The organism is Dendrosporobacter quercicolus (genome assembly GCF_900104455.1).
Classification (GTDB): Bacteria; Bacillota; Negativicutes; order DSM-1736; family Dendrosporobacteraceae; genus Dendrosporobacter; species Dendrosporobacter quercicolus.
Genome location: NZ_FNHB01000009.1, coordinates 1 through 115343, shown reverse-complemented (window position 1 = coordinate 115343; position 115343 = coordinate 1). Strand labels below are relative to the sequence as shown.

The following is a 115343-nucleotide window of genomic DNA, read 5'->3' as shown; positions in this document are numbered from 1 at the left end:
GCGAAGCCAGCATTCCCCGGCGCCCCTTACTTCCTGCTACTGCCTGGCTCCCGCCAGTCTGTTCACTATCACATAGCATAATACTCCTCCAACTGTTCCGGTGATCAACTGAGGGTAACCAAGCATCATTTTCAGACCGGCAGCCAGCTTATCCGATAGCTCCGCCACTTCCAGCACAATTGAAATTGCCGTATACATGCCCAGCATTTTTAAGGCTGCAGCAACACCAACCGCCAGCCAGCGATTGGTCTTTAACAATGCCCGGTAGCCGGTGACATAGATGATATTCGCGGCAGCCACCGGAAAAATAAACAGCGGGCTGGGTAAAAATTGCTGCAAAGCGGCAACTGCCGGCGCAGTTACAGCCAATACCAGCGCAAAACGCCAGCCGGTTTTCTCCACTGCCAGCAGCAGGCAAGCATTTACCGCGCTGCCGATAACAAACATCGAAACAAAGGGCGGGACAGGTACAAGCAGCCTGATTGACTGCAGCACAACCATCAGCGCCAGCAACAGAGCGGCTCTGGTCAGTCGATGATACATCTTGTTATGCCTCCGTCTTAGATAAGGTACGCCTGGCCCAAAGTACTGCCGCCAAGCGGCGGCTAAGCTACAATTGAACTTTGTAGCCGGTATGGATATAAGCGCCTTGGATTGCCAAATCGTCATCCCGTTTATTTAATAGATTGTCAATTCCCACAACAATCGTTCCGGTATCGCCGATTGCCTTTTCCAAATTTAAGTTCCACAGCGTATAAGACTTATTCCTGCCCGCACCGGCTGAAACTTCATACAGATAATTGCTGTAGGTCTCAGACCATAAATTAGCCCGTAAGCCGCCTGACTGTTTTACATAAGTCAAGCGGGAAGCAATCTTATGGCGGGCGCGGTTAAACAGCCGGCTGTCATCCGTGTCATTTACCGCATCCAAATAAGTATAGCTGGCCGTCCAGAACATTTTGGGCGACAGCGGATATACAACTTCGGCTTCTACTCCCTGAATGGTGGCTTTGGCAATGTTTTTATATTGTATGGTCGTGTTATCTACCATGTCCTCGGCGATCATGTTGCTGACCTTATTGGTAAAATAGGTAAGCTTACCGGTCGCCGGTCCCCAGTCCCGCTCCAGCGAGAGCTCATAAGAATTGGAATCCTCCGAATCCAGCCGGGGATTTCCGATTAAAGTCATGGCTTTCCCGTTGCGGACAACCTGCGAGTTGATATATAACTGATTCGGGGTGGGACTGCGAAAGCCCTTGCTGATATTAAGCTTAAGCCGCAGGTCATCGGCCGCCTGATAAGTAAGTCCCAGCTTGGGACTCAGATTACTGTCAAATTTATTGCTGTCATCATAACGCAGCGAGGTAACCATCAGCAGTTTGGGAGATGTCTGCCATTCATCCTGAAGATACAGAGCGGAGTAATTAATATCAACTTTTGAGCCTGGCAAAGTTTTTATTTCACCGGAAACCGGGTCACGATAGGTTTCGGTATAAATGCCCTTGCCGGTCCTTACGCCTGTACCACGGAATTTTTCCGGCCGGTATTCACCGCCAAAGGTGAGCAGATGATTGTCCCCATAGGCCTTGCTCAGCCGTCCTTCAAAACCGGGAATGGTGCGGTGCGATTTACCAAAGTTCATAAAATTGCGGTTGGCAAGATTGTGCACATCGACATGTTTAACATAATCCGATAGATATGCCCGCCAGAACACCTCGGTATCGTCCTGCCGCCTGCTGTAGCTCAAGGCATATTCCGTCCGCTCATTGTCATCATGGACACCGGTCTTGATTTTGCCGGCCGGAGTTTCCTTAACCACCTGCTCCCGGGTATCCTCACTCATGTAAGCAGCTGTAAAGGTAAAGGCTTCATTTTCACTGACGTGATAATCGACTCTGGTATTGAAATAATTGCGTTTGCCAAAAGGGGCATACGTCGTCCCATCGTCCTTTAACGCTTTGTCATTGTTTAATTGGGCCCCCGAAACAGTAACGCCGTACCGGCCTATCCGCCCCGAGTCATAGCTGAAATGATAATTGTCCCTGGCCCCCTCATTGCCGCTGTACGCCCCGTGATCAAGCCGCAGGGAAAAAGCCTGCTTGACCGGGCTTTTGGTAATAATGTTGACCACCCCGCCGAGAGCGTCAGTGCCATAAAGCGAATTAACAGGCCCGCGCACAATCTCAATACGCTCTACATTGTCCAGGCCAATGCGCTCCAGTTCATAATTCTGATCAATTTCCGAGGCAATTCGCCTGCCGTCAATTAAAATCATTGAAAACCGGGAGTCAAAACCGCGAATGGAAACTGCGTTTTTACCGCCGGACCGCATCACACTGACGCCGGCGGCCATTCCAATGATGTCTTTTAACGTATGCGCTCCCCGGGCCTCAATATCGGCCTTGTCAATAACCTCGACGGCAGCGGGAACAGCCTTCACCTCCCTGCTGGTTCTGGTAGCGGTTACGACTACCTCGGGCAGCAAAAATGCCTCATCCAGACTTTCCTGCGCCTGAACACCCGGAATACTAAGCAGCAGCGGCAGAAACGCCAGTATCGTTTTCTTCTTCATCCTCATCCTCCCCGGCTTTTTGACATGCTGATCAGCAGAATTGCCGATAATGAAATTCTTTATCATTTACATGTGTGTACTATTATAATAAAATTAACCTGTAAGTTCCGTAGCCCATGTTACATTATTTTTGACAAGCTGGTGATAAAAAATGGCTGATGTTCCTGACATTATCGCACACTGTCCGCTATTTAAAAATTACTCCAACCTGCAAATCAGGGAGTTTTTAGCCGGTACAGGATACAGCATAAGCCGCTATAAAAAAAACCAACTGATTTTTCGGATGGATCAACAAATCACGCATGTCGGCATTATTCTCACCGGCAGTGTAGAGGTTCAGAAAATATTCCAGTCCGGCCGGCTGATTAATCTGATCTATAAAGAAAAAGGCGAAATCATTGCTGAGGGTACTGTCTTTTCATCCATGCCAACTTATCCCTGCCAGGTGTCCGCACGGGAAACAACCGATATTTTACTGCTGCCCCGGCAGTGCATGCTCCGGGTTCTGGGCCGCAATCCCAGCCTTCTGACCAACCTGCTGCAGCTTATGTCCGACAAACTGGTCATGCTGAATACCAAAATAGAATTATTATCCTATTGCTCTATCCAAAGTAAAATTGCTTTTTCCTTATTGTATTGTATAAAAGCCCATCCGGCGGCGCAGGTGATCGAACTCCCCTACTCTAAAAAAACCTGGGCCGAGCATCTTAATGTACCGCGGCCCTCGCTGTGCCGGGAACTAAAAAACTTATGCAGGTCCGACATCATTAGAATAAATAAACGAACCATCACCATTGTGAACAGAGACCACCTGGAAAGAATGCTCAATGGTTAGATAAGCATCAACATGCTGCTGGCTACGCTGCTTGAACTCCGGCTACGCTAAAGCATGATTCAATAAGGAAGGGATGATGGAAATGGCAGAATATCGAATTGAGAAAGACTCTCTGGGCGAGGTAAAAGTTCCGGCCGATAAACTATGGGGCGCCCAAACCCAGCGCAGTTGGGAGAACTTCCGGATCGGCACTGAAAAAATGCCGTTGGAAATGGTAGCGGTATTCGGTATACTCAAACAGGCCGCCGCCACCGTTAATCAGGAGCTGGGCTTATTGGACGCCGCCCGGGCCGACGCCATCCGGTCGGCGTGCGCCGAACTGCTGGAGGGAAAGCTGGCCGGGAATTTCCCGTTGTCGGTTTGGCAAACAGGCAGCGGCACCCAATTCAACATGAACATTAATGAGGTGATCGCCCACCGGGCCGAACAAATATTAACGGCCGCCGGTCAGCCGCTGAAGGTCCATCCCAATGACCATGTCAACCGTTCCCAAAGCTCTAACGACATTTTCCCTACCGGATTGCATGTTCTGGGGCTTACCCTCCTGCACAGCCAGTTGTTCCCGGCCTTGACCGCGCTGCTGGAAACACTCCGGAGCAAAGCCGCCGAGTTTCAGGATATTGTTAAAATCGGACGGACCCATCTGATGGACGCCACTCCCCTGACGCTGGGGCAGGAAATCTCCGGCTGGTCGGGCATGCTGGAACGAAACCGCGCGATGCTGACGACCGGAATTAATTTTCTGCGCTCTCTGGCGATGGGCGGTACCGCTGTGGGTACAGGGATCAATTCGCACCCAGAGTTTGCCGTAAAAATAGCCGCTGAAATCAGCCGGCTGACCGGTGAACAGTTTGAAACCTCACCGAATAAGTTTCATGCCCTGACCAGTAAGGATGAGCTTGTCGTTGTCCATGGCATGCTGAAGGCGCTGGCCGCCGATTTGATGAAAATTGCCAATGATGTACGCTGGCTGGCCAGCGGGCCGCGCTGCGGCATTGGTGAAATTACCATTCCGGCCAATGAGCCGGGCAGCTCCATTATGCCGTCCAAAGTTAATCCCACGCAGGCTGAGGCGCTCACCATGATTGTTACGCAGGTCTTCGGCAATGACGCCACAATCTCGTTTGCCGCCAGTCAGGGAAATTTCCAGCTTAACGTCTTTATGCCGGTAATTGCCTACAACCTGGTGCAAACCGTCCGGCTGCTCAGTGACGGCATGAATTCCTTTAACGCCAATTGCGCCGCCGGCATCCGGCCCAACCTGCCGAAAATTGAATTTAACCTGCACCAGTCGCTGATCTTAATTACCGGGCTGGTGCCCCTGATCGGTTATGATAAAGCGGCGGAAATAGCAAAAAAAGCGGCCGCTGACGGCATCACCCTAAAAGCGGCCGCTCTGGCTACCGGCTATGTAAGTGAAGCTGATTACGACCACTACATGAACCCGGCCCGCCTGATCAAGGCTAACGAATAGCCGCCTGGTCCTGAAACTGCTCGGTCAGAGGTTGCTGCAGCCGATAATATGCACCCCGCTGCGCCAGCAGTTCCTCATGCCGGCCCTGTTCGACAATGGTGCCGCGGCTAATAACCAGAATAACGTCGGCGTGACGGATGGTATTCAGCCGGTGGGCAATGACGAATGAAGTCCGGCCGGCCATCATCCGCCGCAGCGCATCCTGGATATAGAACTCGGTTCTTGTATCAATACTGCTCGTAGCCTCATCCAGAATGAGAATGGCCGGATTGGTCAGAATAACGCGGGCGAGAGCCAGCAGCTGTTTCTCTCCATGACTGAGATTGCCGCCGTTTTCGGTCAGTATTGTGTCATACTGCCGGGGCAGCCGTTCGATAAAATAATGGGCATTGGCCTGAAGGGCTGCCGCTTTAACCTCTTCGTCAGCGGCCTCCGGCCTGCCATATTTGATATTATCCCTGATCGTACCGGAAAACAGATACGTATCCTGAAGCACTATGCCGAAGCATTTACGCAGGCTGTCCCGGCTATACTCCCGGATATCGCCGCCATCAATAAGAATACGGCCGGAATTGACGTCATAAAAGCGGGTCAGCAGATTAATGATGGTAGTCTTGCCTGCTCCGGTAGGCCCGACCAGCGCCGTAACGCTGCCTGCCTTCACACTAAAATGAATATTGTGCAGAATCGGCAGGCCTTCCTGATAACCGAAGCTGACATTTTCAAATGCTACCTGACCCCGGGGCTGCGCCAGCAGTTTTGCTCCGCGCTGATCAGGTAGTTCTTCTTGTTCGTCCAGGATCTCGAATACCCGTTCCGCACCGGCGACGCCGGACTGCAAAATATTATAAATATTGCCCAGATCATTTAAGGGCCGGACAAATTGCCGCGAGTAACTGATAAAGCTGGCAATAATTCCGACCGTAACGACCTCCTGCACAGCCAGCGCCCCGCCGGCAATGGCAATGGCGGCAAAACCGATATTGTTGATTACGTTCATTAACGGCATCATAAAGCCGGACCAGATCTGGGCCTTGGTACCCACCGCCGTCAGCTCCTGATTGATCGTCTTGAACTCATCGATTGCCTGTTGTTCATAATTAAAGGCCCGGATTACTTCAATCCCGGAAACCGTTTCCTCGACCTGTGAATTCAGCCGGCCCAGTTGAACCTGCTGTTCTTTAAACAACACTGCCGTTTTGCGGGCAATGGTTCTGCTAAGCAGCAGTACGAGCGGTACGGTAATCAGGCTGGCTAAGGTCAGCAGGGGGCTCAAAACCAGCATCATAATGAAAGAGCCGGTAATTGCAATAAAGCCGCTGATAAGTTGAACCGAAGACTGCGCTATCGTGCCGCTCACCTGATCAATATCATTCGCCAGCCTGCTCATCAATTCGCCGTGGGGATGACGGTCAAAAAAAGCGACCGGCAATTTTTGCAGTTTTCCAAATAGACTTCGTCTGAGTTCCCCGACCACCCGCTGTGACACCCCGGCCATCAGCCAGTTCTTGACAAAGGCCAGGACGCTTTCGCCAACATACGCCCCGCCAAGAATAACCAGCAGCAGCTTGAGCAGGTCAAAATCAATTGCGCCGCTGTCTACTGCAATCGCGTCAACGTAAACGCCGATTAGATAGGGGCCGAGTAAAGTCAGCAGAATATCAACGCATACCAGCAATGAAATGATGGCCAGACAGTTTTTTTCAGCCGCCAGGTAGCGCCACAGCCGCCGCAGTGTCCCGGTAAAACTTTTGGCCTTGCTGCCCGTTTTTTTGCCCCGGCGGCTAAGCCTGCCGCCGGTCATCGGCTGATTAGCCATGCCGCTTCACCTCCATGCCCAGTTGAGACTCCCATAGTTCCCGGTATATTGAACAGGCGGCCAGCAGTTCAGAATGTGTCCCCCGGCCCACAATCCGGCCCTTATCCAGCACCGCGATGATATCAGCGTCCATTACGGCGGTAATCCGCTGAGCGATGATGATCCGGGTGCAGCCGTCGGCATATTGCCGGATGGACTGTTTAATTTTGGCTTCAGTCGCCGCATCAACCGCACTGGTACAATCATCCAGCACGAGAATTTCCGGTATTCGCAGTAAGGCCCGGGCAATGGCAATACGCTGTTTTTGGCCGCCTGATAAATTAACGCCATTTTGCCCCAGTCTGGTCTGATAGCCATCGGCAAGCTCCATAATAAAGCCATGCGCCTCAGCGATTTGGGCTGCTGCCGTAATTTCGGCAAAATCGGCTGTTTTTTTACCCCACCGGATATTATCCAAAACCGTTCCGGTAAATAATACGGTGTTTTGCGGCACAATGGCAATTTTATCCCGCAAGTGCTGCGGCGCAACTGTTTTGATATCCTGCCCGTTGATTTTGACGCTGCCCGAATCAGGGTCATAAAAACGGGGAATAAGCTTAACCAGAGTGCTTTTACCTGCGCCGGTTGAGCCAACAATGCCCATCATTTCACCAGATTTGCAGCTTAAATCAATATTCCTTAAAACCGGCTCACCGTCTTTTTCATAACTGAAGCCGACATCATAAAACTCCACCTGACCGCCTGAGGCCAGTCCAGCTGCTGCCGCCCTGACCGCCTCCGCCGGTCCGCCGTCCCGCAGCAGCACTTCGCCAATCCGGTCGGCTGAGGCCCTGGCCCGCACAAACAAATTAAATACCAGTGAGATGATCATGAGTGAATACAGGATTTGCATCATATAATTGATGAAAGCAACCACTTGCCCCACTTGGATCTGCCCGCTGCCGACACCCAGGCCGCCCAGCCACAGCACCGCAATAACGCCCAGGTTCAGCGTGAGGATGACGCCCGGCCCAAAGACTGCCATCACCCGCATGGCAGTGACCGTATCGGCTTGCAGGCGGTCATTGGCCTGAGCAAACTTCTTCTGTTCATCGGCAAACCGGTTAAATGCCTTCACTACTCTGACCCCGGACAAATACTCCCGCATAACGCCATTGACCTGGTCAAGCGCTGTCTGCACCCTGAAAAACAACGGAAAGCCAATTTTCATATTCATGCCAATCAGCAGGATAATGACCGGCACAATGACAGCCAGCACTACTGCCAGCCTGGCGTTTAAACTAACCGCCATAATAAGCCCGCCAATACATAACAGCGGCGCTTTTAATGAAATTCTCATCAGGCTGTTGACAAAGGCCTGAACCTGCGTGACATCGTTGGTAAGCCGGGTGACGAGCGACGCTTTATCCAGCTTGTCCAGTACGCTGAACGGCATACCCTGAATGGTCTGGTAAAGATCGCTTCTTAGCTCTGCGCCAATCCTTTGCGATACCTGGCTGGAAATAATATTGCGTCCGGCGGCGGCAACAGCCCCGGCCGCCGTAACGAGCAGCATCAAACCGCCCATTTCAAACACCGTATCCATCCGCCGCCCCGCTACGCCGACATCTATAACCCTGGCCATAATGGTCGGCTGTAAAAGATCGCAGAAAGCCTCCATCGTCACAAAAAATACCGCAGTCCAGAATTGTTTACCATATTTCTTGCTGTATTTATATAAAAATTGCATCTTCCGTCCCCGTTCCCGGTCGTGTAACCCGATAGTTCCGTACTTATAATCAATAGATATATTACCATGCTCACCGGTAAAAGACAAAACAACCGGTAAAAGAAAAACGCCGGACTCCTTTACGGATAAGAATTGTAATGTTATGATTATTTTATTGTCAAAATGGCAACTGTAACACTACATAACTACTAAATAAGGACTGTTATTGCTATGAGCTATGATCATCAAACAACTGCAGCCGCTGCTGTTGAGCAGCCTTCCCGCCGGCAGGTTCTCTGGATGGCTTTTGTTTTAGGGACGCTGGCCGCCTTTGGCCCGCTGTCAATTGATATGTACTTGCCGGCGCTGCCCCATCTGGTTCGTGATTTACATTCGACCACTTCACTGGCTCAGCTCAGCCTGACCGCCTGTTTGCTTGGCATTGCCCTGGGGCAAATCTTTGTAGGGCCGGTCAGCGATGTGCTGGGCAGAAAAGGGCCTTTAATGGCTGGTCTCGCCTTTTATGTTCTGTCCTCGCTGCTCTGTGTCGTAGCGCCCACCATTGAGCTGTTTATTGTCATGAGATTTATTCAGGGCCTGGCCGGCTCAGCCGGGGTTGTTATCTCCCGCGCCGCCGTACGCGATCTTTATTCCGGTCCGGAGCTGACCCGCTTCTTTTCCTTGTTAATGCTGGTCAACGGCGTTGCCCCGGTCATTGCTCCTGTTCTGGGCGGCCAGGTCTTGCAGTTCACTTCCTGGCGGGGCATCTTTGTCATCCTGACCGGGTTAGGCGTAATAATGGCCGCTGTTGTATTATGGGGCTTCCGGGAAACACTGCCGTTAAGCCTCCGCTCCAAAGGCGGTCTCGACAATACGCTGCATGGGTTCCGCGACTTAATCCATAACCGTAAATTTATGGGTTATGCCTTGGTCCAGGGCTTTTCAATCGCGGCTATGTTTGCCTATATCTCAGGCTCGCCGTTTGTTTTGCAGAACATGTTTAACGTTTCGCCGCAGATGTTCAGCCTGCTGTTTGCCATCAACAGCATTGGCATCATCATTGCCAGCCAAATGACCGGGCGGCTGGCCGGCCGTATCCGGGAAGGGAAACTGCTCATCAGCGGCCTGACGCTGGCCTTCTTCTCCAGCCTGGTCTTGCTTGTCACGACCTTGCTCGGCGGCGGCCTGTATACGCTTCTGATTCCGCTCTTCTTTACGGTAGCCAGTGTTGGTATTATCGGCACCAGCAGCTTTTCTCTGGCTATGCAGGATCAGGCCAGGGCGGCCGGCAGCGCCTCAGCGCTGATCGGCCTGTTATCATTCGTCTTGGGCGGCGTTATGGCGCCGTTTGTCGGCATAGCCGGCAGCCATACCGCCCTGCCTATGGCTGTGACGATTGCGGTTGCCGAAACGGCGGCGGTGTTCTGCTATTGGAGCCTTGTCGCCAAATCCGGAAAAAGCAATTAACGCTGCTTCCCGGCGGGAATTCCGGCTAGATAGCTAAACAGCAGGGGCCAGGCGGCTGCAGCCGCTGGCCCCTGCTGTTTAGCTATCTTTTTATGCTTGCAACCTCTTCGTATAAATCAATGGCTGACTTTTCAGCCAGCAACGGTGCCAGCTTTTTGAACAAGTCCCGCAGATACGGGGTGGTACTATGAAAGTCCAAGGCTGCTTTGTCCGTATATTTTTCGTAAAATAAAAATTTGCCCGGCTCCTCCTGCGAACGGTGCAGGCAATACTGTACGGTGCCCGACTCCTGCTCAACCATTGGTATCATTGACTTTAAAACCGTTTCAAGTTCAGCTTCCCGGCCTTGTTTTGCTTTCATTGTCGCTACTAAAACAACCATTACTGAAAACCTCCCGGTTTATTTTATTTTTTGCCCGGTTTGGCCGGGCGCCAAAGCTTGCCTGCAGCCTGCTCATGACCGCCCCGCCGGCGTTCGGCAATAAGGAGATTGCCGCAAATGGTGCAACTGCTTCACCCGGACGGGTTAATTTTCAATACCCGTTCTGGCTTCCACCCCTTGTTGATAATAGTGCTTGATTTCTTTCATCTCAGTCACCAGATCAGCCTGGTCAATCAGTTCCTGCGGTGCGCCCCGCCCGGTCAAAACCAGTTCGACCTCCGGTCGCCTGAGTGTAAGGATTTCCTGCATTTGCTGCCAGGTGACCAGTTCAAACAGCATGGCCACATTAATTTCATCTAGTATCACCAGGTCATACTGGCCTCCGCTTACCGCTGTCTTGGCCCGTTCAATGCCGCTCTGAACGACCGCCAGATACTCGCGGGGCGGCTTTCCCGGCGGAAAAACAACCACGTCATCCCCCCACTTGGCTAGTTCCTCGGCCGTCATTGCCCCTTCATGGGCGATAAAAAATGGTTTACCCAGTGTTTCCCAAGTCAGATTTGGGGAAATATGCGGCAAAAGGTTATGCTCGCTGTAAACCTTGCTTTTCATAAACTGTAGCAAAAGTACGCGCAGCCCGGCCCCCAGAGCCCGGATTGCCAGGCCGATGGCTGCCGTGGTTTTTCCTTTGCCAGCTCCAGTGTATACCTGGATATATCCCTTACGCAGCATGTTTGTTTCCTCCTGCAGAAGATTTTCGCTTTCCATCACTATACCACACACCTTAGACCATTCACCCGTTACTTACTGACACAATTCCGCCCCTTTTTCTTGGCGCGGTACAAGGCGGTATCCGCCGCTTTGATGACCTCGCCAGGCTGCCGGCGCTTCTCATTGCGTCCGGCTACCCCAATGCTGATTGTCACAAACAATTTCTTCAAGACTGCTTTTTTGGTTTTCGCCGATTTTTTGCCGCGATAGGCATAGGGCGTTTTCTCCACCGCCGCCCGCAAGTCTTCCAGGTGCGGCAGCGCTTCGGCAACTTTGGCGCGGGGAAACACAACGGTAAATTCCTCTCCGCCATACCGGAAGGCTTTCCCGCCCCCGCCCACTTTCTCCAGAACGTCAGCCACCAGCCGCAGCACATCATCCCCCGTATCATGACCATAGGTATCATTAAATTTTTTAAAAAAATCAATATCCACCATGGCGATGGTATACTCGCCCCGCAGCTTCAGCAGTTCCTCTTTTAAGGCCCGGCGGGCCGGCAGCCCTGTCAATTCGTCCAGATAAGCCATTGAATAAGAGTCTTGAATGACAGCCACAAGCAGAATAATCCCGGCAGCGCTAAAAAACAGGACAGTGCCCGGCGGCTCAGGTCTAAGGCTCAGAGCAGCGAAGGTAGTAACCAGTATGGCGATAAAGGCATTATGTAAAGGAACATTCCGGTTCAATCGCTGTTTAACAAGCACCAGCAGCGTTATTCCGTAGGCTGCCGCCGCAGTATCGGGCAATGCCGTATTTGCGGAAATATCCTCCGGCAATGGCTGGGTAAAGAAACCAAGCAAGGAGCTGTCGTTGGTGATAAAGGCCAGGGCAAGATAAACAACCTGCACAGCGACAATGCTGAAACGGGTTAAGCCCCAGGCGTTAAAAATCCCCCGTTCCTTAAATAAAGAAAAAATGAGAATATTAACCGGCAACAATACGGCGACAACGGAATAAAGCCCCGCCTGATTGCCCTGTGCATTAAAATTGAGCCCCGGCAAACCGCTGAGCGCATATTGAGAAAGGGCAATAACCAGCGTAATAAAAAAGACCCGGCTGCGGTTAAACCACCAGCTAAGCACCAGTCCCGCAGCATATATGGCATAGGAAACAGGATATAGCCGGGCAATTGACGACAGCTCCACTGAAAAACATAAGTAGGCGGCAGCTGCGGCAAACAGTAAGCCGAAAGGAAGTGAAGTCAGGATTGATAATACTGTTGTCATCGGTTTTACTGATATCCTTTCTTGCCCAAAAGTTGTTCAAGCTTATCAGTACAATTATACCAATAACACTGTTATTTGTCATTGCCGCTGCCGGACGGCGGCTCAGCCGTCAAAAGCGATTCTTTTCCTCACGGACCGGCAGGCTGATCAATGCGGCAAAGGCAGCCAGCACGATGTCAATATACCAGATCCAGTCATAGTGCCCGGCATGAGTCATTGCCAGCCCGCCCAGCCAGGCGCCCAGAAATCCGCCGATTTGGTGAGTCATAATCGTCAGCCCAAACAAGGTTGCAAGATACCGGGCGCCAAACAGCTTACCGATCAAACCGGCGGTTGGCGGCACTGTCGCCAGCCAGGTAAGGCCCAGCGCAGCCGCAAACACATAAAAAGTCAATTCCGTTTTGGGGGCAAGCAAATACAAACCAATCATAATGGCGCGGCTGCCATACATAACCGCCAGAATATATTTCATTCGGTAATGATTGCCCAGTACGCCGGCCAGCAAACTGCCGGCAATATTAAACAAGCCGATAATACCAATTGCGCCCGCCGATATAGCCGCCGAATGGCCGCACAAGGCAACTTCGCCCGGCAAATGGGTAACCAGAAACGCAATATGAAAGCCACAGGTAAAAAAACCGGCATGCAAAAACAGATAACTGCGATCTTTGAACGCCTGGGCGACCTGACCGCGCATATTGCTCTGGCCGCCTTCAGCAGCCGCTGGATTTATGGCCGGGCGGCCGCACAAGGCCAAAGCAGCGGGAATGGTCAGCAAGGCGGCTGCACCAAGGGCCAGCATTGCGCTGACCCAGCCATAAGCGGTAAGTATTGCCTGGGTCAGCGGCGCAAAAATAAACTGTCCCAGCGATCCGCCTGCGTTGATAAAGCCTCCGGCAAAGGAACGCCGATCAGGCGGCAGCTGCTGCGCCGCAGCCCCAATCAGAATAGCAAAACTGCCTGCTCCCGCTCCGGCGGCGCTGATAACCCCCAGCGTTGTGGTCAGGACCCATTCCGTCGCCGCATAAGTTGTCAGCAATTGACCTGCAGCCATCAGCAGTGCTCCGCCAATCAGCACCGGGCGGGTTCCCCATTTGTCGGCGATTGCCCCGAATACCGGCTGGCTCAGCCCCCAGAACAGTTGCCCCACAGCCAGTGTAAAACTGATTGACGCAATGCCAAGCCCGGTTGCATCGTTCAGCGGCGCTACAAACAGCCCGGTGGTTTGCCGGACTCCTGTTGTGATCATCATAATGCCGGCCGCACTGACCATCAACAGCCAGTAATACCGGCCTGTATTCAGTTTAACGTTCACTTTATGCTCCTATCGTCGGTAAGCCAATATTTTAGCGCCACTCTTTTCTTACATAAAAAATAGCATTCACACCTGCCTGTGTCAACAAAAATCCGTCGTATACCGTTATACCGCATGCAAAATTTGTTCAAGAGGCGGCCATACGTTTTCCTGCTAGGCGTCCGGCTGCCGTTGACATTCTGGGGGCGGGTTTTGCAAAACTGCCCCGGTTTTCCTATAATGTCAGTCAAAGCAATCCTTCCCCGGACAGAATAGGAGAAACAAATTGAAAAATTCACTTCAGCTTTTATGAGGCCACAAGCTCCCCATCCTTGTTGGACAGGCTGGCCTTCATTTAGCAGTCTTCGATTAATTTTTTGGCCTCAACATACTGGGCAATGCCTGCCGCTACTTTTTTCGCCTCTTTCATCGCCAGCACTACCGTCGCCGGTTGATGCACTACATCCCCACCGGCGAATACGCCTTTTCGGGTGGTCATGCCATAAGGCCGTTCTTTCGTAATTACATAACCCTGCGGATTAATTTCAATCCCCACAGCCGAAGATACAATCCTGGCCGCCGGACGCTGGCCGACCGCCAATATCACCTTATCGGCCGCTATGGTCTCCTTCCGGCCGGAGCTGCAAAGCTTGCCCTCATTGTCAACCGCCTGTACCTCATATTCCAGAGCGGTTACCTTGCCTTCGCCCAGAAAAGCGGTGGGGCTGGATAAGCCCTGGAATTTAACGCCTTCATGCCGGGCTTCCTCATATTCGGATTTTAGCGCAGTAATATCATTTTCAGCCCGGCGATAAACAACCGTCACATCGGCGGCGCCCACTCGCAATGCCGTACGGGCGGCATCCATAGCCACATTGCCCGCGCCAATTACCACAACCTTTTCCCGGGGATGGACGGGTATTTCCTTATGGTCAAGCCGGCCGCTGTTTGCCAGTTGAACCATACTGAGAAAATAGGTCGCCTGCACTACCCCGGGCAGGTGATTGCCCGGCAAATCCAGCGTCCGGTGCAAGGCTGTGCCTGTCCCGATAAAAATGGCATCAAATCCTTCGGTAAAAAGCTGATCAATCGTCAGATCAGGGCCTACCAGCACCCCTGTTTTAAAAACAACGCCATACTGTTCAATTTTACGAATTTCGCGGCGGACGACTTCTTTATTTAAGCGAAATTCAGGTATCCCGTACATTAATACTCCGCCGGGCTCGGCCTGCGCTTCATAAACAGTAACGGCAAAGCCCATTTTAGCAAGATCGCCCGCCACTGTCAGCCCGGCCGGGCCTGATCCGATAACCGCTATTTTGCCGCTGGCAGTCCCTTTTTTCGGTACTGTGCCAATATTCATCTCAGCATCAAAATCAGCTACAAAACGCTCCAGTTTGCCTATTTTAATGCCGCTGCCTTTTTTATTCAGAATACAGGCCGCCTCACATTGCTTTTCATGCGGGCAGACCCGGCCGCAAACCGCCGGCAGGTTACTCCGCTGGGCAATAATTTCACTGGCTTCACCCAGATTGCCTTTGGAAATAGCGTGAATAAACCCCGGTATTTCATTTTCTATCGGACATCCGCTGCGACAGAGCGGCTTAGGACAGTTTAAGCAGCGCTTGGCTTCGGCAACCGCCTCCCGGGTGGTAAAACCCTCATCCAGTTCATCAAAGGTTAATTCTTGGTGGTCGAAATTACTTTCCTTATCAATCAGCAAGAGGCTGGCCTCCTTTATTTTTATTGATTATCATACCCAGCGCGCAATCAAACGTCAAGAATAAGAAATTAAAAAATTCCGCTGCCGGCCGCCTTGCCAATCTAATAAAAAAAGCAACCAACACTGCTCCTGGAACAGGTTTGTTGCCCTGGCCGGCATGGCTGACCATACCGGCCGGTATCATCTGTCAGTCACCGTTCCCGGCTCACGGCTCCGGCCAGCTCAAAGGATAGTGCTCCTGGTTCCAGGACAGCTTTGCCAGGCGTTACTGCCCCGGCGTCTTGACCGGGATCTCTGGCTGTATTTCCGGTTCGATTACCGCATTGGCCTGGTGGTCTGTTTCATCCGGTTGTATAAATTGACCAAGTTCCTGCTCTAACTGCTTAATGCGCGACTGGGCCTTATATAACCGAAACCGCAATCTAACCTGCACATACAGTTGCAGCGACAGCGCCAGGAGAAAGCCCAGTGAAGCCGCTCCCAAAATAACCAGTACCAGCGAGGCTTCAATATTCCATTTCAGCATGGTAACATTGACCATCATACTGTTTTGAACGGCAAACAATGCAATGATAAATGCAAATACGACAGCCAGCACCAAAGTAAAATAAGCCATTGACAATCCTCCTATCAAAATCACCCCATCTGTTAAGCAAATTCCGGCGGCATATAAGCCTCTTGCCAACATTTCCTGCCATTATTTGCCTAATTAAATTTTACCATAAAGGCCGCTGCTTGTACCAGATCTGGCAGAAATAACTTTCTCTTGACAAAAACGGTGTTTATTGTAACAATGTAACTATTATTACGAATCTGCAAGCAGGTAATCGTAATGTTCATTTGTCAAAAACGATGATTGGGAAAAACAAAGACTATTTTGCCTCAGAGAGCCGGCATATGGTGCAAGCCGGTGCGAATATTTTTGTAAAGCTCACCCAGGAGTTCTTTTGCTGAAAAGCTGAACCGGCTGATTAGGTAAAAGCGAGTAGCCGCGTTAAGGACATTGACCAATGCAGTCAAGTGCTGAGCCTAAAGTAGGGTGGTACCGCGATCAATCGCCCCTATTGACATTTATGTCAATAGGGGCTTTGCTATTTCGACCAGAGACAGTATTACCTCAGATTCCGGCTGTCAGCGCTTGGCTAAAACCAGGAAAAAGGAGTATGCATTATGGATTACCAAAAAACCGGGTCTGTCGGAATTGCCTTCTCTATGGCGGCAGTTTGGTTTGCAACCCATTGCGGCGGTGGATTTGCCACCGGCAACCAAGAAGTTAATTATTTCGTCAAATATGGCTGGTTTGCAGCCTTCCTGCCGCTGATCGCCATGATACTGCTAGGCTGGGGGCATCGCAACGCGCTGGTATTGGCCAAAGATTTTCAGACCTATAATTACAAAAGTTACGGAGACGCTTTGTTTCATCCTTACGAAAAATATTTTTCCGTTGTATTTGAATTTGGCTTTATTATGCTGATTGCCTGTGGTGTCAGCACTTCGATCGCCGGCGCCGGCGCCTTGCTGAAAAGCTCACTGGGCATCCCTTACGGAACCGGCATTGTCCTTATCGGAATGATATTATTAATTCTGACGATATTCGGCAGCAAGCTGATTATTAAAGTTTTAAACCTGAAAACTTATTTTTTAATTGTCACCTTGTTTTTGTTATGCGCCTTGGGCCTTAACGCCGGGGCATTCAATTTCCAGCAGGTCCTGGTTACGCAGGAAACCTTTGGCAAAAGCTTCGGGGAAGCTGTCTGGACAATGCTCATCTATGTCGGCTTTCAGTCTTTTACCGTACTGCCGATTATTTCAGTGTCGCATCAAATTAAGACGACGAAAGAATGCAATATGTTTATGCTGTTCGGTATGCTGTTGAACGGGGTGTTTCTGGCCTTGATTTGCATTATGCTGTTAGGCTTCAGTCCTGAAATTCTCGACCAAACCCTGCCCGTTTATTTTGTCAGCTCCCAGCTCGGCCTGCCCTGGTTGAAAATATTGTACAGCATTATCCTGTTTGTCGCTTTGCTTGGCACTGCCGTTTCCCTGGTATTCTCCACAGTTGCCCGGTTCGAACCGGTATTAACCGGCAAAGCGATGTTTAACAGCCTGCGCACCCGCCGCATCGTTATCTCATTCCTCACTCTGGCAATATGTACAGGAATCTCCATTTTCGGCCTGACCAATATTGTAATTAAAGGCTACGGTTCGGTCGGCTATATTGGCCTGTTCTTTGTATTGCTGCCGGAGATTGTCATCGGCACGATAAAGATTAGGAAAAACGCTAAGCAGCGCCGGGAACAGGGCCTGGAAACCGGGGTATAAGCCGTACTCCGGGCGGCCCCGGCTTAGCGCTCGGCAGCTTCGGTAAGTTCATCATCCCTGATGACATCGCCCACCCTTATCCGGTAATTCTTGAACAATTGATCCCGTCCCTTGTCCTGGGCAAAATAATGCGGCTCAAATTTCCGCCACCGCTCCGCCGCCGCTTCACTTTCCCAAAAGGAAATGGAAAGTAGTTTTTCAGGATGCGCCAGACTTTGAAACCTCTCAGCTGAAATAAAGCCGGGCATTTTCACCAGATGTTCTCTAAGCCCGGCAGCAAGGCGCAAATACTCCGCCTTGCCTGCTTTGAAAGGCGTAACCTCGAAAATTACTGCAACCATTTGTAGTCCCCCATTCACAATATATGTCTTATTATACCCCGGAACATACGTTTGAGCAACTCCGCTGCACCTGTTAATTTACAGGCCGGCCTGGCTGATGCCAGGGCTGTCCCGCGGCCGGCAAGCCTGCAAAACATGGTTCAATATTTTAGACTTACTATCTTGACGTTTCCATGGCAGCTAGCTATAATATATCTATTATACGTGTTGCGCCTAGCCCGAAACTGGAATCAATAGCCGATCAGAAAACTGAAGGCTAATTTCTCTGGTAAAAGAGAAATTAGCCTTCTTTTTTATTTTAACAGCTATCTGCTCAGCCTCAAAACGGTAGAATAATGGCGAGGCTATTTTCGCAAGACAAGGCGGAGGATAGAGGCATACCGGGAGTATGCTGACCGACGACAACGAAGGCTTGCGGAAAATAGACCGTCAGTATTCACTGAATTAGGGCTGCCAAGATACTAGGGAGGTAAAACAGGATATGGGCAACAGGTCTTCACCAATACAGAGAATAGTCTTTAACTCAGGTAAATCATTTATTTAAAAGGAGAATGAGCTTCATGAAAACATTAACAAATAAAAAGGGTCTGCTAAATTTCTTCCTGGTCTTGCTATTCACCGCTGGTTTGGCGCTTACCGCCGGCTGCAGCTCCGGCAGTGACCAGCAGGCGTCAACCGGGGATCAAGTCAAAACCTATTATGTAGCAACCAGAGGAACCTTTAAGCCATTTACCTATATGGATGATAAAGACCAATTGACCGGTTTTGATATTGAAATTTTAAAGGAAGTTCAAAGAAGAAACAAAGATATAAAATTTGAGTTTAAAACCATGAGCATTGAAAGTGCTTTTGTCAGCCTGACATCAAACCAGGTTGATCTCATTGCCAACCAAATGGGGCACAATGAAGAGCGCGCCGCAAAATACACCTTTACCAAAGAAGTGAATAATTACACCCGCACCAGAATTACGGTTAAAGGCGACAGAAATGATATTACCACGCTTGATGACTTAAAAGGCAAAACCATGGTATTGGTGCCCACAAGCGAATCAGCGCGGTTAATTAAAAAATTCAACGAAACCGCCGAGCCGAAAATCAATTTGATCTATACCGATAAAGGCTCGGCTGAAACGTTAAACCTGATTGCCACAGGCCGTGCTGACGCCGGGGCCAACTACGAAGTTGCCGTAACCGAGGCCAAGAAAACGTTAGGGCTTGATGTAAAAAATGTCGGTGAGATTATATCCAGTGTACCCACTTACTTCATTTTGCGCAAAGACGCTGAATCGCAGCAATTGGCCGACAAAATTGACGCCACTTTAAAAGAAATGAAAGCCGACGGGACACTGAAAAAACTATCCGAACAATTTCTGGGGGCAGACTATACTTCTTCCTCTAACTAAACTGAAAGGAGTCTTAGCTTGGGAAGTTATTTTGATTTAAGTTACCTGATTAAGACTTTTCCTATTATTCTGTCCTATGTGCATACTTCACTGCTGATTACCTTTGTCGCCGCAGTCTGCGGCCTGGCGCTCGGCAGTTTGGTGGCGCTTATTCGCATTAACAAACTGGCGGTCTTGGATAAGCTTGCGGCAATCTACATTTCCTTCATCCGGGGAACGCCATTTCTGGTGCAATTGTTCCTGGCCTACTTTGGCTTACCGGAACTCATGCAAAAAATTGGTTATCAGTCCATTCGCGATATTCCGGCCTTGTTTTATGTTTTTCTTGTGTTTTCCTTACATGCCGGAGCCTATATTGCCGAAATCATCCGCAGCGCAATTTTAGCCGTCGATAAGGGACAGCTGGAAGCAGCCTATTCTGTCGGCATGAGCGCAATTCAAGCCTATATCCGGATTGTCCTGCCGCAAGCGTTTACTATCGCAATTCCCACCATCTGCAATATCATTATTTCGACATTAAAAGGAACGTCGCTGGTCTTTAATGTCGGCGTAATTGATATGATGCGCAAAGCTGATCTCATGGGGGCGAACAGCCACCGGAGCCTGGAGCTGTATATCAATGTCGCCATCATTTATATTCTGTTGGTATTTATCATCAGCAAACTATCAACGCTGATCGAAAAAAGACAAGTGGCTTATGCGCAAACCAGCCAGCTATGAATAAATACATTTAGACGGATGTGAAGCTATGATGGAAAATTTAAATCAAAAAATAAAGGCACTGACCGACAAAATATACGATAAATTGGTTGTGCTCCGCCATACAATTCATGCAAACCCGGAGTTAAGCAACCAGGAATATCAAACCGCCGATCTGGTGGAAAAAATACTTACCGCCTGGAAAATACATTACACGAGACTGCCGGCCAGTACGGCAATCATCGCTGAAATCAAAGGCAACCGGCCAGGCGGCGGCAGCATCGGAATCAGGGCAGATATGGATGCATTGCCAATCCAGGAAGCCACAGGCCTGGACTACGCCTCCAAAAACCAAGGTGTAATGCATGCCTGCGGCCATGATATGCATACCGCAAACCTGCTAGGTACGGGGTATGTACTGTCCCGGTTGAAGGATGACTTCGCCGGTACGGTCAAGCTGGTATTCCAACCGGCCGAAGAAATCGGCGGCGGCGCCCAGGAAATACTTGATTTTGGCGTCCTGGAAAACCCCAAAGTAACCGCTTTTCTGGCGGCCCATGTTTCTGAGGATGTCCAGACCGGCCAAATTCAGGTGAAAGCTGAAGAGGTAATGCTGGCTTCCAGCCAATTTACCATTCACTTAAACGGCCGTGGCGGCCACGCCTCAGCGCCTCATCAAACCGACGACATCATTTTAGCTGCTGCAAAAATAATCATTGAGCTGCAGACGATTCCCGGCCGGAAACTGAACCACCTTGAACCGGCAGTCATTACTGTCGGCAGCATCCATGGCGGCAGCCGCTGCAACATTATCCCCAAGGAACTGGTGTTAACGGGAACCATTAGAACGCAAAACAATCACCTTCATCAAGAAATTCATCAACATATCACCAGCATTCTCAATGCCCATGAATTGATTACCGGAGTTAAGGGAACGGCATCATTTAGATTCGGCTCAGGAGCTGTTTATAACGATCCGGCCCTGACCAAAGAATTCGTCGCAGCAGCAGCGAGCATGATCGGCCCGGCTAATGTTGTAACAGCCAAATTCCCCGGCAACGGTTCGGAGAACTTTTACCGTTTTTCGAAAGAAGTTCCTGCCGTTTTTTTCCGCATTGGCGTGAATCCGCAGCCCTCAGAAAATATAGAGCCGGCCCACAGCCCCAAATTTACCGCCGACGATAAAGCCTTAAAAACCGGTGTAAACGTTACTGCGGCTGCAGCCATCGCCTATCTCCAAAAAGCGGGAGCAGCAGTATGAACAAGCTATTAGAATTCTCATTTATGTGGGATACTTTTATTTATTTACTGGAATATATCCCGGTCACCTTATTTTTAGCCGTCACCAGCATGGTTCTGGCAATCATCATCGGCCTGTTCAGCGCAGTGGCGCTGGTAAGAAACATTCCGTTTTTCCGCCAGCTCGCCAAGTTTTATTTACTGTTCGGCCGGGCAATACCGACTATGGTCATGCTCTACCTGGTATATTTCGGCCTGCCGGTTTTGCTGATGGCCTTCACCGATAAAACAGGCATTGACACAGGCTATCAGCATGTACCGCCAATGGTATTTGCAATTCTTGGACTGACTGTACACACCGGCGCCTATTTAACGGAAATATTCCGCGCCGCAATACTGTCGGTTGACAAGGGGCAAATGGAGGCTGCTTTGTCTGTCGGCATGACCTGGGCGCAGGGATTTTACCGCATTATCTTCCGGCAGGCGGCGGTATTTGCCGTACCGCTGCTGGCCAACCAGTTTCTGGGCCTGATCAAAAGCACGTCCATTGTTTTTACTATAACGGTAATTGAGCTGTTAGGCGCAGCGAAAATTGCCAGCGCCGAACACTACCGCTATTTAGAAACTTACCTGGTTGTGGCGATGATGTATTGGGCCGTCAGCATCCTGTTTGAAAAGCTCTTTTCGGTTGCCGAACAAAAACTGTCCCTGTTCAAAAAAGAAGCCAGTCTATAAAGGCTGTCTTGACGTTTCGGTCATAGTAAGTTAAAATATATAAGGTAATGCCGGTATAGCTCAGCTGGTAGAGCATCTCATTCGTAATGAGAGGGTCACAGGTTCGAATCCTGCTATCGGCTCCAATGAAATCAAGGCGCTGCGCCATGTGGTGTAAAATAAGATGGTTAAAATGGTGCAAATATGGTGTAGTTAGCCTTAAATAGAGACCTTCCCACCGAAACTCCCTGTTCCGTAAACTAACGGAACAGGGAGTTTTTTCAGGCCTAAAGACAGGCCTGTCTGCCAAAATCGAAGAGCCGCGCCAGAAACTGCAGCAGATCGCCAGCCAAGATCCACCATGCTCAATTCAACCTACTTTTTCTGCTCCGCTATTTTTTCAGCAACACCGGATTCTTTGACTACTTTTTGAAGTCTTCTTGTTTCCTGAAGCCATTTTTTAAAAAAGTCCTCATGGTTTAAATACTCAACATCCATACCCATTTTTTTCATATTTTCCATGTATTCGGGATCATTGACCGTTTTTTCAAGCCCGGCTAACAGCTTAGCTTTTATTTCCGGCGGCATTCCTTTATGAGCGGCAAGACCATACCAGAAAGTAAATACCACGTCTATTCCTTGTTCCTGCAAGGTAGGCACGTGACTAAACATTGGATCTGTCATTCTCTTCGTTGACGTAACCCCAAGAACCTTGACTTTGCCGGCTTTAACATGCTCATTTATCGTGGACGGCGCACAAAACATTAGCTGCGTATGCCCGCCTAGCAGAGCCGCTAAGGATTCCGACTCTCCCTTAAACGGCACTTGTACTAGATTTGCGCCGCTATTTAGAACCACCATTTCCCCAACAACATGCGTTGCGGCCCCCAGTCCGGAATGTCCAAATTTAATTTTTTCCGGATACTGTTTAGCGAAATCAATCAAATCAGTCATATTATTCCAGGGCTGATCAGAACGTACGACTGCAACCACAGGCAACTCCATAACTTGCACTAAAGGATCTAGAGCTGATGGATAGTGGTATCCGCTTATCCCGTACATTGCGTGCAATAAAGCGCTAGGAGCCACTGTTCCTAAAGTATATCCATCCGCCTCCGACTCAACTAGTTCATTCCAGCCAAGTAAACCTCCTCCGCCAGGCATATTTTTAATAATAACAGGCTGCCCGAGATGTTTTTGGGCTACCTTTTCCATAGCGCGCACCATCATATCATTACTGCCGCCTGCTGCATAAGGCACAATGAGCGTAATTGTCTTATTAGGATACTTTTCAACGGCAGTTGCCGGCGTTTCTTTCGTGCCGCAACCAGCGATCAATCCCATCGAACATAACAACATTAAGGACAAGGCAATCGATTTTCTCATTTGCACAGCATATCTCTCCTAAATCGTTTTAATTCGATTTTATACCGATTACATAACGAATAATGTCATATTTTGTCAGGAGCAAAAATAAAACCACTTGCTTTCCTCGTTAAACAATAGACCGCTTGCCATGTACCCGGTAAAAATGCAAACTCCCGCCATTGCGGGAGCGTTGATTTCACTGGTGCGCCTGGGAGGACTCGAACCACCGACCAACCATCCAGAATAACACCATACTCAATTCGCCTTACTTTTTCTGCTCAGCAATTTTTTCAGCAATGCCCGATTCTTTGACTACTTTCGTAAGCCTTCTTGTTTCTTTAAGCCACTTTTGAAAAAAGTCCTCGTGGTTTAAATACTCAACTTCGACACCCATTGCTTTCATATTCCGAACAAAATCAGGATCATTGACGATCTTTTCAAGGCCGTCAAGCAATTTCGCCTTCACTTCCTTATCCAGCCCTTTGTGAGCGGCAATCCCTAACCAATAGCTGTACATTACATTAATATCCTGTTCCTGAAAAGTAGGGGCAGAATTAAATACCGGATCACTTATTCTCTTGTCTGTAGCAACACCCAGTACTTTGACCGTACCGGCCTTAACATGTTCTCTGACACTGGTAGGCGCCGTCAAGATAAACTGAACATGCCCTCCTAATAGTGCTGCCAATGCTTCGGAATCTCCTTTAAAAGGAACCTGGGGGAATTCTACGCCTCCTGCTACGCTTAACATTTCTCCGACAACATGAGAACCAGATCCCAAACCCGGGTGCCCGAATTTAATTTTCCCGTGATTTTGCCCGGCATAACCAATTAATTCCTTCATGCTGTTCCAGGGCTGTTCCGACTGAGTTACTGCAATAACTGGTTCACTCATCACCTGTACCAACGGATCTAAGGCAGAAGAATAGTGATACTGTCTTTCTTTATAAAGAGACTGTAATAGTGCGCCAGTAGTCACAATACTTAATGTATAGCCATCGTCTTCAGATACAATGAGTTCGCTCCAACCAATAGTGCCGGCTCCGCCAGGAATATTTTTAATAATAAAAGTTTTCCCAAGATATTTTTCGGCCGGTTTTTCCATTGACCGGGCTACCAAATCAGCACTACCTCCAGCTGCAAACGGCACAATCAACGTAATTGGTTTATCCGGATACTTTTCGGCAGCAGTTGCCGGCGTTTCCTTAGTCCCGCAACCGACAACCAGTCCAATCGAACATAACAGCATTAAGGACAACGCAATCGATCTTCTTATTTTCACAGCATTTCCTCCCTTAATTCGTTTTAATTCGATTTTAAACCCGATTACACAACGAACAATGTCATATTTTGTCAGGAGTAAAAAATTAAAACACTCTGCAAGAATACCAACCGGGACAATTCACGCAATAACCACTTGCTTTCCTCGTTAAACAATAGACCGCTTGCCATGTACCCGGTGAAAATGCAAACGGAAAAAAACTCCCGCCATTGCGGGAGCGTTGATTTCACTGGTGCGCCTGGGAGGACTCGAACCACCGACCAACGGTTTAGGAAGCTGAGCATTATGTAAACAATATTCCAAGAAATAAACCTCCCAATCTTTGATTTACTTGCCTCCGAGAGCTTTCAATAAGATTTGACTTACTTAATAAAAAGTATGCTATTTGTTAAGTTCCTACGATAGCATGGGAATGCAGTAGCATACAAATAGCATACAAACTAGATTATTGTTTCAACATTTGGCAATTACATTAAACTTAAAATTTATACCTAGCTAAAAAATTAGATAACATAAATTGCAAAGCTCTACCAATAAGTTAAAACCTCTTGGTAGAGCTTTTACTTAGTCAAGACTACTTGATCTTGACTAAGCTTTTACTAATTCCCATATACCCGATTCTTCCTCATCAGCGGATTTCATCACACCAGCTTTTCTAAGCCGAGTAGCCGCCCAGCGAATATCGTACTGCCAAGTATAAAATAAATTCCCAGAAGCTTTCAGTTCCTTTTCATAATGTTCCCATACATATTTACATACATCAATAAGCACTGCGCTTCCACCATTGGCTTGGAGCGCTTCCACCATTGGCTTGGAGCGCTTCTACAATTAATCTTTCTAAATCCTTTCTATTCAAACTACCCTTCCTCCTCATAACATTTCGAATAATTTCCAATAACAAAATTCTACAAAATCGCCTACAGTCCTTGCAAAAAAAGCTCTTCTGGAAAAAATTCCAGAAGAGCTTTAATTTGCTTGATATTTAGTTACCCTGTTGTCGTTTTATGATATTTTATATATCTACCAAACTATCAGCCCACTCTAAAAAGCGAGTCAAATTTTTAGCATATAAATCATTCGTGATTAAATATTGATTCCCATTAACTATAACCGGATTGGATGAATAACGAGCATTACCATTAATATAGGTAATTTCTTTAATTGAAACATCTGGATTGTATGCCTTGAGAAATGGATAGCGAATACCTAGTGTTTTTGCTGTACTATCTTTATCTAATAGCAAACCTAGAACCTCTGCTGTAATACGCCGTTGAGTTACTAGCTCTAGGAAACGATGACGAATAGTTTGACCTGGCTTCAGAGGTTTTAAATGGTCTGCAGTATTGATGCCGCTTTCGGCCTCATTCTCCAATTCGCCTTTACTAGTAAACTCTTCAATAGTCGTGCCCGCTACATCAGCACCTTCACTGGCTTGCCTCTCGTCACTTTGCTTAGACAAACAATTCGGATACAAGTCAAACTCGTTTGCCTCATTCTTTTTATATAACTTATTACAAGCTTTGCACCGTGGGACAAGATTCATAATTTCCAAAACAATCAACCCCTAATCGTATATCTTTTATTTCATTATGTCGTATTGCCATTATTTCGCTAGCCCTTGGAAGCAAAGAAAATCTGCTCGCGCACAGATTTTTTATAAGTCATATTCTCCGTTGTAGTCTAGCCAATAGCCAAGCTGTATTAATCAACTCAATATGCTCTTCGTTTTCAAAGTCAAAGATAATATTGGGGAATACCTGCTCAAAAGATCGAAGCATGATTGCATTGGCATCAATAAAATCATGCGAATGACAAATTAGCCGGTGTTGCTGCTGGTCTTTATTACTTAGCATATTTGACTGGTAGTTTTCAAGTTCAAGGGCATTTAATTCGTTTCATTTGAGCCAGCTCAGACGCCGTAAGTTCAAGATATAAATTCAAAACAAACAGGCTTGCTAGTAGCTCTACGGTTTCCTTTGTACGCAACATTTACAATCCTCACCTTCAGTTTCACTTCAACCCTATTATGTCGCGCTTGGCACTACTAGGGAGCCCCTAAGCAACCCTTCCGGAAAAAATAGTGGATAAAATCAATTTACCCGGCTCGCAAAATCCAGCTTACGCGATACAATTTAATTAGAAACTAACCATTTGCTGAAAGGATGATCATCATGAAAAGACATTGCCCTAATTGCAGAGAAAACGCTCAATATGCCGGGCAGCTTTATAAATGTACTCATTGCGGCGGCGTATACTGCACTCGCTGCACTACTAATTACGGTGGTGGCTGCCCATTTTGCGGCAGTCATGAGTATAAATCCTTTTAGTCACTTTAGTATGATAGAAGGGCTCCATAATTTACGGAGCCCTTCTATCATACTAACCCTGGCCGTAGCCAGGGTTATCTTTACTTATTAATTATGAAAGTTAAAAACGATTTTAGGTGGACGCAATTCTGTAATCTGTATTTTAGACCCATCACCTATTCCTACTTGACTGCAGCCTGTTGTATCCCAATTTACTTGAATGGCAGCTCCTGTATTCGTCTCAGATAGGTCAAGACTAATATCCTGTTGTACTTCAGATGCACCAACCATATTGGCTGCACTGGGGTTCCACATATAGTCCGCTTTGGCAACCGTGGGCACAGCGTTAACATATTTAGCACCATCTGCTACTGTCATAGACTGTTTTATACTCACGCTTGAGTCCCAGCTTGGGTTAGGCGCATTAAACAGATCATTGATATTGCTGCTTGGGTCTCCTATGGTCACAAACATATAAGGATTGACACTGCTGGTCTACGTACCATCAGTAACATAGATATTGCCTACTCCATCATCATAATGTGCTTTATACTTCACATCTTCGCCAACTACCATAGCAACTTTGTCATAATGTCCGACATTTAGACGATGGGAACCTAACCAGCCAGCAGTTGTAAGAGTAAAGTCAATGGTCTGCTTTTCACCAACGACACTTTTATTATTATTTAATAGATACCATTTTCCATCTGTAGAATTATGAATGGCCAATGCATAAATAGAGATTTGATAATTGTCAATAGTGAACCGTAATGGCTTTTGCGGACACCAAGAATGGCTGGTACAATAAAACCAGGAGGTGTCCGAGATGAAAGGTCAGCGATTCGATGCAGAGTTTAAAAAAGATATCGTGAAACTCTATCTAAGTGGAGCTCGAACCTGCCCCAGTTTGGCAGCAGAGCTAGGAATTCACGAAAATACGGTCTATAAATGGATTCAACAATATAAAAGTGATCCAGAACATGCTTTTCCCGGATCAGGGAATCTCAAGCCTGATGAGGATGAACTCCGTAAAGCGCAACGACGCATTAAGGAACTAGAAAATGAAGTCGCAATTTTAAAGCAAGCAGCGGTATACTTCGCCAAAAACAGCAAATAAGATATCCGTTTATCTACGATTACCGCTCCCAATATGCTGTTAGCGATTTATGCCGCATTTTAAAGGTAGCCAGAAGCGGATATTACGCCCGGGTGAAAGCCGGTTGCCCGAAAGTCTGTGACCGGGATGCTGTAGTAGTGGCTCATATTCGTCAGATTGAACGAGAGCATGATCACAATTACGGCGTTCAAAAGGTTTATGAAGAATTAAACGACAAAGGGATGATCATCGGGCGCAGCAAAGTACAGCGGATTATGCATGCTCACAGCATCAAAGCCCAGATCAAAAGCAAATACAAACCGCAAACCACCAAAGCTGACCCGAATGAACAAGCCTTTGACAACCTGTTAAATCAAAACTTTGAGGTGCAAGAAATAAACAGGGTGTGGCTGGCTGACATCACCTATATCCGTGTGGGCGGCCAGTGGTGTTATTTAGCTTGTGTCTTAGATTTAGCCAGACGCAAAATAGTTGGCTGGACTCTGGACAATCGCCCTACAGCAGAGCTTGCTTGTAAAGCGCTTAGGATGGCCATTGTAACAGAAAAACCTGCTGAAGGTCTCATCCATCACTCCGACCGAGGCAGTCAATATACATCAAACAAGCATAAAGACTTGCTGAAAGAACATAACATCCTTGGCAGCATGAGCCGGAAAGGCAATCCCTATGATAACGCCCCGATGGAATCCTTCTTCCGGCTTTTAAAAGTGGAGCATGTTAAAAAGCGGTCTTTTGCTACACTAGGACAGGCTACGGCCAGTATCGAGGCCTGGATCAGTTACTACAATACCCGCAGAAGGCATAGTGCCTTGGGTGGCATTTCGCCGCTATGCTACGAGATCAGAAGAAACTCGCCATTTAATCTGTCCGCGTAGGCCAATATGGTTCAATAGCGGCATCGGCTGCCAGTACCGGAACGGTAAAGAGCATAACGACAACAAACAATGTAACTACACATGTAATAAACTTTTTGTTCATATTCTCCCCCTCAGTTATTTACTGTTTATGATCCGATATGAGCAAATGATATAGCAAGCGGTATTATAGTGGTTCCACCACCGCTAGTTACTTTTTGATAAGTTTCAACGCGAATATCATTTTCCCGTTGCACTTTATCCAAGCGTTTGTTTTCTACTTTTATATCTTCTCCTGCCCGGAAGATTGGTTTATTGGCTTCAAACATGGCCGGAGCATTCGATTTTTCTGCAAGATTGTACATAACTTTTATGTATTTTTGACCAGTAGCATTATTATCTTTATAATAGCCAAGCTCAGTATTGAACTGACTAGTTACCTGCAGTACGGTACGTACTTTGTAACCATCAACATTATTGGCATAGGTGTAATCCCAATGATAGCCTTTTAAATAAAGTTTAGCCCAAGGCGCTTTCGCAAAAGAAGTACCAATTTCGTAATCATAACCGCTCAAGGCTTTTTCAAAAATGTGATTTACAGAATCAATCTCTTTTTCACCGGAAACTGCATGATAAATATTAGATCGATATTCGTTACGACCTTGGAAGTATTCCAAGCCACCGCCAATGCGCTCATGCCCATGGCGGAAAGCGTGGTCAAAGAAAATATTAGCTCCAATCATGCTGGCTTTGTCGTCAGATAGCACACGATTACCAAGACCAAAATTAGCTACTGTTCCAGCCGTTAAATCATTACCAAATTGGAATTGATAAAAGTTTGTAACTTTATCCGTCATCTTACCTAATGGATTAATGGTTTCGAGTGAATAAATTGGTTTAAAGTCCGTTTGAAACTGAATGCTAATATCCGTCCGTTTCAACCAGCCTGGCGATCTTTCCCTCTGGTCATATGCTGAATTTTCCGATTAACTAGGTCATTGCCATAGCCTATAGCTTGACTTTCAAGGAACTGTCCGTTAACAGTTGTTGATCTTGTTTCTACCGGGGATGGATTTTCCACCGCATTAATATTCCCAATAACAACAACGTTATCATTGGGAACTGAACTAGTTTCAGCAGCAAATGCAGATGCCGCAAACACTTGGCATACAACTAAAGCAAGTAATGTTTTTTTCATTATGCTTCCCCTTCCAAATTCATCTTTCAGTACTAACGAACCATCTAGCCTATCTAAATATTTTCCTACCCGCCCTCCTTAGCATTATAATGTCAGCCACAATAAAGGCAGCTGGGTTTGTACATCTTTCTTGCTTCTATCGTAACTGGTCTACAGATGCACACATTTCAAGGCATACTGTCCTGTTTATTTTTTAAACATTTATAGACAAAAAAATAGATTTAGGGTGTTCATATCCTAAAAAGTTCGCAATTTTATAAGCTTCCTCAATGTCAACTCTTACCTCAATGTTGCCTTCTATTCTACGATACCGTTGCGCACTGATTCCAGTGGCAGCAGCTACTGCACTTTTAGATAATCCTAGTTTTTCCCGCGCCAATATGAACGCTAATCGCTTAATTGCCATACCAACCCCCAGATAATCGTTTATTTTTTAAACATATTATATTGTTTAATTTTTAAACTGTCAATGATTTTTTAATCATTTGATCATTTGATCATCACCTCGTTTAGAATATAAACAGAGGTGATTGAGTTGGCAACTTTTCAAGAGAGAATAAATCAACTATATGAAGAAGCAAAAGACACCGATTACCGGCTCACACAGACTGAATATGCCGCAAAATTCGGCGCTACCCGCAATCAGTTAAAAGGTTGGCTTGATGGACGCGGTGAACCTAGCAGCGAAATGATGAAGCTAATAGCCAAAATGCAGGGGGTTAGCGTTTCCTGGCTTGTAGGCGAAACTAATATACGAAATTTTACTAATGATCCGTCCGCTAACCCGATTGATCTTAAAATCGATCACCTCCCGCCCGAGGCTATACAAAATATTAAAGAATACATCGAATTAATGCGGCTTAAATATCGCCAGAAACGATAAAAGCAGTTATATCTCTCAAAAAAACAGACACCTTCTGTACGAATACAATCAGGTGTCTGTTTTATTATTTATGAAAGTTTTCCCCAGTCGCGCTGAACGCACCAAGACGTCACAGATGTATTCCAATTAATAATGGATTCCGGTTCAAAGGTTTCGCCCGACACTTCAAACTCCATTATCTGGTTAGGCTCTAGACTTAGAACATGACTGTTAGTCATATCCCATAAATGAAATTTAAACCGAATGCTTTTGGTTCGTTTACTTGGCGCTAAGTCCAAAGGGGCGCATTTACGTTGTACAATTTGATTGTTAGCTTTCATTTGAAATGTTACCATGATAAGTTGCTTTTGCTTAATAGTTTCCACAAAGCTAAAAATTAATTTTTTCATAACCATACCATCACTCTCCTATTGATCTATCTAAAGATACAATAGAAACGTGATGGTTTTATATTAGGCTTTACATTTGAACATAAACCCTATGAAAAAAATTAGCTACCCCATAGTATAGGTAAAACTAGTGTAAGAAGTGTCAAAGTTATTTAAAAGGCGCCGCTTTTTACACTTACAGACAGTGATTAAGGTTCTCAAAATTTTAAAGATTTAGCGATATAGACCGCGTCCAACTCATCTTTCGTTATACCAATGTAGGACAATGTTATACTTGGAGCTGAATGATTGAGCAATCTCTGAATTCGAGTAATGTCACAGCCGCTTTGGTATGCATGATAGCCAAAAGTTTTTCTTAAAGTATGAGTGCCAATTGCATCTGTTATACCAATGTGCCTGGCAGCATCATTTAAAATTCTATACGCCTGTACTCTGGAAATAGCCTTACCTCCTTTACGGCTTGGAAATAAAGTTCCATATACAAGCTGCGTTTCTTTCAAGTAATCATTAATAGCCTTTTTACAAGTATCTGAAAGAGGAAAATCCTTTATTTATCCAGTTTTTTGTTCTCTAATAATAATGCGTTCTTTGCCTTTTACATCAGTTACAATCAGTTTTAGTAAGTCTGAAACTCGCAAACCTGAATTGATACCCAAAGTAAATAACAACCAATCCCGGCAGTTTTGGCCTTTTAAATATTTTTTCATACCTTGGATCTGCTTTTTATCTCTAATAGGCTCCACTAATTCCATTTTAGATAACCTCCAATACAATGGGTACTGTCAAGAATTATGCGCAAATTAGGAAATGAGGCCGGTGGTTGACGGTCAGCTGACGGCAGAAGCGATGTCTGCCGGTGAATATTCCAGATGCTTCATGTTCATATATTTCTTGCTGCCCCACTGGGTGCCGGCTACATGGCGAAGCCGGGCACAGACAAGCATCAAAGCTGAATTGCCATCGGGAAATGTGCCGACCACCCGCGTTCTGCGACGGATCTCTCGGTTGAGTCGTTCGATGACGTTGTTGGTACGGATACGCAGCCAGTGCTCGTAGGGAAAATCCATGTAAGCCAGAGTTTCCTCGATACTGTCTTCCACCTTTTTGGCAGCCTCTTTCAGCTTCATCTCCCGCAGGTCTTGGGCGACCTGCTTGGCCTTTTCCCGGGCAGCAGCCTTGCTTTCCTGGGCGTGGATAGCCTTGAGCATCTTGGCAACCAGCTTCAGTTTGCTTCGGGGTGTGGCAGAGAACACATTGCGGTAAAAGTGAACTGTACAACGCTGGTACTTGGCTTCTGGAAATACTTCAGCGGCCGCGTCCAGCATACCAAGGCACTTGTCTCCCACAATGAGCTTGACGCCATCCAAACCACGGCTCTTGAGCCACTGGAAGAAAGTCAGCCAACTGGCTTTATCCTCCTTCATGCCTTCGGCGGCTCCGATGACTTCACGATAGCCGTCCTCATTGACGCCCAGCGCCACCAGAATACTCACGTTTTCAAACTCACCGCCCCAGTTGCGGCGAAGATAGATGCCGTCTCAACATAGACATAGGAGTACTTGCCGCCCTGTAAAGGACGATTGCGCCATTCTTCAATGTGCACATAGGCTTTTTTGTTCAGTTCGCTGACAGTAGACGGAGACACTTTAGTTCCCCAAAGTGCCTCGGTGATGTCCTCCACCCGACGCACCGACACTCCCGCCAGATACATCTCGATCAGTGCTTCTTCAACGCTGCTTTCCCGCCTATGATACCGTTCAATAATAGCTGTTTCGAACGGGATGCCTTTTAATCGCGGCATCTTTAGCGTTACATCGCCGCTGGTGATGGTCAGGTTCCGGGTGTAGTGTCCGCTGCGGTAACCCTGGCGAGCCTCAGTGCGCTCATATTTGGCTGCCTGGGTTAATTCCTGTGCTTCTTTTTCCAAAAGGTCATTTAACGTCTCTTCTACGCTGCCGCGCACCCATTCTTTCAATTCATCCTTGATTGCGCCTTCATTTAGCTGTATGATTTTCTTGGACATATTGTGGCCTCCTTCGGTGAATGAGTTCTCAGCAAACCCATTTTACCATTCCGGCCTCAATGTGTCCTTTTTCTTTTTGCGCAACTTATTGTACCTTATCTTTTTATCTATGTTCCTTTTCAGCAACTCCCCGCAACATACACATAGCATACTAACCCTACCTAAACAGCCCAAAAAGCACAAAAACGGCAAGGCTCAGAATTTCTGAAGCCTTGCCGTTAAACTATCCATCATGTGCGCCTGGGAGGACTCGAACGATCATGTAAGAGCAGTATTTACTGTCAAAAAGAACCATCCCCGTTGGCATTACTTGTGAATATGACTGTTTCGCACAGCCTGACGTCCCGATTCTTAATCCCTTTTCTTACCTGCTAATTTAGCTAACCCGTTCAGAAAATTTTCATTTTTTGTATTGTCGCATAATAACGTTTTAAACGATTCCCAATAACATTTATTCATCAATTTTGAAATACCAGAGCAGATTACAAAAGATAGGTCTTCTTCAAATTTAATCCATTTATCGCTAATAATAATCTGAGTGCGAGAAGAGTTTAAATCTAGATCTCTTTTCCCATTAACATCAACAACAAGCAAAATGGGAAAAGGCCAGTCCAACTTCACTTGGTTTCTTTGCATATTCCAATCATCGGGAAATAAGTTACATGGAACTTCAATGCCATGTAGTGATATTCGAGATCTTGAATTAAACAACTGCCTAGAAGATTCACTTTCTTTTATCTTGCCACTTTCATTTACTTCCAATGATTTCGAGGTTAGCTTTACATACTTTCCTCCCAAGCCTATAGTTTTATTAAGCCTATATTCCTCACCTTCAACATATACTTCCTTGGATGTCATATCGATACTCATTACTGGCTTTTTGCCCTTTTCTAGTATTGCAACAATCGCACTTCCTACTAATCCTTCTTGATTGAAATTAAATTCTATTTCTTTAACGTTCTCATTTTTGTTCCAAGAATAGTCTCTTAAAGAAGAAGCTGTAATCTCCCTAAAACTATGTTCATCGCGAATTTTTTCTTGCGAATTAGTTTTAATGAATATTTTAAATGGAGGATTCGGTATAACCGCCTCCACCGATTCAACGAATTTATCTTCAGTCATATTTTCCCATGGATTTTTTTTCTTTCGTAATATAAGCTTTGTTGAAGTCCCAGGAATCTTTCTTTCGCCTTGCTTTATCCAAAAGATACTTTCTTGCCCTTCTATTACAATGTTTAATGGTGCACTGGATTCATGAGGTCCATATATCTTTCTGGTATCAACAATCAGTGTATCGGCAACCATGAAGCAAGATAGAATTCCGATTCCAAATCTTGATGTCGGAACAAAATCAGCATTAGTGTATGAACGTAGATCATAAAATTCACCTGAATTATAAAAAGAAGACCCTACCTTAGAATAGTAGTTATCAATAATTTCTTGATCCATTCCAATTCCGTTATCAATAATCTCTAATATCCTGTCGTCGTTTTCTTTATAATAATTAACATGAATTTCAGGAGAATAATGATTACCCCACTTTTTTTCTAACGCGCCCCTTAATAAACACGCATCTATCGAATTTTGTAATAATTCTCGCATAGCGACTTCTGGGTCACCATATAACTTGGTTCCCATAAGCAAATCGATTACCTGTCTTTTACTTAAATTAAATTCTGTTTTTCTATAGATATATTGTGGATTTCCAAATATGTCTTTTTTGGTCTCGATTTTTTCTCTATTAACTTTAAAAGGAAGTCTAAGAGAAATACCTATCTGACTTGATTTGTAATGCTCATTAATTAAAGAAATAATATTATTACAAACACTAAGTTCGTTATCAATCAAATCACAAAATGAGTGTATTGAGGCTTCTATCGCAGGATGAGTACACTTAGCATGAAAACATATTTTTGTATCCTTTATAGTCCATGCCTCAATTGCCCTATGTTTATTCCATTCCTTAATTGAAATAGGATGTTTTACAGCTAAATGTGAAAACAAGATTGAGGGGGTCCGCTTAGCATCAAAATCCAGGACGTCCGCTAATCTTAAAACAACTGCTACCAATGGTAAGCAAGCATAAGTTTCTGGCCCACACAAATAACTTTTATCTAAATTAAGAATCAAGAGTGCATCTTCGTTATGACTAAAGCAAATCTCAGCAAATTCAACTGTTAAATCAGTATCCCTATATTTTATTTTGCCGTTCCAATCTTGTTGAATAATTTCCTTTGCTCTTATTGCATGCGTATTTCTGATAAAGTCAGATATCAAATAGCTCTTTAAACAATCAGCTAAGGTACTATTCCCTTCCGCTATTAATATATCTATCTGATTAAGCTGCTCTGGTTTTGAAGAGCAGAATTGTTTGAATTTATTGTATGCATCCTTTTCAATGTCAGACTTAAACTCGGGAGATATATCCCAGACTTTTTTCCATGCCAATACCTCTTTTTCACTTGGCGCCATACCTATATCGTGAAAAAATGCCGACAGTATCAAAAGCATTAATTCTGGAGTTGTTAGTTTATTAATATTTGCTTCAGATAATATATCCTCCATTATCTTTAGGACCCTAAACAAATGCTCGCCGTCGTGAAGAGTAAATTCATTCATGTGGCGAAGAATTGATTTAGTTCTTTGATAAGCATAATTAATCGCATCATCAACTAAAGATAAGACATGATCTCCAGCTGCTTCACTTTTGCATTTCAGTTTTAAACTTTGATAAATTTTACTGTTTTGAATCCTTAGTTGGGTTTCTTCTCTCCAGTCATCACGCATGATTAATTACCCTCCATATTATTTAGCGCAATTTACATTATATTTTAAAATTTATCATAATAACACACTACTCCTGCATAAGCTCCACAATTTCTATTTGCTTCAACAATAAATTTTCAGTATTTGAAATATGCTTATTGAATGACCAAAAAAAGGGTCAGAATTCATTAATCTGACTCCGAGGCCTTTGTTATCCCGGTTGATTCCAACTTATTTAAACATTGTCTCCTCTACATACCAAGCGAAACATCGTGTACTTTAAGGAAAAAAATCCTACAAAAGCTACACAAAAAATCAATTATGCTTCTTCTAACCTAGTATAAGAGACAAGGCGACAGGTTCTTTGTCCTATTCGCTAAAAGATGCGGAGGCAGAGTATTTGTTTCATGCTTTCAAAGCCTGTTATTGACGGCATACCTGCTATCTGCGCTATTTGGTGTATTAGTACTATCATTCAGCTCCTCTATCTAAAACTTTAGCTAGACCCTGTCTTCCTACTCACCCTAACAACTCCCGTAGCATACACATAGCATACAAAACTGCCTAAACAACCCCAACAACACAAAAACGGCAAGGCTCAGAAATTCTGAAGCCTTGCCGTTAAACTATTCATCATGGTGCGCCTGGGAGGACTCGAACCACCGACCAACGGTTTAGGAAACCGCTGCTCTATCCACCTGAGCTACAGACGCACATTATAAAATCCTTACAATTAAGGATTTTCGTTTATTCTTCAACCGTTTGCCGGAGATTCCAGTCCTCCCAATCAGGCACTATTTAACCAAATCCGGCAAAATAGAAGGAGGAAAGTAACGACAAAAGTAAAGATAACGCTAATTAGTATACCACTTTTTGCTGCAACATGTCAACTGGAAGGAAGTAGCGGTCTCCCTACCCCTTTATTCCTACCGGGCCTGAAAAGGAATAACCAGCTGTTCCGAGTAACTTTTATTGATTATTCTATATCCGTTTTAAGTATCTAAGAAGCGATTGCAGGCTGTCCTTTAGATCGTTTCATTTACTTCGCCATTTTGTTCCGCACGCAACCGGTCATTAACAAAGCGAAGTTTTCCATTGAAAAACCTCACAATTAAACCAACAATCAGGGCGGAAATCATTGTCCCCTCGCCAATACCGACAAGCTCACCGAATAAAAATACCGAAATAATACTGGCTGCAGCAATCAGCGTTACGTCAAAGACAACTTTAGTTCTGCCAAATTCCTTATTAAACGTAACGGAAATCGCTTGGACAAATGCCTCGCCGGAAAGCATAACCACATTTGCAATCACTTCCATACTGATACCCAAAGCAAGAATAACGCAACCGGCTAGCAAAAACTCAATTTTAAGCAGATAAGTGGCTGGATTTAGAAATGAAAGCAATGACATCGTTAAATCAATAAAATAACCAAACATGATTGAAACAGGCACTTGAATAAGTTGTACCAGCTGAAACTTTCTCTTTAACAGCAATAATTGCCCGATAATCAGAAGCATATTCAGCAAAAATATCAGTGTTCCCATTGTTATGGGAAATCCCATACTGAGCGTATACGGGACACTCGAAATCGGAGCGGTTCCCAGTTGCGCTTTTGTTATGAGACTTACCCCGAACGCACTAACAAACAAGCCTAAGATAAACAGGCTATATCTTTTACATAATTCTTCTTTGGACATTCAAAAAACCAGCTTTCTAGCTTATTTATTTTCTTTCGTCAAATTCCCGTAAATTTTAAAAAACTTCTCCAGGAAATCCATTTTTTCCTCTGTCGAAAACCCTTCGAAAGCCAGCGTTTCAAGCTCGTCAAATACCTCACTGACTTTTTCCAGCGCCTTTATTCCTTTATCGGTAAGAAACACATAAAGTGATCGTCTATTACCTTTACGCATTCTTCGTTCAATCAAACCACCTTCTTCCATCCGCAACAGCAGGCTGGTTACTGTTGAAGCCTCAATCTCACAACCTGCTGCAATATCTTTTTGCACACAGCCATTATGATATTTTAGGTAGTCAAGTACCTTGGGCTGGCCTGAAGTGAGACCGCTGTCAAACAAATTTGCAAGTACTTGTTTGGAAAACGTTGAATAGGTACAGGCTAATAAATGATGTAATGTTTTATACATTAAAAGTCCTCTTTTTGTTTCAATTCTAACTATTAGACTTGAAACAATTTTATATTTTCTTTGCAATTTTGTCAAATACTGAATAGCAAAAATAATTCCAGGGACTGAGTAGTCCCTGGAATTATTTTTAAGTATTAGCTAGTCCGGCCGATTTTACCGCTATCAATCCCATCCCATTCTCCCCCCTTGGAACCCGGTCAATGGCTCATGCTTTGCAAATGAGTTGTAGTTTCCTGCATAATGCTTTGGAAGGCTTTGGCTTTATCCTCCAACCCATTTAAGTCTGTCCGGCCTGCATTAACACTGTTCTTAATCTCTGCCGCCGCCTGGCGCAACTGCTCTTTGAGACCTTCCTCCATCATGTGAGGAAGCACCTTGTTAACTGCGCCGGTAAGCCGGGCGGCGCTTGACTGGGCGTCCATCGTTTTACCGGCTTTCAGCTGAGCCACAACCTCCTGCAGGGCTTTATCCATATCTTTCATGAACGGCAGCGGATCTTCTTTGGGCATTGACGCGCTGTGGGCTTCGTGACCGGAAGCCGTATGCTGTCCGGCCGGGGCCGGCGCGGCCGTTTTTTCACCGGAGCCGCAGCCGGCGGCCAGCAGCATTACTGCGCCAATCGCCAAAATACCTAAGCCTGTTTTGGTTTTATTCATTATCGAACAGCCTCCATTTAATCAAGAAATTCTATTGTCCCCTCCGGCCGAACTGCCGGCCAGGTTTAGGTTGTTACATCCGTTGCCTGCGTACTGCCCGGCGCCGGCGGCTTCCTGCCATCACGCCATCTGTTCCAAACCAGATAAATGCAGGGCAGCACGATGAGCGTTAAAATGGTCGAAGTAACCAGGCCGCCCACGACTACAATGGCCATCGGACGCTGGACTTCAGCGCCAGCGCCGGTAGCGAAAATCAGCGGGAACAATCCCAGGCTGGCTACCAGCGCAGTAATCATTACCGGCCGCAGGCGGGTAAACGCTCCTTCCAGAATAGCCTGCTCCAAAGTGCGGTGAGCCCGCAGGTGTTGAATATAGGTCACCATAATTACCCCATTTTGCACCGCTATGCCAAATAAGGCAATAAAGCCGACCGCCGCCGCCACCGTCAGATAAGTGCCGGTGGCATACATGGCGACAATGCCGCCAACCAGCGAAAATGGAATATTCATCAGGATCAGAAAGGCATCGCTGGCCGACCGAAAGGTCAGATAGAGCAAAAAAAAGGTCAGCGCGATAACCGCAGGCACAACAACGCCAAGACGGTCTTTAGCCCGTTGCTGGTTTTCATACTGTCCGGCCCATTTCAACGAATAACCGGCCGGTAGTTCCACCTTTTCCCGGAGCACCTGATTGGCTTCATTAACAAAGCCGACCACATCCCGGCCCCTGGTATTCATTTGAATAATCATCCGATACACGCCGTTTTCGCTGCTAATCATTGAGGGGCCGTCGACAACCTGGAAATGAGCCACTTCGCCCAAGGGGACATAAGCGCTGCCGGCCGGCCCGGCGGGCATGGACCCGCCGCCGCCCATGCCGCTCATCCCTGCGCCGCCGGACGGCGTTTGCACTTCAGCGACGCTGGCCGCTACCGGCAGGAGAATATTTTGCATAGCATCAATGCTTTCCCGGTTTTCGCGGTTGTAGCGCACCAGCACATCAAACCGCCGGCGACCCTCAATGGTTGTTGTGGCCGTCCTGCCGCCCACCGCCAGTTCAATGGCATCCTCCACATCAGCAATACTCAAGCCATAGCGGGCAGCCTTAGCCCGGTCAATGCCGATCTCCAGATAGGGCGCACCGAAGACCCGCTCGGCCAGAAGATCACTGACGCCAGGCACAGAGCCCAAAGCCGCTTCAATCTCAAACGCCTTCTGCTGCAATACCTGCAGGTCTTCGCCGTAGAGCTTGATGCCCAGTTCGGTCCGCACCCCGGTGGTCAGCATTGCAAGCCGCCCGGCAATCGGTTGGGTGAACGCCAGATTAAGCCCGGGAATTCCGGCCAGCTTCGCCATCATTTCCTGTTCAATCCGCTCCTTGGTCATCCCCGGCCGCCACTCATCCTTGGGCTTAAGGGTGACAATCGTTTCAATCATGCTGACCGGCGCAGGGTCCATCGCCGATTCCGCCCGGCCGACTTTGCCCACCGACAGGTCAATTTCCGGTATCTCCATGATGACTCTATCCATGGTTTTGGCCGCTTCCACCGCCTCAGTGAGTGAAACGCTGGGCAGCATTGTCGGCATAACCAAAAAACTGCCTTCATCCAGGGCCGGCATAAACGCAGTGCCAAGCAACGGCAGCAGCGAAAATCCGGCAATCATCACCACCACCGCGATCACAATGGTAGCTTTATTGTACTTAAGCGCTGTTTTCAGGGCCGGCGCGTAGCACTGGTGCAGTTTGGCGACAACCCAGGTATCCTTTTCCCGGATCTTCCCCTTTAAAAGCAGGGTGCACAGCACCGGCACCAGCGTAAACGCCAGCAGCAGCGAGCCGCTCATCGCAAAAGTCTTGGCCCAGGCCATCGGCGTATACAGCTTGCCTTCAGTTCCGGTCATGGTAAAAACCGGTAAAAAGGTTACAATGATAATAACAATCGAAAAGAAGATTGGCGAAGCGACTTCCTGGGCCGCCTCCAGCGTCACTTCGACAACGCCGCGCCGACCGCCGTCCCCGGCCAGATGCCGGTAGATATTCTCCACCATCACAATGGCCGCATCGGTCATTACCCCGATCCCGATGGCAATTCCGCCCAGTGACATAAGATTGGCGGATAAACCGATCTCCCTCATGGCAATAAGCGCAAGCAGAATGCCGATTGGAATGGCGCTTGTTACAATCAGGCTGGACCGGACATTGCCCAAAAAGGCAATCACAATCAGCGAAACCAGAATGAATTCTTCAATTAACGCCCTGTTCAGCGTGTTAACTGCTTTTTTCACCAGGTCGGTCTGATCATAGAATGGGACAATTTTCACCCCTTCCGGCAGGGTCGCCTGAATTTCAGCCATTTTAGCTTTGACCTGGTCAATGACATTCAGCGTGTTTTCACCCATCCGCTGAATAACAATGCCGCCGGCCGCCTCATAGCCCGATTTCGTCAGCACGCCCCGGCGGAAATCCGGTCCGGCGGTAACGCCGGCTACATCTCTGACATATACCGGCACATAATTATTTTGGGTAATGACAATATCTTTAATATCATCAATCGACTCCACCAGGCCTAACCCGCGGATAATAAACTCCTGACCGTTTTGCTCTACAACTTTTGCGCCAACATTGGAATTATTGGCAGCAATCGCATTAAAAACCTGATTGAGCGTAACCCGGTAGCTTTGCAGCAGCTGGGGGTCAAGATTGATCTGATACTGCAGGACATAGCCGCCCACACTGGCTACCTCAGCCACGCCGGGCACAGCGCTAAGCTGCGGCTTAATGACAAAATCCTCGACCGTACGCAAATCGGCCAAATTATGCCGGTCACTTTCCACCGTATACATAAATACCTGTCCCATCGGCGTGCTGACCGGCCCCAGCGCAGGCTGAACGCCTTGCGGCAGCCGCGGGATAGCCTGCTGCACTTTCTCATTAACAACCTGCCGGGCAAAATAGGGATCAACCCTGTCCTCAAAAATAACGGTAATCAGGGACATCCCAAAAGAGGACGCCGACCGGACTTCTTTTACACTCGGCAAACCGCGCATAGCCGTTTCCAGGGGATAAGTGACCTGATCCTGAATTTCCTGTGGCCCGCGGCCCATCCAGTCGGCCGACACCAGAACCTGATTCTCGCTGAGATCAGGAAATGCATCAATCGGGGTATCACGAATGACAAAAATGCCCCAGACAATAACCAGCGCCGTCAGAGCCAGAATGATTACGCGGTTTTTTAAGGAAAACTCTATTATTTTACTTAGCATCATCTGCCTCCTTAATGACCGCTGTGGCCGCTATGTTGACCAGCGTCAGGGGCCGGCGTAGTCTGGCCGCCCGCCGCGCCATGCCCGGCATGGCTGCCGAAGCTGCCCAGCTGGGTCTGGGAATCAAGCAGGAAAGCAGCTGCGGTTACCACCGTTTCACCCGCTTGCAGGCCGGACAGCACCTGGATATAGCCCTCGGCTGCCTGGCCGGTCACGATGTCCCGTTTAACAAAAGTACGGTCATTCTGAGCTACAAAAACAATTTTACGGCTGCCGGTATCCAGCAGGCTCGACTCAGGTACAACCAGTTTCTCGCCCAATGGAATCCGGACTGCCGCCTGGACCAGCATATTCGGCTTTAATTTTCCGGCTGGATTGGCCAGTTCCACCCGTACTTTAACAGTTCTCGTCGCATCATCCAGTACCGGATGAATAAGAGTCACCCGGCCGCTGAAGGTTTCGCCCGGATAGGCGCTGCTGGTTACTGCAACCGGCTGCCCCGGCGTAATACCGGCCAAATCTTTTTCATAAATATCGGCATACAGCCACACGCTGCTCAAATCCGACAGGCTGTAGAGTTTATCGCCAGGCATGATATACGTGCCGGGCAATACCTGCTTTTCCAATACTGTTCCGCCAAACTGAGCATAAATGGTCATATGGTCCTGCGCCTGCCGGGTGTGTTCCAGGCGGGTAATATCCTGCTCGGACGCGTTCAGCAATTGCAGCTTCCGCCTGGCGGCATCCCTTAGACGGTTGTTGATCTGAACAACGTCTTCACCGGCATCCCTTAACCTCCGTACGTTTTCCAGTGTCAGCAGATACTCTTCCTGAGCGGCGATATAAGTAGGGCTGTATACGGCGGCAATGGCCTGGCCGGGAGCAATATACGCCCCGTCGGCAGTCACATACAGTTCATCAACCCGTCCTTCAATCCGGGAGGTAATATAGGTCTGCCCACTGGCATTAAAATCAATTTTGCCGGTGGCCTTTAGTTCTTTTGTCAACACCCTGGCTGCGGCCTGGGCCGTTTGCACTCCGGCCAGTTGCCTGGCCCTGGCGTCAAGTGTAACCACATCACCGCTGGCCGTCACCGGAGCGGCCGCCTGATGGTCGCTGTGATTGACCACCATTGTTTTTACCGGCTGGACGGCATAATAATAGCCCGCCCCGCCCAAAGCCAGAACAGCAGCAATTGCGCCGGCCAGCATCTTTTGTTTACTCCGCGCTCGATCACTCATCCTGTCATCTCCTTCACAAGCTTTCGCATTATAACCTTACCCCGGCGGCAAACAGCGGCTTGCCAACCGCTTTTTCCAGGTTAGCCGCTGCCTTCTCATAGTCGACGCGGGCTTTATAATAATCCAGCTTGGCATTGCGCAAGGCGACGAGGCTGTCCAAAACGGCCATAAAATCCACCTTGCCATTGGTATAGCCTACCACGCCGGCCTGGTAGGTCTGCTCAGCCTGGGGAATGACCGTCGTTTTAAACAAGTCAATCCGGCGCCAGGCCGACTGCGCCTCTGTCAGCGCCATCTGCAAATCCAGTCCGGTCATATTCCGCATGTCGGTCAGGGCGGCCTGAGACGCTGCCAGATTGGCGGAAGCGGCCTTGATTTCGGCTTTATTTTTACTGTGCCACAGCGGCAGCATCACCATCACCTCAACCGCCCAGGTATCGGATTCCATCGACATCGCCGTTTGTTTTTTATCTTTATAAGAAAGCGTCAGTTGATAATCGGGCAATTGCTGCTTGCGCGCCAGTTCCACCCCGTTTTGGGCCATATCGACCTGACGTTCCATGCTTACCACTGCGGGCTTGGCGGCCTGCGCCTGGGTTTGCAGCTTAGCCAGGTCAAAATCAGGCGGCGGCGCGGTGAATTCTTCTTTCACCGCCAACGGCGTATCAGCCGGCCGGCCGATAACATAATTCACCTTAGCCTTGGCCACCGCCCCCATTGCCGCCATACTCAGCAAATCAGCCGTCATCTTTGAAAACTCGTTCTGCGCCCGGAGCGCATCCTGCAGCGGCGTCATGCCGGTTGAATAGTTAACCTGGGCAATTTGAACCAATTGCCCCATCAACCGCTGATTTTCCTTTTCAATTTCCAGCGCCTTATCGGCATACAGCAGATCATAATAGGCTTCCTTGGCCGCAGTATACACTGCCATCTGCTTATCCCGGTAATCGGCAGCCGCCATCCGGGCGTCGCTGTCCGCCATTCTGCCCATCGCCTTAAGTTTTGCAGGATTCATAATCTCCTGGGTAAGGCTATATTCGGTCATCATCGCATCAAACGGGTTAAGACGGGGTATATCGTCTTTCATAACGCCAAATTCCGGATTGGGCAGGGCGGTGGCCAGACCAATCCGCGCTTGCTTTTCCTCCAGGCGTTTTTGACTTTCAACCACTTGCGGGTTGCTGGCTACCGCGGCCTGAAGAACTTGCTCCAAGGTCAGCGTGTCCTGAACTTCAGCCGCCAGAGCCGGAACGGCTGCCCATACCAGCAACAGCACGGCCAAGATTGAACTACTCCCTTTTTTCCACTTACTCTTTTTCATAATGCCTCCCTCACTGCGTGCGCGCCCAATTGGCTTTGCTCTTACTATACAGACAGGATATGAAAAAGCTGTGAAGACATTGTGAAGAACCTGTGAAGATTGCCTAAACACTGCTGCGTCCCGCCGGGAAAAGAAATACGGGAGGCAGATGATGTTGATCATCTGCCTCCCAAGTGCTGAGCACTAAACGCCTCTTTACTATTTTTTGCAGTAATAAACGAACGCCGGCGGCATGTTCAGCGGCACAAAACCAATCCGCACCTCACTGAAATGCTGCTGAAGAATTTTGCGCATCTGCAGCGAATACTGAAAAGCAATAAAAACACCGTCCTGCTGCAGGGACTGCGTCACTGCCGTCAGTATCCGTTCGCGCAGCCTGACGTCGAAAGCCGCAAAAGGCAGCCCCGACACAATACAATCAGCCGGCGGCAAATGATAAGCATTCAGTAAACCGGCCAACTGCTCAGCCCTGGCGCCATAGTAAAAGGACGGATACCTTTCTCGCAGCGACTCCCTCATTCGAAAATCCTGCTCTATCACCACAACCTCGGTTGCTGTCTTTTTGTTATCGGCAATATATTTGGTAAATACGCCTGTTCCAGCCCCCAGCTCAACAATGGTGCCAAGCTCATTCCAGGGCAGCCGGGCCAGCATCTTCCTGGTCAAAAAAACTGAACTGGGCGTAATACTGCCAATCTTTCTAGGTTCCCTGATAAATTTAACTAAAAATTCCACTCTTTCGGTCATACATCCTCTCCCCCGTTATAGTGTACCCGGATTTCGGGCTGCTCATCCTTCATTTTCCGGTTTAGCATAAGTATTGCATTTCCCGGTTAAAGTTCCCCAGGATAGCTTGCAAATATTATACGATAATTAAATTCAGATTAGAATCTAATAAAAAACGCCCGGCCATTTTACCGGCTTAACCGCCTGCCAAATTAAGGAATACATAGGACGCCTATCACCGGCGTATGTATGCTACAGCATCGTTCGAAGGAAAGGAGTCTTGACTGATGGAACTTGCTGCTGCAGCCACCGCCTTCATTGCCGGCTTACTGTCGTTTTTGTCCCCTTGCGTACTGGCGGCCTTCCCTGCTTACAGCGCTTTTTTAACGACAGGCCGCCGGCCGGGCACTGCCGTACGGGCGCTTGCCTGGCGCAATGTCCTGCTGTTTATCAGCGGCTTTATGCTGGTGTTTATCGCTGTCGGGGCCGGTGCAGTCTCTCTGGGGCAAGCGCTGACCGAGCATCATCATCTGCTGCATAAAACCGGAGCCGTATTCATGCTGGTCACAGGGCTCCACTTCAGCGGCCTGATCACTCTGAGCCGGTTCAGGCAGGACTGCCGCCCGCAGCTTTCCGGCTGCGCCGCTCCCTGGAGCAGTTTCCTGCTGGGCATACTTTCCACCCTGGTCTGGACGCCGTGCAATCTGCCGTTGCTCATTCCGGTTCTGTTTTATGCCGGCAGTTCACCGTCATTGTCGTCAGGCGTTGCCCTGCTGCTAATTTATGCGCTCGGTTTTTCCATCCCCTTTGCCGCCCTGACCCTCCTGCTGCAGTCCTGCTTAAACAAACTGCGCGGCATACAACCTTACCTGCAGTTACTGCCGCGCCTTGCCGGCATGGTTCTGGTGATTGCCGGACTGGCAATTCTGCTCGGGCATTTTGAGTAGCAGCCTGCCGCTGCTCCGCATTGCAAATTTTTTTATTGACTTGTCTGACTTTGGCCGCGCAAGTATAATAATAATATATATGTCGAGCCTTGACTTGACGGTCAAGCCAAAATGCTCTGCAAACAGGGGTGTGATCTATTGCTAAAAACAGGACAACTCTCCCTTGCTTCGGTCTGCCTTATCTTAGGCATTATGTTGGCCGTACAGTTCCGCACCACTGAAGACCTCCGCTCCTCCGTCCATTTCCAGCGAGCCGAAGATTTAACCCAGCGTTTGATCAAAGTGGAAAAAGAACGCAATGATTTACAAAACCAGATCCTGGAGCTGCGTCAGGCCGCCAGCGATCATTCCACCGCGGCGCAGCAGCTGGAAGCGATTAAACAGGAAGCCGGTCTGGTGCCGCTGCAGGGTAAAGGCGTTATTGTCACCGTTGACGACACTAAGCCTACCGCCCCTGCCAGCAGTAAAAAACCAAATATCTTTCTGATTAAGGATGAGGACCTGCTCAAAGTTCTTAACGAATTGCGAGCCGCTGGCGCTGAAGCTATTTCGATTAACAATCAGCGCCTTATCGCCTCCTCGGAAATCCGCACAGCCGGCGATCATATATCGGTCAACAATACGAGCATGGCGGCGCCGTTTGAAATTAAAGCCATCGGCGATCCGGCAACACTGGAAAATTCCCTGAAAATGCGGGGCGGAATTGTTGAAACGATGCAATTCTGGAATATTCAGGTTTCAGTAAAGCAGCAAGATGAAATAGAAATTCCGGCATACAAAGGCTCATTCCGCTTTCATTACGCCCAGCCGGTAAAGGAGGAGAGCAAGTAACCATGCTGTTACCTATTGCCGGCCTGATCGCCGGTCTCTTAATCGGCAGTTTTTTACCCGTCAGCATGCCTGCCGAATATGCCAAATATCTGTCCGTTGCCCTGCTCGCTGCCTTGGACTCCGTATTTGGCGGCTTACGCGCGGCAGTTGAGAAAAAATTCGACAATCTGGTATTCATTACCGGCTTTTTTACCAACACCATGATGGCCGCCGGACTCGTCTATATCGGCGAACGGATCGGCATTGACCTCTATTATGTCGCCCTGCTGACCTTTGGCCTCCGGCTGTTTCAAAACCTGGCCATTCTGCGCCGCCATTTCTTAAAGCATTAACTGGTACAAACATCCAACCGCTGGTTAAGACGCGTGTCAAGGGGACGGTGTCAAGGGGACGGGGTTGTTGACACACTGCAGACTTAAACCAGCATCCGGCTATTTGCAGCGCGGCTGATCAGGGCCTCTGCCCATTAAATCATTGAGTTTCGCCAGGCCCAAATCTGATAAAAAGGCGATTTCGGACGGATTGCCGGCAGCGTTCTCACCCGATAGAATGAGGCCGTTGGCGTTTTCTACATAATGAATATCCAGACGGCGTTCAAAAATACGGCCTGTTGTCTTATCCCTGACCCCGACCAGAATGCTATCGGCTTCAATTCCCTCCGGCGGCTCCGCTGCCTGAACAGCAGCGGCCCGGCCGGGGAACAATTCCAGCGTAAGCCGGTGCACTGCGCCCTGCAGGTCGGCCAGCAAGGCGGAAAAATCGTGGCCGGAGAGCTGCTGATGCCTGCCGACAATTGCAGTGAGGCTGGCCGAAAACTGGTCGGCGAATAGTTTTTCCCTTGGTGCTGGTTCCATCGTATTCCTCCTTGGCGCTAATTATCTCTAGTATAGTTTGCTCCTCTACTTACTTCAAGCAAGGATTTTCCAGCATATCAAATTTCCGGCAACAAACAGGATTTTTTTGACTTGATCGCGAATAGATATTATTAATCGAAATTATCTTAATATTCAGTTATTATCTTCAACTGTTTAAACGCCTACACTGACTGCCGGCTGGATAGATGCAACAGGCAAAGGGGAAATCCGTTGGGGGAAAGGAGTAAGCAGCCGATGCTTAAAGCAGAGCTTGTGATTGACCATACGGTAGCGGCCTGGAAAAAATTTATGGCCGCAGGAAAATACAAAACCGCTCCAGCCTTCGTGCGGACGGAAATAATGGAATCATGGCTGCGCTGCCGTCAAGCCAGTGTTGATCCGTACAACGATACGCTCCACCGTAAGCTGGAGGCCGCCTGTCTTCAGGCCATGCTGGAAAAAAACCGGAAGCTGATTGATATTGCCAAACCGTTTATGGTTAACCTATATCACTTTGTGCAAGGCTCAGGCTTCGTGGTGGTATTGACCGATCCCCGGGGGTATATCATGGAGATTCTGGGCGACCGCGATGCCTTAATCAATCCCATGACGGTTAACTTTTTTCAGGGTGCTGGCTGGAGCGAGACCGAGGCGGGCAGTAATGCGATCGGAACGGCTCTGGTGCTCAAAAAACCTATTCAAGTCTCCGGTTCGGAGCATTATTGCCGCAAGCATCACTGTTTGACCTGTTCCGCCGCCCCGATTCTGGATTTCCAGGGAAAAGTCCTGGGAATTCTCAACGTGTCCGGCGCTTCGGAAGCCGCCCACCTGCATACCCTGGGCATGGTTGTCGCCGCTACTGAAGCCATTATGGCCCAAATCAGCATCAGGAAAAAAAACAGTGAATTAAGGGTCATTAACAAGCGCCTTACCAATATCTTCAATACAATGTCCGATGGCGTAATTATGCTTGACGGGAACGGCGCTATCACTGAACTGAACCCTGTAGCCAAAACCATCCTCGGTTCCTCCTCCGGCAAAGGCGAGATCGAATCCGGCATGTCGGCTGAAAAGGTGCTGGGCGCGGGCAGCCATTTCATCCGAAGAATGCTGCAGGATAAGGAAGCCTGCCTTGATGTGGAGCTTACGCTTGACGCCACTCGCGGTTTAAACCGTTGCCTGGCCTCGGGAGAGCCGGTCACCGACGAGTGGGGAACGGTAACCGGCGGCATTGTTATATTACGGCCAATTGAAAAAATTCAAAATTTGGTTAACCGGTTCAGCGGGCACTACGGAACGTTGCAGTTTAGTGACATCATCGGGGACAGCAAGGGAATTCTGGAAGCCATTCGCATCGCTTCGCTGGCCGCAGCGTCGATGTCCAACGTCCTGCTCCAGGGAGAAAGCGGCACCGGCAAGGAAATCTTCGCCCAGGCCATTCATAACCGAAGCGAACGCCGGTCCGGCCCGTTTATTGCCGTCAATTGCGGGGCAATTCCCCGGGAGCTGATCGGCAGTGAACTTTTCGGTTATGCGGAAGGCGCCTTTACCGGCGCCAAACGCGGCGGAAAGCCGGGCAAGTTTGAGCTGGCGGCCGGCGGCACGCTGTTTCTCGATGAAATCGGCGATATGCCGTTAGAGCATCAGGTAGCTTTGCTGCGCGTGCTGCAGGAGAAAAAAGTCAGCAGGATTGGCTGTAACAACGTAACGCCCGTTGATGTCCGGGTCATCTGCGCCACCAACAAATTTTTGCTGGAGGAAGTCGACAAAGGCACGTTCCGCAAAGATTTGTATTATCGTCTGGATGTTATCTCCATCACGATACCGCCGCTAAGAGAACGGGCTGACGATATTGTGGCCCTGTTTTATTATTTTCTGGAAAAACTGGATAAGCACGGACGGACTTTTGTCGTTCAGCCGGAGGTAATCCAGCAGATTGTAAGATATGACTGGCCGGGTAATGTCCGCGAACTGCAAAATGTCGTCGAACGGATTATCAGCCTGACAGAGGGTCAAAACGTCAGGCTGCTCAACCTGCCGGCTGATATCCGGTCCTGCCAGTCTTCCCCGCGCCAGGACAGTGACGGTGCGGGAACGCCTAACTGTAGCAGAAAACAGCGGCGGCAAGTGCTGGAAGATAAAGAAAAGCAGGATATTCTCGCCCTGCTGACCGCCCATGGCGGCAATGTCAGTCTAACAGCACGGGCAATGGGCATTGCCCGGAATACGCTATACCGGAAAATGAAGCAGTATGGAATTGATAACTAAGGACTAGTACCAGTGTCCCGGCAGTGTAACCTTAACGGAACACTTTGGTGACACCTGTAGAACAGTTCTTAAGCAATGCGAGGAACCAACGCGTGAGACAACGCAGGGTTCCTTTGTTTTTTGCGTCAAATTACGATTGGCATGGCATTTGCAATAATTATCTTCAAATGCCCTTCCCTGTCATGGGGAAACAAGACCCCTCCGGACATATGGAACGGCATAAAGGAGAGGAAGAGCAACATGCTAAAAAAAATTCTGAAGATCAACGGATTGCTCCGGACTTTAATTGTCGATCCGGAAAGTTCGCTGGCCGATGTCCTGCGCCAGCAGCTTTTATTGACCGGGTGTAAAGTCGGGTGCCGCCAGGGACAATGCGGGACTTGCTCCATCATTATGGATGGCAGGGTTATCCGGTCCTGTATTGTCAAAATGAAAAAAGTCCCCGAAGAAGCCGCCATTACGACAATTGAAGGGCTGGCTACCCCGGAAAACCTGCACCCCCTGCAGGTCGCCTGGATGGCGTACGGTTGCGCCCAGTGCGGCTTTTGCAGTCCGGGCTTTATTCTGTCGGCCAAAGTGCTGCTGGATGAAAACCCCAATCCCGCCCGGGAGGATATTCGCAGCTGGTTTCAGAGAAACCGCAATGCCTGCCGCTGCACAGGCTATAAGCCGCTGGTTGACGCCGTCATGGCAGCGGCCAAAGTCATTCGCGGCGAAGTACGCAAGGAAGATCTGCTGTACAAACCGGTAGGCAATAGAATTTACGGCACAACCTACCACCGCCCGTCCGCTTTGCAGAAAGTAACCGGCACCTGGGATTTCGGGGCCGACGTTGCGCTGCAAATGCCGCCGGGAACCCTGCGTATGGCGCTGGTGCAGGCCGAAGTGTCTCATGCCAACATTCTGGGCATTGATACTGCCGAAGCGGAAAAGATGCCCGGCGTATATAAAGTGGTTACCCATAAGGATGTGAAAGGCAAAAACCGCATTACCGGCCTGATTACCTTCCCCACTAATAAAGGGGACGGCTGGGACCGGCCGATTCTGTGCGATGAGAAGGTATTTCAGTACGGGGACGCCATAGCCATTGTCTGCGCCGATACGGAAGAACACGCCCGACAGGCCGCCAAAAAAGTCAAAGTCGAGCTGGAGGTCTTGCCGGCTTATATGAGCGCGCCTGCAGCCATGTCGCCTGATGCGATCGAAATTCATCCAGGTGTGCCGAATATCTATTTTGAACAGGGTATTGTCAAAGGTGAAGACACCAAGCCGCTGATGGAAGACCCCGAGAATGTGACAGTGGAAATTGACGCCTATTGCAGCCGCCAGCCGCATCTGGCCCTGGAACCTGACTGCGGCTGCGCCTACTATGATGAAGAAGGCCGCCTGACCATCCATTCCAAGAGCATTGCCCTGCATCTGCATCATGCCATGATTTGTCCCGGGCTTGGCATTGAGCCGGATAAACTGCGGCTGGTCGCCAACCCAACCGGCGCCACCTTTGGCTATAAATTCAGCCCGACCAACGAAGCGCTGCTGGGCGTGGCCTGCATGGCTACCGGCAAGCCGGTTTCCCTCAATTTCAATATGCATCAGATGATTACGTACACCGGCAAGCGTTCGCCGGTATTCATCAAATGCAAGCTGGCCGCCGATAAAGCCGGCAAACTGCTGGCAATGGAAACAGACTGGTCGATGGACCATGGTCCGTACAGCGAATTCGGCGACCTGGCGACCCTGCGGCAGGCCCAGTTTACCGGCGCCGGTTATGATATCCCAAATATCCGTGGTCAGGGCCGCACCGTTTGCACCAACCACGCCTGGGGGTCTGCTTTCCGCGCTTATGGTTCACCGCAAGCCTTTCTGGCCTCGGAAATCGCCATTGACGAACTGGCTGTAAAGCTGGGCATGGACCCGCTGGAATTGCGGTTTAAGAATATTTACCGGCCCGGCGCCACTACGCCTACCCAGCAAGTGCCGGAAGTATTCTGCTTTGAAGACATGTTCAATACGCTCCGGCCGCTGTATGAAGAAGCCAAAAAGCGCTGCCGGGAATTATCCACCCCTGAAAAGAAACGCGGCGTGGGCATTTCTCTCGGCATTTACGGCTGCGGCCTGGATGGTCCCGACTCCTCGGTAGCCTGGGTGGAGCTGAACAAAGACGGTACGGTGTCGGTAGGCTCCTCATGGCAGGACCATGGGCAGGGCGCGGACCTGGCCTCTCTGACCCATGCGCATGAAACGCTCCGCCAAATGGGAATAACGCCTGAACAAATCCGGCTGGTTATGAATGACATGGCCTTTACCCCAGCCAGCGGCCCTTCCGGCGGCAGCCGGCAAAATGTCATGACCGGCAACGCCACCAGGGTCGGCTGCGAAATGCTGGTCAACGCCATGCGCAAACCGGACGGCACTTATCGCACCTATGAGGAAATGGTCGCCGAGAACATCCCGCTCCGCTACGACGGCAAATGGACGGCGTCCATGTGCACCGACTGCGATCCGGAAACAGCCAAAGGCGATCCGTTTGCCATCTATATGTATGAAGTCTTCATGCCGGAAGTGGAAGTCGATATGAAGACAGGCAAAGCCAAAGTAGTGAAATTCACCACAGTTGCCGACATCGGCACAATTACCAACCGGGCGACCACCGACGGCCAGATTTACGGAGGTCTGGCTCAGGGCATCGGCCTGGCTCTGACCGAGGATTTTGAAGACCTGAAGAAACATACCAATCTGATTGCCTGCGGCCTCCCCTTTATACAGGACATCCCTGATAACCTGGAAATTATTTATAACATCACCCCGCGCGAACACGGTCCGTACGGCGCCGCCGGAGTGGGCGAAGGACCGCTGACCGCTCCGCATCCGGCCATCCTGAATGCTATTTACCATGCCACAGGAGTTCGCATTTACGCCGTCCCGGCCCTGCCGGAAAAAATCAAGGCCGGCCTGGAAAAACTCAAAATCTAAGAAACGAGCGCATACAAATGAATCAAAAACAATTGCGGAGCAGAGAAGCGCAATGCGTCCAGGAAAACCCGCCGGGCTGCACCGCCGGATGTCCGGTTCACGTCGATGTCCGGGGCATGCTCGCCGCTGTGCGTAAACAGGATTATACGGCCGGTTTCGCTTTGTTCCACCGAATGGTGCCTTTTCCCGGAATCATCAGCCGCGTTTGCGATCAGCCCTGCCGCCGCTACTGTAAACGCGGCGAACTTGATGAGGCAATTTCCATCAGGGCGCTGGAGCAAATTTGCGTTGACTATAACCAAACCATAACAAAAGCACCTTCCCTGCCGGTGAAAAAGCCGCAGGTGGCCGTTGTGGGCGCCGGTCTGAGCGGGTTGACCGCAGCGGTGGAGCTTGCCCGGAAAGGCTACGAGGCGGTTGTGTTTGAAGCCGCCGGCCAGCCGGGCGGAAGGCTCCGGACAATTCCGGAGAACCGGCTGCCCCGGCAAGTGCTTGACAGGGATTTTGAACTTTTGGCCAGCTACGCAGTAAAACTCCAACTCCACCATCCGGTCGGCAACCGGCCTGACGCCAGCAGGTCTTTAGACAGTCTGCGCCAAGAGTTCGCCGCTGTTTATCTTGGGATAGGCGCTGAAAACTCGGCCCTGCAGGAGCTGGGCCTGGAGCTTGACAACGCCGGCGCTGTTGCAGTGGACGCGCAGACGCTGGCGACCAGCCAGGCGGGTGTTTTCGCCGGTGGCAGTTCCCGCCAGAGACCGTCCGCCTGGTCGCCCATTGCGTCAATCGCGGACGGCAAAAGCGCGGCCATCTCCATTGACCGGCTGCTGCAAAACGCGTCGCTTACCGCCAGCCGGGAGCCGGCCGGCTCCTGCCGGACAAGGCTGTATAGCAATATTGACGGGATTGCGCCGCAGGCGCTGACGCCAATGGCCTCCCCCGCCCTGGGCTACAACCGCGAGGAGGCGCTGCAGGAGGCCGGCCGCTGTCTGGCCTGTGAATGCCGCGAGTGCGTAAAAAAATGTGAATTTCTGGCGCATTACCGTTCTTATCCCAAGCGTTATGTACGGGAGGTATACAATAATCTATCCATAGTCATGGGCATTCATCATGCCAATAAAATGATTAATTCCTGCAGCTTATGCGGTCTGTGCGCGCATATTTGCCCGGAACACCTGGCGATGGGGGAAGTATTCCTCGAAGCAAGGCAAACGATGGTGGCCAAAGGCAAGATGCCGCCATCGGCCCATGACTTCGCCTTGCGGGATATGCAGTTCAGCAACAGCCGGCAATTTTCGCTGTGCCGTCATCAGCCGGGCCATCTGTCCAGCAAAGCCGTCTTCTATCCGGGCTGCCAGCTGGCGGCGTCTTCACCGGAGGCGGTGACGGCATTGTACCGGTTTCTTTGTGACAAACTGGCTGGCGGCGTCGGCCTCATGCTGGGCTGCTGCGGCGCTCCGGCCGGCTGGGCCGGACAGACAGCCTTATTTCGGGAAACGATGAAAACAGTGGAAGACAACTGGCGTAAATTAGGCAGTCCGGCCATTCTTACCGCCTGTCCAACCTGTTTTAGCATGTTCAGGCACAACTTGCCGGATATACCGCTGGAGACGGTATGGACGCTGCTGGACCGCACCGGTCTGCCGCCGGCGGCGCAACCGGCTTCCCAACCGTCAAGGCTTGCTGTCCACGACAGCTGCACGACCCGCTACGAGGCCGGGTTACAAGCCGGCGTCCGCAGTATTGCCGGCAAATTGGGGTATGAAATTGAAGAATTGCCTGACAATCGCGAGCATACCGTTTGCTGCGGGTATGGCGGGCTGATGAGCTGCGCCAACCAGGAGGTTGCCCGCAAGGTCATTGACAGACGCATCACGGAAAGCCCGTCCGACTATCTGGTTTACTGCGCCATGTGCCGGGATAATTTCGCCGGACGCGGAAAGCGCGTCCATCACCTGCTGGATTTGATCTTGGGGCGCAGCCACGATCGGGCTTCCAGACCGGGTCCCGGCTATTCAGACCGTCAGGAGAACCGGGCCAAATTAAAAATTTCGCTATGCAGGGAAGTCTGGGGTGAGAGAGTGGAAGCACCAAAAGCTGAGTTTCAGGTAATTATTCCGGAAAAGGTCAAGCAGGTGCTGGATGACAGGCGAATTTTAGCCGGCGATGTCCAGGCAGTCATCGCCTATGCCGAACGTACCGGCAATAAACTCCGGGACAACGACAGGGAACATTATATTGCGTATTTGCAGCCGGCCAGCGTAACCTACTGGGTGGAATACTCGCCCTGCACCGGCGGCTTTACCGTTCATAATGCGTATTGTCACCGGCTGGAAATTAACGGATAGCGGGGGAAAACCGATGGTCACTAAAACAATTGAACACCCCTTAAATATTACTTGCGCCAAATGCAATATTCAGCTGACGCCGGGACAGGTCACCCTGTCCTACCTTGGCGGCAGTTTTCCGGTGGAACTGTACCGCTGTTCCCAATGCGGCCTGGTTTATATTCCCGAAGACCTGGTTCAGGGAAAAATGCAGCAAGTGGAAGCTGCACTGGAGGATAAATAATGGACAGGAAAATGACCGACCATGTGCTTGGGCTGGAGGAACCCCTGCATCCCGGCGGGCTGCCGCTAACCGGCCGCCTGGTGGATTACTGCGCTTTCCCGGCCGGGGCGTTAATCATTGACCTCGGCTGCGGCGGCGGCGTAACGGTGGAATATTTGTGCGGCGTCCGGGGTTTACGGGCTTCAGGAGTCGACCGGGACAAAACCCGGCTGGAACAGGGACGAAACCGACGGCCTGAACTGGCGCTGGTCCGGGCGTCAGGTGAAGCACTGCCCTGGCCGGACGCCGCCGTACACGGCGTTCTGGCTGAGTGCAGCCTGTCCGTAATGCCGGCTGCCGGAAAAGTGCTGGCTGAAATCAACCGGGTGCTTATCCCCGGAGGCAAGCTGGCAATCACCGATCTGTACGCCCGGCGCGTAAATACCCGGCGCAACGGTGGACTGATGAGCAGGGAAGAATGGGCGTCGCTGCTGACCGGCTGCGGGTTTCGTACGCTTGTCTCGGAAGACCAGTCGGCTTGTCTGCAGGAATTTGTGGCCCGTTTTATCCTTAAATACGGTTCGGCGGAAAAGCTCTGGCAATGCACCTGCGCCGGCCGGGACAGACCGCCGGGAACGCAAGAGCTGTTTACCGCGCAACAACCGGGCTATTTTTTACTGGTGGCGGAAAAAGTTACCGAACGGAAGGATGATCTGGTTTGACTAAAGCTGCTTGTCCCCGGTGCGCCGGCCAAACAGACGATACGCCCTTATTCCAATGTGTGAGATGTTTTACCGTATATTGCCGGAAATGCACGAATACCAACGAGGGGCGGCTTTGTCCCCAGTGCAGAATGTCGGCCCGGCTGGTACTATCGCCGGAAAAATAGCAGACCTGCGGGCCTGCCGGGAAAATTTGCAGTGGAGGCGGGAAAAGGATGACAGACAGGTTTATGAAGATGCTGGAACTATCACAGCAGGGTTTTTATTGCAGCCAGATCCTTCTGCTGATCGGACTGGAAGCGCAGGGCAAAAACATTCCCGAGGTGGTGCGGGCGATGTCCGGCCTGGTGGGCGGCATGGGATTTTGCGGCAAAACCTGCGGCGCTTTAACCGGCGGAGCCTGCCTTATCGGCTTGTATGCCGGCAAAGGAACGCCTGAGGAAATGGAGGACAGCCGCCTGAACGAAATGGTGAAAGAACTTGTCGAATGGTTTGAAGAAGAAAATCTTGCCCCGTATGGCGGCATCGCCTGCTTCGATATTTTGGAAAACAATCCGGCTAACCGGATGATGCGGTGTCCGCAGCTGGTCTTGCAAACACTGAGTAAAGTCGAGGAAATTTTGACCGCAGGCGGCTATGATTTGTCCGGGCAGACGGCCTATTAGGCTGCGGGCTGACCGGATACAGATCCGGCCGGAGACAGCCTGGCGAAATAAGGCCGGCAAAGGGAACGAAACAGCGGGAGGAGTGGATTCAATGGAGGCCCGGGAAATACCCGCCTATACGGAATGTCTGGCCATATTACGCCGTCATCAGAACAATGAGCGGATTATTGCCCATGGCAGAAAGGTCGCCGAGGTGGGAAAGCGTCTGGCCTGCTGTTTAAATGCCGCCGGTATGAAGCTTAATATAGACCTGGTAGTTGCCGGCGGACTGCTGCATGATATTGCCAAGGGCCAGCGCAACCATGCCGGCCGGGGCGAAAAGTTAATGAAAGCGCAGGGCTTTGAGACCCTTGCCGCTATTGTCGGTTCTCATATGGACATGGATTTTTCGGCGGAAAGCAACCTTGATGAAGCGGCAATCGTTTTTCTGGCCGATAAACTTGTGCAGGAGGATCGTCTGGCCAGTCTCGCCGACCGCTTCCTGCCGGCGCTCGCCAAAGGTTCCGGCAGTCCGGAAAAACTGGCGGCAATAACCCGGCGGCAGCGGACGGCCGAGGCCATCAGCAGCCGGATTACCGAATTGCTGGGCATCAGCCATTTAGAGGAAATTGCTCTGCAATAGGGGGAAGAACCTGTGAGTTACGTTTATGTGAACAATGCCGCTGCTTCCTGGCCCAAAGCACCGCTGGTAGGTCAAGCAGTAGCGGCCCATATCGAAGGATTGCCGTACCATGCCGGACGATCGGGGTTCAGTGCTCCGGATATTCCCGGGAACTGCCGCCAGCTATTGGCTGACCTGCTGCAGGTTCCGGACCGGGAACGGATTATTCTCACTCCCAATGCCACGCACGCGCTCAATATAGCCCTGCAGGGCTTTCACTGGAAGCCGGGTGGAGCTGTTCTGACCACTGCCGCCGAACATAATTCCGTGCTGCGCCCGCTGCATTATCTGGCCAAAAAGAACCGGCTTACCGTGCATATCGCTCCGGTCTGCCGGGAAGGGCGGCTTGAACCGGAGCAGTGGGAAACGGCATTGCGCAAGACGGCCCCTCAGCTGGCGGTATTTACGCATGCCTCCAATGTTACCGGCGCCGTCAATGATGCGGCGCTGCTGGGGCGGCTGGCAAAACAGGCCGGTGCTGCCACCCTGCTGGATGCGTCTCAGACGCTGGGCCTTGTTCCGGTGCTGCCGGATGTCTGGGGAATTGATATGGTTGCATTTACCGGACACAAATATTTATTAGGCCCGGGCGGGACGGGCGGGCTGTACCTTTCACCCGGCCTGGAGCTGGAACCGGTCTGGGTCGGGGGAACCGGAATCCAGAGTGAGCTGGCCGAAATGCCGCCGATCCTGCCGAGCCGCTTTGAAGCCGGGACGCCAAATGATGCCGCTTTCGCCGGGCTGGCTGCCGCATTGTCCTGGAATGTCCGCAATCCGCTTGACATCGCCGGCCTCCGGCAGCGGACGAAACGGCTAGCCCTGGGCCTGGCTGAAGCCGGCGCCAGTGTCATTGCCGTTTCCCCGCCCGGAACGCCGGTAGTCTCTTTTACGCTGACCAACTGGAATATAGAGGATGCCGGGGATATTTTACATAAGAGCTTTCACCTCATTTGCCGCACCGGCCTGCATTGCGCGCCGCGAATTCACACCTGCCTGGGCACGGCGCCGGCGGGAACGGTGCGCTTCAGCCTGTCCCGCTTCACCCGGGATGAGGATATTGACTATTGCCTGGCAGCCATCCGCCAGCTACAGCAATGAATACTTTTGAAGGGAAAAAAGTTGAAAACTGCTTTGGCGGGACACATATTTACGAATACCGGCTGCCAGTCAGAACCGGCGATACCTTCCTCGAACGGCTTGGCCGTCTGGGAAAGCTGGATTGCCGGCGAAACCTGCCCCGGCCTTATTTCCAGGCCCTTCTGCCGGAAGGGACCACAGTCAAAGGGGTTATTGACGACCAGGTAATTAAAGTAAGCTTTCCTTCGCCCGACCCGGCAGGCGGCAAACAGAAATTTGAAGAACTGCTGCGGGATTTGATTGCCCGGTGCTTAAACGATGAGGAAAGGTAGTTATTTGCCAATGACGCAACTTCAGGAACTAGCTGGCATTGTTTTATCAACAACCGAAAGCGTCTGCCCCGAATGCCTGCGCCGGATTTCCGCCCGGCGCGTGGCTGTGGGCGACCATATTTATTTACAAAAAAACTGTCCGGAACATGGCGATTTTACGGTGCTGATCTGGCAGGGAAAACCGGCCTATCAGACCTGGAATTATGCCAGGACGCCCTCGCCGCCGGCGGTGTGCGCCACTGCGCCGGCCAAAGGCTGCCCGTTCGACTGCGGGCTGTGTCCGGATCACCGTCAGCAAAGCTGCTGCGTATTGCTGGAGGTTACACCTAACTGCAATCTGCATTGCCCGGTCTGTTTCGCCGCTGCCGCGCAGGAGCGCCGGGCCGAACCGGAGCTGGCCGTGATCGAAGGCTGGTACCGTTTGCTTCTGAACAGCGGCGGTCCGTACAACATTCAGCTGTCCGGCGGGGAACCTACGGTACGGGACGATTTGCCGGAAATTATTGCCCTGGGAAAAACGCTGGGCTTTTCCTTTATTCAGCTCAATACCAATGGCCTGCGGCTGGCTGCCGACCGGGAGTATGTCCGGCAACTGGGAAAAGCCGGCTTGGATTGCGTGTTTCTCCAGTTTGACGGCCTGGATGACGGCATTTATACCCGTTTGCGGGGCCGGCCGCTGCTGGAACAAAAAAAGACGGTGCTCGATCATTGCAGCGCCTGCGGCATCGGCGTTGTGCTGGTGCCGACCCTCGTGCCGGGGATTAATGACGGTGATATCGGCGCTATTTTGAAGTTTGCCGTAAGTAAAATGCCGGTGGTGCGGGGCGTTCATTTTCAGCCCGTAAGCTATTTTGGCCGCTATCCGGAATATCCCCGGGACAAAGACCGCCTGACCCTGCCGGCTGTTATCAGAAACATTGAATGGCAGACGGGCGGGCTGATGAAAGCCAAGCATTTTGTCCCGCCGGGCGGTGAGCATGCCCATTGCTCATTTCACGGCAATTTTATTCTGATGCCGGACGGTTGCCTGCAGCCACTGCAAACGGACAAAGAGGCCGGCTGCTGCGGCCAGCCCCGGGCTGCCGCCAACGGCGCCAAACGCGCCCGGAAGTTTGTCGCCAAACAATGGTCGGCCGCCAAGGCGGCAGCTCCGGTCATAAAACCGGAGCTGCCGGAGCGCCCAGCCGGCCATTTTTCCAGTCTGGACGAATTTCTGGAACGGGTCAGCATCTATAAGCTGGCCGTATCGGGAATGGCGTTTCAGGATGCCTGGACCCTGGATCTTGAACGGCTCCGGGAGTGTTTTATCCATGTCGTCAGCCAGGATGGCCGGATTATTCCGTTTTGCGCTTACAACTTAACCGACTGCCATGGCCGGCCGCTGTACCGGAGCGGCGAATGAACGCCAAGCTGCCCGTTACCCCGCTGGCGTCCTGGATAGCCGCTAAAATACAGGCGGCCGGCAGCCGGATTTGCCAGGAAGAGCTTCGCGCTTATCAGCTGGCCAGCCTGAATAGCACCCTTCGCTGGGCCAGACAGCACAGCCCCTTCTACCGCGACCGGCTGGCCGGCTTGGGCGGCGGCAATTTGCTGACCAGCCTGGATCAGATTGCCAGCCTTCCTTTTACCCTACCGGCCGATGTCAGGGAACAGGGACTGCAGCTGCTTTGTGTTTCCCAAAGCGAGATCAGCCGGGTGGTTACGCTCGACACCTCCGGCACCACAGGACAGCCCAAACGGATATATTTTACCCGCGAGGACCAGGAACTGACCATTGATTTTTTCCGGTGCGGCATGTCCACTCTGGCTGGCCCGGGCGACCGGGTGCTGGTGCTGCTGCCGGGAGAGCGCCCCGGCAGTGTCGGCGAACTGCTGAGGATGAGCCTGGAACAGCTGGGAGCGGAGCCGGTGCCTTACGGACTGGTTGACAGCCTTTCAGCTGTCCTTAACCTCATTAAGCGGGAGCGGATTACCTGTCTGGCCGGTGTACCGGTGCAAGCGGCGGCGCTGGCCCGTTACTGGGAAAAAAACGGCGGCGGCTGGGCGCCGCAGCGGGCGCTGCTGAGCACCGATTGCGTTTCCGATGCTGTGGTGCGGGAACTGAAGCGCATCTGGGGCTGTGAAGTGTTCAGGCATTACGGCATGACCGAAATGGGACTGGGCGGCGGCATTGAATGTGCGGCTCATGCCGGTTATCATTTGCGCGAAGCCGACCTGTATGTGGAAGTGATTGACCCGGCGACCGGCCTGCCGCTGCCTGACGGCGAATACGGAGAAGTGGTTTTTACCACACTGACCAGGCGGGGAATGCCGCTTATCCGCTACCGTACCGGCGATATCTCCCGGTTTAGGCCGGAACCATGTCCCTGCGGGGCCGGGCTTAGACTGCTGGAACGGATCAGGAGCCGTTGTGACGGGCAGCTGCGGCTTGGCGGCAACGGAGGACTGACCATGGCCGACCTGGATGAAGCACTGTTGCCGCTGCCGGGGATCGCCGACTTCAGCGCTGTTGCCGATAATGGCAGCGCGCTGCTCAAGCTCAGGCTTTGCCTGGTTTTGCTGGAAGGGTTCCCCGTTCCCGCCCCCGCCCTTCTCCGGAAAGCTTTGCAGCAAATACCGGCCCTGCAACGGGCCGAACAGGCCGGTCAATTCGATTTGGCCGTAGAATGGATTTCCTGTAGGGACGTATTGCCGTTCCGGGCGGAAAAACGGAGACTGCGTATGACCGGCGGAGGGCCGCCGCAGCAGCTTCGGGCTGAATAAACGCGGCTGAAGCCTTGTTCCATAGTTTGAAGGAAAGTGGTGACAATCGTATGCAAGACAGAAAAATTTATCTGGCGCGGCATGGCCGGATAGCGGCCGACGGCAACAGCGACCACCGCTATATCGGCCAGATTGATGTACCGTTGTCGGCTGAGGGTATTCGCCAGGCCGCCTTGCTGCGCCAGGCGCTGGCCCGGCAGGAAATCGGGCATATTTTCAGCAGTGATTTAACGCGTTCCGCCCACACTGCCGCAATCATTGCCGCCGGGCGGGGACTCACTCCGGTCAGCCGGGCCGATCTGCGGGAAATTGCCATGGGCCAATGGGAAGGAAAAAGCCTGGCCGACATTGCCAGACAGTGTCCGGCGGACTATGCCGAACGTGGCCGGGATATTGTCAATTACCGTATTCCCGGCGGTGAAAGCTTCGCCGACTGCCAAAACAGGATCAACGCCGCCCTGGCTGAAATCCTGGCCTCAACAGCCGGAAATGTTCTGATCGTCGGCCATGCGGGAATCAACCGGCTGTTATTGTGCCAGGCTCTGGGAATGCCTGTCACCGGTCTGTTCCGGATCGGGCAGGATTATGGCTGCCTGAACATTCTCGTCAACAGCGACCGGCAATACCGGGTTCAACTGCTCAATGCCTGGCTTGGCCCAACGGCAGCTGCTCCCGATTGCGGCTATTCCGGCGGCGGCTGCTGTTAAAGCGGCAAAACAATGTACCTTCCCTGATTTGTTCCGTGCTTTTGCCCAGGACCGGCAGGTAAAACAGCCGGACGGCGGGAAAAATACATGATAGTATCCCGGACCAGTACATCATAAAGAACGAGGTGATCTGATGGAACAGTTCTCGCTTCAAACCCCCGCCGAAGGCTTTATCGACATTACAGCGCAGGTAGCCGCGATCGTCGCGCGCAGCAGCATTCACCAGGGCCTATGCCAGATATTTGTTCCCCACACTACCGCCGGAGTAACCATTAACGAAAACGCCGATCCCGACGTATTGGCCGATATGATGGCAGCCTTCAAGCAAATGACGCCAGACCTCCCTTACCGCCACCGTGAGGGAAATTCCCCGGCGCATGTAAAGAGTTCACTAACCGGTTGTTCCCTTACCGTACCGGTCATCGCCGCCCGCTTGCGCCTGGGAACCTGGCAGGGTATTTATTTTTGTGAGTTTGACGGGCCGCGCCGGAGGAATGTCTGGATTCAGGTCATTGGCGGGGCTTAGATTAAACTCCGGACTATTTTGCTGACATTGAAAAAATCAAAGAAACTGCCGTCAAATCATTCTGCAAATGATTTGACGGCAGTTTCTTTGTGGCTCGCATCCTTCTGAACGCCGAAACGGCAAAGCGCGGACTTGTCCGCCTATCCAATTGATACTCCTGCTTAACAAAATACTGCTGTTATTTGACGCCGACAGGTCCGCAAAGCTTTCCCTGTTTGCAACCGTCTATCGCCCTTGCCGGCACGGGGCTTTTATCATGATCAATCCCCCTGCACCGGCACCACATAAATCTCATTTTTATGAGGCAGCTTCTCTAACCGCGGTTCAAAAAACAGCCTCTCACCCTCATTTCGAAAGATCCTTTTACCTTTTTCGATCATTGCCGGCCCCTTAGTCCCAAGTGAATATAATATCTTCCCGTAATGCTCGCCGTCATTATCCAGATAACCCCATTCAATATTCAGTCTTGGGGTAACCTGCAGCTGCGTGTAAACCTTAAAATCAACGTCATCAGCCAAGTCACGATGATTCCAGCCAAAACCCTTAATATAAAATTGGGCCCATGGCGCATAGGCCAAAGTCGTACCGACCGAATAATCATAACCGCTCAAAGCCCGCTCATACAGGGAATTTGAGGAATTTACCGCCCTGGCCTCAGAAATGGCATAATACAGATTGGCCTGGTATTTATTGCGTCCCCGGGTATATTCAATACTGCCGCCGATTCTTTCATGCCCGTGATCAAACCCATAATCATAAAAAATGCTCACCGTATACATTGAAGCTTTATCGGCGGAAAGAATGCGGCGTCCGATCCCGGCATTGGCCACCAGGCCGCCGGTGTCATTGCCAAGCCTGAACTGCGTCAGGCTGGTAATTCGCTCAGCCGGATCGCCAAGCGGCTGAACGGTCTCGATAACATAAACCGGCGTTCCATCCGCTTGTAACCGCAGGCCGAGGTCGGTACGCTCGAGCCAGTCATACCGGGCGCTTTTCTTAAAATTCCGGAGTTCCTGGTCAAGATAGGAATTTCCTACCTTCGCCAAGCCCTCTTCTAAGCTGACCTCCTCCGCCGCAGCGCCAGGTGGCTGCAGCAGCGACAAAAATATGAAGACCAAAAGTATTCCTCTCATTATTATGCTCCCTTGCCCATACGCTTACCGGAATAGCTTTTTCCTGAGCTGGTCCGTTACCGCTTGTCTCAATTCAGTTTTCGACACAGGCACCGCTTTTTCTTTCAACATGTCCAGCGCCTCCTGACTGAGCTGTTCAGGATAAAGAGTACCCAGTGCAGTATGTACGGCAATATCAGAGATTTCGGTTTTATCTCCCTGTTTAACAAAAGAGCCTGTCAGTGACTGAAACGAAAGTCCATAGGCCTTGCCGTCCCTGATAATGAAATTCCCCCTGGTTACCGCCGATTCACCCTGACCGCTGACCGTACCCGTAAAATCAAGCGGACCCGACACGTCCTTGTCAGTCAGGCGGGAACTGTTCATCCCCTGGCCGGAAACGGCGAATTGATACTGCTGCGTGTCGGGGGCGACCTGCCCCGCTGCATTGAGCACGCCCTGATAAGCGTTCCCCCGCACCTGATCCAAAGCCAGCTGACCGTCTGCAAAACGGAAGCTGCCGGCCACATCGCTCGCCGCTACTTCGCCAAGGCCCACTTCATGAGTCTTAAAAGCTCCCGTAATAACCGGTGCAGTGCCGCTGCCTGAAACCCTGGCGTCGATGACCAGCGGCTGCCCAACGGACAGGCCGGATACAAATGCAGCAGCGTCAACATTAGGTAAATTCAGGGTAAAATCAAGCTGAGGCTGACCGCTGCCCCAGAAAACAGTTCCCTGTCCGTTTACCTGCTGCCCGGACACCAGCCCGGACAGACCGGTAAAGGTAACTCCGTCCGCGTCCAATTGAAAATCGCTCTTTCCCTCCTGCAGGGCAAAGGCTCCAGCGGCCTTTACGCCATCCATAACGCCCTTGGCATGGTAGCTGAGCGTTCCCTTCTCATCCTGCGTGACATACACGGCCAAATCACGCACTGTCCCCGCTTCAAGCGTGGTGTCGCCAAGCGCCAGCAGATCGCTGAATCCCGCTAAATCCAGCGTTTCGGCTTGAAGTACGATTTCCCCTGCCCAGGAGCCCTGCACAGTAAAAGCATCCTTCCCAAGCATTCCTCCGGCCTGCAGTGCGATCACCGGGGCCTGCCGCCAGTCAAAGCTGCCGTTGATTCCGGTCAGAGTCCGCTCTCCCAGGGCTGTATCCAAAAAGATCACGCTGTTCTCAAGCACAACCTTGCCGTGGAAGGCGTTTACCGTCGAATGGGACTCTTCATCTTCCTTCAGGAACCCATTCCAGTTAAACGCAGCGCCATTCTGCTTAACAAAAATTTCAGACTGCTCCAGCAGCACCTGCTCAACCTGGGGCAATCCCAGACTGCCACTGGTTAAATCGGACCAACGGTAACGAATCTTCACCGACGGACTCTGCAATAAAAGCGCTCCTTCCCGGTCATAAAGAGCGATATCCCGGATACGAATGCGGCCGGACAAACTTAAGTCTATTTTCCCTACCGTAATCCTGCCGTTTACCGCATTGCCCGCCCGCTCAAGCAACGTTGCCTGCAGCGTCTGGGCCAGCTTAGCCGAGACAAATTGCCAGCCTCCGATCAATAAAACCAGCAACAGCAGCAATCCTGTCAAACTTTTTTTATGACTGATCAACCAAGATCTCATACCGCGCCTCCCTGTCTGTGATTAAGTTTTCTTCATTCGGAAAGACATATTAAATATTAACCGTCTTCTCGCACCCGCGGCGTAAAATCATGAACCCTCTTAAAAGCAACAGTAAAATTACCGGGACTTTCACAGCCCGGAAAAGTACTGATATTTTGCATGCTCAGCTCATCATTGGATAACAGTCGCAAGGCATCGTTCATTTCCCCCCCGGCGTATGTAATCGGCAATGGTCAGTTTTATAATACGCTTTAAAGCCTGGTAAAGTTTGGTCATGCCTATTCGGCATGCGGGCCGGCTGCCACATCCGGTAGTGATAAAATATTCTTGTTCAGTTCTTCCTTCACCTGCCAATAGGTTTATATTATGATAAGTCAGGTGATTGGGACTGTCGGCGGCGATGCCTGAAACGCAGGTGTTGCCGGACTGCCGGCAACTTCTCCTGTTTATTATCATATCATGTTATGCTTTCCAGATGCTATTGGTATTTCGTTCCTCAATTACAGCTGAATCTGCTACAAAAAGACGCAAAGCAAGAATGCCCTTCAGGCTTGACACGTCCAGGCCCCAGAGGCGTGACCGCTTTTTTACAAAAATTTCACCTATATTTCCTTTATGTATTCAAAACGGAACACGCCGCAATCATTCTCCGCCTGATAAAGCGAACGATCAACCAGTAAATAATAGTTTGCGGTATTTCCTTCATACAGCAGCCGGCATTTCGCCGGGATTAAATTGACACACTCATGCCTTTCATTATTAATGGTAAAGGTTACCAGCCTTTCTTCCTCCTGACTTTTGCAATATTTTGCTTTTAAATCCATTACCAATCCCTCTTTTCCGCCATACAACATAAACTTAAGCGACTTTACGTCAATTGTTTTAATGTAGCATAAAATATACAATCCCCTGAGAGATAAAAAACAGGAAGTAAAATAAAAATATGGCCTATAATGATTTGAAATATAGAAAACGGTTTACAACGTCAATAAAAAATGAAATTCTGGATGCCTTTTTCCTGTTGGCCAAACAGAAGAAACAACCGAAAAGCTGGCTAATGGATGAAGCGCTTGCGGACTTATTACAAAAATACGGTATCAAAATTAAAGAACAGAAAGATTAATTTTCTTGATCTGACTCCGCCATTAACAAAAATATACACTATATAATGACTATATGCAACTATATACAACCAGTTACATTCATATAGCTTATCCAATACACTATAAGTAATATTAAGTATTGGAGGCAAATAAATGGCAGAACCTTATTTACGCTATCGAACCCGCTTTACTTCGTCGCTGAAAAACGATTTAATGAAAGAGTTTGACGAACTTGCCAAACAAACGAGAATACCAAAAACCAGGCTATTGGACGAAGCAATTGAGGATTTGTTAAAAAAACATAAAAAACTGAAAAAAAGCTAAAGTCTCATCATAAATAAGTCCGGCCGTAAAAAGTTCGGTATAGCCTCGAGCCACCCCGAAAAAGCGAAATCCGATAAGTAAAGGCAGTACAGCTCTCAGCTGTACTGCCTTTACTTATCCCTTAGCCGCGCTCAGGAGCTTATGCTGTTTGGTTCCTTAATGGCCCGGCGAATCGCAAAACGCAGGAGGGACAACCGGGCGGCTGGCCTTACGCCTTCAATGTTCACATTCTCAGCAGGATGGTTTGGGGGCGCTGCTGCAACCGGCTTGTACGGTATAATTCCATAATTGCTGATTGCTGGTGTCGGCGCCGACCGCTCCGGCCTTTAAGATTTGCCTGACATCCTGCGTGCTTCTAACCAGCCCGGCGGCAATCACCGGCTGCGGAAAGTGCCGCCGGATCAGCTCATAGACCTTTAAAACCGCAATGCCCGGCATGATTTCAATAAAATCCGGTTTTGACTGGCGCAGCGCATTGATTCCGCTGGTTACCGACGGAGTATCATGAGCGAAAATCCGCTGCGCTGTAATCAGTCCCTCCTTATGACCGGAGGCGATCAACTGCCCATTGGGCGTGACAATACCGTCCACCCCGGCTTTCTCTTTGAGGTAGCGGACGGCAACTTTGTCCCTGCCCATACCGCCAATCATATCAAGATGCGCCAGCACGATTTTATTATGTTGACGCAGCTGCCGGCACATATCCACGATATTGAAAATATCACCGGAGGAAACCATAATCACCTGCACCTTGCTGCTGACGGCCAGCGGAATCAGCTCAGCGTTTTGCAGGGACGCAATAATCGGACAATGCTGCAGTGCTGTTAAAACTTTGGCTGCGGAAATCATATGCTCCAGTCCTTTCCAACAAATATTCGACTCTCGAATTGATTTGGCGATAATTGCGGATATTCCTCCATCGGCAACATATTTAATCCGAGGTGTCCCATTGCCTCACTCTGCGCCCTCCATGATCTGCGCTACTATTTCCACCGGATGCAGCGCCGGATAACCGGTGCCATGCCTGATTTGCAGCCGGCAGGTAGCGCACTCGGTAACAGCCTGATCAGGATTATACTCCTCAACGGCGGCAAACAAAGCTTGGCCAATTGCCATGGAAATATCGTATTTTTCCTGTTTAAAGCCGTAAGTTCCCGACATGCCGCAACAGCCGCAGTCAATGTCAGACACCTGCAGTCCGGCGATGGACCGCAATAACTTAAGCCAGGGTTTCCCCATACCCTGGGCTTTCTGATGGCAGGGAGCATGGTAAGCCAGTTTGCGGGCCGCCGCCTGCGCTGGTAAAACAAACCGGCCTTCTTGCTGTAAATCGGCCAGCAATTCACCCAAATCATACGTACTGGCGGCAATTTTTTCGGCTACTTTGCCTAAATGGGCATCAGCGGCAAACAGTCCGGCATACTTCGCTTTCAAAGTATGACCGCAACTGGTGCAGGCGGTTACAATCCGGCAGCCGCGGCTAACCCAGTCTTCCAGGGCCAGCACATTGTGTTCGGCGTCACGCAGCATTTCCGCTTTGTCACTGCCGGCCGGGAGGCCGCAGCAGGCGGTCCGGGCAATTTCCACCCGATAGCCGGCTTTCGCCAATACCTTTACCGCAGCCTCACCCGCGCCGGGATCATTATATTGAATAAAGCAGCCGGGAAACAACACGATCGTTTCCTGCAAGGCAGTTCCGGACGAGCCGGTCAGCCGCCGTCCGGTATAGGGCGGCAAAGTCCGGTTGGCGGTAATGCCGCCCAGCGGCAGCAGCGCTTTGGCCGCCCGCAGGGCCAGATTGCTCACCGGAGCGGCGAAAGTATTCATTTTGCCGAGCAGAGCAGGCCGGGCAAATAAATAATCACGCAGTTTTTTCGTCCCGTTTTTTTTCTGATGCGTCCTGGCCTCGGCAATAGATTCGGCTACCTGAACCTGATTGGGACAGATTAGCGCGCACTGCCCGCAGCCCAGACAATAATCCGCCCATTCCAGCTCGCAATGGATCCCTTCCCGGCGAAACCGCTCAATATCCGAACCAAGCTTTTTCGGACCGGGATAATCAGGGCGTACCCGCAGCAGCGGGCATACCGCATTGCAAAAAGAGCATTTAAAGCAAGCATCCAAATTCATACGGTCATTTGCCATGCCACTCACCCCCCCGCGGCCAGAATTCCGGCCTGGTATCCCGTCAGTATGGCCAGAGCATTGCCGCTCTGCCGGTTATAATCGGCCAGAAGGCTGCCAGCCCCGAATAGATTGGCGGCCACCGGCCGGTTTTCGTTATCCAGCAATTGCAGGTATTCATTAGCGGCGGCATCCACCTGCAGCTCTTCACTATTGCCGCTGCTGTCCTTATCGATAACCACCTTGTATTGATTGATCCTGCCGCTGGCAATAATGAAGCTGTCGGCCCGGATGACCCGTTTTCGGCCGGGCGTAGCCAGCACTGCCGCCGCACAGCGCCCATCCCGAATCTGCAAAGTCTGGACAGGATAAGCCAAATTCATTTCCACCCCGGCCTGCTGCAGATATTTTTGCAGCCGGCTGTAGATTCTCAACCCGGTCACCGCCGGCGGTACCGTATTCAACTCGCCGGCAGGACAACCAATGATGTCCGTAAATCGCGCCAACGCACTGCTGGCTGTGGTATGCCCCAGTATTGCCGGCAACAAAACCAAATGATAACCCTTAGCCAGCGGCTGCAGAATGCGGGCCAGTTTATCCCGGTTGGACTCTGTTTCCAGGTAATTGGCCGCATCCAATGTATTAAAGCTCCCGTTCGGCAGCCAGGGTATGACAACAGTCAGGCCGCTATATTTCATTTCCAGTCCGGCTTGAGCGGCGGCAGCGGTTAACAGCTCCGCGGTGAAACCGGCATTAAAGCCGCTCAACCCCCGGATACCGGTTACCAGCACCCGGCTGCCGGCAACCGGCCGGCCGGCCCAGATTGCTGCCGGCGCCATCGACACTGCCTGGAAGCTGCCCATAGCGGTGGGCACCTGCGCCAATGTCCCGCTATTGCCTCGATAATCACAGCCGGCCGCGGCAGTTATTTCCTGAAAAAACTGCACTGCCGGTTTTAAATAAGACCGTCCGGTGTCCATTCCCGCAAAACTTATACTGCCGCCGCCCAGCGCCAAAGTGCCGGGGCCGCTGGTCGCCAAAGTCACGGCAGCCCCCTGCCCGGCGGCTGCTGCGGCGGCGACTATTCCGGCCAAGCCTCCGCCAATCACTACCACATTTTTCTGCTTGTTCGCCAAATTCATCACCTGACCTAACATCTAAAGTCGGTTGCATCAACCGAATAACGCCAGTTTTAGGCCGGAGGAAGCCGAGCTCCCTCCGAACCTGGTGCAAAATAACATTGTTCGCGTAACTCGCCGCTCTCTATACAATACCAATCGCCCTGCTGATTACTACAGCCAAAACCCCGGCAATCATCGGCCCGGCCACCGGAATCCAGGCATAGCCCCAGTCTGACGAGCCCTTGCCGGCAATCGGCAGTACCGCATGCGCAATACGGGGCCCAAGATCACGGGCCGGGTTGATCGCATAACCGGTCGGTCCGCCAAAGGAAAGGCCCACAGACCAGACCAGAATACCGACCAGATAGGGTCCAAAGCCGGCGGCGAAATCAGCGCCGCCATTACTTAATTCTTTAGAAAAAAGCACAAATACCAGCACAATCAGAAACATTGTGGCCACAATCTCGCAGATAATATTGGCTCCGGTATTGCGAACCGCCGGCACTGTCGAAAATACCCCTAATTTGGCCACTTTATCCTCGGTAATCCCCCAGTGCGGCAGATAAGCCAGCCAGGCAACGCAGGCCCCGGCAAAAGCGCCGGCGATTTGTACCAGCATGGTCATCACAGCATGCCCCGGCTCATAAACACCAATCATTGATTTGGCCAGCGTAATGGCCGGATTCAAATCAGCCTGCGGCGCGCCTGTCGTAATCGCGCTGGATGCTCCGAGCACTACGGCAAAGCCCCAGGCGGCAGTCACCGTCAGCCAGGCGCCGCCGCCGCCGGCGCCTTTGGAGTTTTTCAGCGTCAAATTGGCGCAAACCGCGCAACCAAAACTAATCAAAACAAAGGTCCCAAAAAATTCACCAAATAAATTCGTCATACAGCCGCTCTCCTTTTTTAGTAAAATTTTCAATATTCCTAAATAAAGCTGCAATTTATTTTGTTTCCGTTTAATTATCGCAATATTATGACTTTAATTATCAGACTTTGACTTTATTGGCCCAGCCTCTGGTTAATTTAACTGCTTCCTGCCAGCCATGGTATAGATTATCCCGATATTCGGGCGCCATTTCAGGCTGGAATTCCTTATCCACTTCCCACTGTTCAGCAATTTCATCGGTACTCGCCCACAGGCCGCTGCCCAGTCCGGCCAGATATGCGGCTCCCAGCGCCGTCATTTCGGTTATTTTCGGCCGAATTACCTTTACGCCTAAAATATCGGATTGGAACTGGCACAGCAGGCTGTTCTTAACGGCGCCGCCGTCCACCCGCAATTCGGTTATGGCAATGGTGCCATCTTTCATTACGGCGTTGATGATATCTTTGGTCTGGTAAGCCAAAGCTTCCAGTCCGGCCCGGATTAAATGGTTTCTGGTCGTACCGCGGGTGATGCCGATAATCATACCCCGGGCGTACATATCCCAGTAAGGCGCGCACAAACCGACAAATGCCGGCACCAGATAAACGCCGCCGGTATCGGGCACCATAAAGCCGTACCACTCGGTATCGGCCGCAGTATAGATAATTTTCGCCTCATCCCGCAGCCATTGGATGGCAGCGCCTGAAATAAAGATAACGCCTTCCAGGCCATAACTGATTTTACCGTTCAGCCCCCAGGCGATTGTAGTCGTCAGCCCCTCCTTAAATAACGGCTTGTCGCCTGTATTCATCACATACACGCCGGCGGTGCCGAACGTATTTTTCGCCATGCCGGGCTTAAAGCAAGCCTGGCCAAACAGGGCGGCCTGCTGATCGCCGGCGTCGCCTCTGATCGGAATTTCCGCGCCGAATAACGCCGCCTTGGTTGTGCCATAATCACCGTTGGAGTCGATAACCCTGGGCAATATTGCCATGGGTATATCCATCTTCCGGCATAACTCCTCATCCCAGTCCATTTTGACAATATTATAGAGCATTGTCCGCGATGCATTGGAATAGTCGGTAAGATGGCTTTTACCACCGGTAAGGTTCCAGATCAGCCAGGTGTCGATTGTCCCAAATAGCAGTTCCCCGTTTTCCGCCCGCTGGCGCGCCCCGCTCACCTCGCTTAAAATCCAGGGAATTTTTGAAGCGGAAAAATAAGCGTCAATTACCAGGCCGGTCTTTTCCCTGATTTCATCGGTCAGGCCGGACTCCACCCATTTTTCCACAATTTCGGCCGTTTGCCGCGACTGCCAGCAAATGGCGTTATAAACCGGTTTACCGGTCGACTTATCCCAGATAACCGCGCTCTCCCGTTGGTTGGTTACCCCAATCGCCCGTATTTCCTCCGGACATATCCCGGCTTTGTTAATGGCCTGCCGGGCCACCTCAATCTGGGATTCCAGTATTTCTGCCGCATCGTGTTCAACCCAGCCCGGTTTGGGAAATATCTGCGCAAACTCCCGTGAAGCATCGCCGATGATGCAGCCGGTTTTGCCGAAAATGATGGCTCTAACCCCGGTAGTGCCTGCGTCCAACGCCATAATATATTTTTTGCCCATCATACTTTTGCCCCCGTTCATTATTTTTTAAAAAATCAACCCGGTAGATGTGAAACCGGCATCAGAAGAATTCCTTCTGATGCTTAAGTTTCACTTCCCGCAGCCTGCAGCCGCACCGATACCGTTACAAATTCCGCTCAATACCGTATCAGGATGGCGCCGGCTATTCCCGGATGCAGCCTGCCTTATTTAATTCAGCCATATTACGATTCAATATCATAGAGTTTGTCATAGTCATCCACCCCGTAAACGCCCCAGGTTTTAAGCGCACCGGCCAATTCCGGCTGTTTTTGGGCCGCTTCGGTGATATCAATGCCGTTCATGACAGCGTCAATACTTTGCCGGAAGGCAATGGCTCCGGCTTTTGGCCCCTGCGGATGTCCATGGATGCCGGCGCCGACGCCGATGATAATATCCGATCCGAGGTTTTCCATCAGGTAGGGCACCATGCCCGGTGTCACCCCGCCGCCAATGTGGGTGAAGGTCTGTTTGATGTGGTGCATTTTGGAGTAGCCCACCTGCCAGGTACGAACAAATTTTTCTTTTAAGGCGTTGAATTTGGCGGATGGCGCCACGTTCAGCGACATGTCGCCGCCGCACAGCCGAATCAGCTTTTGCGCCACTTCGGTGCTCATCCCCTGATTGGGGGCTACCGTCTGGGCGCCGCCATAGCAGGTGTGCACGCAAATCGGAACATTAATCTGCGGGTCTTCCGCCAACAACCGCAAGCCGGAATACCCTACGCCGAAGACATTCACCATGATCGCATTGGCGCCGGCTTCAATCGCCCGGTAAGCATTGTCCTTAAGACGCACAATTTCATCGGTGATATTGACGGTATACAGCGTCATTTCGCCTTTTTCCTGGTCGGCCCGCCTGGCAGCCGCCATGTAGGCCTTGACTCTTTCTTCCAGCGGCGAGAAGGCCGGGCTGCCGGCAATCAGCTCGTCATCCTTGATCCAGTCGGTGCCCCCGACTGCGGCATTGTAAAACAGCTCCGCCCCTTCCGCCGGTGTAATGCCGGTGCAGGGTTTTATCATATTGTTGACAATCGGCCGCTTGGGAATATTCATTAATTTGCGCAGTCCCTCGATTCCGAATTTCGGTCCTTTAAACTGCTTCAGGAAACTTGCGGGAAATTCCAGATCAACCAGCTTCAGGTTCGGCATGGAAGAAATATTGCCGATAACCGAAGACAGCATTAACGGAATATTGTCATAAAAGTTAATCCAGGGAAAAGCGCAGCGCAGAATAAAATACCGGGGCTGATCCTTGGGCAGCTGCGCAATTAATTCATAGTTGGGCACGCTGTAAATACCGATAATTTTAGCGGAGCTTCTGGCCCGGACTTCTTCGGTTTCGCCCGGCACGGCAAACCATGAACCGGACGACTGTTCAATGGCCAGCGCCGCGGACTTTGCCACCAAATCAGCCTGGGCGCCGCCGGCGACCAAATAGGTGGCAATAACATAATCTTCACTGTTAATCCCTTCCGCCAGCGGAAAGAGACTGGGATGATACAATTCTTTCATTTTCGACATCTCCTTTGTTTGTTAATCACATGGTAAATCCCGGCTTTCGCCGCAGCCTGACAACAGTTCACCTCCTCAGCCTGAATCCCTCAGCACTAAGGCCGGACGCAGTTTAACGTTTGCTCGTATAACTGGCGGCTGAGCGCCAATTGCTGGTTCTGCTTGCCATGCGGCACTAGTTGCTGTCCTTTCCAGCGTTCTTTCAGGAAATTGGCCAATTCCGCCCTGGCCTGTTCACCCCGCCAGATCCCCTGTTCATAAACCGCCAGCATGGCCTTATAACCGCAAAAGTTTCCCTGGCAGGTTCCCAGCCCCAGCCGCGTTCGTCGCCCGATGTCGCCGATGGTCCGGGCCGGAATGGTAATCCTGCCCTCCACCGCCAGTTCCAGCTCGGCCCTGGTGACAAATTCGCATTCGCAGATGATTTCCGCCTGTAACGGATCCCGGCGGATTTTGTCCACCACCAGCGGCAAATTACAGCCCAAGCGGTGACTTGCCTTTTCCAGCGCCGGTAACGGCAGATATTGCCCGGCTTCCGCCATACTGCCGCGTTTCGCCGGCGGCCGCAATACCCGCTGATGCGTTACGCATTCCTTATTGACTGCCAGTTTGCGGCAGACCAGGTCGGTGGTGACCTGGGCCATCAACCGGTACGTGGTAAGCTTCCCGCCCAGAATGGAGACAAACCCTTCCAGCTCGTCTTCCGCCCGGTGGTCCAGTAAAACGAAATTGCGGCTGATTTCCCTGCCGCCGCCGGCAACGGCGGCTTTGGGGCTGTATAAGGGCCGTATGCCGGAAAAAGCCCTGATTATCCTGGCCTTGTGCAACCCGGGAAAGGTAACCGCCGCCAAGCCCAGCATATAATCCACTTCACCGGGATTGATATCCATGATTTCCGGGTGGGCCACATTGATGGAGGTGGTGCCCAGGATTGAGACCGGCCCGCCCGGTACGATCAGATCACAGTCGCCGGGAACCTTCAGCCGGTTCACCGTGCCGTGGGTAATCCGCTGATTGAAGATCACCAGACTGCCGCGATTACAGACAATATTTACTTCAATACCCACCAGCGCCGCCACCAGCGCTCCCCATGGGCCAGCCGCATTGACCACAACTTCGCAGGCCAGCTCGCCTTCCTCGCCGGTCAGCGTGTCACGGTAACGGACGCCCCGCACCCGCCGGTTGTTCGTCTTGATTGCGGTGACTTCACTATACGTTTTAACCGTCGCCCCGGCGTCCACCGCATCCTGCGCGTTAAGCGCGGTAAGCTGAAAAACATCAATATGGGCGTCAGGGACACTGTAGGCTCTGGTTATTTTGGTCGTCACATTCGGCTCACGTTCCTGAACCTCCCGGGGCGACAATTCTGCAATACCGATGCCGGCCTGGTTACAGCCGCTGACAAACTGTTTTACATATTCCGCATCGTCCTGTTGTAAATGAACGAACATCCCGCCGGTATCTTCAATACAGCAGGCCGCAGTCGCTTTAAGAATGGCATTTTCCTCAATGCATTCCCTGGCCGCATCAATATCCCGGACGGCATACCGCGCTCCGCTGTGCAGCAAACCGTGACACCGTCCGGTGGCCCCGTGGGATAAGTCCCGCGTTTCAAACAAGACCGCCGGAATGCCCCTTAATGCCAGATCCCGCAAGATACCGGTCCCGGTACATCCTCCGCCAATGACCACCACCTGGGTTCTTGCCAATTTTCTTACCCCCTTTGTGAAGAAAATAGAAATCCCCATAGAAACTATAGGAATTTCTTCCTACAGTCCCTATGGGGATCTTTCATATCCTCTTGATCCCTGGTATATTCAGGCCGGATACCCTGAGTATCACTTCGAAACCCTGAATTACCCTGTCACTATTCAATTGTAAAATTACCTTAAGTTAATTATAAAATAATTATTTAATTTTGACAATAGTTAATTTTCAGTTTATTTTTAGTCCTGGATAAGGTCATTACTGCGGCGCAACCATGGAGCTGTAATATATCCCGCTGACCGGGCATTCTTGCCCGTATAGCAGCCAGCAAGAACAGCCTTGTTTTCAGCAATATGAGCAGAGCCTCAAGCCTCGCGAAATGCGGGGAAGCGGCTTTTCTTTTTGTTCATTGCAGGAGTCCCGGCAATCATAGGGAAAATTAGCAAAGAGTGGCTTGGACAATGACCCTGGCAGACCAGGCTGTTTTATAGGGGGGAAACACCTGTGTGGGCAAGCGGTAGAACGAATAGAGAAAGTAAAATGCCCCTGGCTGGTTTGGCCGGCTATATCGTTGTGTTTTTTTCATTGTGGACGTTCTATAATTTTGAAGTGGCGTCTGTTTTTAAAATGCAATATCCGGGATTATATCGATATGATGTTGTTAAACTACTCCTGTGGACGCTGCCGGTCTTCGTTTATTTGAAGTATGAAAACAGAGCTGCGTTCACTGCGCTAAGACTAAGAAGTATTACGGGGGCAGGGGTAAAATGGGCTGTTTGCGTCAGCCTGTTTTTTGTTGCCTACCAGTTCATTGGAACAATCGTCATCGGGGAAGAACTCCGGTTTAATCTGGATTTTGCTGCAAATAAATGGATTAAAGGCGTTATATTGGTTGGCTTTACGGAAGAAATCTTATTCAGAGGCTTTCTGCTGCAAAAGATAGCGGCTTATATAAATTTCGGATTAGCGAATTTGATTACCTCGTTATTGTTTTTGTTCATTCATTTTCCGGGATGGCTTGCGCTGAATATGCTGCCGGCAACGCTGTTTTTAAAGATTGCGCTGTTTGCTTTTATCTTTATTTTTAGTATGATGCAAGGCTATGTATTGAAGAAAACGGATTCGCTGTGGGTTTGTATCGTCATCCACAGCATCAATAATTTGGCAGCCAATGCTTTAGGAGCCTGATATTTCATCAAAACCATGGATCATTAAGCTGCCTGATGCAGTTGTCCGGCATCAAAGGCCATTAAGCAAGGGGGAACATTAAACGTGGAAGATACGATCATCACAGAGCGGCTGTTGGCTGAAACCATTGCCGCCAACGGCGGGCGCCTTTATCGGGTCGGAGGGTGTGTCCGCGATACGATGCGGGGGTTGCCCCCCAAAGACATTGATTTTTGCGTCGTTGGCATGGTTAAGAAAAACTTTAAGCTGTTATTTCCTGCTGCCAAAGAATGCGGCCAGTATTTTCCGGTATTCCGTCTGCTTGTTGAAGGCCGGATGTGTGAAGTGGCCTTTGCCAGAACGGAGCGCAAAGACGGCGCCGGGTACAAGGGGTTTAAGATCGCATCAAATCCTAAAATCACCATTGAACAAGACCTTTTCCGGCGCGATACGACCGTGAATGCCATTGCCGTCGATTGCTTGACGAGGGCGGTCACTGACCCGTTTGGCGGGATCCGGGATATCGGGAGCAAAATTCTCCGCGCCACAGGCAGGCACTTTGCCGATGACCCGATACGGGCTTTACGGCTGGCCGGACAAGCGGCGCGGTTAGCGTTTGAGATCGACGCGGATACGCTGCTCCTTGCGGGGACCGTTGCCGGTGAACTGGAAAATGAGCCGCCCGAACGGGCTGTGGTTGAATTGACCAAGGTTCTGGCGGCGGCGCAGGCACCGGCGCGCTTTTTTACAGTGCTGTTACAGTGTGGTTTATTGACCAGTGTTTTTAAAGAGCTGGCGGATTTGCCACAAGAAAAATTTGAGCAGGCCATGGCCCAGCTGGATGCCGTGGCGAAAGTAACGGTAAGCCCCAAGGTCAGGTTTGCCGCATTGGGGCTGGAACTGAACCCGGAAAGCCTGAGCCGCTGGAATAACCGCATGACTTTGCCGGGAGAATGGCTGCAGGCAGCCGCAGCAGCCGGTAAAACCATGAAAACACTGGAAGTTCTGAACCCGGAAAACATCGTGGCGGCAATCGGCGGTTTAAGACGGGGCGTACTGTCGGCAGCAGAGTTTGATCTCATTTCGCAGGCCGTAAACATTCATATCCCGCCCCTGAGTGAGTTTAAGACCTTGCTCACCCTGGAGCGGAATGTCGCTCCTGCGGTATTAAAAGGAAAAGAGCTTGGCAGCTGGTACCGTCAAAAACAGATTGAAGCCATTGCGAAGGTTTTTGCGGAAAAGGTTGAAACTTAACGGACTGTCCCGTCCATGTTTAACCACAGCCGGCTTCTTAGTGCGGCGGACCTTCAACCACCGGGGTGAGGGCAGCTCCGGTCTGCCCAGCTGCGAACTGACTGTTGTAAAGACTATGGTAAAACCCCTTTTGCGCCAGCAGTTCTGTGTGACTTCCCTTTTCCACAATATCCCCGTCATTCAGTACCAGGATAATATCGGCGTTACGAATGGTAGACAGCCGGTGAGCAATGACAAAGCTGGTCCTTCCCTGCATCATCCTGTTCATCGCGGTTTGAATGAAAACCTCGGTGCGGGTATCGACCGAGCTTGTGGCTTCATCGAGGATGAGAATTGGCGGATCGGCGATAATAGCCCGGGCAATGGTGAGCAACTGCTTCTGCCCTTGTGAAAGATTGCCGGCATCTTCACTAATCCGCATATCATAGTTGTTTGGCAATGTTTTGATAAATTGATGAGCATAAGCGGTTTTGGCGGCGTCAACCACCTCCTGCCGGCTGGCTCCCTGCCGGCCATAGGCAATATTTTCTTCAATTGTCCCGTTAAACAGCCAGGTATCCTGCAGTACCATGCCAAAGATGCCGCGCAAATCATCCCGTTTCATATCCCGGATATCAATACCGTCAATTTTTATACTGCCTTCATCCACATCATAAAAACGCAGCAGCAAATTGATCAACGTTGTTTTACCCGATCCGGTGGGGCCGACAATGGCCACCGTTTGACCGCTTTTGACCTCCAAATTAAAATCATGGATGACAGGCTGCCCCGGCAGGTAAGAAAAGCTTACCTGCCGGATGGAAACATTTCCTTGGACATGTTCCAGCTTTACCGGCAAGGGATTTTCCGCACTTTCCTCCGCTTCATCCAGAATTTCAAAAATTCTTTCAGTAGCAGCCAGTGCGGCCTGCAAAGTTCCCGCCGCATTGGAAAGTATACTGATAGGGTGGTTAAACTGTCTGACATATTGCAAAAAGGCCTGAATTTGGCCAACTTCAATCTGGCCGCGAATGGCAAAAAAACAGCCCGTAACAGCAACGCCTACATACCCGATATTGCCTAAAAATGCGGCTAAAGGCGATAATATCCCTGATAAAAATTCGGCGCGCCACGAATTATTCAGGATTTTTTTATTTAAGTCGCTAAAGCGGGCCTTGGCTTCTTCTTCGTAATTAAAGCTTCTCACCACGCTATAGCCTGTGTACATTTCTTCCACATGCCCGTTCATAGCGCCAATAAAAGCCTGCTGATTGATAAAATATTTCCTGGATGCCGCAATGACCGCTGATGAGGTGAAAAGTGCAAGCGGTATAACCGCAAAAGCGACCAGTGATATCCAGACATTCATAAATACCATCATCACTGCGATTCCCGCCAGGGTGGTTAGAGAAGAAAGTATCTGGGTAAAGCTATGCTGCAAGGTAGAACTGACAGTTTCAACATCATTGGTAACCCGGCTCAATAGTTCCCCATGCGTTTTGCTGTCTAAAAACCGCAGTGGCAGCCGGTTGAGCTTTGTATTAAGATCTTTTCTGATCAGATAAATGATACGGGATATGATCTCAGCCATCAGAAAATTTTGTCCAAAGGCAAACACCTGGGAAATCAAATAGATAACGGTCAAAAGCAGCAGCGTTGTTATCATCCTGTCCCAGTGAAAAATTCCCGTAGTCACACCCCGGTACAGCTGTGTGGTCACCCGGCCTAAAATTTCCGGCGCCAAAACAGTAAATACCGTGCTTAACACCGTCATGGAAACAGCGGCAAGTAATTTTCCTTTGAATTGTGTAAAATAGAGCAACAGACGCCGGCCTGTATCGCCGAAATTCCGCGGCTTCTCAATGTCTCCGTCGATCGCCGGGCGATTTGTATAAGAACCGGGCTTGTTGTTGCTCACCTTAATCCCTCCTGCTGAAACTGCGACCTGACGATTTCCTGATAAATGCCGCAGCGCTCCATCAGCTCCCCATGATGACCGACGTCGGCGACTTGCCCCTCGTTGAGAACGACAATGCGGTCTGCGTGAATAATGGTGCTGATGCGCTGGGCAATGACAATCAGCGTCGCGTCTTTTGTTTCAGCCTTTAACGCCTGGCGTACCGCCAGATCGGTCTTGTAGTCCAATGCCGAAAAGCTATCGTCCAGCAAATAGACAGCCGGCTTTTTAATCACCGCCCTGGCAATGGCGAGCCGCTGTTTCTGACCGCCCGACATATTGGCTCCACCCTGCGCAATGGGGGTATCAAGTCCCGCCTCTTTAGCCTCGATAAACTCGGCGGCCTGGGCAATACCGGCAGCCTTGAGCAGTTCCTCCCTGCTGGCATTTTTCTTGCCGAAGCGAAGATTGCCGGCAATGGTGTTGGAAAATAACACTGCCTTTTGCGGAACATAACCGATGCTCTCGCGCAGATGATGCAACGTGTAATCCCTGACATCTACTCCATCAATCAATATCTGACCGGCCGTGACATCATAAAAACGCAGCAGCAGTCCGGCAATGGTAGACTTTCCGCTGCCGGTACCGCCGATAATGGCCGTCATTTGATTGGGGTAGGCAGTAAACGTCACATTCTTTAATACAGCCTCTTCCGCCTGCGGAAAAGTAAAATAGACCTGTTTAAATTCGACAATACCGGTATGAATTCCGGCTTCAGTCCGGGAGCCGTCAACAATGCCGGGACTGGTTTCCAATACGGTGACAATCCGGGTGAGTGAAGTGATCAGCCGTGGATACATCATAAAAAGCATTGATGTCATCATCACCGACAACAGAATTTGGGTAATATATTGCACATAAGCGACCAGGCTGCCAACATCCATTGCTGCGTTCATAACAAGTCTGCCGCCGAAAAACATGACCGCAACGGTGGTGATATTCATTAAAATCGTAACCGCTGGCATTAAACCACCGACCAGCCGCTGGGTGTGCGTGGACAAGCGGGTATATTCTTCATTGACTCCTTCAAACCGCGCCATTTCATGACAGGTCTGCTGAAAGGCCCGAATGACGCGAATCCCGGTAAGATTCTCGCGCAATACCAAATTGAGCGAATCAAATTGGGCTTGCATACTGCGGTAGTAACCGATCATGCTGACCAGAATCCAGGCGATAACCAAAGACATGACCGGCAAAGTAACAATAAGGACCAGCGACAGGCGGCCGCTGGTAAAAACAGCCATAATGATGCCGCTAAGCATCATTAGCGGAGTAAGTATACCCATTTTCAACAAATAAAGTAAAAATGTTTGAATCCGGGTAATGTCATTGGTGGTACGGGTGATCAGCGAGGAAACCCCGAACAGGTTCATTTCACTGGACGAAAACTCCTGCACTTTAAAAAAAATTTGCTGTCGTAAATCTGCACTAATCCTGGTGGAAATACGGGCGGAAATCAAACCGGAGGCCAGAGAGCAAAGCAGGGCTGCGATAGCGGCCAGCAGCATGCGCATTCCTGTTGTTTTAATAAAATGGGCATTCGCTGTTTGAATGCCTTGATTAATCAAGTCCGCTACCAGGGTTGGCAACAGAATTTCACAGGCTGACTGAATAACCAAAAACAATAAAAGAGCCGCAACAGACAGTTTATACGGTTTTAAACAGTCCCAAAGCAAGTGCACTGAATCAAGCTCCCTCCGCCTTAGATGGCCGTTTACGCCAATTGGCTCTATTCGATCAGCCGTAAAGGGGTATGCATTGGCCCAGCTTAGTTTTCAACTTCATATCCAAAATTATTCAGCAGGCGAATACATCCGTTGTTGCGGAAGAATACTAAAAAGGTCATTGATGATCTATTGCCACATGAAAACCGGGAGGTAAAGCATGCCGACTTTTACACTTTGTTTTACTGAAATCAGCAAACAGGATTTACCGCTGGTAGGCGGAAAAGGGGCAAATCTGGGAGAAATTTCAAAAATTAGCACAATCAAAGTACCGCTGGGCTTTTGCGTCACCACAGAAGCCTATCAATATTTTGTCACGGCAAGCCCGGTGCTGGCCGGTTTTTTAGACCAACTCAACAATTTGGCTGCTGAAAACTCCGACACGGTTCAATTGCTGGGGCAGCGTATCCGCCAGCATATGGAAAGCCTGCCGGTTCCGGACGACATCCGGCGGCAAATAAATCAGACCTGGCAGGAAACAGGTGAAGATTATGCTTATGCCGTTCGTTCCAGCGCTACGGCGGAAGACCTGCCCGGCGCCTCATTTGCCGGGCAGCAGGATACTTACCTGAATATTCAAGGGATTGACGCCATTGTCGAGCATGTCCGGAAATGCTGGGCCTCTTTGTTCAGCGACCGGGCCATCGTGTATCGCGCCCGAAACGGCTTTGATCATAAAAAAGTTTTGCTGGCTGTGGTCGTACAGCAGATGATTTTTCCGGAAGTATCGGGGATTATGTTTACTGCCGACCCGGTAAACGGCAATCGTAAGGTTGTATCCATTGACGCCGGTTTTGGGCTGGGCGAAGCGTTGGTCAGCGGCATGGTTACCGCCGACCTCTACAAGGTGAAAGAAAACAAAATTTTGACAAAACAGATTGGTGATAAAAAAATTGCCGTATACGCCGCACCGGCGGGGGGGACAAGAGAACAATCACTGCCTGACGAAATGCCCAGGTGCCAGGCGCTGACCGACGATCAAGTGCTCACATTGGCGGCAATCGGCAAACACATCGAACGCCATTTCGCAGCTCCCCAGGACATTGAATGGTGCTTTGCCGACGGCATTTTCTATGTTGTGCAAAGCAGGCCGATTACTACCCTCTATCCGCTGCCCGAAATTGCCGACAACGGGTTTCATGTATTCTCTTCTTTTGGCCATCAGCAAATGATGACCGATCCGATGAAGCCGCTGGGACTGTCGCTGTTCCAATTTTCGGGACCCTATGAACATATGCTGGTCACGGCCGGGGGACGTTTATTTGGGGACATTACCCGTTCTTGCTATCCCCAAAAAAAGCAGACAGGTCTGGCTAGCATGGATGCCTTGATGGGCAGCGCTGTCGAAGAGATCAAAAAACGCCATGACCTTGTCGCCTTGTTCCAGCCGGAAGGACAGCCCAGAATGAGCTTAGCCCAACTAAAAAAACTGGCCGAACCGGCCATGAGGATTGTCCAAAACATGGCATTCAACGATGCAAGCTCGTCCTCTCATCTCTATGGCTGGGCTGAAAAGAAAATTGCCGAAACGCAACAAACGCTGCGGCGGCTTTCCGGCGCTGACAGAATCAGGTTTATTAACAAGGATAAAACGGAAATGCTGACCTGGGTTCTGCACGGAAAAATGATGGGACCGTTTATGGCCGGAATGATTTCTTTTAAATTAATTGACCGCCTAAGTAAACGATGGCTGGGCGACAGCAAAGAAACCGAGGATCTGGGCAAATCACCGCCCAGGAATAATACCAGTGAAATGGGGCTGGCGCTTGGCGACCTGGCCGATATCATCCGGCAGTATCCCGCCGTTATCGCTTATCTGCACCAGTCCGGCGACAATACCCTGTTGACTGGGCTGGAAACAGTCGAAGGCGGTCGGATTGTTAAACCGGTTTTTGAGGAATTTCTCCGGCAATACGGCCTGCGGTGTACCGGCGAAATTGATATTACCCGGCCCCGCTGGCGTGAAAAACCAGGCCAGCTTATCCCGGCAATCTTAAGCCATATTCAAAGCGTGCAGCCGGGCGAACATCGCCGTAAGTTTGCCGAAGGCGAGAAACGGGCGGAAGAAGCGGCCAAAATCCTGTCAACCCGTTTAAAAAAAATAACCGGCGGCGCCATAAAAGCTAAAATTATGGCCAAGCTGACTAAGACCTATCGGGGACTGGCCGGTTTTAGAGAGTATCCAAAATATTTCATCGTTTCTCACTTTGACCTCTATAAAAAAGCCATTATGGAAGAAGCGGAAAAACTTGTTTATCAGGGTGTGCTTAAACAAACCGAAGATGTGTATTATCTGTCCCTGACCGAGCTGGAACAGGTTATCCGGTCAGCTCACGCCGATCAGCAATTGATTGCCGACCGCAAGGAAAAATACCAGGAATACGAGAAACTTACGCCGCCCAGAGTGATGACCAGTGAGGGAGAAATCATCTATGGCAGCTATGGCCAGCAGGATGCACCGCCGGGAGCTTTGCCCGGAATACCTGTCTCGGCCGGCGTGGTGGAAGGACGCGCCCGGATCATCTTAAAGCCTGAGCAAGCAAAGCTGGATAAGGGGGACATCCTGGTAGCCACCTTTACCGATCCTGGCTGGACTCCGTTTTTCGTATCGGCCAGCGGCGTGGTTACCGAAGTCGGCGGACTGATGACCCATGGCGCGATCGTAGCCCGCGAATACGGCATTCCGGCCGTTGTCGGCGTCCAGCAGGCTACCTCGCTCATTCAGGACGGGCAGAAAATCCGGGTGAACGGAACAAAAGGCTATATTGAACTGCTGGATGATTCGGACGGTAAGTTATTGCATTAGCAGCGAACTGCGGCTCCGGGGCAGCTTAGGGAAAAGGACTTAGAAGGAGGTGATCCGATGCTGGGCTTGACGAAGCAACAAATTATGAATGAAGCGAACAAGCTTGTTGAACAAAATGTGCCTTTTGCCGCCGCCATCGCTGAAATTCTCGACAAGAACAACCAACTGCTGACCGAACAAATAACGGCCATCAGGAACCAAAAAGGCAAGGGCGATCCGCCCTGGGATCTGATGTAACAAAGAATACGGCCACTAGGCGGCGCGGTCAGATTGTTTCACGTGCCGCCCGCCGTTAAAAAGCAGAAATTCAACCAAAAGGCCGCCACTGACTTCTTCCTTAAAGCAGTGACGGCCTTTCCCCGTCTATCCGAATCATCATCACGAAGAACCTAATAGAGCTGGTTGAGTATTTTGAAGCTAAGGGGATTAAATTAAGTCTTCTTTATTGATTTGGCTTTTTTCTCTTGCAGATATTTATCAATTGCTATAGCAGTCTTCTTACCTGCACCCATAGCAAGAATTACAGTGGCTGCCCCAGTCACGATATCACCGCCGGCAAACACGCCTGGCTTACTAGTTTCGCCGGTTTCTTCATGAGCAGCAATATTACCTTTTCTAGTTGTTTCAAGACCTTTGGCAGTAGACTGCACTAATGGATTAGGCCCTTGGCCAATGGCAATAATGACAGTATCTATTTCTAATACGAATTCAGAATTTGGTATTTCAATGGGACGACGACGACCTGAGGCATCAGGCTCGCCGAGTTCCATACGAACGCATTGGAGGCCTGTTACCCAGCCATCTTTATTACCCAGTACAGCCGTTGGGGCCGTGAGAAATTGAAAATCAATACCTTCTTCTTTGGCATGATGGATTTCTTCTAATCTTGCCGGCAACTCTGCTTCCGAACGGCGATACACAATACAGGAATGCTCTGCACCCAAACGAAGAGCGGTTCTAGCACCATCCATCGCCACATTACCACCGCCAACCACCGCTACCTTTTTCCCTGCATGAATGGGCGTACCGCATTGCGGGAAACGATAGGCTTTCATCAAGTTGCACCGAGTTAAAAATTCATTCGCAGAATACACACCATTCAGATTTTCGCCCGGAACACCCATAAAATGAGGTAGTCCGGCACCTGTGCCTATGAACACAGCATCAAAGCCTTCTTCTTCCAACAGTTCATCAACGGTGAAAGTACTGCCAATCACAGCATTCACAACGATTTCTACACCCAGCTTACGCAAGTTATTGATTTCCACTTGTACCACTTCGTCTTTTGGCAATCGGAATTCTGGAATGCCATACATCAATACGCCGCCCGGCAAATGTAAAGCCTCAAAGATAGTGATTTTATAACCTTTTTTCGCCAAATCGCCAGCTACAGCTAAACCAGCTGGACCAGAACCAATAACAGCGACTTTCTGGGCATTAGCGGTATATTGGATTACAGTGACAGTTTCACCTTTATTCCGGGCAGTATCAGCAACATACCGTTCTAAACGGCCAATCCCCACAGATTCACCCTTTTTAGCCAATACACAGTATTTTTCACATTGTTCTTCCTGTGGACATACTCTGCCACATACTGCGGGCAAGCAATTCACTTCTTTTATCTTTGCAATTGCCGAGTCCATAGCTCCTGCTTTCACTTCTTTAATAAAAGCAGGAATGTCGACTTGCACAGGACAGCCCTTACGACAAGGAGCGGCTTTGCATTGCAGACATCGCCCGGCTTCTGCTTTTGCAAGTTCTTCTGTATAGCCAAGGCTTACCTCAGCAAAATTTTGAGCCCTTACTTTAGGGTCTTGTTCGGGCATTGGATTTTTATTTAGTGAGAGTGACATTTACAGCTCCACTCTTTCTTAGCAGCAATGTGCTCGCTATACTGTTTTTCATGAGTCTTATACATACGCTGACGCGCCATTAAACTTTCGAAATCTACTTTATGCGCATCAAATTCCGGCCCATCCACACAAGCAAATTTATTTTCCTGCCCCACTGCTACTCTACATCCGCCGCACATGCCAGTTCCATCTACCATGATCGGATTAAGGCTGGCCACTGTAGGGACGCCGTAAGGTCTTGTGGTTTCAGCAACGAATTTCATCATAATCACAGGGCCAATTGCCACTACCAGGTTAATTGTTTTATCGGAATCAAGCAGTTCTTTTAACGGCTGAGTGACGAAAGCTTTGATACCCTTTGAGCCGTCATCTGTCGTAATGATCAGTTCATCGCTTACCGCCGCCATTTCCTCCTCATAAATCAGAATGTCCTTCGAACGAGCGCCAATAATGGAAATAACTTCGTTACCGGCTTCTTTTAGTCCACGAGCAATGGGATAAACAGGTGCAATACCGATTCCTCCCCCTACACAAATAACAGTACCGAATTTTTCTATATGAGTTGCTTTACCCAATGGCCCTACCAAATCTAATAAAAATTCGCCTTCATTTAAACGACCCAATTCTGTCGTAGAAGCACCGACTTCTTGGAAAATAAGCGTAATACTGGCTTTTTCCCGATTGAAATCCGCAATTGTTAAAGGAATACGCTCACCCTCTTCATTAACACGCAGAATAACAAACTGGCCTGGCTTTGCTTTTCTGGCAATCAGCGGTGCATCCACTTCAAAAAGCTGAACATTAGGCGCTAATTGCTGTTTTACTAGAATTCTATACACAATAAACCTCCTCGAAATAGAGGCTGGGAAATAACACAATACATATCATTGTTGAAAATGCTGGCGATATTGAAGCGGGGAGACTCCGATACGCTTTTTAAATACCGAACTGAAGTGACAATTGTCGTTAAACCCTAAACCCTCCCCTATTTCTCCGATTTGCATGTTTGTGTTCATTAAAAGATTTTGAGCTTCACCAATTTTGCGGTGCTGAACATATTTCATGGGGGACAAGCCGGTATTTGCTTTGAATATGTGCGACAAGTAGTAATAGCTCATATGGAAGACATTTCCCAGATGTTGCAGAGACAAAGACTCCATATAATGCTCGTTTAAATAAGTGATGATTTGCTGAATAAGCTCCTCATTATTTTCCCGGACCCACTCGTTGGATAACTGCCGCTTTTGCATCTTCAAATAAACAACATTCAGCAGCGCATTTGCCAACAAATCGCAAATTTCGGATGCCGCAGATGCCGGTGAATCCAATTCATGTAGTGCCAACAGGATGTGCTCAATGGGTGCTTTGTCTGCCGAGAAGAATAAAACTGGTTTTTGCATGTTATCTATTAAGTTATTCGGCGGTAAATTGGGAACGGAAATGTTACGCAGCACACCGCAATAGCTTTGCATCTCATGTTGCTGAAAAGGGGGTTCTCCGTGCAGCATACCCGCATTACATATCACAAGGCTGCCAGGCTCAACAAAGTATTCCCGATTTCCCACGACATAATTACCACAACCTTTTATCACATAAAATAATTCAAGAACATCTTTATGGCAGTGAATCAACTGAGGATGATGCTTATGATATTTTTCGTCGACGAAATGTATTTTAACAAATTTTGCGGAAAGATGTGAAAGGTTTTTAGGCATATTACACCACCTTCGGCAAATCGCTCTTTATGATCCGTCACAGGTCGGACTTCACATAAACCGCTTTTCGGAATATCACTGCAAAAGAGAAGCGTTGAAGCAAATTGACGTATATTCCTGCTTTAACGCTTTTCTCTCTTGCCAAGGAAAAAGGAACGGCTTCCTTATGCCATAATCTTACCGCCGGCAATCAGGATACTGTTGCCATCGATATATGCCGATCTGTCGTCGCAAAGATATGCAACAACTTCCGCAATCTCTTCCGGCCGGCCGATATATCCCATCGGAATTGTCGCTTCCATCTCGGCATAGAACTCGCGAACATCCTTGCCTTCCGCCTTGCCGCGATTTGTGAAGGATTCGCGAAGGATATCTGTCTCAATATTCCCCGGCTGAATCGCAACCGTTGTAATGTTATGCGGAGCCAGTTCCAGCGCAAGAACCCTCGTCATCATGCTTACCGCAGCCTTAGACATGCAGTAAGTGCCATTGTATGCTTCCTCTCTCACCGCTGCAATCGAGGAGGTGTTAATAATTCTACCCTTTTTGTTAGGAATCATTACCCGGGCAGCCTCCGCGCAGCAGATAAAAGAGCCTTTTACGTTAATGTTCATGTTAAAATCGTACTCATCGTCTGTCATATCAAGGAAGCCGCCGATACGGTCAACGCCGGCTGCATTGAACAGGCAGTCAATACGACCATACTGATCGAGGGCCTTCTGAATCGCAGCCTTCACCTGATCACGCTTTGTGACATCGGCAACCGCCCAGATGGCATCTCCTCCCGCTGCTTTGATTTCATCAACCGTTTGTCTCAAACGATCTTCCAGCAAATCCACTGCAACAATCTTTCCACCGTAGCCCGCGCAGACCTTCGCCGCTGCACCGCCAATGCCCTTGGCGCCTCCAGTGATGAAAATAACTTTCTCCTGCAATCTCATAATGATTCGTCCCCTTCTAATTATTATTAAAATCTTTTTATGATTTTTAACCTTACCAGCTTTACTGCTTCGGTATATCCCCATTCGGATAGATAATCACACGGGAAGCTTCCTTATTTCGCAAGAGATCAAGTGCGTGGTTGATATCCTTCAACGTAAAGCGATGCGATACAAGCTCGTTCAGGTGTAAGCGATCATCCTGCAGCAGGCTGATCGCTGGCGGGAATGCCTTGCCCAAGGAGCCAAACAACTGAAGCTCCTTTTGCGTAAACTCCGCCGGAGGCACCTGCGCGATGGCATTATGATTGAGACCAAAGAGCAGGAGGCGTCCCCGGCTGTTTACCAGCCGTACAGCTTCGCTTAGGATCTGACCAGTTCCCACGGCATCAACTACGACATCCGCCAGGCAGCCCCATTGCTCCCGCAGGCATTGCCCCATCGGAACATTCTGCTGCATATCAATCACAAAATCTGCTCCACAATGCTTTGCCTGCTTGATGCGGGTTTTTCCTTTCGCCACAACGGCTAAATTTTTCACACCGAAAATTTTGAGTGCCTGAATAAATGTCAAGCCAATGGGACCCGCTCCATACAATAAAACATGATCTGTTGGACGCAGCTGCGCCATATTCAGGCTGTACATAATGCACGCCAGCGGCTCTGTCTGCGCCGCCATATCCGGATTGATATCCGGTGGGAGTGAATACAGCTGACTGGTTTCCACAATCACATATTCTGCAAATCCACCATCGCAGGTCTGCCCATAGTGACGCGGCTGAACGCACAGGTTCCCCATCCCATGCATGCACTCCCAGCACTCTCCGCACGGAAGACACGGGTTTACAACAACACAGTCGCCCGGTTTATAGTTTTTTACTTTGATACCGACTTCGACAATCGTACCAAAGAATTCATGCCCCATAACGACCCCCGGCGTAATCGCCTGTCCGGGCGGAACATGCAAAGCATGAATGTCGCTTCCACATATACTTGCTGCCCGTACCTTTATTCGCACCTGGTCCGGCTCTGTAATCTTTGGAACTTCAACTTGTTCCACTTCCAAAACTCCATTGCCCTTAAATACTGCGGCCTGCATAGTTTCCATCTCAAACACCTCCATAACTACCGATATACGGTCTATACATAACAGGAGACTTTACGCAACACCGTCGCAGAAAATTCTACGCAACACCTTAATATCTTCTTGAATTAACTCAAATGCGTCTTCATTCAACAGGCTCAATGGTTGTTGATTATAATAGTTCTCTAACAGCAGCCATTCTGTACAACCCGTACGTAAAATAATTTCCGCTGTTTTATGGAACAAAACGTCTCCCTTACCGAGAAGTGCAGAACTAATCGCCCCATTGTATCCGTCTTTTACATGGACCTGTACAACATCATTCGCAATCGCCTCCAGCAGTTCCGGTTGTGAATAGCCACGGTCAAGATGGTAATTTTGCGTGTCGTAGAATATCTTCAAGCGATCGCTGCCCACTTCCCTAATCATTTGCTTCGTTTCCTCAGCGTCCAGCACATTTTCCATCGCCAAAATAATATTGCTGCCCTCTGCGAGAGCACAGGCGAAACGGAGCTTTTCACCGGTATTGTAAAACTGTTCCTTCGTGCGAATATCGCCACTATGAAAGCTTGGCAGCTGAACCACCGGAATATTCATCCGTTTTGCCGCCCCGATTCCTTTTCGAATGGTCTCAATTGCGATCATTCCATCTACCGTATCACGGCTGTTGGACATCCCATGTGTATTCAAAGCATTCAGCGCCATGGACGGGAACTCGATTCCGTATTTCACGCCACATTCCAGATAGGCATCCTGAATTCTGGGATTATGCAGCCGAAATCCAGTCTCATATTCTCCAAAATCCAGCTCCATTCCTTCTAATCCAAGCTCAGAAGCAATTTTCAAACCATACGGGCCGGGGAAAGGAAACGCCCATTCAACAATTCCAATTTTATAACTCATCGCATCCTCCTTATATCAGGGCAATCAATGGCATTCTCTGCCGCCAGAAATATTAAAGGAAGAGCCTGTGATAAACGCGGAATCATCACTGACCAGGAAGACACACAGCTTTCCAATTTCCTCTGGCTCGCCCATACGCTTGAGCGGGGTTGCCTCATTAAATTCATGCAGATACTTTTCAAAGGTCAGTCCATACAGCGAAGCCCGGTCACGCAGGCATCTCTGAATCATGTCAGTGTTGATTGTTCCCGGCGCAATACTGTTAACGCGGACACCAAACTCCGCCAGCTCCAGCGCCAGCGACTGCGCCAGCAAGCGAACGCCTGCTTTCGAAGCACAATAAACGGCATTAAACGCTTCCGCCGTCTTCGACGCGCAAGAGTCAATCAGAACCATCGCGCCGCTTCCCTGCTTTTTCATTTGCTGTCCCGCATACTTGCTGAACAGGAACGAGCTGCGCAGGTTTACGGCGACAACGATATCCCAGTCCTTTACATCCTGTTCGACAATTGCGCAGGAACGAAGAATGCCCGCGGCATGTGTCAGAATATCGATCCGTCCATGCCTATCAATCACCTGCTGTACAAAGCCCTGTACAATCTTCTCATCCGAAACATCTCCAACCCCCTGGCTGCAGTTAACCCCCAGTTCCTTAATTTCCTTCGCTGTTTCATTGAGCTTTTCTCCGTTAATATCCAGAATTGCAAGATCTGCTCCGTTTTTAGCATATTCCAGGGCAATTCCTTTGCCGATTCCCTGCGCTGCGCCTGTAACAATAGCGATTTTGTTTTGTAATTTCATCTGTTTTCCTCCTTAGTTGGTTTGTACTCTCTCGGAATCCCGAGATACTATCAAAAAAACCGCCAGGGGCGAACTGCCGCTTCCCAGCGACCGGTCGGCCGTTTACCCCTATTCCTTATTCCTGAAAGGTGAAAGGATATTCTATCAAGAGCTTTCAAAGAAACGCTCCTTAGGGCGCTTTGCGTAACGCGCCTGCATGTTCATCTCGATCATCTCCAGAGAATAGCCCTTGGTTTCAGGCAGCTGGAACGCCACGTACAGCAATGCAACCACGTTGATTCCCGCAAAAATCAAGAAGATGGTGTAATATCCAATGATATCTGACAGAATTGGAAAAAACTGCGAAACCAAAGCGCAGGCCACCCACAGACAGGTACTGCAGATTCCCATCCCAAAACCGCGGATTTTGAGCGGAAAGATCTCCGAAAGAACAACCCAGACCGTCATTCCCCATGTGGAAGAGAATCCGACCATAAACAGGCACATGCAGGCCAGCATCAGCGGGCCTGAGCTAATGTTGAGAAGTCCCAGGCTGCCAAGCAATGCGATCGAAACACACATCAGGGAGTTTCCGGCAATAAGCAGCTTTTTACGCCCCCAGCGGTCGATTAAAGCCATACCCAGGAAGGTAAAGAACAGATTGATGACGCCGATGCCCAGCGTGGACAGCAGAGCGAACTGTTCGGAGAACCCCACGCCAAGCAGAATTGTCGGCGTATAATACAAAAGAACCTGCGCGCCAAGGACCTGCTGCCCGACAGCCAACCCTATCCCGATCAGGATTAATTTGCGGACCCACGGTTCGGAAAGCATTTTCCATATGCTCTGGCTCTGCTTCTTTTCCATTTCGTTCGCTAATTTGATCTCCGCGATCTCCGCCTCGACCTCCTGCTCGTTGCGCATCAGGAGCAAAACCTTTCTCGAAGCTTCCTCGCTCACATTCTGTAATAGCCAGCGTGGGCTTTCCGGCATAAAAATCATACCAACCATCAGCATGATCGCGGGAACAACGGCTAGACCGACCATCATGCGCCAATCGGCAGTGGCAGCACAGATATTGCCAAATATATACGCCATCAGGATACCAACGGCATTCATGCTTGTATTGATGCCGCCGATCATCCCGCGGCTGCCCGCCGGCGCCATTTCGGAAAGATAGACTGGCACCAGACCCGACGCGCCGCCGACTGCAACCCCAAGAATGATGCGTGAAAAAATTAATATGGATACAGTCGGCGCCCAAGCACAGCCCAACGCTCCAACCGTGAAGAGAAAGCCCAAAGCGATGATCACACGCTTACGGCCGAAGCGATCCGAAAGAGGTCCGGTCAGCACAGCGCCGGGTATGGCACCCCACAGCACGCCGCTGACAATCAACCCCTCCGCTATGGAAGATAATTGAGTCATGGAAAGGGTGATGTCTTTTTTGATATACGTGAGCGCTATGGCTATGACACCAGTGTCATAGCCAAACAGCAGGCCCCCCAATGCGCCGAAAAAGTAGATGAGTCCCGTCTTACATTTTCTCTTGTTCATGTTTTTCGTTCTCCCTTCTAAGATATTGTGAACAATATTGTAGTCGGAATTTCAAAGGCCATGAATTTTATATACCGTTATACTGCCTGAAGTTCTATTGGAAGTTATTTGCACAAAAGTATTATTGTTATCATTATCCCCCCCTTAAAAAAGAATTTTATGTTATTAAAATTCTAATATTTTATAAATTCTGATAATTTTCAACAAATAGAAAATACAACTTCATGATCGAAAGCAGTGTAAAATGGAAAGTTTTACGCACCGTTTGGCTCAGGGGAAAAGCGCCTCCGAACGGCGGTTTCGTCTGTGTGAGGCGGGCACTTACCTATTGAGATTATAAATAAGTATGGTTCTATATATAATTATATAAAAAACCTTATTGAGCAGTTAGGATATTCTTGCTTGATTTTCACGGGAATCATATGCTCTTTAAATTGAGATTGTATATTCTTGCTTTGGCCGCCAAAACTACGCGCAGAATATGGGACTTACCTAATTATTTGTCCTGATTTTTCAATCAATATTGTCATATAGCAATCACAGGCTATGGTAAGGATGCTATGGGTCATAGCAAACCCCATATTGGTAATTTCTTTGTTTCCGGCATTATTCTCGCAGATGGATTATACCAACTGGCAGAAAAAAACGGCTTCCAGGGCATTCTAGAAAGCCGTTTTTTTAAGTAAACATTAATTAGGTTGTTTGCACATATCGTCCAAGATTCCGGTAGAGTAACCCATCGCACAGCGGGGGCAGTAATTCTTTTCCTGCCCGGGTTCATCCAGTTCGCGGCAATGGTGGCAGCCGGCGCCGAATTGCTTGCATAAAGCTTTTACCGTAAATACCGGCGTTCATCATGCATCACTGGCGCTTACCTCCGTTCAACCGCACCAGGCAATAGCTGGGTGTCATTGCATTGGCTGCTAAGGGTGCTCCACCGTCAGGGCTTTCAGCCCACTGCTCTCAGCATACTTTCGAGTTTCCTCATTACCATAGACATACCTGTCGTGATAATTAAATAAATCACCGCAATAATCACAAGAGGCGTAAAGGCCTGGAAACTATTTCCCCTAATCAGATCGGCAACATACATTAGATCAGCCAGCCCCATGACCGATACTTGTGATGATGTTTTGATCATAACAACAAATTCATTGCCAAGTGACGGCAGCATATTCTTTAACGCATGCGGTAAAATAAACAGCCGCATAATATTGAATTTTGTAAAACCAAGAGATAAGGCGGCTTCGGTTTGCCCTTTGTCAATGGATAAAATTCCTCCGCGGATAATTTCACAAATATATGCGGCACTATTAAGCGCCAGCGCAATAATTCCACAGCTCAGCCGATTCATCTTTACGTCAAAAACCATTATATCGGGAAAATGAATCCCCGCCAGAGGAAGTCCGTAATATACCATTGCAATTTGCACCAGTACTGGTGTTCCTCTGATAAATTCGACGTAAACATTGGCCAGCCACCGTAAAGGCTTGTTGTCTCCCACCCTGATTATTGCCAGCCACAAGCCCATAAAAAAGCCCAGGATTATTGCTGCAAAGGAGACAATAATCGTAATTTTTGTCCCTAATATAAGATAGCTCTTATACTGAATCGCCAATTCTAAAATATGCTTCATCCTCCTTTACTGCAATGATTCATACACTTGATGACTTATGATCACCATGCCGGATTGTCTTATAATAGGCTTCCCGGTAAAGATTATCCACCTCCGCAGCTTCCTTGCCCGCCAGCTCTTGCTGCTTTTTCATCCTGTTCATAACCCGTTTGAATTCTTCAATAACTTCCGCTTCATTAAAAGTAACTATTTTTTTGTTTTCCACTACAATTCGTCCATTAATGATGACATCACGGACCGATTGCCCGTTTTCACAAAAAACCAATTGATTCACATAATTATTGGCCGGCAAAAACCGCTCATTATTGGTATCAATAATGACAATATCGGCTTTTTGTCCCACCTGGATAGACCCGATCTTATTTTGCATGCAGGCACATTCCGCACCGTTATATGTTGCCATACGGATTGCCTCCTGTGCCCCAATCCAGTTTTCATAATCAGGCGTCTGGATTTTCTGTAATAGGGCCGACAGTTTTAGCGATTCAAACATATTTAATGAATCACTGCAACTTGTATTGTCAGTACCTAACCCGACTGTAATTCCCTCCCTGAGCAGTCTCCCCACCGGTGCGATACCGCTGCCGAGTTTTAGATTGGAAGCCGGGTTATGCACCGTTTTGCAACCACTTTGCTTCATCAGTTGAATATCCTCATCGGTAACCCAGACAGAATGAATAGCCAGTAAATTGGGGTACAGCAAATCATTCTCGTTCATCCACTCAACAAGGCTTTTTCCAAAAAACAACTGTCCGGTTTCCTTTTGCACTCTGGTTTCCAATACATGCGACACCACGGGCAAATGATATTTTTCCGCTAAATCCCGCATCCCTTTCATTAGCGGCACAGTGCATCTTTGTGGTCCTGAAGGCGCTAAAACACAGCGCTGCACAGCATCAGGAACATTATATTGCCTAATTAACCCTTCCAGATATTGAAGAATCTCTCTTTCAGGCGGCATTGCTCCAGCCCGCAGCCTTGTCTTCAGGTTATCGTTCATCAGTTCATCCAAATAGGGAATCGTTTCATACGCCGGCTTATTAATGATATTGACACTAACATCCGCGCGCAAACCGGCTTTTTTATAAGCTTTCATGATCATGCTGTAATGCTGCGGGCTGAAGGTAGGACAATGTACAAGATCATCTATAATCATTGTTGTCCCGGTCTTTAAAATCTCAATGCAGCTAAACAAGGCTTTAATATACACATCGTCCGGTGTTTCCACCCTGCCCGTGAAGTATGGTTTGGTATACAGCATCCACATTTCCAGCGGAAGATTATCAAACAGGCCTTTGACAAAATGACAATGCGTATGAATATGCGCATTGATCAGACCGGGAATAATCAAACAATCTGTGGCATCAATTACCTTATCAAAAGACTGTTCCGGCGGGCACCAGCCGGACAATTCCTCAATATAGTCATCATTGATGATTAAATTACCCCGGATAAAGGAAGATTTCGTTGCATTAAACTGATGCAAATACCCGTTCTTGATTAAACAGCGCACACTATCCCTTCTCTCTCCATTCAGATTGAAAAAAGCAGTGCTCCAATCTTTCCATCGGAGCACTGAATCCACACCTTGCACATTCGGTGTTATTTCTTATTGGAAATAAGCATTTTCGCGGCAGTTTCGCTATACTGATCCCGCCATTGTTCAATTTTTCCATCCGCTTTTACCTTGGCTACCACCCCATTGATCAATGCGCCTAAATCATCGCCGCCTTTTTTATAGGCAACCGAATAGCCTTTGGCATAGGATCCGGTCAGTACTGCGTCACTAAACGCAAGATTGGGATAGGCGGCAATATATTGCTGTCCAACTGATTTTTCCACGACAATCCCGGCAACATGGCCCGCCTGTAGTTCCAGGATGGATGTAGGCAAGTTTGGTGATGAAAATAGCTGCACATCTTGAATAAAATCATTGGCAAATTTTTCTTGAATAGAACCGGTATTGGCAGCAACCGGTTTACCGTAAAAAGACTCCAAAGTAGCTAGATTGCTCATGTTTTCTTTTTTTACAATCATTTTATCTTCACAAAGGATATACATATCCGAAAAATCAACAATCTTCTTTCTTTCTTCAGTCGGTGTAATTGCGTCAATACCAATATCAATCATATCGGTGGACAAAGAAGAAAGCAGCGCTTTAAACAGCATGGGTTCAAACCTGGCTTCTACTCCTATTTCCTCAGCAATAGCCTTGCCTAATTCAATGTCAATGCCTATCGGGCTTTTATTGTCTGAAGTAGTATCAATAAAAGAAAATGGCGCATAGGAGGAATCGCAGCCTATTGTCAAATAGCCTTTATCCTTAATTGCCTGGATAGATTTTCCCACGGTATAACCCGATTTCGTTGTTTTGCCTCCATCGGCAGGCGTTTCCTGCTTTGTTGCGGTCGATCCGCAGCCGGTTAAGCCGGCGGCGATTCCGGTAAGCAAAGCTGCGGTAATCAAGATTTTGAATAATCGTTTCATGAATAATCCTCTCCCTCATTTAGTCTAGATAAGATGAATAACGTAATACAGAAATTGCCTGATAATCAATTGAGCACCCTGGACAGAAATTCTCTGGTTCTTTCATTTTGCGGGTTGGAGAATATCTCATGAGCAGTTCCCTCTTCCACAATATATCCCTTATCCATAAAAATCACCCGATCGGCGACATCCTTCGCAAAGGCCATTTCATGCGTCACAATAATCATCGTCATTCCGTCCTGCGCCAGTTTGCGCATAACTGCCAATACATCACCAACGAGTTCCGGATCCAGAGCAGAAGTCGGTTCATCAAACAGCATGATTTTTGGTTCCATTGCCAAAGCCCGGGCAATAGCAACTCTTTGCTGCTGCCCGCCGGATAACTGCCGGGGATAAGCATCGATTTTATTCTCCATGCCAACATCAGTCAGTACTTTCATTGCAATTTCTTTAGCTGCTTTCGCACTAAAGTTTTTATTTTTTATGGGCGCAATAGATACATTATTCAGAACCGTATACAAAGGAAATAAATTGAAATTTTGAAACACCATACCAATCTCTTTTCTGATCAGCCTAATGTCTACCTGAGGTTCCATAATGTTTTGCCCTAAATAGATGATTTCACCCTGTTGCGGGACTTCCAATAGATTCAGGCAGCGTAAAAAAGTACTCTTTCCTGAACCTGACGGTCCGATAATGCAAACGACCTCTCCTTCCGAAATCTTCATGCTTACATCTTTCAAAACTTGTAAGTCCCCATAGCTTTTTGCTAAATGACAAACCTGCAACATCTAATCACCTCCGTAAAGTATAGTCAAATGCCTGATAGCTGCCGCCGTCCTGTTCAACGGCCGGAGGCAATGCATTGCATTGTTTCACAAAAAACCTGCAGCCCCTTTTCCACATCCGTCCAGCGTGTATCTTCCTCGCGCGAATGGCTGATCCCGTTTCGCGAAGGCACAAATAACATTCCACACGAGGTAATACCAGCCATAATTTTAGCGTCATGCCCCGCCCAACTGGGCATTTTGCACACTGCCATGTCTAATTTGTGCGCAGCTTTCTCAAATTCCTTAATCATGGTCGGCGCTAAACTAACAGCAGGAGTCGTACTACGCCTGGTTATGGCTCCTTTAACACCATATTGCTTTTCAATCCCCTGCAGTAAACTAATAATATTCTGATAGACCCTTTCCATAACCGCATCCTGTGAAGCCCGCGTTTCCACTGCCAGCTCGACTTGCCCGGGAATTACATTTACCGCTCCGGGAGCGACACAGCAGGTACCTGCTGTGGATACATACAGACCTTGTGAATCCAGGGCATTTTGATATATTTCCTGGACCAGCCTGCCTGCTGCGACAAGTGCATCCTTGCGCCTGTCCATGCGGGTAGTTCCTGCATGATTGGCATGCCCCTGAAGCGTTATCCACAGCCGATCAATCCCGACAATATCAGTGACCACCGCCCAAGGTTGCCCAGAAATATCCAGCTCACTGCCTTGCTCAACATGCAATTCCAAAAATGCGTGAATGTCCTCTGTTGCTATCCTCGCTGCGCCGGCGGCAGCAATATCCAGCTGCTGCGCGCTAAGATATTGCTGGAGCGTCTTGCCTGATCGGTCTTTTAACTGCACCAGTTTCTCCAACGGCATCTCGCCGGCCATTACCCTGCTCCCGAGACACCCCACACCAAATAGTGTTCCTTCTTCTTCCACTGTTGCCACTATTTTAACTGTACGCAACGGTTTAAAACCGTTTACCCGCCAACTCCGAATACATTCAATTGCACCAATAATGCCCAGAGCACCATCTAAACTGCCGCCTTCCGGAACAGTATCCAAATGCGAGCCTGTCATCAGATACGGCAGTGACTGGTTTTGGCCCCGGCAGGTGCCAATTAAGTTTCCAAATGCATCCCGCTCCACAGTCATTCCCGCAGCCTGCATCAGACCGGAAACAAAATCCTGTGCTTGCTGCCAGGCTTCGGAATACGATAACCTGCTTGTCCCGCCATCAGGCGTTTGCCCTAGCTCAGCCAGTTTTTTGATATGCGCTTGTACTGCCAAAATATCAATGCCTTGCATCCTCATCACCTAATTTCTGATTTCATCCTTCCGCCACTTTCATCAAATGCTAATCTCCTGAAAGCAGCCGGTTGCCTATTAACTTGCGGGATAAAAAAATCGGTTTATCATAAACTTGTACAGCTTGATTAAAAAAAGCAATAGTAAAACCAAAACAATCCGCAATCAGTGCTTGTGTCGACTGGATAATGGGATCCCGGCAGATAGCGTCCAGTAATACCTGCTGATTAACAAAAGGATTTGCCACAATGGTTTTGCTAACTGAAAAACCACGCTTTTCCCAGCGCAGAGTTGCTTCGCCCACTTGTCCCGGCATTGGCACAAGGACGGCCAATTTATCACCTTGCTTCAAAATGCCGGCGACCTCACTTGCCAGAACCTGATTGGGAATAATTACGGACAGTTGCGGGTGCTGACAGGAAAATTCTCCGGTACAGGCAACCACAGCCTGTTTTGCACCGTTTTCCACAGCCTTATTCAAAGCCTGTTCAATATAGTGCTGAATTTTAGCATGCGCCACATAACTGACCCGGCCATTGCGCAGTTTGGTGATTAACCCGGCTTCACCGGCCTTAGGAGCCAATCCGGCAATTTGGGCCATTGACAAATTATCCAAGGCGCCTATATCAAGAAACCGGAAATCAGTTCCGCAGGTATTCTCAAAATCACCGGTAAGATCCCGCCGGGGAGACTGTCCGATAGAAATCAGTGCGACTATTTTTTCTTCCATTTGATGCCCTTCCACATTTGAATAATCAACGGATTTTTTTATTTGCTCACGGTAACCAATTGACCCCAGCCTGCGTCTTCAGCAGCAACGATGCCATTTCGCATAACAACTCGGCCACGCACGATCGTCATTGTCGGTAAACCGTAAAGCAACAGACCGTCATATAATCTTGCCGTATCGGCCGAGCGAGAATACCCTTTCTGTCTGTCGACAACAAAGGCCCGTTCTAAATCAACCATAACAAAATCGGCGTCTGCCCCGATCCGGATTGCGCCTTTCTGCGGATATAACCCATAAGTTTTCGCCGGATTAGTGCAAATTAGTTCAATGATTCTTTTTAAGGTTATTTTTCCTGACTTCATGGCGTTTAACAGTAAAGGCAGTCTAAGATCTATTCCGGGGAAACCAGCCGGAGCCGTAAAAATATCTTGATAGCCAATTTCCTTTTCACTTGGCAAAAACGGACCGTGGTCACTGCCAATCAGATCAACTGTGCCGTCTTGAACATATCTCCATAAATCGTCAACAATTTCTTGTTTCCGTAACGGCGGATTACATTTTGCAAACGGGCCCAGTTTCTCTAGCGCGCTTTCATTTGCCAATAAATAGTGCGGACAGGTTTCCAGATATACTTCCTGCCCCCGTTGCTTGGCCTTTTTAACAAGTTCGGCGGCAGCCCCCGTAGAGATGTGGCAAAGCTGCACACGTGTACCCGTTTCTGCTGCAATACACAGGACCTTAGCCACCGCTTCAACTTCGGAAATTGGTGGCCGGGATTCGGCATGATGAATTCCGGTCACTTTTCCGGCTTTTCGCAGTTTTTTGATTTGCTCAGCAATAATATCATCGTTTTCCGCATGGATCGCCAGTATTTTACCGGTTTTGGCAATTGCACAAAATCCTTCATATATTTTGGCATCATTGGCCATTGTCAGACCGGCAAACTCTTCCTCCCGTCCCTCGGGAGGCTTGTGAAAAAAGGTTTTAAAGGCAATCATTTCTTCCCGGGAAATCCGGGGAATTTCCTCCAGTTTATCAGCGCCGGCGGCGCCAAAAAAGGCGAAATCGACCACTGACTGTTGGCTGGCGACCGCAATTCTGCGCTTCAGCAACTCCGGCGAGTATGGCGGCGGCATAGAGATCGGGTGTTCACATATTGTTGTTACCCCACCTGCAGCCGCTGCCATAGTTCCTGTTTGGAATGTCTCCCGTTCCGTTTTCCCAGGATCACGAAAATGAACATGGGGATCAATACCGCCAGGCAAAAGATGCTGTCCCTTCCCATCAATTACATTCCTTGCCGGGGGAAGATACCTATCTGCAGCAATTACCACAATTTTTCCATCTTTTACGGCTACACCGGAATGAATTATTCCGCCTTCGCTATAAAGATTTACATTTTCTATTACTAAATCTGCAATAGTCAAAGCTGTGCCTCCTTCGCTTCAAGTAAAACAACAGTATCATTCAAACACGGCAAAAAGGCGCTTTAAAGTTAGATTCTCTTTAAAAGCGCCTTTGCTTTGTAAGCTATTCTGTTGTGTTTTAGTATATTCCTTTCTAGTTATGGTGTCAAATGTTATAATGTCATATATATTATGATATTAATTCATATCATAACTTGATTTTAGGAGCTTAATTTTTATGGGGGGAGAATATGAACAGCAAAGAATTGCACTATGTGGTAACCATAGCGGAAGAACGAAGCATAACCAACGCCGCCAATAAACTGTTTGTGTCTCAGTCAACACTGAGCCATTCTTTGGCCAAACTTGAGGAGCGTCTTGGCATTCCCTTATTTGATCGTTCCACTATTCCTTTAAAGCCGACTCTTGCCGGTGAGCTATTTGTAAACACAGCTAATAAAATATTTCAGTTGGACAGAGAGCTGCAGCAGCAAATTCAGGATGTTGCCAACTTTAAGCATGGTTCTTTTACCATCGGCGTGACCCACCTTGCCGAACGGTCTTATCTGCCATTGGTTTTACCCCGTTTTTACAAAAAGTATCCCGGTATATCAATTATTCTTAAAGTGGCCGGTTTAAATCAACTGGAAACAATGCTGCTTAAAAACATGGTGGATTTCGCCATTATCATCCCCCTTGATAATCCCAGCATTGAATATAAACCTATTTTTACTATGAACGTGCTGATTGCCATGCCGCTAAGCCATCCCCTGGCCAAAAAACATTCGCAAACCGGAAGCAATTATCCCGAAATCGATTTAACAGAGTTAAAAAATGAAGATTTTATCCTTTTGCCACAAGGAAGGAAGCTGCGTGAAACAATTCTTACAGCCTGTAAAGCCGCCGGCTTTTCTCCCAAAATTTCTCTTGAAGTTTCTAACCTGGATACTGCGCATGCGTTAGTTGCTGAAGGATATGGCGTAACATTTATAATGGATATTATTACACGTAATGATCCTAAAAAAGATAAAATTGCCTATTTCAAAATTAAAAACACCCGAATTCAACAAACTTTTTGTTTGGGGTACTTGAAAAAAAAGTATCTGCCAAAAGCCATTGACGAATTTCTTTATCCGCAAGATATACAGGTATGACAAGAAGTTCTTTCATACTGTTCTCCTCCCCCTGAAACCGTCTGCTGCTATCGCTTATTCTCCATTCCAACATTTTTCCAAAGATCAAAGTATATAATGAAACCGCAATGAATCGCAGGAAAAAGGAGGATGGTTGCGATAAGCAAGCTTTTGAAAGTCATTTTGATTTGTCTGGTTGCACTTGGCGGTTCAACAGGCGCTTCGGCGCAGGGCGGCTTTGGACCGCCGGGACTCGGCAATCTTCCGCCCCAGGGTCAGTCAGCTCCGCCGCAGGGTAAGCCGGTCCAGCCGCAGGAGCGCCTAAAGGCGGCGCTGGGAATCTTAGTCATCGATAATGTCATTTCCCGGGACCAGGCAGTCAGGGTATTGGAGTATTTCAATAAACCAGAAGCCGCTTCGCCGGTAAAGAAGGTATTGTCCCTGTTGGTCAGCGACCATGTGATTACCAAGGAGCAAGCCTCAAAAATCAAAAAGGCGCTTGAGCAAAGTGGCTTCCAGGGGCCGCCTGCTAACGGCGGCAGTATAACAACGGCAAGCGCTGTTTATACCCAGAACGGCAAAACTGCGGTAAAGACCGGTCAGACCATCATAGCGGCCAAAGACAACCAATCGGCGGTTAAGGTATCAAACGGGGGCAGCCTGACCTTAAGCAAATCGGCAATAACTACCAGCGGTTCCTCTTCCTCGGATGATGACAGCAACTTTTACGGACTGAACGCCGCGGTGCTGGCTGAGTCCTTCAGTACAATAAAGATCGCCGACAGCACCATTCGTACCAGCGGCAACGGAGCCAATGCCGTCTTTGCCACCGGCTTTGGCTCCGTCATCCATGTGGACAAGGTTAAAATTGAAACAACAGCCGACTCCTCCCGCGGACTGGATGCTACCTTAAAAGGCACGGTAACTGCTGATCATGTTGAAATCAGCACTGCCGGAACCCACAGTGCGGCGATCGCCACCGACCGCGGCAATGGCACAGTCACAGTGACCGGCGGGACAATGCGCACAACCGGCATTGACTCTCCCGGCATCTATTCGACCGGAGACATTACCGTAACCGGTGCTGCGCTTACCGCAACCGGCTCGGAAGCGGCGGTGGTAGAGGGAAAAAACTCGATTACCCTGCAAAACACCACGCTGTCGGGAGCAAAAAAGCGCGGAGTCATGATGTACCAGAGCTTCTCAGGTGACGCCGAGGTGGGCCTTGCCCACTTCACAATGGAAGGCGGTTCACTGACAGCGCACAGCGGCCCGTTATTCTATATTACCAATACTGAAGCAACAATCAGCCTGACCGGAGCCGATTTAACCAGTCAATCAGGAATATTGCTGGAAGCAGGGGCAGGCAACTGGGGTACAGCGGGGCAAAACGGAGCAGGTGTTGAGCTCAGCGGAAACAGGCAGATTCTGAAAGGAAATATTATCTGCGACAACAGCAGTACAGTAAAGGTACTGCTGAACAATCATACTACGCTGAACGGGGCCGTCAATCAGGACAATACCGCCCGGAAAGCGGCGTTAAGCCTGGACAGCAGCAGCAACTGGCAGGTGACCGGTACTTCGTACATCACCAGTCTGAGCAATGAAGATCAAACCCTGTCGAATATTAGGGACAATGGCTTTACCATCTACTATGACGCCAAGGACAGCAGCAACGACTGGCTGGCCGGCCAAACCTATATTCTGCAGGACGGCGGTAAACTGACGCCAATGAACTAAGCGAGCATACCCTTTGTCTTAAGGCCTGGACGAGCAGTTCGTCCAGGCCTTTTGCAAAGAACAAAAAGACCGTCGGCTCTGTAAACAGCCAGGCTGGCGGCGCACATAGTCCGAATGGTTATCTTGTATTGTTCTTTAAAGCAGCGATACCGTTTGGGAACGCTCATTCCACCAATGACCGCCAGTTGATCGATTCCGGGCGCCTTTTCCAAGAGTACTCATCATGGATATTGCGCCGATGAGGGCCAGAATCTCCACAATTTTACTTTCATAATACATAGAGGAAAGTTTTTCTTTGCGCGTTTTTTCATGACCGGTATATCCGGTTGCTGTCCAGCCAATCATGCAGCCGTTCGAACAACAGGCCCGCACCAAACCAGGCCGGCGCATAATCCAGACGAATCAAGCCATGAATATGAAAGACAGCAGCGGAATAATCCCAGGGGGCGGCGCCAATTGCGCTGCGCAGCATCCAGCCGCTGAGATACTCTACAGTAAAGCAGAGCAGCATCCAAACGCCCCCGCGGGCCCCTAGCGGCCAAAGCCTGATTGCATCATGCAACGGCTCAAACAATACCGCCGCCAGCCCATAGATAGGAAACATCCACAAATACGTCTGCGCCGTCAGCCGGATATCTCCGCTCAGCAACGATCCTAATCCCGTCCAGACAATTTCCAGACACCAGCCTATCAATCCGTATATAATCACGCGTCTCATAGGAATAGTGTAAACTGATCAGCCGTATTTATTCACTGTCGAGGATTCCCTTTTGCCGATTTGCCGGCCTGACGCTTTAGCAGCGCCGGGCAGCCGCCCGCGGACAGAGCGACATCCTCGCTTTTGCCGCGGATTGCGATTAGCTGGATGCTTTTAGTTTGTAACCGATATACAGGCACAACAGCCACGCGGGAGCAATATACAAGGAAAAGCGTAAATCAGGCATAAACGCCATAATGGCAACAATTCCGGCTAAAATTAAGAAGCGATTGGGTATAACGGCATCTTAAATACCACCGATGTCATCAAAATAATCATAAAGCCGGCTTAGCACTTGAACTTTGCAGCGAAGGTTCCGCACCAATTAACGGCTGTTGCGCAGCGTTCGTTTCTTCAGCTTCCGCCGGTCCTGGCAATGTTTTTCTCTCGAATGTTTCCGCAGCCACTTCCAATTTTTTCAGTTTTGAAATCCGGAAAAGTTCTATGTTCCTGACGCTGGCGGCAGAAGTCTGTCAGATCCCAGCATTAAATGTTAGTTCTTCCGGTTCCGCCAGCCGTGTGCTCTTACGGCCTCCCTCGTTCACATAATCTACTGTTAAGCAGGACTTTATTGCCGATGGGACAGGGGTAGCAGCCAATGCAATTGACTATGTCATGCTATTCAACATTTTTGCATCATATTGACCCAAATCAAATACTGACTGAAGCATATCGCATTCTGAGAGCTGGTGGCCGGGCAGGCCTTATCCATTGGACCTATGATCCCAAGACGCCGCGGGGACCTGGCATGGACATCCGCCCGAAACCGGAAGAAATGATAAACTGGGCATTACAGGCAGGTTTCCAGCTGGAAAAAGAAGAAGTAATTGATTTGCCGCCTTATCATTACGGCTTTGTGGCGTATAAGCGTTAAATAGTTCAATTACAGCCAATAGCAAGTGGGAAAAACTACACCACCAAGGCGATTTGAAAAGTCAACTTTATCCCTACACATGCGCTTGGATTCGTCGTGTGCTCAATTCCCGAACCCAGCAGCCATCGTAACTGACATACAGAAAGGCGTTCCCATCGTATGTAAGACGCCTGCCTCCCCATTGACAGTAAAGACTAGAGGAATAGGCTCCATCGTTTGCTGCGTCAAGTCGCACACAATCAGCACCCGCCCTGCCGGCAGGGATTTTTCCCCGGACACAAATACCAAGGTTCCTTGCCTTAGCCGAATAGGCGGCTCGATGGACGGCACGTTTGCGTATGATTTAACAAACGCTGCCAGTGATAAAGGAGGATAAAAATGGCTAATTTATTTCCTGAACTGATTACCAACCTTCCTAAAGCAGATTTACCCTTTGCAAATTATCAAGCATACATTTCTCAAGGGGAAAAGCATCAAATTATTTTCATGCAATTTGATGAAGATATAGACATTCCTGAACATTCTCATGAAAGTCAATGGGGAGTAGTACTCGAAGGTAAGATAGAGTTAATTATCGATGGTGTGAAAAACACTTATACCAAAGGAGATAGTTACTCTATTGGGAAAGGTATTAATCATTCCGGTAAAATATTTGCCGGTTATGCCGATATAACTTTTTTTAATCAAAAAGACCGATATAGCACAAAATAATCAGGATGCCTTTGTTCCGAACGCTTGCATATCTTGTGCCGATGGGTATAATAAAAAAAGACTGACATGTTGGTAGCACGCCAGCCCCCACAGGCTGTCTAACCGGAAAATGTTAGGCCAATTCGTGCGTTATTAAGACTAACGCCGCTTTTGAAATGAACCCCTTTTATTAGACAAAAACCTGTCTGATAAAAGGGGTTTTTCTATGCTTAAAAAGATGTACAGTACGGAATTAAAATTAGAGATTGTTCAAAATATCTACAAGGACAACTCTTTCCTTAATGAATATAAGCAACTAACTGCTATGGTTCAGTTCTTCCGTGTAGGATTTCAGAAAACTTAGCGGCTGTGCCCGGTAAAGTCTTCTGGGTTCCCAGTGTACTAAGTTGTGTATTTAAAGAAAAAAAGCAATGGATAGATTGCCGTCACTGCCAGAATAGACGATAATTCAGGTAAAACTGGACTTCCCGGTCCACTAATGCCAAGCAATCATTTTTCATTGCAGAGTAAACGCTCCAGACTGGCCACAGCACTCCCCAGCTTCGCAATGTCTACACCCACAGGATATCCAGCGGCCAGGAAAAAATCGCCTTATGGGCTCAATACATCGTTTCCGGCTCCCCCAATCGACCATGAAACACCACTTCATTGACCGTTTAGAAAACGCCGTTTCCGCTGCGTTGTTGTGCGGTTGTTATAGTACAGTAACGACTGGGTGCTGGTGAACTTTACGTCTTATGCTCCGTTTGGGGAGCCGCCCACCGGACGCTTAGTTAGTAAATGCAATCCGGGCAACTCGGCAAGTGTCTTCGGACAGAAAACATTCTGTCGTGTCTGAGACTGCCACCATCGCCTCACCAACTCGTCCCACATACCCTATGCACCTCCCGCTCATCGTCAGCGGTTCCCCGCCGCCGTCACTCAAAAAGAGCGCGGGAGTAAACTTCCTATTACGCAATCATTCCGGCGCGGTACACCGTGTCACCCATAGGGGCGCGGCGAGAACGGAGCAAGCGCAGCCTTGACCGGTGTTATACCATGAAAAGACCGCAGCGGGACATTCTAACATAACTATTCCTATTCTATTTTCCCCTTGACTTTTTTAGTGAACCTTCATATATTATACGTATGAGTATGTATTCATATGTATAATATAACAAGTAAAAGGGGCCTGCTTATGCTGTCTATAGAAGTACCAAGACGCTTGTGCGCGCAATCCTGTGAACACCGGGACGTTGTCGCCGCCGCCAAAAAAGAAGCGCTCCCCGACACCGGAAGCGCTGCAAGTCGCCCAGATTTTCAAACTGCTGGCGGATGCAACCAGGGTAAAAATAGGGAAAACTGGCTTGGTATTTCCTGGATGACAGCCATGTAAACTCGTTACTGGTTCAGACGATTGCCCATATCCAACACAGATAGGAGTGAAAGCAAATGGCCTTTAAAAAACTATCAGGAAATAAGCCACCCAAGAAAACAGCCTGCCAGAGTGGCTGTTGTTCACCAGCGTCCGAACCATCCATCGATCCGAAACCGGCAGCGACGCTCGACTGCTGCCCGCCGCCAAGCCCGGCGGTCGCTACTGAACCGGGTTGCAGTTGTTGTTCAGAAGAGCCACCAGTCCGGCCGGTGGCTGAGCCTGAGCCGGCTTGCGAGTGTTGCACCGGTGCGGATGCAGTCTCCACCACCCCGGCGCTTGCGGCCTGCGACTGCTGCACTGACACGGTTCATCCGGTAGGCGCACAAACAACACCGTCTAAGGCTAGCACTCTGACCAGCACTTTTACGGTGGACGGCCTGGACTGCGCCGACTGTGCCGCCAAACTGGAAAAGGGGATCAATAAACTAACCGGCGTCATGGAGGCCAACGTTAATTTTGCCACCGCCAAGCTGAAAGTCATCTATGATCAAGTTGCGCTCCAGCCGGCTCAAATTGAAAAAGCGGTCAGTAGCTTTGGCTATCAGGCGGCCCTCATACCTGCAGCCGGCGATCCGGCCAGCCCCCAGCAATCGGTCTTTCAGATTGCCGGCCTGGATTGCGGCGACTGCGCCGCTAAGCTGGAAAAACGCGTTGCCGCCCTAGCGGGCGTAGTGTCAGCCAAAGTGAATTTTGCCGCCGGCAAAATGACGATCGAGCATACCACCCCGGTTGCCGACATTCTGCAGGCAGTTAAACAAGCCGGCTATCAAGCCGAACGCCTTCCGGCCGGCCCGCGCCGGCCGGAAGCCAAAGCGGCGTGGTGGGCCAACCGGCGAACCCAGGCAACGCTGGTTTCCGGCGTCATCCTGGGTCTGGCCACAGTGCTGGAGTGGTTGAGCTACGGCGATACCGTACTCATTCCTCTGTATGTAGCCGCCGCCGTGATCGGTGGCTATAACGCGGCAAAAAGCGGGCTGTACGGCCTGCGCTCGCTTACTTTTGATATGAACTTCCTCATGACCGTGGCCGTGATTGGCGCGGCGGCCATTGGCGAGTGGAGTGAAGGCGCCACCGTTGCCTTTTTATTCTCCTTCGGCAATACTCTGCAGACCTATACCATGGATAAAACCCGTCAATCCATCCGGGCCTTGATGGAATTAGCCCCGCCCGAGGCCCTGGTGCGGCGGGACGGCGTGGAAGAGAAGCTACCGGTGGAAGAAATCGTGATTGGCGATATTATAATCGTCAAGCCGGGCGAACGGATTGCCATGGATGGCATCGTGAACAGCGGTCTGTCGGCCGTCAACCAGGCCACTATTACCGGCGAATCGCTGCCGGTGGAAAAGGCGACCGGAGATACGGTATATGCCGGAACGGTCAACGAGCACGGCGCTTTGGAAATCGAGGTCACCCAGATTGCCGCCAATTCGACTTTGGCCAAAATCATGCATTTGGTGGAAGAAGCCCAGGCCCAGAAAGCGCCGTCCCAGCAGTTTGTCGATATCTTCGCCAAGTACTATACCCCGGCTGTCTTACTTGTTGCCGCCGGCATTATGGTCCTGCCTTGGCTGCTGTTTCATCAGCCGTTTACGCCCTGGTTCTATAAAGGGCTTGTGCTGCTGGTTATCTCCTGCCCGTGCGCCCTGGTCATCTCTACACCGGTGTCCATTGTATCGGCTATCGGCAACTCCTCCCGCAACGGCGTACTCATCAAAGGCGGCGCTTATTTGGAACAAATGGGCGGCGTTCAGGCCATTGCCTTTGACAAGACCGGCACTCTGACCCATGGCCGCCCGGTAGTCACCGAGATAGTGCCGCTGGCTGAAAAAAATCAACAAGAGCTGTTGTCCCTGGCCGCTGCGGTGGAGAAGTGGTCCGAGCATCCGCTGGCTGTAGCCATTGTGGAAAAAGCAAAGCCGCTTCCCCTGCAGACGGCCACCAAATTCAAGGCTCTAGTGGGGCGCGGTGCGCAGGCTGATGTAAACGGGCAAACGGTCTTTGTCGGCAATCGCCGGTTGTTTGAAGAACTGGGCCTGAGCCTGAAGCAAACGCAAGCTGCCATGGTTCAGTTAGAGGAGCAGGGAAAAACGGTCATGCTGATTGGCTCTGCCCAGACCCTCTGGGGCTTGATCGCGGTGGCGGATACCCTGCGCGACAACAGCAAAGACGCCATTCGCAAATTGCGGCAGGCCGGGATGAAACACATTGCCATGCTGACCGGGGACAACAGTCGGGTAGCCTCTTCCATCGCCAAAACCCTTACTCTCGATGCCTATTACAGTGATTTATTGCCCCAGGACAAAGTGGCTACCGTGCAAAGGCTGACCCAAGAGTACGGCACGGTTGTCATGGTCGGGGACGGCGTCAATGACGCCCCGGCGCTGGCCGCCGCCAATGTCGGCGTGGCTATGGGCGTAGCCGGTTCGGATACGGCCCTGGAGACGGCCGATATCGCTTTGATGGCCGATGATCTGGGCAAGCTGGCCTATGTCATCAACCTGAGCCGCAAGACGGTTGCCGTCATTAAGCAAAACATCGGTTTCTCCGTATTAATTAAAATACTCTTTGTTATATTGACCTTTTTCGGTTATGTCGATTTGTGGCTGGCCGTTCTGGCCGACATGGGGTCCTCCATTCTAGTCACGCTAAACGGCATGCGGCTTATGCAAAGAATACACTAAATCGGGGATATTAATGCGTAAATACAAAAAGGACTGACGTTCCCCCTCGTCAGTTCTTTTTTATTCTCAGTTTCCGGTAAGACCAGCATTCGGTGCGGCTAAAAGACCGTCTCCGTTCGGTCAGCCATTCTCACTGCGTCGGATATGCTCCATGCCATTCTGCAGCAGAACGGCGATATGATCATCATTGAGTGAATACCAGGCCAGCTTCCCTTCTTTACGATACTTTACTAAATGAGCGCCACGCAATAACCTCAGTTGTTGCGAGACGGCCGACTGCGCCATCTGCAGCACCGCTGCGATATCACATACGCATAGCTCTCGTTTGGATAGCGCCTGCAGTATTTTAAATCGGGTCATATCACCCAGTAGCCGGAACATCTCCGTTATTTGCCGCATTTCCCCTTCCGGTAGCATATCACTTTTGACCAGACAGACAGTCTGGGGATGTTCACACAATTGTTCACACATATCAGCTTCACAGGAATGTTTTTTCATCACACACCACCTGATGTTATAGTTAAATCAAATATAGCGGTTCTGATCTTTGCTGTCAAGATTGCCTCTCAGGCCCGCAGACTAGCAATTGAAATTACCCAAATAAATAGACTAATGAAAAAAGCCACCGGCATCACCGGCAGCCTCCCTGTAAAAACTCTACGACCGTACCCAACGCCATCAACCCGCCGATCAGCACGACCAGCCAGAACACCGACAGCAACAGGCTGTGGCCGGCGCAGTAGCGGACACTGTAACGGTCGTCCCGGCCCAGGGCGTGCCAGTAGCAAACCCACAGCGCGGCCTCCACTTGCCACCGCCTGGCCAGATAGTCCCGCATACCCCGCACCTGCCGCCCCAAACGGCGAAGCTCTAATCCGGGATGAAGCCGTAACAGGTCACCCGTGCCTGGTAGTATTTCAGGGCAGCCCGCGTCAGCTCTACCCGTATCCATTCCGAACCGTCCGGGCTGGTGACCAGCCGGCCGCAGAGAACCCTGCTGCTTTGCAGCTTCTTCCAGACCTGCTCAACAGTCAGCATCGTTACCGCCTACCGTTCCCCGGCGGGCATGGCGACGGCAGCGGGCAGGTCTTAATGAACAGGCTGCCCTCGTTTTCTTTCACTTCGATTTTAGCGCCGGGTAAAAAGCCAAGCTCCTGCAGCCATTTGCCCTGCAAGCGGATTAATGGCCGGGTCGCGCCGTTCTGATAGGTATAGTAGATGGTGAGGATGCGGGTACTCTTTCCCATAATCGTCATAATATTTTTCCCCCTGTGCCAGCCAGCGCCGGACCGGGCCCCCGGCCAACAGGGGGCCCGATTGCCGGCAACATGGCGGTGATGGGGGAAATTAAAAAGCGCATGCAAGGGTTTATCCCTACACATGCGCTTGGCTTCGTCGTGTGCTCCATTCCCGTACTCGGCAGCCGTCGCTAACCGGCTACAACAGAAAGGCGTTCCCATCGTATGTAAGACGCCTGCCTCTCCGTTGACAGTAAGAGTAACGAGGAATAGGCTCAATCGTCTGCTGCGTCAGTCGCACACAATCAGCATCCGCCCTGCCAACGGGGATTTTTTCCTGAATGCTTGCATATTCTTGGGCCGATGGGTATAATATAAGAAAAGGACTGACGTGCTCGACACACGCCAGCCCCCACAGGCTGTCTAACCGGGAAACGGTTAGCCCAGATTGAGATTATTTAGAAATAACCGCATCTTTGGCAGGGGCGGTTATTTCTGTTTTATGATGAGCACAACAAGTGTTGCGAATGCGACCATTAAGTACATTGCCTCAAATGCTGACACATCCACCACCCCCTTTCTTCAAAGGGTGTGGCCAACCGTTCTCCCCCGACAGCCTGTTACGCTAATTATAGCATATTTTTCCAGCAGAAAAGAGCATGGATTGCATATTTTGCAATCCATGGGTATAGTAAAAATAGGATTGACGTGCTCGACACACACCAGTCCTGCAGGCTGTTTAACCGGAACGGTTAGCCAAAATCGTTAGTGTTAAGAAATATCCGTATTGAGCAGGGCGGTTATTTCTTTTTGGTCGTGACCAATACCATGAGCGTGGCAAATGCAACCGCAAATGTCAATGCCAACCATAGGCACCATCCCTTTTTAACAAGGGTGTCGCTAACCGTCCCGTGCGCAGCCTATATAATACCATCCAGCTTGAATGAAATAAGGACATTTGATTTTCTTATTTGCATATTTTGCAATCAATGGGTATAATATAAGAAAAGGACTGACGTGTTGCAAGCACGCCAGCCCCACAGGCTGTCTAACCGGAAAACGGTTAGCCCGTATGTTACAGACTATTAAGAAATAGCCGCACACCTTGGGGAGGGGCGGTTATTTCTTTTTGGTCGTGACCAGTACCATGAGAGTGGCAAATGCAATTGCAAATGTCAATGCTTCATAGATACTCATCCTACCACCCCCTTCCTAAACAGGAAGGGGCTAACCGTCCCCCGAACAGCCTGTACCGTCAGTATAGCATATCTTGCCAAATGTGAGAAAAAAATTTTACTATATACCGACTTCATCAACTGCCAGCAGGTCGTGCACGGAGGACAGCGGTATTGCAAGCCAACGCTGCCGGTGGGGATTTTTTCCTGATGCTTGCATATTTTTGTGCCGATGGGTATAATATAAGAAAAGGACTGACGTGTTGCAAGCACGCCAGCCCCACAGGCTGTCTAACCGGAAAACGGTTAGCCCAAAACTGCGTTATTTAAGAAATAACCGCCGCTTTTGAGCAGGGGCGGTTATTTCTTTTTGGTTATGACTAATACCATAAGCGTGGCAAATGCAATCGCAAATGTCAATGCTTCGTAAGTCGTCATCATACCACCCCCTTCCTAAAAAGGAAGGGGCTAACCGTCCCCCGAGCAGCCTGTACCGTCAGTATAGCATATTTTGCCAAAACTGAGAAAGAAAAAAATTTTGGCTATGCGTGCCGCCTCCACTGGATGAGGGCGGCCTTTTTTATTTCCCGCCGCGCAGTTCGCGGCTCCCTTGCTGCCGGCAGGCCCGTCGCACGGAACACGGCGGCGCGGGTTTGGCCGCCGTGGCCGGTGCGCTTTCCTTACCGACGCCAGGGAGCAGGACCGGCTTACGCTGGGCGGCCGCGCGCCTTTGGCGGCAGCACAGGGTAAGCCGCTATGGGCAGACAGCGTGGCAGCGCCGGCTTTCCCCCTCCCGTTTGTTCGCCGGGAGGGGGTCAGGGGGGTGGGCCCGTCCCAGCGGAGCCGGGCCGTCTGCCGCCGCCGCCGTCTTGCTGCCTCTTAGCTGAGTGAAGGGCCCTGCCGCGGCCGCGTACCCCCCAATTTGTTCGGCCGCTCCTTAGCGGGGGGTTTGGGGGGTAGTCCTTCCCGCAGGGCGCCCGCAGTCCTCCCTTCCCCCCGGATTTCAATCGCGGCCCAC

At 49.6% G+C, this 115343-nt stretch carries 103 protein-coding genes, 2 tRNA genes, 1 pseudogene and 1 other annotated feature (1 of these 107 running past the window's edge); of the genes and pseudogenes, 39 read left to right on the top strand and 67 right to left on the bottom strand.

The annotated features are described in order from the left end of the window. The 3 genes from BLR06_RS15290 to BLR06_RS15280 all read right to left on the bottom strand — a co-directional run. Window positions 1-79, bottom strand: the 5' end (the start) of a protein-coding gene (locus tag BLR06_RS15290; protein WP_092074464.1) for a [Fe-Fe] hydrogenase large subunit C-terminal domain-containing protein. 1031 nt of this gene lie to the left of the window's left edge; only the first 79 of its 1110 coding nucleotides appear in the window; it begins with the start codon at window positions 77-79; its stop codon lies off the left edge, out of view. Further along, window positions 37-543 carry a hypothetical protein gene (locus BLR06_RS15285; RefSeq protein WP_092074463.1) on the bottom strand — a complete coding sequence of 169 codons (507 nt, stop codon included), beginning with the start codon at window positions 541-543 and terminating at the stop codon, window positions 37-39. Before BLR06_RS15285 ends, BLR06_RS15290 begins: the two co-directional genes overlap by 43 nt. A 67-nt stretch (window positions 544-610) precedes the next feature. Beyond that, entirely contained in the window at window positions 611-2572 is a 1962-nt protein-coding gene (locus tag BLR06_RS15280) for a TonB-dependent receptor plug domain-containing protein (protein WP_092074462.1), read from the bottom strand. 151 nt (window positions 2573-2723) lie between these two features. Between BLR06_RS15280 and BLR06_RS15275 the strand changes: the two genes are divergently transcribed. Together BLR06_RS15275 and fumC are read left to right on the top strand one after the other, a co-directional pair. Next, entirely contained in the window at window positions 2724-3407 is a 684-nt protein-coding gene (locus BLR06_RS15275) for a Crp/Fnr family transcriptional regulator (RefSeq protein WP_092074461.1), read from the top strand. Window positions 3408-3489: 82 nt separating this feature from the next. Beyond that, the gene (gene fumC / locus BLR06_RS15270; protein WP_092074485.1) at window positions 3490-4881 is read left to right on the top strand and encodes a class II fumarate hydratase; all 1392 of its coding nucleotides are present in this window, start codon (window positions 3490-3492) and stop codon (window positions 4879-4881) included. On the opposite strand, the gene BLR06_RS15265 is transcribed toward fumC, so the two are convergent. Both BLR06_RS15265 and BLR06_RS15260 read right to left on the bottom strand, forming a co-directional pair. Further along, on the bottom strand, window positions 4871-6700 hold the full coding sequence (locus tag BLR06_RS15265) for an ABC transporter ATP-binding protein (protein ID WP_092074460.1): 1830 nt from the start codon (window positions 6698-6700) through the stop codon (window positions 4871-4873). The two genes, fumC and BLR06_RS15265, sit on opposite strands and share 11 nt — an antisense overlap. After that, complete coding sequence (locus tag BLR06_RS15260) at window positions 6693-8429, bottom strand: ABC transporter ATP-binding protein (protein ID WP_092074484.1); 1737 nt, start codon at window positions 8427-8429, stop codon at window positions 6693-6695. Before BLR06_RS15260 ends, BLR06_RS15265 begins: the two co-directional genes overlap by 8 nt. Before the next feature lie 210 nt (window positions 8430-8639). On the opposite strand from BLR06_RS15260, the gene BLR06_RS15255 reads away from it, so the two are divergent. Further along, on the top strand, window positions 8640-9875 hold the full coding sequence (locus BLR06_RS15255; RefSeq protein WP_092074459.1) for a Bcr/CflA family multidrug efflux MFS transporter: 1236 nt from the start codon (window positions 8640-8642) through the stop codon (window positions 9873-9875). Between the two features lie 82 nt (window positions 9876-9957). Here BLR06_RS15255 and BLR06_RS15250 read toward each other — a convergent pair whose 3' ends face one another. From BLR06_RS15250 to BLR06_RS15220, 6 genes are all read right to left on the bottom strand, one after another. Then, window positions 9958-10257: a putative quinol monooxygenase gene (locus BLR06_RS15250; protein WP_092074458.1), complete on the bottom strand. Its 300-nt coding sequence runs from the start codon at window positions 10255-10257 to the stop codon at window positions 9958-9960. A gap of 144 nt (window positions 10258-10401) precedes the next feature. After that, complete coding sequence (locus tag BLR06_RS15245) at window positions 10402-10989, bottom strand: cob(I)yrinic acid a,c-diamide adenosyltransferase (RefSeq protein ID WP_092074483.1); 588 nt, start codon at window positions 10987-10989, stop codon at window positions 10402-10404. A gap of 68 nt (window positions 10990-11057) precedes the next feature. Then, complete coding sequence (locus tag BLR06_RS15240; protein ID WP_092074457.1) at window positions 11058-12251, bottom strand: GGDEF domain-containing protein; 1194 nt, start codon at window positions 12249-12251, stop codon at window positions 11058-11060. A gap of 109 nt (window positions 12252-12360) precedes the next feature. Continuing rightward, window positions 12361-13566 carry an MFS transporter gene (locus tag BLR06_RS15235; protein WP_217636912.1) on the bottom strand — a complete coding sequence of 402 codons (1206 nt, stop codon included), beginning with the start codon at window positions 13564-13566 and terminating at the stop codon, window positions 12361-12363. Between the two features lie 334 nt (window positions 13567-13900). Beyond that, complete coding sequence (locus BLR06_RS15230) at window positions 13901-15268, bottom strand: NAD(P)-dependent oxidoreductase (RefSeq protein ID WP_092074456.1); 1368 nt, start codon at window positions 15266-15268, stop codon at window positions 13901-13903. A gap of 265 nt (window positions 15269-15533) precedes the next feature. Further along, window positions 15534-15884, bottom strand: a complete 351-nt coding sequence (locus BLR06_RS15220; protein ID WP_092074454.1) for a LapA family protein — start codon at window positions 15882-15884, stop codon at window positions 15534-15536. Between the two features lie 227 nt (window positions 15885-16111). Then, window positions 16112-16334, top strand: a binding site (T-box leader). 104 nt (window positions 16335-16438) lie between these two features. Between BLR06_RS15220 and BLR06_RS15215 the strand changes: the two genes are divergently transcribed. After that, window positions 16439-17590 (top strand): YkvI family membrane protein, encoded by a 1152-nt coding sequence (locus BLR06_RS15215; protein ID WP_092074453.1) that lies wholly within the window; start codon window positions 16439-16441, stop codon window positions 17588-17590. A 23-nt stretch (window positions 17591-17613) separates the two neighbouring features. On the opposite strand, the gene BLR06_RS15210 is transcribed toward BLR06_RS15215, so the two are convergent. Further along, window positions 17614-17931 carry an antibiotic biosynthesis monooxygenase family protein gene (locus BLR06_RS15210; RefSeq protein ID WP_092074452.1) on the bottom strand — a complete coding sequence of 106 codons (318 nt, stop codon included), beginning with the start codon at window positions 17929-17931 and terminating at the stop codon, window positions 17614-17616. Window positions 17932-18491: 560 nt separating this feature from the next. On the opposite strand from BLR06_RS15210, the gene BLR06_RS15205 reads away from it, so the two are divergent. The 5 genes from BLR06_RS15205 (at window position 18492) to BLR06_RS15185 (ending at window position 22132) form a co-directional block, all read left to right on the top strand. After that, window positions 18492-19334 carry a transporter substrate-binding domain-containing protein gene (locus tag BLR06_RS15205; protein ID WP_092074451.1) on the top strand — a complete coding sequence of 281 codons (843 nt, stop codon included), beginning with the start codon at window positions 18492-18494 and terminating at the stop codon, window positions 19332-19334. A gap of 18 nt (window positions 19335-19352) precedes the next feature. Then, the gene (locus BLR06_RS15200; RefSeq protein WP_092074450.1) at window positions 19353-20054 is read left to right on the top strand and encodes an amino acid ABC transporter permease; all 702 of its coding nucleotides are present in this window, start codon (window positions 19353-19355) and stop codon (window positions 20052-20054) included. A 28-nt stretch (window positions 20055-20082) separates the two neighbouring features. Then, on the top strand, window positions 20083-21294 hold the full coding sequence (locus tag BLR06_RS15195; protein ID WP_245698171.1) for a M20 metallopeptidase family protein: 1212 nt from the start codon (window positions 20083-20085) through the stop codon (window positions 21292-21294). Continuing rightward, window positions 21291-22007: an amino acid ABC transporter permease gene (locus BLR06_RS15190; RefSeq protein WP_092074449.1), complete on the top strand. Its 717-nt coding sequence runs from the start codon at window positions 21291-21293 to the stop codon at window positions 22005-22007. The genes BLR06_RS15195 and BLR06_RS15190 overlap by 4 nt, the downstream gene beginning before the upstream one ends. A 49-nt stretch (window positions 22008-22056) precedes the next feature. Continuing rightward, window positions 22057-22132: transfer RNA gene (locus BLR06_RS15185), tRNA-Thr, on the top strand. 229 nt (window positions 22133-22361) lie between these two features. Here BLR06_RS15185 and BLR06_RS15180 read toward each other — a convergent pair. From BLR06_RS15180 to BLR06_RS15155, 5 genes are all read right to left on the bottom strand, one after another. Beyond that, the gene (locus BLR06_RS15180; protein ID WP_245698176.1) at window positions 22362-23372 is read right to left on the bottom strand and encodes a Bug family tripartite tricarboxylate transporter substrate binding protein; all 1011 of its coding nucleotides are present in this window, start codon (window positions 23370-23372) and stop codon (window positions 22362-22364) included. A 247-nt stretch (window positions 23373-23619) separates the two neighbouring features. Beyond that, complete coding sequence (locus BLR06_RS15175) at window positions 23620-24603, bottom strand: Bug family tripartite tricarboxylate transporter substrate binding protein (protein ID WP_092074479.1); 984 nt, start codon at window positions 24601-24603, stop codon at window positions 23620-23622. Between the two features lie 621 nt (window positions 24604-25224). Beyond that, entirely contained in the window at window positions 25225-25407 is a 183-nt protein-coding gene (locus tag BLR06_RS15170) for a hypothetical protein (RefSeq protein ID WP_217636911.1), read from the bottom strand. Between the two features lie 241 nt (window positions 25408-25648). Continuing rightward, on the bottom strand, window positions 25649-26188 hold the full coding sequence (locus BLR06_RS15160; RefSeq protein ID WP_092074446.1) for a hypothetical protein: 540 nt from the start codon (window positions 26186-26188) through the stop codon (window positions 25649-25651). Between the two features lie 862 nt (window positions 26189-27050). Continuing rightward, the gene (locus tag BLR06_RS15155; RefSeq protein ID WP_092074445.1) at window positions 27051-27416 is read right to left on the bottom strand and encodes a hypothetical protein; all 366 of its coding nucleotides are present in this window, start codon (window positions 27414-27416) and stop codon (window positions 27051-27053) included. Window positions 27417-27768: 352 nt separating this feature from the next. Between BLR06_RS15155 and BLR06_RS15150 the strand changes: the two genes are divergently transcribed. Further along, window positions 27769-28059: a transposase gene (locus BLR06_RS15150; protein ID WP_054261887.1), complete on the top strand. Its 291-nt coding sequence runs from the start codon at window positions 27769-27771 to the stop codon at window positions 28057-28059. Further along, entirely contained in the window at window positions 28035-28934 is a 900-nt protein-coding gene (locus BLR06_RS15145) for an IS3 family transposase (RefSeq protein ID WP_139164513.1), read from the top strand. Before BLR06_RS15150 ends, BLR06_RS15145 begins: the two co-directional genes overlap by 25 nt. 128 nt (window positions 28935-29062) lie before the next feature. Here the strand turns inward: BLR06_RS15145 and BLR06_RS15140 are convergent, their stop codons facing one another. The 3 genes from BLR06_RS15140 to BLR06_RS15130 form a co-directional block, all read right to left on the bottom strand. Further along, complete coding sequence (locus BLR06_RS15140; RefSeq protein WP_092074443.1) at window positions 29063-29854, bottom strand: inverse autotransporter beta domain-containing protein; 792 nt, start codon at window positions 29852-29854, stop codon at window positions 29063-29065. After that, complete coding sequence (locus BLR06_RS15135) at window positions 29851-30111, bottom strand: hypothetical protein (RefSeq protein WP_092074442.1); 261 nt, start codon at window positions 30109-30111, stop codon at window positions 29851-29853. Before BLR06_RS15135 ends, BLR06_RS15140 begins: the two co-directional genes overlap by 4 nt. A gap of 193 nt (window positions 30112-30304) precedes the next feature. After that, the gene (locus tag BLR06_RS15130; protein ID WP_092074441.1) at window positions 30305-30517 is read right to left on the bottom strand and encodes a helix-turn-helix domain-containing protein; all 213 of its coding nucleotides are present in this window, start codon (window positions 30515-30517) and stop codon (window positions 30305-30307) included. A gap of 129 nt (window positions 30518-30646) precedes the next feature. Here BLR06_RS15130 and BLR06_RS15125 point away from each other — a divergent pair, with 129 nt between their 5' ends. Then, window positions 30647-30994, top strand: a complete 348-nt coding sequence (locus BLR06_RS15125; protein WP_092074440.1) for a helix-turn-helix domain-containing protein — start codon at window positions 30647-30649, stop codon at window positions 30992-30994. Window positions 30995-31062: 68 nt separating this feature from the next. Here BLR06_RS15125 and BLR06_RS15120 read toward each other — a convergent pair whose 3' ends face one another. The 13 genes and pseudogenes from BLR06_RS15120 to BLR06_RS15065 form a co-directional block, all read right to left on the bottom strand. Continuing rightward, a complete protein-coding gene (locus BLR06_RS15120; RefSeq protein WP_092074439.1) occupies window positions 31063-31389 on the bottom strand; it encodes a hypothetical protein in 327 nt (108 codons plus the stop codon). Between the two features lie 191 nt (window positions 31390-31580). Beyond that, complete coding sequence (locus BLR06_RS20095; protein WP_281242288.1) at window positions 31581-31934, bottom strand: tyrosine-type recombinase/integrase; 354 nt, start codon at window positions 31932-31934, stop codon at window positions 31581-31583. Continuing rightward, window positions 31935-32135, bottom strand: coding sequence for a site-specific integrase (locus BLR06_RS20090; RefSeq protein ID WP_245698169.1), 201 nt, complete (start codon window positions 32133-32135; stop codon window positions 31935-31937). Window positions 32136-32210: 75 nt separating this feature from the next. Further along, window positions 32211-33406: pseudogene (locus tag BLR06_RS15110) on the bottom strand (IS256 family transposase). A gap of 351 nt (window positions 33407-33757) precedes the next feature. Continuing rightward, window positions 33758-36193, bottom strand: coding sequence for an HD domain-containing protein (locus BLR06_RS15105; RefSeq protein ID WP_092074438.1), 2436 nt, complete (start codon window positions 36191-36193; stop codon window positions 33758-33760). Window positions 36194-36808: 615 nt separating this feature from the next. Further along, window positions 36809-36885: transfer RNA gene (locus tag BLR06_RS15100), tRNA-Arg, on the bottom strand. A gap of 312 nt (window positions 36886-37197) precedes the next feature. Next, window positions 37198-37872: a YczE/YyaS/YitT family protein gene (locus tag BLR06_RS15095; protein WP_092074437.1), complete on the bottom strand. Its 675-nt coding sequence runs from the start codon at window positions 37870-37872 to the stop codon at window positions 37198-37200. 21 nt (window positions 37873-37893) lie between these two features. Continuing rightward, window positions 37894-38319, bottom strand: a complete 426-nt coding sequence (locus tag BLR06_RS15090) for a MarR family winged helix-turn-helix transcriptional regulator (protein ID WP_092074436.1) — start codon at window positions 38317-38319, stop codon at window positions 37894-37896. 197 nt (window positions 38320-38516) lie between these two features. After that, a complete protein-coding gene (locus tag BLR06_RS15085) occupies window positions 38517-38975 on the bottom strand; it encodes a hypothetical protein (protein ID WP_092074435.1) in 459 nt (152 codons plus the stop codon). A gap of 65 nt (window positions 38976-39040) precedes the next feature. Continuing rightward, entirely contained in the window at window positions 39041-42238 is a 3198-nt protein-coding gene (locus tag BLR06_RS15080) for an efflux RND transporter permease subunit (protein ID WP_092074434.1), read from the bottom strand. Between the two features lie 11 nt (window positions 42239-42249). Continuing rightward, a complete protein-coding gene (locus tag BLR06_RS15075; protein WP_092074433.1) occupies window positions 42250-43479 on the bottom strand; it encodes an efflux RND transporter periplasmic adaptor subunit in 1230 nt (409 codons plus the stop codon). Between the two features lie 28 nt (window positions 43480-43507). Then, window positions 43508-44800 carry a TolC family protein gene (locus tag BLR06_RS15070; RefSeq protein ID WP_092074432.1) on the bottom strand — a complete coding sequence of 431 codons (1293 nt, stop codon included), beginning with the start codon at window positions 44798-44800 and terminating at the stop codon, window positions 43508-43510. A 198-nt stretch (window positions 44801-44998) separates the two neighbouring features. Then, the gene (locus tag BLR06_RS15065) at window positions 44999-45547 is read right to left on the bottom strand and encodes a class I SAM-dependent methyltransferase (RefSeq protein ID WP_092074431.1); all 549 of its coding nucleotides are present in this window, start codon (window positions 45545-45547) and stop codon (window positions 44999-45001) included. A 266-nt stretch (window positions 45548-45813) separates the two neighbouring features. Between BLR06_RS15065 and BLR06_RS15060 the strand changes: the two genes are divergently transcribed. From BLR06_RS15060 to BLR06_RS15050, 3 genes are all read left to right on the top strand, one after another. Beyond that, on the top strand, window positions 45814-46473 hold the full coding sequence (locus BLR06_RS15060; protein ID WP_092074430.1) for a cytochrome c biogenesis CcdA family protein: 660 nt from the start codon (window positions 45814-45816) through the stop codon (window positions 46471-46473). A gap of 138 nt (window positions 46474-46611) precedes the next feature. Then, on the top strand, window positions 46612-47304 hold the full coding sequence (locus tag BLR06_RS15055) for a DUF881 domain-containing protein (protein WP_422699893.1): 693 nt from the start codon (window positions 46612-46614) through the stop codon (window positions 47302-47304). Window positions 47305-47306: 2 nt separating this feature from the next. Next, on the top strand, window positions 47307-47636 hold the full coding sequence (locus BLR06_RS15050; RefSeq protein ID WP_092074428.1) for a small basic family protein: 330 nt from the start codon (window positions 47307-47309) through the stop codon (window positions 47634-47636). A 99-nt stretch (window positions 47637-47735) separates the two neighbouring features. Here BLR06_RS15050 and BLR06_RS15045 read toward each other — a convergent pair whose 3' ends face one another. Next, window positions 47736-48158 (bottom strand): hypothetical protein, encoded by a 423-nt coding sequence (locus BLR06_RS15045; protein WP_092074427.1) that lies wholly within the window; start codon window positions 48156-48158, stop codon window positions 47736-47738. A gap of 255 nt (window positions 48159-48413) precedes the next feature. Here BLR06_RS15045 and BLR06_RS15040 point away from each other — a divergent pair, with 255 nt between their 5' ends. From BLR06_RS15040 to BLR06_RS14980, 13 genes are all read left to right on the top strand, one after another. Then, window positions 48414-50426: a sigma-54-dependent Fis family transcriptional regulator gene (locus BLR06_RS15040; RefSeq protein ID WP_173813026.1), complete on the top strand. Its 2013-nt coding sequence runs from the start codon at window positions 48414-48416 to the stop codon at window positions 50424-50426. Window positions 50427-50666: 240 nt separating this feature from the next. After that, on the top strand, window positions 50667-53399 hold the full coding sequence (locus tag BLR06_RS15035; protein WP_092074426.1) for a molybdopterin-dependent aldehyde oxidoreductase: 2733 nt from the start codon (window positions 50667-50669) through the stop codon (window positions 53397-53399). Window positions 53400-53416: 17 nt separating this feature from the next. Next, window positions 53417-55744, top strand: a complete 2328-nt coding sequence (locus BLR06_RS20270; protein WP_092074425.1) for a pyridine nucleotide-disulfide oxidoreductase/dicluster-binding protein — start codon at window positions 53417-53419, stop codon at window positions 55742-55744. A 13-nt stretch (window positions 55745-55757) separates the two neighbouring features. Continuing rightward, window positions 55758-55967, top strand: coding sequence for a DVU_1557 family redox protein (locus BLR06_RS15025; RefSeq protein WP_092074424.1), 210 nt, complete (start codon window positions 55758-55760; stop codon window positions 55965-55967). After that, entirely contained in the window at window positions 55967-56668 is a 702-nt protein-coding gene (gene trsM / locus BLR06_RS15020) for a DVU_1556 family methyltransferase (RefSeq protein WP_092074423.1), read from the top strand. The genes BLR06_RS15025 and trsM overlap by 1 nt, the downstream gene beginning before the upstream one ends. 215 nt (window positions 56669-56883) lie before the next feature. After that, a complete protein-coding gene (locus BLR06_RS15015; protein ID WP_092074422.1) occupies window positions 56884-57333 on the top strand; it encodes a DVU_1555 family C-GCAxxG-C-C protein in 450 nt (149 codons plus the stop codon). Window positions 57334-57424: 91 nt separating this feature from the next. Further along, window positions 57425-57955: an HD domain-containing protein gene (locus tag BLR06_RS15010; protein ID WP_245698173.1), complete on the top strand. Its 531-nt coding sequence runs from the start codon at window positions 57425-57427 to the stop codon at window positions 57953-57955. 12 nt (window positions 57956-57967) lie between these two features. Further along, window positions 57968-59092: an aminotransferase class V-fold PLP-dependent enzyme gene (locus BLR06_RS15005; RefSeq protein WP_092074420.1), complete on the top strand. Its 1125-nt coding sequence runs from the start codon at window positions 57968-57970 to the stop codon at window positions 59090-59092. Beyond that, window positions 59089-59403 (top strand): hypothetical protein, encoded by a 315-nt coding sequence (locus tag BLR06_RS15000; protein ID WP_139164512.1) that lies wholly within the window; start codon window positions 59089-59091, stop codon window positions 59401-59403. Before BLR06_RS15005 ends, BLR06_RS15000 begins: the two co-directional genes overlap by 4 nt. Then, window positions 59390-60805, top strand: coding sequence for a radical SAM (seleno)protein TrsS (gene trsS, locus BLR06_RS14995; protein WP_245698168.1), 1416 nt, complete (start codon window positions 59390-59392; stop codon window positions 60803-60805). Before BLR06_RS15000 ends, trsS begins: the two co-directional genes overlap by 14 nt. Then, the gene (locus BLR06_RS14990; RefSeq protein ID WP_092074417.1) at window positions 60802-62166 is read left to right on the top strand and encodes a DVU_1553 family AMP-dependent CoA ligase; all 1365 of its coding nucleotides are present in this window, start codon (window positions 60802-60804) and stop codon (window positions 62164-62166) included. Before trsS ends, BLR06_RS14990 begins: the two co-directional genes overlap by 4 nt. Before the next feature lie 50 nt (window positions 62167-62216). Continuing rightward, on the top strand, window positions 62217-62873 hold the full coding sequence (locus BLR06_RS14985) for a histidine phosphatase family protein (protein ID WP_092074416.1): 657 nt from the start codon (window positions 62217-62219) through the stop codon (window positions 62871-62873). A 133-nt stretch (window positions 62874-63006) separates the two neighbouring features. Next, entirely contained in the window at window positions 63007-63399 is a 393-nt protein-coding gene (locus BLR06_RS14980; protein ID WP_173813059.1) for a secondary thiamine-phosphate synthase enzyme YjbQ, read from the top strand. Window positions 63400-63659: 260 nt separating this feature from the next. On the opposite strand, the gene BLR06_RS14975 is transcribed toward BLR06_RS14980, so the two are convergent. The 3 genes from BLR06_RS14975 to BLR06_RS14965 all read right to left on the bottom strand — a co-directional run bounded on the left by BLR06_RS14975 (window position 63660) and on the right by BLR06_RS14965 (window position 66961). Further along, the gene (locus BLR06_RS14975; protein ID WP_092074414.1) at window positions 63660-64532 is read right to left on the bottom strand and encodes an inverse autotransporter beta domain-containing protein; all 873 of its coding nucleotides are present in this window, start codon (window positions 64530-64532) and stop codon (window positions 63660-63662) included. A 24-nt stretch (window positions 64533-64556) separates the two neighbouring features. Further along, complete coding sequence (locus BLR06_RS14970) at window positions 64557-66137, bottom strand: AsmA family protein (protein ID WP_092074413.1); 1581 nt, start codon at window positions 66135-66137, stop codon at window positions 64557-64559. A 602-nt stretch (window positions 66138-66739) separates the two neighbouring features. After that, window positions 66740-66961, bottom strand: coding sequence for a hypothetical protein (locus BLR06_RS14965; RefSeq protein WP_139164510.1), 222 nt, complete (start codon window positions 66959-66961; stop codon window positions 66740-66742). 119 nt (window positions 66962-67080) lie between these two features. Here BLR06_RS14965 and BLR06_RS14960 point away from each other — a divergent pair, with 119 nt between their 5' ends. Next, window positions 67081-67260, top strand: a complete 180-nt coding sequence (locus tag BLR06_RS14960) for a ribbon-helix-helix domain-containing protein (RefSeq protein ID WP_092074411.1) — start codon at window positions 67081-67083, stop codon at window positions 67258-67260. Between the two features lie 133 nt (window positions 67261-67393). Continuing rightward, window positions 67394-67564 carry a ribbon-helix-helix domain-containing protein gene (locus BLR06_RS14955; protein ID WP_092074410.1) on the top strand — a complete coding sequence of 57 codons (171 nt, stop codon included), beginning with the start codon at window positions 67394-67396 and terminating at the stop codon, window positions 67562-67564. A gap of 231 nt (window positions 67565-67795) precedes the next feature. On the opposite strand, the gene BLR06_RS14950 is transcribed toward BLR06_RS14955, so the two are convergent. The 7 genes from BLR06_RS14950 to glpA all read right to left on the bottom strand — a co-directional run bounded on the left by BLR06_RS14950 (window position 67796) and on the right by glpA (window position 76539). Beyond that, complete coding sequence (locus BLR06_RS14950) at window positions 67796-68413, bottom strand: glycerol-3-phosphate responsive antiterminator (protein ID WP_092074409.1); 618 nt, start codon at window positions 68411-68413, stop codon at window positions 67796-67798. A gap of 105 nt (window positions 68414-68518) precedes the next feature. Then, window positions 68519-69709, bottom strand: coding sequence for an anaerobic glycerol-3-phosphate dehydrogenase subunit C (locus BLR06_RS14945; RefSeq protein WP_092074408.1), 1191 nt, complete (start codon window positions 69707-69709; stop codon window positions 68519-68521). Window positions 69710-69714: 5 nt separating this feature from the next. Next, on the bottom strand, window positions 69715-70824 hold the full coding sequence (locus tag BLR06_RS14940) for an FAD-binding protein (protein ID WP_173813061.1): 1110 nt from the start codon (window positions 70822-70824) through the stop codon (window positions 69715-69717). Window positions 70825-70951: 127 nt separating this feature from the next. After that, entirely contained in the window at window positions 70952-71695 is a 744-nt protein-coding gene (locus tag BLR06_RS14935; protein WP_092074406.1) for an MIP/aquaporin family protein, read from the bottom strand. Between the two features lie 100 nt (window positions 71696-71795). After that, a complete protein-coding gene (glpK, locus tag BLR06_RS14930; RefSeq protein WP_092074477.1) occupies window positions 71796-73298 on the bottom strand; it encodes a glycerol kinase GlpK in 1503 nt (500 codons plus the stop codon). Between the two features lie 203 nt (window positions 73299-73501). Then, window positions 73502-74830: a RuBisCO large subunit C-terminal-like domain-containing protein gene (locus BLR06_RS14925; RefSeq protein ID WP_092074405.1), complete on the bottom strand. Its 1329-nt coding sequence runs from the start codon at window positions 74828-74830 to the stop codon at window positions 73502-73504. Between the two features lie 95 nt (window positions 74831-74925). Next, entirely contained in the window at window positions 74926-76539 is a 1614-nt protein-coding gene (gene glpA, locus BLR06_RS14920) for an anaerobic glycerol-3-phosphate dehydrogenase subunit GlpA (protein ID WP_173813063.1), read from the bottom strand. Between the two features lie 502 nt (window positions 76540-77041). Here glpA and BLR06_RS14915 point away from each other — a divergent pair. After that, window positions 77042-77725: a CPBP family intramembrane glutamic endopeptidase gene (locus BLR06_RS14915; protein ID WP_092074403.1), complete on the top strand. Its 684-nt coding sequence runs from the start codon at window positions 77042-77044 to the stop codon at window positions 77723-77725. An 84-nt stretch (window positions 77726-77809) separates the two neighbouring features. Beyond that, a complete protein-coding gene (locus BLR06_RS14910) occupies window positions 77810-78958 on the top strand; it encodes a tRNA nucleotidyltransferase/poly(A) polymerase-related protein (protein ID WP_092074402.1) in 1149 nt (382 codons plus the stop codon). A 37-nt stretch (window positions 78959-78995) separates the two neighbouring features. On the opposite strand, the gene BLR06_RS14905 is transcribed toward BLR06_RS14910, so the two are convergent. Together BLR06_RS14905 and BLR06_RS14900 are read right to left on the bottom strand one after the other, a co-directional pair. Next, the gene (locus BLR06_RS14905) at window positions 78996-80855 is read right to left on the bottom strand and encodes an ABC transporter ATP-binding protein (protein WP_092074401.1); all 1860 of its coding nucleotides are present in this window, start codon (window positions 80853-80855) and stop codon (window positions 78996-78998) included. After that, on the bottom strand, window positions 80852-82576 hold the full coding sequence (locus BLR06_RS14900) for an ABC transporter ATP-binding protein (protein WP_092074400.1): 1725 nt from the start codon (window positions 82574-82576) through the stop codon (window positions 80852-80854). The genes BLR06_RS14905 and BLR06_RS14900 overlap by 4 nt, the downstream gene beginning before the upstream one ends. A 202-nt stretch (window positions 82577-82778) precedes the next feature. Here BLR06_RS14900 and rph point away from each other — a divergent pair, with 202 nt between their 5' ends. Next, a complete protein-coding gene (gene rph, locus BLR06_RS14895) occupies window positions 82779-85424 on the top strand; it encodes a rifamycin-inactivating phosphotransferase (RefSeq protein ID WP_092074399.1) in 2646 nt (881 codons plus the stop codon). Between the two features lie 57 nt (window positions 85425-85481). Then, entirely contained in the window at window positions 85482-85661 is a 180-nt protein-coding gene (locus tag BLR06_RS14890; RefSeq protein ID WP_092074398.1) for a hypothetical protein, read from the top strand. 194 nt (window positions 85662-85855) lie between these two features. On the opposite strand, the gene gltA is transcribed toward BLR06_RS14890, so the two are convergent. The 15 genes from gltA to allB all read right to left on the bottom strand — a co-directional run bounded on the left by gltA (window position 85856) and on the right by allB (window position 102620). Continuing rightward, window positions 85856-87277 (bottom strand): NADPH-dependent glutamate synthase, encoded by a 1422-nt coding sequence (gltA, locus tag BLR06_RS14885; RefSeq protein ID WP_092074397.1) that lies wholly within the window; start codon window positions 87275-87277, stop codon window positions 85856-85858. Further along, a complete protein-coding gene (locus BLR06_RS14880; RefSeq protein WP_092074396.1) occupies window positions 87262-88116 on the bottom strand; it encodes a sulfide/dihydroorotate dehydrogenase-like FAD/NAD-binding protein in 855 nt (284 codons plus the stop codon). The genes gltA and BLR06_RS14880 overlap by 16 nt, the downstream gene beginning before the upstream one ends. 45 nt (window positions 88117-88161) lie before the next feature. Beyond that, the gene (locus tag BLR06_RS14875; RefSeq protein ID WP_092074395.1) at window positions 88162-88992 is read right to left on the bottom strand and encodes a helix-turn-helix domain-containing protein; all 831 of its coding nucleotides are present in this window, start codon (window positions 88990-88992) and stop codon (window positions 88162-88164) included. 164 nt (window positions 88993-89156) lie between these two features. After that, window positions 89157-89933: an SDR family NAD(P)-dependent oxidoreductase gene (locus BLR06_RS14870; protein ID WP_173813065.1), complete on the bottom strand. Its 777-nt coding sequence runs from the start codon at window positions 89931-89933 to the stop codon at window positions 89157-89159. A 61-nt stretch (window positions 89934-89994) separates the two neighbouring features. Continuing rightward, window positions 89995-91038, bottom strand: coding sequence for a zinc-dependent alcohol dehydrogenase (locus BLR06_RS14865; protein ID WP_173813067.1), 1044 nt, complete (start codon window positions 91036-91038; stop codon window positions 89995-89997). A gap of 51 nt (window positions 91039-91089) precedes the next feature. Then, entirely contained in the window at window positions 91090-91917 is an 828-nt protein-coding gene (locus BLR06_RS14860; protein ID WP_092074392.1) for a sugar phosphate isomerase/epimerase family protein, read from the bottom strand. A 24-nt stretch (window positions 91918-91941) separates the two neighbouring features. Next, window positions 91942-92718 (bottom strand): SDR family NAD(P)-dependent oxidoreductase, encoded by a 777-nt coding sequence (locus BLR06_RS14855; RefSeq protein WP_092074391.1) that lies wholly within the window; start codon window positions 92716-92718, stop codon window positions 91942-91944. A gap of 144 nt (window positions 92719-92862) precedes the next feature. After that, window positions 92863-94254: a sugar porter family MFS transporter gene (locus tag BLR06_RS14850; protein WP_092074390.1), complete on the bottom strand. Its 1392-nt coding sequence runs from the start codon at window positions 94252-94254 to the stop codon at window positions 92863-92865. 949 nt (window positions 94255-95203) lie between these two features. Further along, window positions 95204-95890, bottom strand: coding sequence for an amino acid ABC transporter permease (locus BLR06_RS14845; protein ID WP_092074389.1), 687 nt, complete (start codon window positions 95888-95890; stop codon window positions 95204-95206). A gap of 19 nt (window positions 95891-95909) precedes the next feature. Then, window positions 95910-97403, bottom strand: coding sequence for an amidohydrolase family protein (locus tag BLR06_RS14840; protein WP_173813069.1), 1494 nt, complete (start codon window positions 97401-97403; stop codon window positions 95910-95912). 89 nt (window positions 97404-97492) lie between these two features. Next, window positions 97493-98377 carry a transporter substrate-binding domain-containing protein gene (locus tag BLR06_RS14835; protein ID WP_092074387.1) on the bottom strand — a complete coding sequence of 295 codons (885 nt, stop codon included), beginning with the start codon at window positions 98375-98377 and terminating at the stop codon, window positions 97493-97495. Between the two features lie 65 nt (window positions 98378-98442). After that, window positions 98443-99168, bottom strand: coding sequence for an amino acid ABC transporter ATP-binding protein (locus BLR06_RS14830; RefSeq protein WP_092074386.1), 726 nt, complete (start codon window positions 99166-99168; stop codon window positions 98443-98445). A gap of 53 nt (window positions 99169-99221) precedes the next feature. Beyond that, complete coding sequence (locus BLR06_RS14825) at window positions 99222-100469, bottom strand: Zn-dependent hydrolase (RefSeq protein ID WP_092074385.1); 1248 nt, start codon at window positions 100467-100469, stop codon at window positions 99222-99224. Between the two features lie 43 nt (window positions 100470-100512). Then, a complete protein-coding gene (locus tag BLR06_RS14820; protein WP_092074384.1) occupies window positions 100513-101193 on the bottom strand; it encodes an AroM family protein in 681 nt (226 codons plus the stop codon). A gap of 38 nt (window positions 101194-101231) precedes the next feature. Then, window positions 101232-102620: an allantoinase AllB gene (gene allB / locus BLR06_RS14815; RefSeq protein WP_092074383.1), complete on the bottom strand. Its 1389-nt coding sequence runs from the start codon at window positions 102618-102620 to the stop codon at window positions 101232-101234. 230 nt (window positions 102621-102850) lie between these two features. Between allB and BLR06_RS14810 the strand changes: the two genes are divergently transcribed. Continuing rightward, complete coding sequence (locus tag BLR06_RS14810) at window positions 102851-103753, top strand: LysR family transcriptional regulator (protein ID WP_092074382.1); 903 nt, start codon at window positions 102851-102853, stop codon at window positions 103751-103753. 129 nt (window positions 103754-103882) lie between these two features. Continuing rightward, complete coding sequence (locus tag BLR06_RS14805) at window positions 103883-105472, top strand: hypothetical protein (protein WP_092074381.1); 1590 nt, start codon at window positions 103883-103885, stop codon at window positions 105470-105472. Window positions 105473-105779: 307 nt separating this feature from the next. On the opposite strand, the gene BLR06_RS14795 is transcribed toward BLR06_RS14805, so the two are convergent. After that, window positions 105780-106181 carry a putative ABC transporter permease gene (locus tag BLR06_RS14795; protein WP_245698167.1) on the bottom strand — a complete coding sequence of 134 codons (402 nt, stop codon included), beginning with the start codon at window positions 106179-106181 and terminating at the stop codon, window positions 105780-105782. A gap of 646 nt (window positions 106182-106827) precedes the next feature. On the opposite strand from BLR06_RS14795, the gene BLR06_RS14790 reads away from it, so the two are divergent. The 3 genes from BLR06_RS14790 to BLR06_RS14775 all read left to right on the top strand — a co-directional run bounded on the left by BLR06_RS14790 (window position 106828) and on the right by BLR06_RS14775 (window position 111912). Further along, window positions 106828-107103, top strand: coding sequence for a class I SAM-dependent methyltransferase (locus tag BLR06_RS14790; protein WP_092074378.1), 276 nt, complete (start codon window positions 106828-106830; stop codon window positions 107101-107103). Between the two features lie 378 nt (window positions 107104-107481). Then, on the top strand, window positions 107482-107814 hold the full coding sequence (locus BLR06_RS14785) for a cupin domain-containing protein (RefSeq protein ID WP_092074377.1): 333 nt from the start codon (window positions 107482-107484) through the stop codon (window positions 107812-107814). Window positions 107815-109245: 1431 nt separating this feature from the next. After that, complete coding sequence (locus BLR06_RS14775; RefSeq protein ID WP_092074375.1) at window positions 109246-111912, top strand: heavy metal translocating P-type ATPase; 2667 nt, start codon at window positions 109246-109248, stop codon at window positions 111910-111912. Between the two features lie 120 nt (window positions 111913-112032). Here BLR06_RS14775 and BLR06_RS14770 read toward each other — a convergent pair whose 3' ends face one another. From BLR06_RS14770 to BLR06_RS20390, 5 genes are all read right to left on the bottom strand, one after another. Then, window positions 112033-112410, bottom strand: a complete 378-nt coding sequence (locus tag BLR06_RS14770) for an ArsR/SmtB family transcription factor (RefSeq protein ID WP_092074374.1) — start codon at window positions 112408-112410, stop codon at window positions 112033-112035. A gap of 133 nt (window positions 112411-112543) precedes the next feature. Then, entirely contained in the window at window positions 112544-112759 is a 216-nt protein-coding gene (locus BLR06_RS19275) for a hypothetical protein (protein WP_173813074.1), read from the bottom strand. A gap of 23 nt (window positions 112760-112782) precedes the next feature. Further along, window positions 112783-112950: a hypothetical protein gene (locus BLR06_RS19595; RefSeq protein ID WP_173813076.1), complete on the bottom strand. Its 168-nt coding sequence runs from the start codon at window positions 112948-112950 to the stop codon at window positions 112783-112785. A gap of 2 nt (window positions 112951-112952) precedes the next feature. Then, window positions 112953-113168 (bottom strand): SymE family type I addiction module toxin, encoded by a 216-nt coding sequence (locus BLR06_RS14760; protein WP_092074372.1) that lies wholly within the window; start codon window positions 113166-113168, stop codon window positions 112953-112955. Window positions 113169-113639: 471 nt separating this feature from the next. Then, window positions 113640-113687 carry a hypothetical protein gene (locus BLR06_RS20390; RefSeq protein WP_376742013.1) on the bottom strand — a complete coding sequence of 16 codons (48 nt, stop codon included), beginning with the start codon at window positions 113685-113687 and terminating at the stop codon, window positions 113640-113642. Between the last annotated feature and the right edge of the window lie 1656 nt (window positions 113688-115343).

Coding starts and splice junctions, on each gene's coding strand:
- BLR06_RS15285 (WP_092074463.1), bottom strand. CDS start 543: ATGTATCATCGACTGACCAGAGCCGCTCTGTTGCTGGCGCTGATGGTT.
- BLR06_RS15280 (WP_092074462.1), bottom strand. CDS start 2,572: ATGAAGAAGAAAACGATACTGGCGTTTCTGCCGCTGCTGCTTAGTATT.
- BLR06_RS15275 (WP_092074461.1), top strand. CDS start 2,724: ATGGCTGATGTTCCTGACATTATCGCACACTGTCCGCTATTTAAAAAT.
- fumC (WP_092074485.1), top strand. CDS start 3,490: ATGGCAGAATATCGAATTGAGAAAGACTCTCTGGGCGAGGTAAAAGTT.
- BLR06_RS15265 (WP_092074460.1), bottom strand. CDS start 6,700: ATGGCTAATCAGCCGATGACCGGCGGCAGGCTTAGCCGCCGGGGCAAA.
- BLR06_RS15260 (WP_092074484.1), bottom strand. CDS start 8,429: ATGCAATTTTTATATAAATACAGCAAGAAATATGGTAAACAATTCTGG.
- BLR06_RS15255 (WP_092074459.1), top strand. CDS start 8,640: ATGAGCTATGATCATCAAACAACTGCAGCCGCTGCTGTTGAGCAGCCT.
- BLR06_RS15250 (WP_092074458.1), bottom strand. CDS start 10,257: ATGGTTGTTTTAGTAGCGACAATGAAAGCAAAACAAGGCCGGGAAGCT.
- BLR06_RS15245 (WP_092074483.1), bottom strand. CDS start 10,989: ATGCTGCGTAAGGGATATATCCAGGTATACACTGGAGCTGGCAAAGGA.
- BLR06_RS15240 (WP_092074457.1), bottom strand. CDS start 12,251: ATGACAACAGTATTATCAATCCTGACTTCACTTCCTTTCGGCTTACTG.
- BLR06_RS15220 (WP_092074454.1), bottom strand. CDS start 15,884: ATGGCTTATTTTACTTTGGTGCTGGCTGTCGTATTTGCATTTATCATT.
- BLR06_RS15215 (WP_092074453.1), top strand. CDS start 16,439: ATGGATTACCAAAAAACCGGGTCTGTCGGAATTGCCTTCTCTATGGCG.
- BLR06_RS15210 (WP_092074452.1), bottom strand. CDS start 17,931: ATGGTTGCAGTAATTTTCGAGGTTACGCCTTTCAAAGCAGGCAAGGCG.
- BLR06_RS15205 (WP_092074451.1), top strand. CDS start 18,492: ATGAAAACATTAACAAATAAAAAGGGTCTGCTAAATTTCTTCCTGGTC.
- BLR06_RS15195 (WP_245698171.1), top strand. CDS start 20,083: ATGATGGAAAATTTAAATCAAAAAATAAAGGCACTGACCGACAAAATA.
- BLR06_RS15190 (WP_092074449.1), top strand. CDS start 21,291: ATGAACAAGCTATTAGAATTCTCATTTATGTGGGATACTTTTATTTAT.
- BLR06_RS15180 (WP_245698176.1), bottom strand. CDS start 23,372: ATGAGAAAATCGATTGCCTTGTCCTTAATGTTGTTATGTTCGATGGGA.
- BLR06_RS15175 (WP_092074479.1), bottom strand. CDS start 24,603: ATGCTGTTATGTTCGATTGGACTGGTTGTCGGTTGCGGGACTAAGGAA.
- BLR06_RS15155 (WP_092074445.1), bottom strand. CDS start 27,416: ATGTTTGTGACCATAGGAGACCCAAGCAGCAATATCAATGATCTGTTT.
- BLR06_RS15150 (WP_054261887.1), top strand. CDS start 27,769: ATGAAAGGTCAGCGATTCGATGCAGAGTTTAAAAAAGATATCGTGAAA.
- BLR06_RS15135 (WP_092074442.1), bottom strand. CDS start 30,111: ATGAAAAAAACATTACTTGCTTTAGTTGTATGCCAAGTGTTTGCGGCA.
- BLR06_RS15130 (WP_092074441.1), bottom strand. CDS start 30,517: ATGGCAATTAAGCGATTAGCGTTCATATTGGCGCGGGAAAAACTAGGA.
- BLR06_RS15120 (WP_092074439.1), bottom strand. CDS start 31,389: ATGGTTATGAAAAAATTAATTTTTAGCTTTGTGGAAACTATTAAGCAA.
- BLR06_RS20090 (WP_245698169.1), bottom strand. CDS start 32,135: ATGGAATTAGTGGAGCCTATTAGAGATAAAAAGCAGATCCAAGGTATG.
- BLR06_RS15105 (WP_092074438.1), bottom strand. CDS start 36,193: ATGCGTGATGACTGGAGAGAAGAAACCCAACTAAGGATTCAAAACAGT.
- BLR06_RS15095 (WP_092074437.1), bottom strand. CDS start 37,872: ATGTCCAAAGAAGAATTATGTAAAAGATATAGCCTGTTTATCTTAGGC.
- BLR06_RS15090 (WP_092074436.1), bottom strand. CDS start 38,319: ATGTATAAAACATTACATCATTTATTAGCCTGTACCTATTCAACGTTT.
- BLR06_RS15085 (WP_092074435.1), bottom strand. CDS start 38,975: ATGAATAAAACCAAAACAGGCTTAGGTATTTTGGCGATTGGCGCAGTA.
- BLR06_RS15080 (WP_092074434.1), bottom strand. CDS start 42,238: ATGCTAAGTAAAATAATAGAGTTTTCCTTAAAAAACCGCGTAATCATT.
- BLR06_RS15075 (WP_092074433.1), bottom strand. CDS start 43,479: ATGAGTGATCGAGCGCGGAGTAAACAAAAGATGCTGGCCGGCGCAATT.
- BLR06_RS15070 (WP_092074432.1), bottom strand. CDS start 44,800: ATGAAAAAGAGTAAGTGGAAAAAAGGGAGTAGTTCAATCTTGGCCGTG.
- BLR06_RS15065 (WP_092074431.1), bottom strand. CDS start 45,547: ATGACCGAAAGAGTGGAATTTTTAGTTAAATTTATCAGGGAACCTAGA.
- BLR06_RS15060 (WP_092074430.1), top strand. CDS start 45,814: ATGGAACTTGCTGCTGCAGCCACCGCCTTCATTGCCGGCTTACTGTCG.
- BLR06_RS15050 (WP_092074428.1), top strand. CDS start 47,307: ATGCTGTTACCTATTGCCGGCCTGATCGCCGGTCTCTTAATCGGCAGT.
- BLR06_RS15045 (WP_092074427.1), bottom strand. CDS start 48,158: ATGGAACCAGCACCAAGGGAAAAACTATTCGCCGACCAGTTTTCGGCC.
- BLR06_RS15040 (WP_173813026.1), top strand. CDS start 48,414: ATGCTTAAAGCAGAGCTTGTGATTGACCATACGGTAGCGGCCTGGAAA.
- BLR06_RS15035 (WP_092074426.1), top strand. CDS start 50,667: ATGCTAAAAAAAATTCTGAAGATCAACGGATTGCTCCGGACTTTAATT.
- BLR06_RS20270 (WP_092074425.1), top strand. CDS start 53,417: ATGAATCAAAAACAATTGCGGAGCAGAGAAGCGCAATGCGTCCAGGAA.
- BLR06_RS15025 (WP_092074424.1), top strand. CDS start 55,758: ATGGTCACTAAAACAATTGAACACCCCTTAAATATTACTTGCGCCAAA.
- trsM (WP_092074423.1), top strand. CDS start 55,967: ATGGACAGGAAAATGACCGACCATGTGCTTGGGCTGGAGGAACCCCTG.
- BLR06_RS15015 (WP_092074422.1), top strand. CDS start 56,884: ATGACAGACAGGTTTATGAAGATGCTGGAACTATCACAGCAGGGTTTT.
- BLR06_RS15010 (WP_245698173.1), top strand. CDS start 57,425: ATGGAGGCCCGGGAAATACCCGCCTATACGGAATGTCTGGCCATATTA.
- BLR06_RS15000 (WP_139164512.1), top strand. CDS start 59,089: ATGAATACTTTTGAAGGGAAAAAAGTTGAAAACTGCTTTGGCGGGACA.
- trsS (WP_245698168.1), top strand. CDS start 59,390: ATGAGGAAAGGTAGTTATTTGCCAATGACGCAACTTCAGGAACTAGCT.
- BLR06_RS14990 (WP_092074417.1), top strand. CDS start 60,802: ATGAACGCCAAGCTGCCCGTTACCCCGCTGGCGTCCTGGATAGCCGCT.
- BLR06_RS14985 (WP_092074416.1), top strand. CDS start 62,217: ATGCAAGACAGAAAAATTTATCTGGCGCGGCATGGCCGGATAGCGGCC.
- BLR06_RS14980 (WP_173813059.1), top strand. CDS start 63,007: ATGGAACAGTTCTCGCTTCAAACCCCCGCCGAAGGCTTTATCGACATT.
- BLR06_RS14975 (WP_092074414.1), bottom strand. CDS start 64,532: ATGAGAGGAATACTTTTGGTCTTCATATTTTTGTCGCTGCTGCAGCCA.
- BLR06_RS14970 (WP_092074413.1), bottom strand. CDS start 66,137: ATGAGATCTTGGTTGATCAGTCATAAAAAAAGTTTGACAGGATTGCTG.
- BLR06_RS14965 (WP_139164510.1), bottom strand. CDS start 66,961: ATGGATTTAAAAGCAAAATATTGCAAAAGTCAGGAGGAAGAAAGGCTG.
- BLR06_RS14960 (WP_092074411.1), top strand. CDS start 67,081: ATGGCCTATAATGATTTGAAATATAGAAAACGGTTTACAACGTCAATA.
- BLR06_RS14955 (WP_092074410.1), top strand. CDS start 67,394: ATGGCAGAACCTTATTTACGCTATCGAACCCGCTTTACTTCGTCGCTG.
- BLR06_RS14950 (WP_092074409.1), bottom strand. CDS start 68,413: ATGATTTCCGCAGCCAAAGTTTTAACAGCACTGCAGCATTGTCCGATT.
- BLR06_RS14945 (WP_092074408.1), bottom strand. CDS start 69,709: ATGGCAAATGACCGTATGAATTTGGATGCTTGCTTTAAATGCTCTTTT.
- BLR06_RS14935 (WP_092074406.1), bottom strand. CDS start 71,695: ATGACGAATTTATTTGGTGAATTTTTTGGGACCTTTGTTTTGATTAGT.
- glpK (WP_092074477.1), bottom strand. CDS start 73,298: ATGGGCAAAAAATATATTATGGCGTTGGACGCAGGCACTACCGGGGTT.
- BLR06_RS14925 (WP_092074405.1), bottom strand. CDS start 74,830: ATGAAAGAATTGTATCATCCCAGTCTCTTTCCGCTGGCGGAAGGGATT.
- rph (WP_092074399.1), top strand. CDS start 82,779: ATGCCGACTTTTACACTTTGTTTTACTGAAATCAGCAAACAGGATTTA.
- BLR06_RS14890 (WP_092074398.1), top strand. CDS start 85,482: ATGCTGGGCTTGACGAAGCAACAAATTATGAATGAAGCGAACAAGCTT.
- gltA (WP_092074397.1), bottom strand. CDS start 87,277: ATGTCACTCTCACTAAATAAAAATCCAATGCCCGAACAAGACCCTAAA.
- BLR06_RS14875 (WP_092074395.1), bottom strand. CDS start 88,992: ATGCCTAAAAACCTTTCACATCTTTCCGCAAAATTTGTTAAAATACAT.
- BLR06_RS14870 (WP_173813065.1), bottom strand. CDS start 89,933: ATGAGATTGCAGGAGAAAGTTATTTTCATCACTGGAGGCGCCAAGGGC.
- BLR06_RS14865 (WP_173813067.1), bottom strand. CDS start 91,038: ATGGAAACTATGCAGGCCGCAGTATTTAAGGGCAATGGAGTTTTGGAA.
- BLR06_RS14860 (WP_092074392.1), bottom strand. CDS start 91,917: ATGAGTTATAAAATTGGAATTGTTGAATGGGCGTTTCCTTTCCCCGGC.
- BLR06_RS14855 (WP_092074391.1), bottom strand. CDS start 92,718: ATGAAATTACAAAACAAAATCGCTATTGTTACAGGCGCAGCGCAGGGA.
- BLR06_RS14850 (WP_092074390.1), bottom strand. CDS start 94,254: ATGAACAAGAGAAAATGTAAGACGGGACTCATCTACTTTTTCGGCGCA.
- BLR06_RS14845 (WP_092074389.1), bottom strand. CDS start 95,890: ATGAAGCATATTTTAGAATTGGCGATTCAGTATAAGAGCTATCTTATA.
- BLR06_RS14835 (WP_092074387.1), bottom strand. CDS start 98,377: ATGAAACGATTATTCAAAATCTTGATTACCGCAGCTTTGCTTACCGGA.
- BLR06_RS14830 (WP_092074386.1), bottom strand. CDS start 99,168: ATGTTGCAGGTTTGTCATTTAGCAAAAAGCTATGGGGACTTACAAGTT.
- BLR06_RS14825 (WP_092074385.1), bottom strand. CDS start 100,469: ATGAGGATGCAAGGCATTGATATTTTGGCAGTACAAGCGCATATCAAA.
- BLR06_RS14820 (WP_092074384.1), bottom strand. CDS start 101,193: ATGGAAGAAAAAATAGTCGCACTGATTTCTATCGGACAGTCTCCCCGG.
- BLR06_RS14810 (WP_092074382.1), top strand. CDS start 102,851: ATGAACAGCAAAGAATTGCACTATGTGGTAACCATAGCGGAAGAACGA.
- BLR06_RS14805 (WP_092074381.1), top strand. CDS start 103,883: ATGGTTGCGATAAGCAAGCTTTTGAAAGTCATTTTGATTTGTCTGGTT.
- BLR06_RS14790 (WP_092074378.1), top strand. CDS start 106,828: ATGCAATTGACTATGTCATGCTATTCAACATTTTTGCATCATATTGAC.
- BLR06_RS14785 (WP_092074377.1), top strand. CDS start 107,482: ATGGCTAATTTATTTCCTGAACTGATTACCAACCTTCCTAAAGCAGAT.
- BLR06_RS14775 (WP_092074375.1), top strand. CDS start 109,246: ATGGCCTTTAAAAAACTATCAGGAAATAAGCCACCCAAGAAAACAGCC.
- BLR06_RS14770 (WP_092074374.1), bottom strand. CDS start 112,410: ATGAAAAAACATTCCTGTGAAGCTGATATGTGTGAACAATTGTGTGAA.
- BLR06_RS19595 (WP_173813076.1), bottom strand. CDS start 112,950: ATGCTGACTGTTGAGCAGGTCTGGAAGAAGCTGCAAAGCAGCAGGGTT.
- BLR06_RS14760 (WP_092074372.1), bottom strand. CDS start 113,168: ATGACGATTATGGGAAAGAGTACCCGCATCCTCACCATCTACTATACC.